Source organism: Paenibacillus sp. FSL L8-0641 (assembly GCF_038006265.1).
Taxonomy (GTDB): domain Bacteria; phylum Bacillota; class Bacilli; order Paenibacillales; family Paenibacillaceae; genus Paenibacillus; species Paenibacillus polymyxa_D.
In genome coordinates this window covers 3,146,513-3,261,855 of sequence record NZ_JBBOUW010000001.1, presented here as the reverse complement: position 1 = coordinate 3,261,855, position 115,343 = coordinate 3,146,513, and the positions used below count along the sequence as shown (strand labels likewise).

117 protein-coding genes, 1 pseudogene, 1 riboswitch and 1 other annotated feature (1 of these 120 cut by a window edge) are annotated in these 115,343 nt (G+C 45.7%); of the genes and pseudogenes, 100 read left to right on the top strand and 18 right to left on the bottom strand.

Going from position 1 to position 115,343, the window contains the following annotated elements; genetic code table 11:
• Positions 1 to 127: 127 nt before the first annotated feature.
• A complete protein-coding gene (locus MKY16_RS14625; protein ID WP_049816977.1) occupies positions 128 to 529 on the bottom strand; it encodes a hypothetical protein in 402 nt (133 codons plus the stop codon).
• A gap of 301 nt (positions 530 to 830) precedes the next feature.
• On the opposite strand from MKY16_RS14625, the gene MKY16_RS14620 reads away from it, so the two are divergent.
• Entirely contained in the window at positions 831 to 1,721 is an 891-nt protein-coding gene (locus MKY16_RS14620) for a DMT family transporter (RefSeq protein WP_029517216.1), read from the top strand.
• Between the two features lie 460 nt (positions 1,722 to 2,181).
• On the top strand, positions 2,182 to 2,886 hold the full coding sequence (locus MKY16_RS14615) for a YitT family protein (protein WP_029517217.1): 705 nt from the start codon (positions 2,182 to 2,184) through the stop codon (positions 2,884 to 2,886).
• A 113-nt stretch (positions 2,887 to 2,999) separates the two neighbouring features.
• Here MKY16_RS14615 and MKY16_RS14610 read toward each other — a convergent pair whose 3' ends face one another.
• The gene (locus MKY16_RS14610) at positions 3,000 to 3,191 is read right to left on the bottom strand and encodes a hypothetical protein (protein ID WP_029517218.1); all 192 of its coding nucleotides are present in this window, start codon (positions 3,189 to 3,191) and stop codon (positions 3,000 to 3,002) included.
• 151 nt (positions 3,192 to 3,342) lie between these two features.
• Between MKY16_RS14610 and MKY16_RS14605 the strand changes: the two genes are divergently transcribed.
• Positions 3,343 to 4,146, top strand: a complete 804-nt coding sequence (locus MKY16_RS14605; protein ID WP_029517219.1) for a lipid II flippase Amj family protein — start codon at positions 3,343 to 3,345, stop codon at positions 4,144 to 4,146.
• 108 nt (positions 4,147 to 4,254) lie between these two features.
• On the opposite strand, the gene msrA is transcribed toward MKY16_RS14605, so the two are convergent.
• Together msrA and MKY16_RS14595 are read right to left on the bottom strand one after the other, a co-directional pair.
• A complete protein-coding gene (gene msrA, locus MKY16_RS14600) occupies positions 4,255 to 5,226 on the bottom strand; it encodes a peptide-methionine (S)-S-oxide reductase MsrA (RefSeq protein ID WP_340885792.1) in 972 nt (323 codons plus the stop codon).
• A 178-nt stretch (positions 5,227 to 5,404) separates the two neighbouring features.
• A complete protein-coding gene (locus tag MKY16_RS14595) occupies positions 5,405 to 6,022 on the bottom strand; it encodes a TVP38/TMEM64 family protein (protein WP_029517221.1) in 618 nt (205 codons plus the stop codon).
• 350 nt (positions 6,023 to 6,372) lie between these two features.
• Here MKY16_RS14595 and MKY16_RS14590 point away from each other — a divergent pair, with 350 nt between their 5' ends.
• The 5 genes from MKY16_RS14590 to MKY16_RS14570 all read left to right on the top strand — a co-directional run bounded on the left by MKY16_RS14590 (position 6,373) and on the right by MKY16_RS14570 (position 10,742).
• Entirely contained in the window at positions 6,373 to 7,062 is a 690-nt protein-coding gene (locus tag MKY16_RS14590) for a TerC family protein (protein ID WP_029517222.1), read from the top strand.
• Between the two features lie 165 nt (positions 7,063 to 7,227).
• On the top strand, positions 7,228 to 8,172 hold the full coding sequence (locus MKY16_RS14585) for a Gfo/Idh/MocA family protein (protein ID WP_029517223.1): 945 nt from the start codon (positions 7,228 to 7,230) through the stop codon (positions 8,170 to 8,172).
• 72 nt (positions 8,173 to 8,244) lie between these two features.
• A complete protein-coding gene (locus MKY16_RS14580) occupies positions 8,245 to 8,565 on the top strand; it encodes a hypothetical protein (RefSeq protein WP_340955842.1) in 321 nt (106 codons plus the stop codon).
• Positions 8,566 to 8,660: 95 nt separating this feature from the next.
• Positions 8,661 to 8,939 carry a hypothetical protein gene (locus MKY16_RS14575; RefSeq protein ID WP_340955840.1) on the top strand — a complete coding sequence of 93 codons (279 nt, stop codon included), beginning with the start codon at positions 8,661 to 8,663 and terminating at the stop codon, positions 8,937 to 8,939.
• Positions 8,940 to 9,257: 318 nt separating this feature from the next.
• Complete coding sequence (locus MKY16_RS14570) at positions 9,258 to 10,742, top strand: alpha-N-arabinofuranosidase (protein ID WP_340955838.1); 1,485 nt, start codon at positions 9,258 to 9,260, stop codon at positions 10,740 to 10,742.
• Positions 10,743 to 10,826: 84 nt separating this feature from the next.
• Here MKY16_RS14570 and MKY16_RS14565 read toward each other — a convergent pair whose 3' ends face one another.
• Positions 10,827 to 11,645, bottom strand: a complete 819-nt coding sequence (locus MKY16_RS14565) for an AraC family transcriptional regulator (RefSeq protein ID WP_029517226.1) — start codon at positions 11,643 to 11,645, stop codon at positions 10,827 to 10,829.
• A gap of 166 nt (positions 11,646 to 11,811) precedes the next feature.
• On the opposite strand from MKY16_RS14565, the pseudogene MKY16_RS14560 reads away from it, so the two are divergent.
• The 6 genes and pseudogenes from MKY16_RS14560 to MKY16_RS14535 form a co-directional block, all read left to right on the top strand.
• Positions 11,812 to 12,105, top strand: a pseudogene (locus MKY16_RS14560) (Gfo/Idh/MocA family protein); the annotation flags it as partial.
• A 184-nt stretch (positions 12,106 to 12,289) separates the two neighbouring features.
• Positions 12,290 to 13,057 carry a sugar phosphate isomerase/epimerase family protein gene (locus MKY16_RS14555; RefSeq protein ID WP_340955836.1) on the top strand — a complete coding sequence of 256 codons (768 nt, stop codon included), beginning with the start codon at positions 12,290 to 12,292 and terminating at the stop codon, positions 13,055 to 13,057.
• Positions 13,050 to 14,132, top strand: a complete 1,083-nt coding sequence (locus MKY16_RS14550; RefSeq protein WP_029517229.1) for a Gfo/Idh/MocA family protein — start codon at positions 13,050 to 13,052, stop codon at positions 14,130 to 14,132. Before MKY16_RS14555 ends, MKY16_RS14550 begins: the two co-directional genes overlap by 8 nt.
• A gap of 76 nt (positions 14,133 to 14,208) precedes the next feature.
• A complete protein-coding gene (locus tag MKY16_RS14545; RefSeq protein ID WP_029517230.1) occupies positions 14,209 to 15,177 on the top strand; it encodes a sugar phosphate isomerase/epimerase family protein in 969 nt (322 codons plus the stop codon).
• A 20-nt stretch (positions 15,178 to 15,197) separates the two neighbouring features.
• Positions 15,198 to 15,929: a ThuA domain-containing protein gene (locus MKY16_RS14540; protein ID WP_029517231.1), complete on the top strand. Its 732-nt coding sequence runs from the start codon at positions 15,198 to 15,200 to the stop codon at positions 15,927 to 15,929.
• 247 nt (positions 15,930 to 16,176) lie between these two features.
• Positions 16,177 to 16,521, top strand: a complete 345-nt coding sequence (locus MKY16_RS14535) for a winged helix-turn-helix transcriptional regulator (RefSeq protein ID WP_340955834.1) — start codon at positions 16,177 to 16,179, stop codon at positions 16,519 to 16,521.
• 124 nt (positions 16,522 to 16,645) lie between these two features.
• Here MKY16_RS14535 and MKY16_RS14530 read toward each other — a convergent pair whose 3' ends face one another.
• Positions 16,646 to 16,945 (bottom strand): hypothetical protein, encoded by a 300-nt coding sequence (locus tag MKY16_RS14530; protein ID WP_223821919.1) that lies wholly within the window; start codon positions 16,943 to 16,945, stop codon positions 16,646 to 16,648.
• A 318-nt stretch (positions 16,946 to 17,263) separates the two neighbouring features.
• Here MKY16_RS14530 and MKY16_RS14525 point away from each other — a divergent pair, with 318 nt between their 5' ends.
• Positions 17,264 to 18,031, top strand: coding sequence for a DODA-type extradiol aromatic ring-opening family dioxygenase (locus MKY16_RS14525; RefSeq protein WP_029517232.1), 768 nt, complete (start codon positions 17,264 to 17,266; stop codon positions 18,029 to 18,031).
• A gap of 138 nt (positions 18,032 to 18,169) precedes the next feature.
• Here MKY16_RS14525 and MKY16_RS14520 read toward each other — a convergent pair whose 3' ends face one another.
• Positions 18,170 to 18,886 carry a Crp/Fnr family transcriptional regulator gene (locus MKY16_RS14520; protein WP_013310849.1) on the bottom strand — a complete coding sequence of 239 codons (717 nt, stop codon included), beginning with the start codon at positions 18,884 to 18,886 and terminating at the stop codon, positions 18,170 to 18,172.
• A gap of 258 nt (positions 18,887 to 19,144) precedes the next feature.
• Between MKY16_RS14520 and adhE the strand changes: the two genes are divergently transcribed.
• The 8 genes from adhE to MKY16_RS14480 all read left to right on the top strand — a co-directional run bounded on the left by adhE (position 19,145) and on the right by MKY16_RS14480 (position 31,946).
• Positions 19,145 to 21,757 (top strand): bifunctional acetaldehyde-CoA/alcohol dehydrogenase, encoded by a 2,613-nt coding sequence (adhE, locus tag MKY16_RS14515; RefSeq protein ID WP_340955832.1) that lies wholly within the window; start codon positions 19,145 to 19,147, stop codon positions 21,755 to 21,757.
• 328 nt (positions 21,758 to 22,085) lie between these two features.
• Positions 22,086 to 24,347, top strand: a complete 2,262-nt coding sequence (pflB, locus tag MKY16_RS14510; RefSeq protein WP_029517234.1) for a formate C-acetyltransferase — start codon at positions 22,086 to 22,088, stop codon at positions 24,345 to 24,347.
• A gap of 51 nt (positions 24,348 to 24,398) precedes the next feature.
• Entirely contained in the window at positions 24,399 to 25,157 is a 759-nt protein-coding gene (pflA, locus tag MKY16_RS14505; RefSeq protein ID WP_029517235.1) for a pyruvate formate-lyase-activating protein, read from the top strand.
• 219 nt (positions 25,158 to 25,376) lie between these two features.
• Entirely contained in the window at positions 25,377 to 27,599 is a 2,223-nt protein-coding gene (locus MKY16_RS14500) for a copper amine oxidase N-terminal domain-containing protein (protein ID WP_340955830.1), read from the top strand.
• Positions 27,600 to 27,852: 253 nt separating this feature from the next.
• Entirely contained in the window at positions 27,853 to 28,344 is a 492-nt protein-coding gene (locus MKY16_RS14495) for a Fur family transcriptional regulator (RefSeq protein WP_039270917.1), read from the top strand.
• A gap of 1 nt (position 28,345) precedes the next feature.
• Positions 28,346 to 28,636 carry a membrane protein insertion efficiency factor YidD gene (gene yidD, locus MKY16_RS14490; protein ID WP_029517238.1) on the top strand — a complete coding sequence of 97 codons (291 nt, stop codon included), beginning with the start codon at positions 28,346 to 28,348 and terminating at the stop codon, positions 28,634 to 28,636.
• 414 nt (positions 28,637 to 29,050) lie between these two features.
• The gene (metG, locus tag MKY16_RS14485) at positions 29,051 to 31,069 is read left to right on the top strand and encodes a methionine--tRNA ligase (protein WP_340955828.1); all 2,019 of its coding nucleotides are present in this window, start codon (positions 29,051 to 29,053) and stop codon (positions 31,067 to 31,069) included.
• 160 nt (positions 31,070 to 31,229) lie between these two features.
• Positions 31,230 to 31,946 (top strand): cytochrome c biogenesis CcdA family protein, encoded by a 717-nt coding sequence (locus MKY16_RS14480; RefSeq protein WP_340955825.1) that lies wholly within the window; start codon positions 31,230 to 31,232, stop codon positions 31,944 to 31,946.
• Here the strand turns inward: MKY16_RS14480 and splB are convergent.
• The gene (gene splB / locus MKY16_RS14475) at positions 31,939 to 33,003 is read right to left on the bottom strand and encodes a spore photoproduct lyase (protein ID WP_023989268.1); all 1,065 of its coding nucleotides are present in this window, start codon (positions 33,001 to 33,003) and stop codon (positions 31,939 to 31,941) included. The genes MKY16_RS14480 and splB overlap by 8 nt on opposite strands.
• 252 nt (positions 33,004 to 33,255) lie before the next feature.
• On the opposite strand from splB, the gene mntR reads away from it, so the two are divergent.
• The 3 genes from mntR to MKY16_RS14460 all read left to right on the top strand — a co-directional run bounded on the left by mntR (position 33,256) and on the right by MKY16_RS14460 (position 36,645).
• Entirely contained in the window at positions 33,256 to 33,681 is a 426-nt protein-coding gene (gene mntR / locus MKY16_RS14470; RefSeq protein ID WP_029517241.1) for a transcriptional regulator MntR, read from the top strand.
• A 136-nt stretch (positions 33,682 to 33,817) separates the two neighbouring features.
• A complete protein-coding gene (locus MKY16_RS14465; protein ID WP_340955822.1) occupies positions 33,818 to 35,560 on the top strand; it encodes a family 10 glycosylhydrolase in 1,743 nt (580 codons plus the stop codon).
• Positions 35,561 to 35,655: 95 nt separating this feature from the next.
• A complete protein-coding gene (locus tag MKY16_RS14460) occupies positions 35,656 to 36,645 on the top strand; it encodes a patatin-like phospholipase family protein (protein ID WP_029517243.1) in 990 nt (329 codons plus the stop codon).
• 119 nt (positions 36,646 to 36,764) lie between these two features.
• Here MKY16_RS14460 and MKY16_RS14455 read toward each other — a convergent pair whose 3' ends face one another.
• From MKY16_RS14455 to MKY16_RS14445, 3 genes are all read right to left on the bottom strand, one after another.
• Complete coding sequence (locus tag MKY16_RS14455) at positions 36,765 to 37,085, bottom strand: hypothetical protein (protein ID WP_340955819.1); 321 nt, start codon at positions 37,083 to 37,085, stop codon at positions 36,765 to 36,767.
• A 7-nt stretch (positions 37,086 to 37,092) separates the two neighbouring features.
• Entirely contained in the window at positions 37,093 to 38,085 is a 993-nt protein-coding gene (locus MKY16_RS14450) for a DUF1385 domain-containing protein (RefSeq protein WP_029517245.1), read from the bottom strand.
• 165 nt (positions 38,086 to 38,250) lie between these two features.
• Positions 38,251 to 39,249 carry an ABC transporter substrate-binding protein gene (locus MKY16_RS14445; RefSeq protein ID WP_340955818.1) on the bottom strand — a complete coding sequence of 333 codons (999 nt, stop codon included), beginning with the start codon at positions 39,247 to 39,249 and terminating at the stop codon, positions 38,251 to 38,253.
• 285 nt (positions 39,250 to 39,534) lie between these two features.
• Here MKY16_RS14445 and MKY16_RS14440 point away from each other — a divergent pair, with 285 nt between their 5' ends.
• The 33 genes from MKY16_RS14440 to MKY16_RS14280 all read left to right on the top strand — a co-directional run bounded on the left by MKY16_RS14440 (position 39,535) and on the right by MKY16_RS14280 (position 69,527).
• Complete coding sequence (locus MKY16_RS14440) at positions 39,535 to 40,116, top strand: YqhR family membrane protein (RefSeq protein ID WP_340955816.1); 582 nt, start codon at positions 39,535 to 39,537, stop codon at positions 40,114 to 40,116.
• Between the two features lie 81 nt (positions 40,117 to 40,197).
• On the top strand, positions 40,198 to 41,271 hold the full coding sequence (locus tag MKY16_RS14435; protein ID WP_340885765.1) for a M24 family metallopeptidase: 1,074 nt from the start codon (positions 40,198 to 40,200) through the stop codon (positions 41,269 to 41,271).
• Positions 41,272 to 41,304: 33 nt separating this feature from the next.
• Positions 41,305 to 41,862 carry an elongation factor P gene (efp, locus tag MKY16_RS14430; protein WP_029517249.1) on the top strand — a complete coding sequence of 186 codons (558 nt, stop codon included), beginning with the start codon at positions 41,305 to 41,307 and terminating at the stop codon, positions 41,860 to 41,862.
• 194 nt (positions 41,863 to 42,056) lie between these two features.
• Positions 42,057 to 43,310, top strand: coding sequence for an aspartate kinase (locus MKY16_RS14425; protein ID WP_165147069.1), 1,254 nt, complete (start codon positions 42,057 to 42,059; stop codon positions 43,308 to 43,310).
• Positions 43,311 to 43,723: 413 nt separating this feature from the next.
• The gene (gene spoIIIAA / locus MKY16_RS14420; RefSeq protein WP_340955815.1) at positions 43,724 to 44,719 is read left to right on the top strand and encodes a stage III sporulation protein AA; all 996 of its coding nucleotides are present in this window, start codon (positions 43,724 to 43,726) and stop codon (positions 44,717 to 44,719) included.
• Complete coding sequence (gene spoIIIAB / locus MKY16_RS14415) at positions 44,712 to 45,230, top strand: stage III sporulation protein SpoIIIAB (RefSeq protein WP_029517252.1); 519 nt, start codon at positions 44,712 to 44,714, stop codon at positions 45,228 to 45,230. Before spoIIIAA ends, spoIIIAB begins: the two co-directional genes overlap by 8 nt.
• 12 nt (positions 45,231 to 45,242) lie before the next feature.
• Positions 45,243 to 45,446: a stage III sporulation protein AC gene (spoIIIAC, locus tag MKY16_RS14410; protein ID WP_010345636.1), complete on the top strand. Its 204-nt coding sequence runs from the start codon at positions 45,243 to 45,245 to the stop codon at positions 45,444 to 45,446.
• Positions 45,447 to 45,454: 8 nt separating this feature from the next.
• Positions 45,455 to 45,844 carry a stage III sporulation protein AD gene (gene spoIIIAD / locus MKY16_RS14405; protein WP_013310826.1) on the top strand — a complete coding sequence of 130 codons (390 nt, stop codon included), beginning with the start codon at positions 45,455 to 45,457 and terminating at the stop codon, positions 45,842 to 45,844.
• Positions 45,845 to 45,856: 12 nt separating this feature from the next.
• A complete protein-coding gene (spoIIIAE, locus tag MKY16_RS14400; protein WP_029517253.1) occupies positions 45,857 to 47,047 on the top strand; it encodes a stage III sporulation protein AE in 1,191 nt (396 codons plus the stop codon).
• A gap of 39 nt (positions 47,048 to 47,086) precedes the next feature.
• On the top strand, positions 47,087 to 47,857 hold the full coding sequence (gene spoIIIAF, locus MKY16_RS14395) for a stage III sporulation protein AF (RefSeq protein ID WP_340955813.1): 771 nt from the start codon (positions 47,087 to 47,089) through the stop codon (positions 47,855 to 47,857).
• Between the two features lie 16 nt (positions 47,858 to 47,873).
• Positions 47,874 to 48,515 (top strand): stage III sporulation protein AG, encoded by a 642-nt coding sequence (gene spoIIIAG / locus MKY16_RS14390; protein ID WP_029517255.1) that lies wholly within the window; start codon positions 47,874 to 47,876, stop codon positions 48,513 to 48,515.
• A 62-nt stretch (positions 48,516 to 48,577) separates the two neighbouring features.
• A complete protein-coding gene (locus tag MKY16_RS14385; RefSeq protein ID WP_340955811.1) occupies positions 48,578 to 49,402 on the top strand; it encodes a SpoIIIAH-like family protein in 825 nt (274 codons plus the stop codon).
• Between the two features lie 138 nt (positions 49,403 to 49,540).
• A complete protein-coding gene (gene accB, locus MKY16_RS14380) occupies positions 49,541 to 50,032 on the top strand; it encodes an acetyl-CoA carboxylase biotin carboxyl carrier protein (protein ID WP_029517257.1) in 492 nt (163 codons plus the stop codon).
• Between the two features lie 61 nt (positions 50,033 to 50,093).
• Positions 50,094 to 51,437 (top strand): acetyl-CoA carboxylase biotin carboxylase subunit, encoded by a 1,344-nt coding sequence (gene accC / locus MKY16_RS14375; protein ID WP_029517258.1) that lies wholly within the window; start codon positions 50,094 to 50,096, stop codon positions 51,435 to 51,437.
• Positions 51,438 to 51,562: 125 nt separating this feature from the next.
• Positions 51,563 to 51,976 carry an Asp23/Gls24 family envelope stress response protein gene (locus tag MKY16_RS14370; protein ID WP_029517259.1) on the top strand — a complete coding sequence of 138 codons (414 nt, stop codon included), beginning with the start codon at positions 51,563 to 51,565 and terminating at the stop codon, positions 51,974 to 51,976.
• A 73-nt stretch (positions 51,977 to 52,049) separates the two neighbouring features.
• Positions 52,050 to 52,589, top strand: coding sequence for an alkaline shock response membrane anchor protein AmaP (gene amaP, locus MKY16_RS14365; RefSeq protein WP_029517260.1), 540 nt, complete (start codon positions 52,050 to 52,052; stop codon positions 52,587 to 52,589).
• A gap of 15 nt (positions 52,590 to 52,604) precedes the next feature.
• The gene (locus MKY16_RS14360; RefSeq protein WP_023989248.1) at positions 52,605 to 52,838 is read left to right on the top strand and encodes a DUF2273 domain-containing protein; all 234 of its coding nucleotides are present in this window, start codon (positions 52,605 to 52,607) and stop codon (positions 52,836 to 52,838) included.
• 135 nt (positions 52,839 to 52,973) lie between these two features.
• On the top strand, positions 52,974 to 53,423 hold the full coding sequence (nusB, locus tag MKY16_RS14355) for a transcription antitermination factor NusB (RefSeq protein WP_013310817.1): 450 nt from the start codon (positions 52,974 to 52,976) through the stop codon (positions 53,421 to 53,423).
• Positions 53,424 to 53,460: 37 nt separating this feature from the next.
• The gene (gene folD, locus MKY16_RS14350) at positions 53,461 to 54,318 is read left to right on the top strand and encodes a bifunctional methylenetetrahydrofolate dehydrogenase/methenyltetrahydrofolate cyclohydrolase FolD (RefSeq protein ID WP_029517261.1); all 858 of its coding nucleotides are present in this window, start codon (positions 53,461 to 53,463) and stop codon (positions 54,316 to 54,318) included.
• Positions 54,319 to 54,330: 12 nt separating this feature from the next.
• Positions 54,331 to 55,695 carry an exodeoxyribonuclease VII large subunit gene (gene xseA / locus MKY16_RS14345; protein WP_165147057.1) on the top strand — a complete coding sequence of 455 codons (1,365 nt, stop codon included), beginning with the start codon at positions 54,331 to 54,333 and terminating at the stop codon, positions 55,693 to 55,695.
• Positions 55,685 to 55,945, top strand: a complete 261-nt coding sequence (gene xseB, locus MKY16_RS14340; protein ID WP_013310814.1) for an exodeoxyribonuclease VII small subunit — start codon at positions 55,685 to 55,687, stop codon at positions 55,943 to 55,945. The genes xseA and xseB overlap by 11 nt, the downstream gene beginning before the upstream one ends.
• On the top strand, positions 55,917 to 56,840 hold the full coding sequence (locus tag MKY16_RS14335; RefSeq protein ID WP_069012726.1) for a polyprenyl synthetase family protein: 924 nt from the start codon (positions 55,917 to 55,919) through the stop codon (positions 56,838 to 56,840). Before xseB ends, MKY16_RS14335 begins: the two co-directional genes overlap by 29 nt.
• Positions 56,841 to 56,947: 107 nt before the next feature.
• Positions 56,948 to 58,846, top strand: a complete 1,899-nt coding sequence (gene dxs / locus MKY16_RS14330; RefSeq protein ID WP_318627127.1) for a 1-deoxy-D-xylulose-5-phosphate synthase — start codon at positions 56,948 to 56,950, stop codon at positions 58,844 to 58,846.
• Between the two features lie 76 nt (positions 58,847 to 58,922).
• On the top strand, positions 58,923 to 59,774 hold the full coding sequence (locus MKY16_RS14325; RefSeq protein ID WP_029517267.1) for a TlyA family RNA methyltransferase: 852 nt from the start codon (positions 58,923 to 58,925) through the stop codon (positions 59,772 to 59,774).
• Positions 59,775 to 59,929: 155 nt separating this feature from the next.
• Positions 59,930 to 60,406, top strand: coding sequence for a hypothetical protein (locus tag MKY16_RS14320; protein WP_340955807.1), 477 nt, complete (start codon positions 59,930 to 59,932; stop codon positions 60,404 to 60,406).
• Between the two features lie 16 nt (positions 60,407 to 60,422).
• Positions 60,423 to 60,872, top strand: a complete 450-nt coding sequence (gene ahrC, locus MKY16_RS14315) for a transcriptional regulator AhrC/ArgR (protein ID WP_013310809.1) — start codon at positions 60,423 to 60,425, stop codon at positions 60,870 to 60,872.
• A gap of 58 nt (positions 60,873 to 60,930) precedes the next feature.
• On the top strand, positions 60,931 to 62,649 hold the full coding sequence (gene recN / locus MKY16_RS14310; RefSeq protein ID WP_069012725.1) for a DNA repair protein RecN: 1,719 nt from the start codon (positions 60,931 to 60,933) through the stop codon (positions 62,647 to 62,649).
• Between the two features lie 123 nt (positions 62,650 to 62,772).
• Positions 62,773 to 63,933, top strand: a complete 1,161-nt coding sequence (spoIVB, locus tag MKY16_RS14305; protein ID WP_069012724.1) for a SpoIVB peptidase — start codon at positions 62,773 to 62,775, stop codon at positions 63,931 to 63,933.
• 216 nt (positions 63,934 to 64,149) lie between these two features.
• Positions 64,150 to 64,953: a sporulation transcription factor Spo0A gene (spo0A, locus tag MKY16_RS14300; protein ID WP_029517271.1), complete on the top strand. Its 804-nt coding sequence runs from the start codon at positions 64,150 to 64,152 to the stop codon at positions 64,951 to 64,953.
• Positions 64,954 to 65,336: 383 nt separating this feature from the next.
• Positions 65,337 to 66,086, top strand: a complete 750-nt coding sequence (locus tag MKY16_RS14295; RefSeq protein WP_340955805.1) for a class I SAM-dependent methyltransferase — start codon at positions 65,337 to 65,339, stop codon at positions 66,084 to 66,086.
• 300 nt (positions 66,087 to 66,386) lie between these two features.
• Entirely contained in the window at positions 66,387 to 68,087 is a 1,701-nt protein-coding gene (locus MKY16_RS14290; protein WP_340955804.1) for a methyl-accepting chemotaxis protein, read from the top strand.
• A gap of 164 nt (positions 68,088 to 68,251) precedes the next feature.
• Complete coding sequence (locus MKY16_RS14285) at positions 68,252 to 68,755, top strand: hypothetical protein (protein WP_029517276.1); 504 nt, start codon at positions 68,252 to 68,254, stop codon at positions 68,753 to 68,755.
• 367 nt (positions 68,756 to 69,122) lie between these two features.
• Positions 69,123 to 69,527 carry a hypothetical protein gene (locus MKY16_RS14280; protein ID WP_069012721.1) on the top strand — a complete coding sequence of 135 codons (405 nt, stop codon included), beginning with the start codon at positions 69,123 to 69,125 and terminating at the stop codon, positions 69,525 to 69,527.
• Between the two features lie 106 nt (positions 69,528 to 69,633).
• Here MKY16_RS14280 and MKY16_RS14275 read toward each other — a convergent pair whose 3' ends face one another.
• A complete protein-coding gene (locus MKY16_RS14275) occupies positions 69,634 to 70,410 on the bottom strand; it encodes a sporulation protein (RefSeq protein ID WP_340955802.1) in 777 nt (258 codons plus the stop codon).
• 171 nt (positions 70,411 to 70,581) lie between these two features.
• A complete protein-coding gene (locus MKY16_RS14270; protein ID WP_029517279.1) occupies positions 70,582 to 71,178 on the bottom strand; it encodes a thymidine kinase in 597 nt (198 codons plus the stop codon).
• A 208-nt stretch (positions 71,179 to 71,386) separates the two neighbouring features.
• Between MKY16_RS14270 and MKY16_RS14265 the strand changes: the two genes are divergently transcribed.
• The 6 genes from MKY16_RS14265 (at position 71,387) to lipB (ending at position 77,550) form a co-directional block, all read left to right on the top strand.
• On the top strand, positions 71,387 to 71,620 hold the full coding sequence (locus MKY16_RS14265) for a hypothetical protein (protein WP_165147045.1): 234 nt from the start codon (positions 71,387 to 71,389) through the stop codon (positions 71,618 to 71,620).
• A 126-nt stretch (positions 71,621 to 71,746) separates the two neighbouring features.
• Positions 71,747 to 73,168: a dihydrolipoyl dehydrogenase gene (gene lpdA, locus MKY16_RS14260; protein WP_340955801.1), complete on the top strand. Its 1,422-nt coding sequence runs from the start codon at positions 71,747 to 71,749 to the stop codon at positions 73,166 to 73,168.
• Positions 73,169 to 73,308: 140 nt separating this feature from the next.
• Entirely contained in the window at positions 73,309 to 74,337 is a 1,029-nt protein-coding gene (locus tag MKY16_RS14255; RefSeq protein ID WP_340955799.1) for a thiamine pyrophosphate-dependent dehydrogenase E1 component subunit alpha, read from the top strand.
• 2 nt (positions 74,338 to 74,339) lie between these two features.
• Positions 74,340 to 75,326 carry an alpha-ketoacid dehydrogenase subunit beta gene (locus MKY16_RS14250; RefSeq protein WP_029517282.1) on the top strand — a complete coding sequence of 329 codons (987 nt, stop codon included), beginning with the start codon at positions 74,340 to 74,342 and terminating at the stop codon, positions 75,324 to 75,326.
• Positions 75,327 to 75,414: 88 nt separating this feature from the next.
• Positions 75,415 to 76,806 (top strand): dihydrolipoamide acetyltransferase family protein, encoded by a 1,392-nt coding sequence (locus MKY16_RS14245; RefSeq protein WP_340955797.1) that lies wholly within the window; start codon positions 75,415 to 75,417, stop codon positions 76,804 to 76,806.
• Positions 76,807 to 76,851: 45 nt separating this feature from the next.
• Positions 76,852 to 77,550, top strand: a complete 699-nt coding sequence (gene lipB / locus MKY16_RS14240) for a lipoyl(octanoyl) transferase LipB (RefSeq protein WP_029517284.1) — start codon at positions 76,852 to 76,854, stop codon at positions 77,548 to 77,550.
• A gap of 120 nt (positions 77,551 to 77,670) precedes the next feature.
• On the opposite strand, the gene prli42 is transcribed toward lipB, so the two are convergent.
• A complete protein-coding gene (gene prli42 / locus MKY16_RS14235) occupies positions 77,671 to 77,775 on the bottom strand; it encodes a stressosome-associated protein Prli42 (RefSeq protein ID WP_023989226.1) in 105 nt (34 codons plus the stop codon).
• Positions 77,776 to 77,860: 85 nt separating this feature from the next.
• Here prli42 and MKY16_RS14230 point away from each other — a divergent pair, with 85 nt between their 5' ends.
• Entirely contained in the window at positions 77,861 to 78,994 is a 1,134-nt protein-coding gene (locus MKY16_RS14230) for a tripeptidase T (RefSeq protein ID WP_029517285.1), read from the top strand.
• A 71-nt stretch (positions 78,995 to 79,065) separates the two neighbouring features.
• On the opposite strand, the gene mciZ is transcribed toward MKY16_RS14230, so the two are convergent.
• Complete coding sequence (gene mciZ / locus MKY16_RS14225; RefSeq protein WP_080658620.1) at positions 79,066 to 79,209, bottom strand: Z-ring formation inhibitor MciZ; 144 nt, start codon at positions 79,207 to 79,209, stop codon at positions 79,066 to 79,068.
• A gap of 125 nt (positions 79,210 to 79,334) precedes the next feature.
• Between mciZ and MKY16_RS14220 the strand changes: the two genes are divergently transcribed.
• The 7 genes from MKY16_RS14220 to MKY16_RS14190 all read left to right on the top strand — a co-directional run bounded on the left by MKY16_RS14220 (position 79,335) and on the right by MKY16_RS14190 (position 84,944).
• Positions 79,335 to 79,946, top strand: a complete 612-nt coding sequence (locus tag MKY16_RS14220; RefSeq protein WP_340955794.1) for an NUDIX hydrolase — start codon at positions 79,335 to 79,337, stop codon at positions 79,944 to 79,946.
• 4 nt (positions 79,947 to 79,950) lie between these two features.
• A complete protein-coding gene (locus MKY16_RS14215; protein WP_340957575.1) occupies positions 79,951 to 81,147 on the top strand; it encodes an endonuclease Q family protein in 1,197 nt (398 codons plus the stop codon).
• A gap of 187 nt (positions 81,148 to 81,334) precedes the next feature.
• Positions 81,335 to 81,988, top strand: a complete 654-nt coding sequence (gene spoIIM / locus MKY16_RS14210) for a stage II sporulation protein M (protein ID WP_029517288.1) — start codon at positions 81,335 to 81,337, stop codon at positions 81,986 to 81,988.
• 99 nt (positions 81,989 to 82,087) lie between these two features.
• Complete coding sequence (gene fur / locus MKY16_RS14205; protein ID WP_013310789.1) at positions 82,088 to 82,585, top strand: ferric iron uptake transcriptional regulator; 498 nt, start codon at positions 82,088 to 82,090, stop codon at positions 82,583 to 82,585.
• Positions 82,586 to 82,751: 166 nt separating this feature from the next.
• The gene (locus MKY16_RS14200; protein ID WP_340955792.1) at positions 82,752 to 82,994 is read left to right on the top strand and encodes a YqzK family protein; all 243 of its coding nucleotides are present in this window, start codon (positions 82,752 to 82,754) and stop codon (positions 82,992 to 82,994) included.
• 108 nt (positions 82,995 to 83,102) lie between these two features.
• The gene (gene xerD / locus MKY16_RS14195) at positions 83,103 to 84,047 is read left to right on the top strand and encodes a site-specific tyrosine recombinase XerD (protein ID WP_029517290.1); all 945 of its coding nucleotides are present in this window, start codon (positions 83,103 to 83,105) and stop codon (positions 84,045 to 84,047) included.
• 72 nt (positions 84,048 to 84,119) lie between these two features.
• On the top strand, positions 84,120 to 84,944 hold the full coding sequence (locus tag MKY16_RS14190) for a purine-nucleoside phosphorylase (protein WP_013310786.1): 825 nt from the start codon (positions 84,120 to 84,122) through the stop codon (positions 84,942 to 84,944).
• Between the two features lie 124 nt (positions 84,945 to 85,068).
• On the opposite strand, the gene MKY16_RS14185 is transcribed toward MKY16_RS14190, so the two are convergent.
• A complete protein-coding gene (locus MKY16_RS14185) occupies positions 85,069 to 86,280 on the bottom strand; it encodes an O-antigen ligase family protein (RefSeq protein WP_340955790.1) in 1,212 nt (403 codons plus the stop codon).
• A 203-nt stretch (positions 86,281 to 86,483) separates the two neighbouring features.
• Here MKY16_RS14185 and MKY16_RS14180 point away from each other — a divergent pair, with 203 nt between their 5' ends.
• The 20 genes from MKY16_RS14180 to ytfJ all read left to right on the top strand — a co-directional run bounded on the left by MKY16_RS14180 (position 86,484) and on the right by ytfJ (position 106,027).
• Positions 86,484 to 88,130, top strand: coding sequence for a glycosyl hydrolase family 28-related protein (locus tag MKY16_RS14180; RefSeq protein ID WP_029517292.1), 1,647 nt, complete (start codon positions 86,484 to 86,486; stop codon positions 88,128 to 88,130).
• 217 nt (positions 88,131 to 88,347) lie between these two features.
• Positions 88,348 to 89,541 carry a D-alanyl-D-alanine carboxypeptidase family protein gene (locus MKY16_RS14175; protein ID WP_029517293.1) on the top strand — a complete coding sequence of 398 codons (1,194 nt, stop codon included), beginning with the start codon at positions 88,348 to 88,350 and terminating at the stop codon, positions 89,539 to 89,541.
• A 96-nt stretch (positions 89,542 to 89,637) separates the two neighbouring features.
• Positions 89,638 to 89,991 carry an anti-sigma F factor antagonist gene (gene spoIIAA, locus MKY16_RS14170; protein ID WP_013310782.1) on the top strand — a complete coding sequence of 118 codons (354 nt, stop codon included), beginning with the start codon at positions 89,638 to 89,640 and terminating at the stop codon, positions 89,989 to 89,991.
• Positions 89,988 to 90,443: an anti-sigma F factor gene (gene spoIIAB, locus MKY16_RS14165; RefSeq protein WP_029517294.1), complete on the top strand. Its 456-nt coding sequence runs from the start codon at positions 89,988 to 89,990 to the stop codon at positions 90,441 to 90,443. The genes spoIIAA and spoIIAB overlap by 4 nt, the downstream gene beginning before the upstream one ends.
• 11 nt (positions 90,444 to 90,454) lie before the next feature.
• Positions 90,455 to 91,210, top strand: coding sequence for an RNA polymerase sporulation sigma factor SigF (gene sigF / locus MKY16_RS14160; RefSeq protein WP_023989213.1), 756 nt, complete (start codon positions 90,455 to 90,457; stop codon positions 91,208 to 91,210).
• Positions 91,211 to 91,386: 176 nt separating this feature from the next.
• Positions 91,387 to 92,040 carry a stage V sporulation protein AA gene (locus MKY16_RS14155; protein ID WP_029517295.1) on the top strand — a complete coding sequence of 218 codons (654 nt, stop codon included), beginning with the start codon at positions 91,387 to 91,389 and terminating at the stop codon, positions 92,038 to 92,040.
• Complete coding sequence (locus MKY16_RS14150) at positions 92,037 to 92,459, top strand: stage V sporulation protein AB (protein WP_340955789.1); 423 nt, start codon at positions 92,037 to 92,039, stop codon at positions 92,457 to 92,459. The genes MKY16_RS14155 and MKY16_RS14150 overlap by 4 nt, the downstream gene beginning before the upstream one ends.
• 26 nt (positions 92,460 to 92,485) lie before the next feature.
• Positions 92,486 to 94,180, top strand: a complete 1,695-nt coding sequence (locus tag MKY16_RS14145; protein WP_340955787.1) for a spore germination protein — start codon at positions 92,486 to 92,488, stop codon at positions 94,178 to 94,180.
• Positions 94,181 to 94,290: 110 nt separating this feature from the next.
• Positions 94,291 to 95,658, top strand: coding sequence for a diaminopimelate decarboxylase (gene lysA / locus MKY16_RS14140; protein ID WP_340955786.1), 1,368 nt, complete (start codon positions 94,291 to 94,293; stop codon positions 95,656 to 95,658).
• Positions 95,659 to 95,818: 160 nt separating this feature from the next.
• On the top strand, positions 95,819 to 96,253 hold the full coding sequence (locus MKY16_RS14135) for a peptidylprolyl isomerase (protein WP_013310775.1): 435 nt from the start codon (positions 95,819 to 95,821) through the stop codon (positions 96,251 to 96,253).
• Between the two features lie 252 nt (positions 96,254 to 96,505).
• Complete coding sequence (locus MKY16_RS14130) at positions 96,506 to 97,519, top strand: 2-oxoacid:acceptor oxidoreductase family protein (protein ID WP_029517299.1); 1,014 nt, start codon at positions 96,506 to 96,508, stop codon at positions 97,517 to 97,519.
• Complete coding sequence (locus MKY16_RS14125) at positions 97,519 to 99,807, top strand: thiamine pyrophosphate-dependent enzyme (protein WP_165147036.1); 2,289 nt, start codon at positions 97,519 to 97,521, stop codon at positions 99,805 to 99,807. The genes MKY16_RS14130 and MKY16_RS14125 overlap by 1 nt, the downstream gene beginning before the upstream one ends.
• Positions 99,808 to 100,026: 219 nt before the next feature.
• On the top strand, positions 100,027 to 100,491 hold the full coding sequence (locus MKY16_RS14120; protein WP_340955784.1) for an IDEAL domain-containing protein: 465 nt from the start codon (positions 100,027 to 100,029) through the stop codon (positions 100,489 to 100,491).
• A gap of 71 nt (positions 100,492 to 100,562) precedes the next feature.
• Positions 100,563 to 100,736: riboswitch (FMN riboswitch) on the top strand.
• A 331-nt stretch (positions 100,737 to 101,067) separates the two neighbouring features.
• Positions 101,068 to 101,733, top strand: coding sequence for a riboflavin synthase (gene ribE, locus MKY16_RS14115; protein ID WP_340955783.1), 666 nt, complete (start codon positions 101,068 to 101,070; stop codon positions 101,731 to 101,733).
• A gap of 60 nt (positions 101,734 to 101,793) precedes the next feature.
• A complete protein-coding gene (gene ribB / locus MKY16_RS14110) occupies positions 101,794 to 102,477 on the top strand; it encodes a 3,4-dihydroxy-2-butanone-4-phosphate synthase (RefSeq protein WP_340955782.1) in 684 nt (227 codons plus the stop codon).
• Positions 102,478 to 102,507: 30 nt separating this feature from the next.
• Positions 102,508 to 102,972, top strand: a complete 465-nt coding sequence (gene ribH / locus MKY16_RS14105; protein WP_340955781.1) for a 6,7-dimethyl-8-ribityllumazine synthase — start codon at positions 102,508 to 102,510, stop codon at positions 102,970 to 102,972.
• A gap of 174 nt (positions 102,973 to 103,146) precedes the next feature.
• Positions 103,147 to 103,941 (top strand): segregation and condensation protein A, encoded by a 795-nt coding sequence (locus MKY16_RS14100; RefSeq protein WP_029517304.1) that lies wholly within the window; start codon positions 103,147 to 103,149, stop codon positions 103,939 to 103,941.
• On the top strand, positions 103,910 to 104,521 hold the full coding sequence (scpB, locus tag MKY16_RS14095) for an SMC-Scp complex subunit ScpB (RefSeq protein WP_029517305.1): 612 nt from the start codon (positions 103,910 to 103,912) through the stop codon (positions 104,519 to 104,521). The genes MKY16_RS14100 and scpB overlap by 32 nt, the downstream gene beginning before the upstream one ends.
• A 168-nt stretch (positions 104,522 to 104,689) precedes the next feature.
• Complete coding sequence (locus tag MKY16_RS14090; protein ID WP_029517306.1) at positions 104,690 to 105,406, top strand: DUF2953 domain-containing protein; 717 nt, start codon at positions 104,690 to 104,692, stop codon at positions 105,404 to 105,406.
• A gap of 129 nt (positions 105,407 to 105,535) precedes the next feature.
• Positions 105,536 to 106,027 carry a GerW family sporulation protein gene (gene ytfJ, locus MKY16_RS14085; RefSeq protein WP_029517307.1) on the top strand — a complete coding sequence of 164 codons (492 nt, stop codon included), beginning with the start codon at positions 105,536 to 105,538 and terminating at the stop codon, positions 106,025 to 106,027.
• A 91-nt stretch (positions 106,028 to 106,118) separates the two neighbouring features.
• On the opposite strand, the gene MKY16_RS14080 is transcribed toward ytfJ, so the two are convergent.
• Positions 106,119 to 106,841 (bottom strand): hypothetical protein, encoded by a 723-nt coding sequence (locus MKY16_RS14080; RefSeq protein ID WP_029517308.1) that lies wholly within the window; start codon positions 106,839 to 106,841, stop codon positions 106,119 to 106,121.
• 209 nt (positions 106,842 to 107,050) lie between these two features.
• Between MKY16_RS14080 and MKY16_RS14075 the strand changes: the two genes are divergently transcribed.
• The 6 genes from MKY16_RS14075 (at position 107,051) to MKY16_RS14050 (ending at position 112,759) form a co-directional block, all read left to right on the top strand.
• Complete coding sequence (locus MKY16_RS14075) at positions 107,051 to 108,313, top strand: D-alanyl-D-alanine carboxypeptidase family protein (RefSeq protein ID WP_340955780.1); 1,263 nt, start codon at positions 107,051 to 107,053, stop codon at positions 108,311 to 108,313.
• Between the two features lie 57 nt (positions 108,314 to 108,370).
• Entirely contained in the window at positions 108,371 to 109,114 is a 744-nt protein-coding gene (locus MKY16_RS14070; protein ID WP_340955779.1) for a nucleoside recognition domain-containing protein, read from the top strand.
• Between the two features lie 7 nt (positions 109,115 to 109,121).
• Positions 109,122 to 109,652: a spore maturation protein gene (locus tag MKY16_RS14065; protein WP_013310760.1), complete on the top strand. Its 531-nt coding sequence runs from the start codon at positions 109,122 to 109,124 to the stop codon at positions 109,650 to 109,652.
• A gap of 78 nt (positions 109,653 to 109,730) precedes the next feature.
• Positions 109,731 to 110,489: a pseudouridine synthase gene (locus MKY16_RS14060; RefSeq protein ID WP_023989197.1), complete on the top strand. Its 759-nt coding sequence runs from the start codon at positions 109,731 to 109,733 to the stop codon at positions 110,487 to 110,489.
• Positions 110,490 to 110,598: 109 nt separating this feature from the next.
• The gene (locus MKY16_RS14055) at positions 110,599 to 111,315 is read left to right on the top strand and encodes a response regulator transcription factor (protein WP_029517311.1); all 717 of its coding nucleotides are present in this window, start codon (positions 110,599 to 110,601) and stop codon (positions 111,313 to 111,315) included.
• Position 111,316: 1 nt separating this feature from the next.
• Complete coding sequence (locus MKY16_RS14050; protein ID WP_069012706.1) at positions 111,317 to 112,759, top strand: ATP-binding protein; 1,443 nt, start codon at positions 111,317 to 111,319, stop codon at positions 112,757 to 112,759.
• A 218-nt stretch (positions 112,760 to 112,977) separates the two neighbouring features.
• On the opposite strand, the gene serA is transcribed toward MKY16_RS14050, so the two are convergent.
• Positions 112,978 to 114,570, bottom strand: a complete 1,593-nt coding sequence (serA, locus tag MKY16_RS14045) for a phosphoglycerate dehydrogenase (RefSeq protein ID WP_013310756.1) — start codon at positions 114,568 to 114,570, stop codon at positions 112,978 to 112,980.
• Between the two features lie 261 nt (positions 114,571 to 114,831).
• Positions 114,832 to 115,081 (bottom strand) — a binding site (T-box leader).
• 185 nt (positions 115,082 to 115,266) lie between these two features.
• Here serA and MKY16_RS14040 point away from each other — a divergent pair.
• Positions 115,267 to 115,343: the 5' end (the start) of a type II CAAX endopeptidase family protein gene (locus MKY16_RS14040; RefSeq protein ID WP_069012705.1), read on the top strand. It continues 511 nt past the right edge of the window; 77 of the gene's 588 nt are visible here — the first part of the coding sequence; its start codon is at positions 115,267 to 115,269; the stop codon falls past the right edge of the window.

Below are 115,343 nucleotides of genomic sequence, written 5' to 3'. Positions count from 1 at the left end.
CTGCGTCATGTCCAGACAAGAGAGCCCCTCCTTTTGGATGAGATAGGCATAATGTGTGCCAAATGGACTGAGTTTATCCATGATCTGGTGACTTATCCATTCTTGAATCACCAGATTACAAGGAGGCTTAATCTTGCGTCGGATCAATTCCTAGATAGTGTCCCAGTTTCCGCCGGACCTCGCTGCGAGCAAAGGATGAAAGCATGAAAAATCGCCTTTGATAGCCACGGCATACATACAAAACCTCTACGCCTTCATGATTTCGGATTTCGCTGTAAATTTTAATTCCTAGTGTTTTCATTCGCGCTTTTGTCTCTGCTAATTGAACAGCTACGCGCTGTTGTACTCCAGTCAGGCTACGAACATACAAATCGGGCATTTTTAGAGGAGAGGTATTTATAATACGAATGTCTCGTTCCAGCACATCCAGAACAAGAGTTAAAAGTACACACATCTTGACCAGCCCTGTGTCTTCTTCAGAAGGTAAAGGAGCTTTGCTCTTGTGGTTCAGTATCTTTTGGCTTGGCATAAAAATCTCCTTTACTCCGAGTAAGAATACAATATATAATCAGTATATAGAACGTATGTTCTATTTATACCTCATCATAGGAATTTTTCCATGGTTAAAGCAATCATCAATTATTGGAAAAGTGATGGGGAGCGATACCCATGTGCCATTATGTAAAGAATCTTACGTTTATCGCCAATGACAGTCAAACAGAGTTTATGTTAAGCTAATGGATAAAAACTTACATAAAAGGGGAGATCGTTCTGACTGCGGTCAGCCTTTACTATTTAACTTAAGAAAGTGGAGAAAGAAGGTATACATATTGTCACGTTCGTTATATGCAGCTTTATTACTGTTGAGCCTCATTTGGGGCGGTTCGTTTATGTTTATCAAGGTGTTGTTGCTACATCAGGTAGGGCCGTGGACTATTGTATTTCTCAGGTCCAGCTTTGGGCTTATTTTTATTGTCTTGTTAATGATACTTATGCGCAGGCCGTTTAAAATCAAAAGCATTCCGTGGAAATCGGTTACTCTGGTAGCTTCGGTCAACATGGTCTTGCCATGGACATTGATCGGTTTTAGCGAGACCAGAATAGCTAGCAGCATGGCTTCTGTATTGAATGCTACCACGCCCATATGGACCATGTTGGTGGGGCTTGTTTTTTTCGGAGCTATTTTTCATCGAATGCAGTGGTTAGGAATGGGTCTCGCTTTTGTAGGAATTATTATTTTATTGGGTATTAATCCTGCATCTATTATTTCTGTTGATCCTGTGGGTTTTGGGTGTATGCTGCTTGCGACTCTTTGCTACGGATTTGGAACACAGCTCTCCAAACGTTTTCTTTCCAATCTTTCCATGTATCAGGCTACCTTTGCGACACTGCTTGGTGCGGCGGTAGGGGGTGGCATTATGATGGCAATGGTGGAGAGACCTGATTTGTCGATTGTTTCTGATTCAGGTGTATTGGGTTCTCTTATAGGACTGGGAGTTTTGGGATCAGGAGTAGCATATATTTTGTTCAACTACATGATTTTGCGGGGGAGTGCGGAATTTGCTTCTTCGGTGACGTATTTTGTACCAGTAAGTGCCATTGTATGGGGCTTTTTGCTCTTGAATGAACATATCGGCTGGAACGTTCTAACCGGGCTGGTCCTTATACTTGGAGGAGTGTTTATGGCCAATCAGCGTAGAACCGCCAAATTAAGTGGATAATAATCTAAACAAAAATAAAATACGATTTGGGTTATATTAAATGTACATTCGCCAAACCTTCGGTATAATGCGTTAATTCACACATACAATAAAGCATGCTCACACATAAAATAAAATATGGTGCAGCAAAAAAGCAAGCTGTTTAGCAGGTGACAAGGTGTGGTATAATAAATTATAGAATTATATGTACCACAGAAATGTCGGAGTTTTATTCCACAAAAGAAAGGATCAGGATACCATGTGTCCCCGAAGGATACTTCCCCAAAGGACGATTTGGAAACGATTTGATCTGTCTTATACTTAGCTTTTCCGCGGAGTAACGTCAAGTTGCGAAAGCCAACTCTGCGGAAGAGGGGATTGTACATGCGAAGGACCAAGTCCTCCAGGCACATCTTACCTGGTAGTTTCCGTAAGAGTGGGTTCATCCACATCAAACTTACGAGAAACCGAGGGAGCCTGTATGAGGAAAACTTACGAATCTATCGTGAACAATGGAGCATTGAGACAGATTGCTGTCATGTTGCTCGGAACATGCATTTTAGCTTTTACGTACTATCACATTAATGCCCAAAATCATTTGTCAGAAGGCGGATTTGCAGGCTTGGCCCTGCTGGGACATTACGCGTTTGGCATATCTCCAGCATGGAGTATGTTGCTGCTTGATATTCCCGTCATATTGCTGGCATGGGTACTGAAGGGCAAAAGATTTATGCTGCTTGCGTTAATCGGAGCCGTCGCTTTTTCACTGTTTTATGCAGGATTTGAGAAGTATTCGACTCTGGTTATAGATCTACATGGAAATCTGCTGATAGCTGCTCTACTTTGTGGGGTGCTTACAGGTTTGGGAGCCGGAATCGTACTGCGATTCGGTGGAGCAACCGGGGGCGATGATATCTTATCTCTGCTGATCAGTGAGTGGCGCGGGTGGAAAATCGGCAACGTGTTTATTGTCAGTGACATCATCGTACTGGGATTATCACTCTTGTATCTGCCTATGAAGGAAACAATGTTTACAATACTGGCTGTGTGGCTTGCCGGAAAAATAATTACATGGACGACCACGTTCCAACTGCACCGACCTGTGAAAAAGGTACTGCCAGCGGCTATTCCCGCTAAAAAGGTAGTTGCCAAAACAGTGCCGGTCGTCCACAGCCTTCGTCAATAAGGAAAGGGTGTTACGTTAGGAGAGAAATCTTCTTACGTAACACCCTTTCGCTGTATTCAGCTTCTATCAGGAAGGTTTTAAAGTAGACTGAATGCGTCCGTTTTATATTTTTTCTACTGTTTCTCATCTTGCTCGGCTGGATGATTATCGTTCCATTCCTCGGCTTGGGAAGTGGCAATCGCAATCGAGCGACCTTCTTCGTAGCCGTCACGGAGTAGAGCGTTAGCAATATCAACGGCTTTTTCTCGCACACGAGGTTCCAGGTTTTTCATGGATGGAGGGTAATCATGTTTGTTCCAAGGCATAGTTGCACACTCCTTATAGCAGATGATGTACTATGTATTACCCGTTGTAGGATTAAACAAACGGAAATCAAAGAAATGAATATATTGTAAAATGTATCTTGAGAAAAAGCGTATAATGGTGTGCAGAATACCAGAAAAAGGAGTGAAGCATTTGCTTGCCTGGGGTTTTGTTTTTTTGCTGACTATCATCATTCATACTACAGATAGCTTGTCCTATGCTCTGCGGCTTGGTGGTTTGCGAGCGCGTCGGATTGGATTAGCGTTAACCGTTGCGGGAATGCTGCTGTTGGTTTCACGCACCTCTAACATGGCGCAGGGGCCTTTACTCGGAGGGATGGTCGATCAGGCTAAAGCTGCAGCACAAGTGGGCGGAACGGATATTAGACTGGAACTATATATGCATGGGGTACTGCTGGCAGCAACCGTTGGAACCATACTTGCTATATTACTGTATCCAACAGTGGTACGCATGTCAGCCAGATGGATTGTGCATTTGGAGCATACCGGATCTATTCCGGCTTTGGTGCGTCATTTAATGCTGCGAAGTCGCTGGAAACATGCAGGCTACTACATAAAACGTCCCACCTGGTCTATGCTTACTTCATTGATTAGCGGAGCGATACCCAAACGTCTAATTATTCTGAATATAACCGTTACTGCGATCTATACAACAGGAGTAGTATCTGCTTTATATGCTTCATTCCTGTGGCCTGCTCAAGGTACAGCAATGTCAATGTCGTCAGGTCTAATCAATGGCGTTGCAACGGTATTATTGACCTTGTTAATTGATCCAAGATTGGCGGTACTGTCAGAGAAAACGCTACGAGGGGAGCTACCCTTAACTCGGATGAACAGTATGTACGGCTGGATGATCATGTCGCGTTTGGCAGGTACTTTATTAGCTCAGCTATTGCTAGTACCGCTAGCAATTTGGCTTGGATGGGTAATGAGTTAATTGCTAGCTTTCGTAATGATGTGCTGCTGCCATATCCCAAAAAAGGGCTGACCCGTGATCATCTATTAAAGATAGATCGCGGGTCAGCTCCAATGATTTTATGGTTACTTACTGTTCAAATAATGACTTATATGCTCCGTATCCTTCACGTTCCAAGTCTGCTTGAGGCACGAAGCGGAGCGCGGCGGAATTGATGCAATAACGCAGACCATCTGGACCAGGACCATCATCGAATACATGCCCTAAATGGGAGTCAGCTTCGCGACTTCGCACCTCGGTACGGATCATAAAATGGCTGAGATCGGTTTTTTCTTTGACATTATAGCTGCGCAGCGGACGGGTAAAGCTGGGCCAACCGCAACCTGCATCATATTTGTCCAATGAACTGAACAAGGGCTCTCCTGATACGATATCTACGTAAATGCCTTCACCCTCATGATCCCAAAACTCATTTTGAAAAGGGCGCTCGGTCGCGTTTTTTTGAGTTACTTCGTATTGAATAGGCGTGAGCCGATCTTTAAGATCGGATTTATCAATCTTGCCAGACCAATTTTGTTCGATAAAATCCTCACGTCCCGAACCTTTGCGGTAGCGTTTGTAATGAGCGGGGTTTTTCTTATGGTAGTCCTGATGATATTCTTCTGCTTCATAAAAAGTGGTCGCAGGCAGGATCGGTGTAGCAATGGGCTTGTCGAAGCGGTCACTTTGAGCCAAAGCTTCTTTAGAAGCTTCTGCCTTGATTCGCTGCTCTTCATTATGATAGAAAATAACCGTTTGGTAAGATGAACCTCTATCGTGAAACTGTCCACCTTCATCCGTCGGATCAATCTGCTGCCAGAATAGCTCCAACAGTTTTTCATACGGGAAAACTTGTGGATCAAATGTAATCTGTACGGCTTCCACATGCCCCGTTGTTTCAGAGCATACCTCTTCATAGGTAGGATTTTCGGTATGTCCCCCTGTGTATCCAGATCTAACCTTCAAAATACCGGGTAATTCCTCAAAAGGGGAAACCATGCACCAGAAGCAGCCACCTGCAAAAGTTGCTTTTTCTACCGTGTGTGGATTGTTGGTACTCATATTTGTCACTCCAATCTGAGAATGTTTAATTAGTTGTTATTTAAATAGCTTACAATTAAATTATATACGAGATTTTTGCAAAATCCAACGAAACGTCAGAAACCAAACGGCAGTGTAACTGGCTCTGTCCCCAAAATCGCCATGAAACATCCTACAGAAACGGTAGCAAACTGTCGCATTAAATTCTATTGATGCGTTGAAGCCTTTTTCGGTAGAGTATAAAGCCGCCGCCCACCAATGCAGTATATAGCACCAAAATGAGCAAACCAGTGATTGGGTGTTCTGCAAAGGTGCCGCCAGCATAAGCATACACCGCAATTGCGGGAAGCTTGCCAATAGCTGTACCTAGGATAAAGCTCCAGAACGGAAACCCCGCTACTCCAGCGTATACATTTACCGCTGCCTGGGGGATGACCGGAATCAGGCGAGCCAGCAGAACAGCAGCAAAAGGCTCCCTTTCCATGACCCGATTGAAGCGCTCCAATGCAGGAACCCGCTTCAAATAGGCTCGTCCTTTGTCACGAAACAGGGTACGTACTGCAATGAAAACGACCAGTGCAGCCATGGTAGTGCCTAGCCAGCAAATCAGAGCACCTTGCCAAGGACCTGCGGCATAAGCAATAGAAGCGATAATCAGCTTGTAAGGCACAAACGGTATTAACGCGAATAAAAATGCGAGCAGTAGCAGAACTGGAAAGGAGGTTTGCTTGTCCGCCCAGGCGAGCCAATCATATCTGTAGATAAACGCGATGCAAAGCAGCGAAACATAAGCAGCGGCAAGTAGCCATTTTTTCATTTACATACCTCTTTCAATATCCCTGTACGGCTTATCGCTTATACAGAAAAAAATAGGGTTCACATTCCTAATAATGTGTGCTATACTGCCACTAATAGAATAGTTCCCAAAGGGGAGTAGCTCAACGAGTAAAGTCGTCATTACGGGATTTTTAATCCCCGGCTTTATTGGCAACGTAATGTTGTAAGCGAGACCTTTGCCAGGATTTTAGGAATCCGGGTAAATGGTCTTTTTTTGATGCCAAATTTGGGTCAGCGCCGTTTCCGGATTCCGTGAAATGGCGCTTTTTTAGTATAAAGCGCTGAACTATGTACAGTATAACAAATAAATAAAAAAGGTGGGAGAAACGTATGGATTTGTTGTCAATTGAGTTTTTAACCGCATTAGTATCCATCATTATCATTGATCTGGTGCTAGCTGGTGACAATGCAATCGTAATCGGTTTGGCGGCTCGCAATGTTGATAAGGCCAATCAAAAGAAGGTCATTATTTGGGGGACGGTCGGAGCGGTCATCATTCGTGTGATTGCTACGGTGCTGGTCACGTATTTATTGCAAATTTATGGATTGCGTTTGATTGGGGGACTCGCACTTATCTATATCGCCTATAAGCTACTGGTCGAAGAGAAGAAGCATGAAATTTCAGCCACGAATCAAATGTGGGCAGCGATCCGCACCATTATTATCGCGGATACGATGATGGGGCTCGACAATGTACTTGCTGTAGCGGGCGCAGCTCATGGAAATATGCTACTCGTTATATTGGGTCTTGCAATCTCTGTTCCAATCATGGTGTGGGGAAGTACGATTATCTTGAAGCTGACAGAACGTTACCCAGTAGTTATTACGATTGGGGCTGCTGTACTTGCTTATACTGCTGCCAAAATGGTGGTGGCGGAACCGTTGATTGCACACTGGTTTATGAACGGGGTCGTTAAATACGGCTTTGAGGTTCTGGTTGTGGTTCTGGTTGTAGCCATTGGGATGCGTGTTAAAAAAATCAAAAGTGAAAAAACAAGAAAGCAAGTGCAGCACGCCTAAGCTAACTTACATTGAGGTAAACTTAGCTGAAGCTGAATGTTCATGCCATAGAGGCTGTTCCGTTATTGTCCAACTGGACCCGGAGCAGTCTCTTTTCTTTACTTGTCAGCAGACTTCCATGTAAACTAGACAACAGATGAATGAGTGATTAGAGGTGGGAATGATATGGACAAGCAAACGAAGACAAGGGTAGCCATTGCGGGACTGGGTGGTATTGCTCGTAAAGTATATTTGCCGTTACTGGCTGCACACCAAGGTGTAGACATTGTAGGTGTCATGAACCGTTCACAGGAGCCGGTAAGTTCCGTCATGGAGCAATACAGGTTGCCTAGAGGAACGACAGATGTGAAGGAGATGCTGGCATGGGAACCGGAAGCTGTATTTATACATGCCGCGACCGAAGCTCATTTTGATCTGGTTATGGCGTGTATTGAAAAAGGGATTGCCGTGTATGTGGATAAACCGTTGTCCTATGATGTTCGTCAGAATCTGGAAATGACCGCTTTTGCGGAAGCACAGGCCGTGCTGCTGGCGGTGGGATTTAATCGGCGTTTTGCCCCGCATTATGTTGCTGCTAAGGCTTGGTTAGAGGAAGCGGGTGGATTCAGTCAATGTGCGGCTATTAAACATCGTACTGGATATGATCGAAGACCGGCGGCACAGACGGTTTATGATGATTTAATTCATATGCTTGACTTGCTTTTGTGGCTGGGTGGCGATGATTATGAACTGCTGCATAGTAGTCTGAATACGACGAGTGAAGGATATATGGATGCTGCGTTCGGGACTGTACGTTTGGGAAATGCCACCGGAAGCTACAGTATGAGTAGACAGGCAGGAGCTGACATAGAAAAACTGGAGCTTCACGGGGCAGGACGGTCTGTTGAAGTAACAAATATGGAACAGGCTGTTTTTATGCAAAAAAATCATTCACCATTAACGCAAGCTTTTGGAAGCTGGGATACGATTTTGGAAAGACGAGGATTCACAGGAGTCGTGAATCATTTTCTGGAGCATATTCATCGTCCGGAGGAGTGTGCTGTACGAGCTGGAAAAGTATTGGAAAGCCATATGCTGGCTGACGAACTGATCAACCGTTTGAGTGATTAATATGGAACGTCCGAACATGATCTTAACAGTCCAGACAGACATCAAGAATTAGGTTGAAGGAGAAATGAATGAATGGAAGAAGATAATCGTGGTAAACAGCTAGAAGAAGCCATCATCGAAAATTATAAGCAAGAAGAAGATATGATGATTCTTGTATTTGCGCAATGGTGTATCAATCACGGGTTGGACCCAGAGGAATTATATCGTGTAGCGTATCCGCATCAGGATAGCAACGAGCGTCTGCTACGAGTACGCAAGTTGACTGTATCGCGTGAAGAAGCGGGTGATATCCCGCTGGATACAGTATTAGGGGTACTATCCATGTTCGGAAATGAGGACTTGGCGATGGTCGTATCCGAGGCGGCTGCCGGCCTTCCGTCGGAACGGAAATAGGGCTAGCCAGAATAAAGGATATACTGTTATCATTTATGGCATCATGGACTCACTATATTTACTTAAGACATTGTTGATGGGGAGGTAAGCTGACGATGGAAGATATATCTGTGCCAAGCACCTGCAAAGGTTGTGAAAGAGATATCTCGATATCGGAAGAGCAAATTACCAGAATTCTAACCAACATGAGACCCAAAATGGAATGTGTAAATGATGAAGTGTACGAAGCCAGACTGTTGGCCTGCTCACAATGTGAAGAGTTAATGTCCGGGCATACATGTGGCATCAGCGGAAGTATTGTTCGTGTACGTGCTTTAGCGGCAGCTCAAAATTGTCCCAGTTACCACGGTTCACGCTGGATAGGAACAGCCTAAAAGATACAATGCTCAGGCTCGGCTGAACCTGGATTACGTGTTAAAGTAATCATACCTTGGTCTGCCTTAATGGCAGGCTTTTTGGTTTGATTGGACCTTTTCTTAACGATTGACAAAAAGTAGACAATAAAATATATTAAACACGTGAAATATTTTTGTTTAATTATTAATATTTATATTAATGTTTACTAAAAGTAATGATGCGTAAAAATTAAGATCGAAAGAAAATCGGTGGTATGAGTGATATTTAGGCCAAAATGAAAGCGTAAACATTTATGCGGATGTTCCAACAATCTTAATATTTTGGGAGGGTTTGTTGTGAAGGGTTCTATTGTTGTTAATACCGATTGGAAACAAGGCATTATTAATAAAAATATTTATGGACAATTTGCTGAGCATCTTGGACGTTGCATTTATGAAGGCATATGGGTTGGAGAGGATTCTCCGATTCCGAACACATGCGGAATTCGTAATGATGTGGTGGAAGCGCTGAAAAAGCTGAATATTCCTGTGCTGCGCTGGCCGGGAGGCTGTTTTGCCGATGAATATCATTGGAAAGATGGTATCGGACCCAAAGGAAATCGTAAGAGAATGGTAAATACGCATTGGGGCGGTGTGGTTGAAAATAATCATTTTGGCACACATGAGTTTTTTCAATTGTGCGAGCTGTTAGATGCAGAGCCTTATATTTGTGGAAATGTCGGCAGTGGTACAGTTCAGGAAATGTCGGAATGGGTAGAGTACATGACCTTCGATGGAGAGTCCCCAATGGCTGCATGGCGTCAGGAAAACGGTCGTGAGAAACCATGGAAGCTCAAATATTTTGGAGTGGGTAACGAAAACTGGGGTTGTGGCGGTAACATGCGCCCAGAATATTATGCCGACCTGTATCGCCGCTATCAGACATATGTCCGTAACTATGGCGAGAACCGCATTTATCGGATTGCAGGTGGGGCGAATGTGGACGATTATCGTTGGACCGAAGTGTTGATGCGTGAAGCTGGGCATCTTATGGACGGTTTGAGCCTGCATAACTATACGATCCCGGGAAACTGGGAAGGGAAACGGCAAGCACTCGGCTTTGATGAAGCGGAATGGTTCGAGACGATGAAAAAATCACTGCACATGGATGAATTGATTACTCGTCATTCTGCTATTATGGACCAATATGATCCTGACAAAAGGGTCGGACTGATTGTCGATGAATGGGGAACTTGGTTCCTGACTGAGCCAGGGACCAATCCGGGCTTCCTGTATCAGCAAAATACGATGCGCGATGCGCTGGTAGCTGGGCTGCATCTACACATTTTCCATAATCACCATGACCGAGTACAGATGACGAATATTGCTCAAATGGTAAATGTTTTACAAGCAATGGTTCTGACCGAAGGTCCTGCTATGCTGTTGACGCCGACATACCATATATTTGAAATGTTTAAGGTGCATCAGGATGCGCAAGCACTGGCTGTTCATGTAAAGGTAGGCGATTATGAATATGACGGGGATTCCATTCCGCAAGTAAGCGTGTCCGCCTCCAAGGCGCAGGATGGTAATATTCATATCAGCTTTTGCAACGTCCATCCGGGCGTGTCGGCAAACTTGAATTTGGAGCTAAGAGGACTGGAAGAGGTTAAAAAGATCAGTGGTGTTGTCCTTGCCAACGACGATATGCAGGCACATAATACGTTTGATCAGCCAGAGCGTGTGAAAAAGGAAGCTTTCACATCCTATCAGCTTCAAGGTCAGCATTTGGATGTTACACTGCCACCAATGTCAGTAGTGATGCTGACAATTGCTCCGTAAAAAAGCTGGGTCGTGGTATGTAAGCAGCATCCACTATTATTGGTTATGAACAAAGAGAGCGTTCAGGTGAACGCTCTCTTTGTCCTACAATTGCTCGCGGTGAATCACCCTGAATTCCTTAGGCGACATACCGAAGCGGGAACGAAATACACGGTGAAAATACGTGTAATTTGCAAATCCTGACGATTCGGCGGCTTGTTCCAGTGACATGGGACTGAAAATGATTCGTTCTCTCGCCATGTTAAGCCTGATGTCCAGCGTGTACTGCATAATGCTCGTATCAAATGTTTCCTTAAACAGATGCACTGCTCGGGATACGCTGATACCGACGTGTGAAGACACGTCATCTAGCTTGAAGTTAGAGGATGCATTTTCTTCAATATAATTTTTAATCTGATACGCAAGATAGTTATGATGAGTAGCGATAGGATGATCGGATAGCATACGGTCAAACTCCAAACATAAAATGCGTATGTAATAACTTGATATTTCCGGGTAAGGATTAGAAATACGTCGTTGCTCCATCACAAGCTGACGAAATAGGCCAAGCAGGGCTTCTGTGAGCTGAACCTTAATTCTGTTGGGTCGTTTATGATGGTTCCACCACTCATCTACCCAGGAACCACCGAAAAAAATGTGATAATCTCCGCTTTCCACGACCAGCTCTCCCATGGGATTCAACTCACTATGAATATCCAGTTCATAAGGCTCGGTAGGATTGAATAACAGTAGGTCACCTGCCTCAATCCGTGTCATTTCCCCGTTAATGCGGGCTTGGCAACGTCCATCTGTTTGCAAACGGAATAAATAATTTTTGATCCCCTCAGGCTGGTTCGAATAAAAGGGCTTTCGATGGAAGGAATAGCCTGCGGTAAGAACCTGACAAGGCTCGACGATAGACATGATGATGACTCCTTTGGGCATATGGCTGTTTCAAATATTGACCAGATTGTTCATGTTTTAATCATATTATTCATTTTAAACGAAACAGAAATAGAATACTATGTGAACTGTAAAGCTTACATGTTAGATGAGAAAGTACATGTTGGAGGCCAAGGAGTGTGACGACGTGGAACGAATGAAGGCCGGGATTATCGGATGCGGTACTATTAGCTCGGTATATCTTGAAAATCTCCAAAAGAGCCCACTCATTGAAGTGGTGGCCATCGCTGATTTACTGGATGAGAGGGCAAAGGAGAGGGCCGATAAATTCAACATTGAAAACGTATACAAATCGGATGAATTACTGCGCCAGCCTGAAATTGAGCTTGTATTTAATCTGACCGTGCCTGGCAGCCACGTATGGTCAGATATAGCGATACTAGAGGCAGGCAAGCATGTGTACAGTGAAAAGCCTTTGGCGCATTGAAATTCACGGACCATCGTGCCAATGCTGAGCTGGCCTACCATGTGTTAGAAGCCATGCATGCTTTTCAGCACTCATCATTGGAAGGCAATACATTACGCTGGTAAGTACGTTCAAGCCGGACGAGGATGTGTATTATGGAACAGATATAATGGTTCCTAACTTAAAGAGGTGAAGGGTAATGGCTAAAGTAGGATTGCAATTGTACACCGTAAGGGAAGAGCTTGAACAGGATTTTGAAGGTACATTGCGCAAGATAGCTGAGCTTGGCTATAAAGGAGTAGAATTTCATACCTTTTTCGGACGCAATGCCAGGGATGTCAGAGCGCTCTTGGATGAACTGAATCTGGAAGTTGTCGGAACTCATGTACAATATTCTCGCTTGCTGAATCATTTGGATGAGGAGATTTCATACCACAAAGAATTGGGCAATAAGTACCTAATCGTTCCTTATTTAACTGAAGAACAGCGGGAGTGGGATGAACTTTTTGCTAATTTAAATCGTATTGGTGAAAAAGTGAAGGAACAGGGTTTGATACTGGCTTATCATAATCATGATTTTGAATTAACAGAAAAGATCAATGATCGCCCAGTATTCGATGCTTTATATGATGCAGTTTCCGATGATTTGTTACAGGTCGAAATGGATACTTGTTGGGTATACTACGGGGGCTATGATCCAGTGGAATACATCGGACGTTATAATGGACGCCTGCCTATCATTCACTTAAAGGATATGGCACGTGACGAGCAGCAAAAAGCAGTGACTGTAGAGCTTGGCAAAGGCGAAGTGCAGCTTCAGGCCATTACAGACGCCGCTATTCAGGCAGGTGTGGATTGGGTCGTCGTGGAACAGGATTTCTGCTCAAACCCTCCAATCGAAAGCATTGAAACCAGCATTAAATGGCTCCAACAATACGCAGCTCAGGGAGGAAATATTCATGTCTAAAACACTTAAAATCGGGATTATTGGTTGTGGAGGCATTGCCAACGGCAAACACTTGCCGAGTCTTGCCAAGCAGAAGCGTGCGGAGATCGTTGCATTTTGTGACATCATTCAGGAGCGCGCTGAAGAGGCAGCAGAAAAGTTTGGTGTTGATGGCTCGCAAGTTTATAGCGATTACCGTAAGCTGTTAGAAAATAAAGACATTGAAGTCGTACATGTATGTACACCTAACGACTCGCACTCGGAAATTACCGTAGCGGCGCTTGAGGCAGGTAAGCATGTGCTGTGTGAAAAGCCGATGGCTAAAACTGCTGAGCAAGCACGGGAGATGCTTGATGCGGCCAACCGCACAGGTAAGAAGCTGTCCATAGCGTATCAAAACCGTTATCGTGATGACAGTTTGTACCTGAAGCAATTAGTCGAGCAAGGAGAGCTTGGAGAAATTTATCTGGGCAAAGCCATTGCTCTACGCCGTCGCGCGGTTCCGACTTGGGGAGTATTCTTGGATGAAGAGAAGCAGGGCGGCGGTCCTCTTATTGATATTGGCACGCATGCACTAGACCTGACACTCTGGCTGATGGATAATTACAAGCCTAAAAGCGTACTAGGTTCAACTTTCCATAAGCTAGGGGATCGTAAAGATGCGGCAAATGCCTTTGGACCTTGGAACCCTGAGGAATTTAAGGTAGAGGACTCAGCTTTTGGTTTTATTACGATGCAAAATGGAGCTACGATTGTACTGGAATCCAGCTGGGCATTGAACGTTGTAGAGTTTGGCGAAGCGAAGACACTGTTATGCGGTACCGAAGGCGGAGCCGATATGCAGGATGGATTGCGCATTAACGGAGAAAAGAACAGCCGTTTGTTTGATACGAAAATAGATCTGGATGCAGGTGGTGTTGCCTTTTACTCTGGAGAGACGGAAAATGAAGCAGACCGCGAAGCCCGCCTGTGGATCGAATCTATTCTGGACGACAAAGAACCTCTTGTGAAGCCGGAACAGGCACTGGTTGTTACTGAAATTTTGGAAGCTATCTATGAATCGGCACGTACGGGAAAAGCTGTCTATTTTGACTAAGTCGTAATTATCCCGAATAGACCATCGTTATAATGAAAGCAGCTTTTTTCACATATGATACAGGGGGGGATTTCTTTTGAAACTTGGAGTATTTATGGTGTTGTTCGGTGGCCGTTCGCTGGAGGAAGCGTTGGATTATGTGGCTTCTCAAGGATTGGATGCTGTAGAAATCGGTACAGGCGGCAACCCGGGGGATAAGCATTGTAAGCCGGATGAATTGCTGGAGAATGATGCAGCGCTCAAAAATTTTAAAAAGGCAGTAGAGTCCCGCGGACTAACGATTAGCGCACTTAGCTGTCACGGCAATCCTCTTCATCCGCAAAAGCATTTGGCCCAGGCTGATCATGATACGTTTCTTAAAACCGTTCGATTGGCAGAAAAGCTGGAAGTTCCAGTTGTGAACACTTTCTCCGGCTGTCCGGGAGATCATGAGGATGCGAAATATCCAAACTGGCCTGTGGCTCCGTGGCCTAATGATTTTCAAGAAGTGTTGAAGTGGCAATGGGAGAATAAAATTATTCCTTACTGGACCGAGACGGGGAAATTTGCAGCAGATCATCATGTTAAAATTGGACTGGAGCTACACGGAGGCTTCTCCGTTCATACACCAGCGACCTTGCTTCGTTTACGTGAAGCTGCGGGAGAGGTTATTGGTGCTAATCTCGATCCGAGCCATATGTGGTGGCAGGGAATTGACCCAGTGCAGGCAGTTCAAATTTTGGGCCGAGAGGGAGCTATTCACCACTTTCATGCCAAGGATACGACGATTGATCCAATTAATGTAAATAAATATGGACTTACCGATATGCAGGAATATACGAAAATGCTAGATCGCGCTTGGCAGTTCCGTACTGTGGGTTATGGACATGATGTAAAAACCTGGGCAGATATTATCAGTGCTCTGCGTCTGGTGGGATACGATCATGTAGTGAGTATTGAGCATGAAGATGGTCTGATGTCCGTGGAAGAGGGCTTTACTAAGGCTGTCCACAATCTTCGCCAGGTACTGATTGAAGAACCGCTGAGCGAGATGTGGTGGGTCTAACCTAATAGGGGGAAATGTTGATGATTAACGTCACCATTTGGAATGAATTTTTGAACGAAAAGTTGAATGATGAAGCCAAACAGATATATCCTGACGGGATACACAAAGCGTTGGCTGACGGCCTGGCAGGAGAGGGATTTGCCATTCGAACAGCTACACTGCGTGATGATGCAGAGCATGGTTTGGGGGAAGAAGTCTTGAATTCCACAGATGTGCTGCTGTGGTGGGGGCATAAAGCCCATGATCAGGTGAGCGATGAAGTTACGGCGCGTGTTGTCAAACGAGTGCAGGAAGGAATGGGTTTAATCGTGCTGCACTCAGGCCATTTTTCCAAGCCATTCAAAGCCCTGATGGGCACTAGCTGCGATCTGAAATGGAGGGTGGCAGGTGAACAGGAGATTATTTGGTCGGTGAATCCGTCACATCCCATTGCAGAAGGCATTGACGCCAAAATATTGTTGAAGCAGGAAGAGATGTATGGCGAGTTCTTTGATATTCCAGCGCCAGATGAATTGGTATTTGTTAGTAACTTTGAAGGTGGCGAAGTATTTAGAACCGGATGTACTTTCCGTCGAGGTAGTGGTAAAATATTTTATTTTCGCCCAGGCCATGAGACCTATCCGACTTATTACCAGCCTGATATTTTGAAGGTTATTGCCAATAGTATTCGTTGGACTTCTCCAACAAGTATTAACAAACCAATATATGGTAGAAGTGAACCGGTAAGACCTCTCGGTGGAGTGTTGGTATAATGACAATCATCACATTTTGATGAGCTATATAATGAATAGATTGAAAGGCGGAACCTCTAGGGGATTCCGCCTTTTTTGATTTAACGATTTAGACATATACCTGCTGTGTTGGTTTGTTGTATAATCAGTTTTGGTCATGGCAACTTTATCGGCGCAGGTATTTAATTTAAGAAGAAAGTGTTTTCTTTCGGGATAAAGTATGCTAAAATGATATATACTAACAAAAGGAAAGCTTTATCAAACCGAAATGCAAAAGAAGGTGAAAAATTTGGAAAGTCAACCGCAATATACAAAAATGTGTCCGCGTTTTGAAACCGCCTTTTCATGTTTGGGCAAGCGTTGGAATGGATTAATTATTCAATCCATGATGAGCGGTCCTAAGCGGTTTAAGGATATTTCCAATCTGATTCCCACAATGAGTGACAAAATGTTATCAGAGCGGATGAAAGATTTGGAAAATGAAGGAATTCTTACACGTCATGTATATCCAGAAACTCCTGTCCGCATTGAATACGAGCTAACAACCAAAGGCCGTGCACTTCAGCCGGTTATGGAACAGATTCAATTTTGGGCTGAGGAATGGATTAGATGAGCACCAAACTAAATAAGTGTTTTTCATAGCAAAACAGCCTTTTCCTAGAAAAAAGGCTGTTTTTTATATTGCGTTTAGGACTACTTATCCATTTTGCAGAAATGATGTGCTTAGGCAGCACGACTTAATAGCCTTTGACGCGCCCTGCAACTGAGAATAATGCTGCTGTTGCACGGCGAGGCACACGGGTTTGAATATCCAGCGCGGCCGAACGGAATGTACCCAGACAGGAATGACAAAGTCTCCCTGCATAAATAGGGGAACGGCAGGACTCACAAGGATAATCAAGCTGACTGTATGTGGAGGGAAATTTGCCTGCTCTTACCCAATCTGTGAGCAATTCTATAGGTGTACCAGTTACGTCACTGAGCTGGCGAGTATGAGTAGAAGGATGCTTCCATAGATAGTTAGAACAGCGGTCCAAGAATATATTTTCTTCCTGAATACAAGTACTACAGAGGTTTCTAAGGTTTTGACGAAAAACGGAACCGCATTTTGGGCAATTAGAAGTATGTATCTCCATAGAAACCAGTCCTTTGTATCGAAATAAAGTGAAATTTTAAAATTTATTAGTTACATATTACTATGACATTATACCTATATCAATCTTTATTTATAGAATCTTTGACCTTTAAGTGTATGTTAAAATCTGTGTTGACATGACTCTATTACTTATGTATCATTACTTACATAAAGTTACTTGATGAATAAAATAAATTGTTTATGATAAGGGGATCTTTATATGATGCCATCTTTATTTTTGGCCCATGGCTCACCGATGCTTGCTATTGAACAGACGGACTATACTTCATTTTTAGAGCAACTGGGGAAAAGTATTCGTCCTAAAGCAATAGTTATCTTTACTGCTCATTGGGAAACACAAACGTTGACAATCAGTTCGATGGATGACGTGTACGATACCATTTATGATTTTGGCGGTTTTCCACCGGAACTGTACACAGTGAAATATCCAGCACATGGTTCTGTGGAACTGGCCAATAAGCTGAAAAAATTATATGAACAAAAGGGCATTGACGTAGAAACTGATCGGGTGAGGGGATTGGATCATGGATCTTGGACATTGTTGCATCGTATGTATCCTGAGGCAGACATTCCGGTAGTTCAGATCTCTGTAAATCCATATCTCTCGCCCAAAGCACAATATGCTATTGGTGAAGTGCTGCGAGGACTGGGAGAACAGGATATTCTGGTCATTGGTAGTGGCGTGACTGTTCATAATCTGCGTATCGTCAAATGGGGGGAAACGAAAACAGAACCTTGGGCTATAGATTTTGATGATTGGATTATTGAAAAAGTACAAAGTAGAGATATAGAGGCTTTGGATCACTATGAAAGCGAAGCACCGTATGCTCGCCAGGCCGTACCCAGAGCAGAACACTTTGTACCGTTGTTTATTGCAATGGGGAGTGGCAATCCTGCAAACAAAGCCAAGGTTATCCATAGAAGCTATGAGATGGGGAATTTAAGTTATCTATGCTTACAGTTTTAAAGAGTGTTGCCAGAAGAAGGACTGTCATTAAAATGCTTCGCTACTGCTCCTGTATAAGTAGGGGAGTGGAAATAAATTAGGGAGTGTTATAAGCTATAGTGGCTTATAACACTCCCTTTTACATAAAAAAACGATTTATTATATCCGGCAAATCTCACGAGGGCATAGTTCACAATGACATACACCTTGCAGCATTTCCAAATCTTTGACAACAATCATACCATTATCATATTCAACTGCATTTTTCTTGCGTAGATCACTAAGCATCCGGTTTACGCTTTCCCGGGTCGCACCGATCATATTTGATAAGTCAGTATGAGTAATTTTTTTATGAATCAGGATATGTTCGCCGTGAGGCTCACCATAGGTATTGCATAGACGAATGAGCGTTGAACATAAAGCGCCTGGCTTGCCGTACATCATCAAATCGCGGAACTTAGTCTGAGTAATGCGGTGATGTGAACCCATCCATTTCATAAAGTCAATCGCAAAATCACAATGCTGGCAAATAAGCAGTTCCAAATCTGTATGATCGATTACGCCAATATCACTGTCTTCCAGAACCTCAGCAGAAAAGGAATGCTTAGTACCGAAAAATGGATCGGCTTGACCAACAAGATCGCCGCTTTGATACATATATAGAATAAGTTCCTTGCCCTCATCCGTTGTTTTGGTTACTTTCACGCGTCCGCGCTTAATATAAAACAGCTTATCCGCTGTATCTCCTTCCCAGAACAGATGCGAGCTTTCTGGCATAACTCGATCTTTCATCATTACTTGCAATCGGTTGAAGCTGGCCTCCGAGAAGCAACAGGTGTTGCCGCGGGCTTCCATTACATTTGTAGGGTTTCTCATCGTCCATTTCCCCTTTGTATCCTATGTTTTTTATCTGCAACTTGATCAATTCAAATTCATTATATACTTGTGCAATGAGTTTTTGGGGCAAGAAGAGGGGGTAAAAGTGGCAGAATTCCAAACTTTGTGATTTAATTCACTTCATAAAATAAAATTTTAAATAGATTGTGAAAAAAATCACAATATATCTTGAAAAGCTGTGTTACGATCAGTGCGTGAACAAGAGATAGTACACGAGATAACAGGAGGATGAGGGAAATGGCTGTTAAAAACGAGGTTATTCAAAAAGAGCAAAGCGCAGAGCAGTATATTCAAACGCTGATTGACCGGGGGAACCGGGCACAGCAAGCTTTCATGAGTATGAATCAGGAACAGATTGACGAAATCGTACAAGCTATGGCACTCGCAGGGATGGATAAACACATGTACCTGGCGAAGTTGGCTGTTGAAGAAACAGGACGCGGTGTGTACGAGGACAAAATCACCAAAAACATGTTTGCAACAGAATATATCTATCATAGTATCAAAAATGAAAAAACCGTCGGTGTCATTGAAGACAATGATTTTGACAGTTTTCAAAAGATAGCAGAGCCAGTCGGTATTATCATGGGGATCACTCCAGTGACAAACCCGACTTCGACTACGATGTTCAAAGCGCTGATTGCCATTAAAACACGTAACCCAATCATTTTCGGTTTCCATCCATCTGCTCAATCGTGTAGTGCGGAAGCAGCCCGCGTCTTGCTCGAAGCAGCTGTTAAACATGGTGCTCCGGCCGATTGTATTCAATGGATTGAAGCACCTTCGATGGATAAGACCAATGTATTGATGAACCACCCTGATGTGGCGCTAATTTTGGCAACTGGTGGATCAGGCATGGTTAAGGCAGCTTATAGCTGCGGTAAACCAGCACTTGGTGTAGGTCCTGGTAACGTGCCTTGCTTTATTGAAAAAACAGCAGATATCAAACAGGCCGTGAACGATCTTATCCTCTCGAAATCTTTTGATAACGGTATGATTTGTGCTTCGGAGCAAGCGGTTATTATCGAAGAGCCAATCTTCGAACAAGTGAAAAAATTGATGATCGCTAACGGTTGCTATTTTGTAAATAAAGAAGAAGCAGCTAAGCTCACTCAAGGAGCTATGAATGTCGAGAAATGTGCAGTGAACCCAGCTATTGTCGGGCAGTCTGCTGTGAAAATTGCTGAAATGAGTGGTATTACAATACCAGCAGGAACTAAAATTTTGGTCGCTGAGATTGAAGGGGTAGGAACAAAATTCCCATTGTCTGCGGAAAAATTGAGTCCTGTATTGGCTTGCTATAAAGTAAAAAATGCGGAACAAGGTATTCAACGCGCTGCTGAAGTCGTGGAATTCGGGGGCATGGGTCACTCGTCCGCTATTCATTCGAACGATGAGGATGTTATCGCTCGGTTTGCAAACCGTTTGCAAACAGGACGTATCATTGTAAATGCACCTTCCACACATGGTGCGATTGGCGACATTTACAACACCAATCTTCCTTCGTTGACACTTGGTTGCGGTTCGTACGGTCGTAACTCGACTTCGTCGAACGTATCGGCAGTCAATCTGATTAATGTGAAAAGGGTGGCGAAACGGACGGTGAATATGCAATGGTTCAAAGTACCTTCCAAAATCTATTTTGAAAAAAATTCGACACAGTATCTTGCTAAAATGCCTGATATCACACGTGTAGCTATTATCACAGACCCTATGATGGTACAACTGGGATATGTAGATCGTGTTATTCATTATCTGCATCAGCGCCAAACACCAGTAGCTATCGAAGTGTTCTCTGAAGTAGAGCCAGATCCATCGACAGTTACGGTAGAACGTGGTACTGAAATGATGAGACGTTTCCAACCGGATTGCATCATCGCACTGGGCGGCGGTTCGCCAATGGATGCCGCTAAAGGCATGTGGATGTTCTATGAATATCCAGATACTGATTTCAATAACTTAAAACAAAAATTCATGGATATCCGTAAACGGATTTACAAGTACCCACGTCTGGGCCAAAAAGCACAATTTGTAGCTATCCCTACAACATCGGGTACAGGTTCCGAAGTTACATCGTTCGCAGTAATTACGGACAAAAACCTGGGCGACACGAAGTACCCACTGGCTGACTATGAGTTGACTCCTGATGTGGCAATAATTGACCCAGTGTTTGTATATTCGCTGCCTAAAACAGCTGTAGCGGACACAGGTATGGACGTTCTGACACATGCTATCGAGGCTTACGTGTCCGTAATGGCTAATGACTACACAGATGGTCTGGCAATTAAAGCCATTCAATTGGTATTCCAATACCTAGAACAATCGGCTCTGACCGGTGATAAGCTGGCTCGTGAAAAAATGCATAATGCTTCCACACTTGCTGGTATGGCGTTTGCTAATGCATTCTTGGGCATCAACCACAGTCTTGCACATAAATGGGGTGGACAATACCATACAGCGCATGGCCGCACGAATGCCATTTTGATGCCGCACGTTATTCGTTATAATGCGAAAAAACCGACAAAATTTGCTTCGTTCCCTAAATATTCGCACTTTGTTGCGGATGAGCGTTATGCAGAAATCGCGCGCATACTGGGACTGCCTGCACGCACCACCGAAGAAGGGGTTAACAGCTTGATCGAAGCGATCCGTAAAATGAACAAAACACTCGGTATCGAGGAATCGTTCCAACAAATCGGTTTCGATGCGAAAGATTTCGAATCACGTGTAGATTATCTGGCTGACCGCGCATTTGAAGATCAATGTACAACTGCGAATCCTAAGTTGCCACTGGTTACTGAGTTGGCTGATGTCTATCGCAATGCCTTCTACGGACGTTTTGACCAATAATATAATAAGTAAGAAGAGGCTTGTGAAAAAGCATTTTCTCGTTCAATACCGATGCAGGCTCTCTATATAGAGGGCCTGTTGGTTTGGGAAGGGAGGTGAACGGCAAGGCTAAGGATAAAGGCGCGAAGCTAGGGAAAATAATGTGACAAAAATCACTCATATTGTGATTTTTGTCACATACTACACTCTATCATTATTCTACAATAAGGGTGTAAGAAAGGTCCCGACACTGAGCGTAAGGCATCGGTGAACAGGCCGGGCTCAAGAAATAGCTTTATCGTGAAAAAAATCACAAGTCCGGAAGACCAAACAATTTGGAGGGATTTACATGTCGGTGATTGAGAGAGAATTACAAGAGCAACAATCTGGCTGGAGAGGTTTTAAAAAAGGCAAATGGACTAAAGAAGTCAACGTCAACGATTTTATTGAAACCAATATCTTACCTTATGTTGGCAATGAAGAATTTTTGGTTGGTCCTACGGCCAACACAACTGCATTGTGGGATATTGTATCCGATCTTACCAAAAAAGAGTTGGCAAACGGCGGCGTGCTTGATGTAGACGTGAATACGCCATCCACTATTATTTCACATAAACCGGGTTATCTAGACCGGGATAAAGAGCAAATTGTCGGTGTACAAACAGATGCTCCATTCAAACGTTCTTTACAGCCGTTTGGCGGAATTCGAATGATGATTGATGCTTGCAAAGCCTATGGTTTTGAAGTTCCAGAAAGTATCATTGATATCTTCACTCATATTCGTAAAACTCACAACCAAGGTGTATTTGACGCTTATACAGATGAAATGAGAGCAGCTCGTAAAGCTGGTATCATTACTGGTCTGCCAGATGCATACGGCCGTGGTCGTATTATCGGTGACTATCGTCGTGTAGCTTTATATGGTGCAGACTTCTTGATCCAAGATAAAAAGCTGCAACTGAAAAGCCTTGAAGTTGATTCCATGGAAGAAGACGTAATTCGTCTGCGTGAGGAAATCTCCGAGCAAATTCGTGCTTTGAATGAACTGAAACAAATGGCTGCTGAGCACGGTTTTGATATTTCAAAACCTGCTAACAATGCGAAAGAAGCTTTCCAATGGGTATATTTTGGATATCTTGCAGCAATCAAAGAACAAAATGGTGCAGCAATGTCCTTAGGACGTGTATCTTCCTTCCTTGATATTTACTCTCAACGTGATATGGAAGAGGGTACAATGACAGAAGAACAAGCTCAAGAACTGGTCGATCATTTTGTTATGAAATTGCGTATTGTTAAGTTCTTGCGCACACCTGACTATAATGAACTGTTCAGTGGAGATCCAACTTGGGTTACTGAGTCCATTGGTGGTATGTCCGTAACTGGAGAAACTCGGGTAACTAAAAACAGCTTCCGTTTCCTGCACACCCTCTACAATCTGGGACCTGCACCGGAACCGAACCTGACTGTACTGTGGTCGGAAAAATTGCCTGAAGGCTTCAAAAAATATTGTGCGAAAGTTTCTATTGAAACTAGCTCCATTCAGTACGAGAATGACGATCTGATGCGTCCGATTTATGGAGACGACTATGGTATTGCTTGTTGTGTATCGGCAATGAAAATCGGTAAACAAATGCAATTCTTTGGTGCTCGTGCTAACTTGGCCAAAGCTCTGCTGTACGCAATTAACGGTGGTAAAGATGAAAAATCTGGCGTCCAAGTAGGGCCTGAATTCCCAGCCATTACAGGTGAAGTTCTGGATTATGAAGAAGTGTTGAGTCGCTTCAAACCTATGATGGAATGGTTGGCAAAACTGTACATGAACACTTTGAATGTTATTCACTACATGCATGATAAATATAGCTACGAACGAATTGAAATGGCGTTGCATGATCGAGATATTCTCCGCACCATGGCTTGTGGTATTGCGGGTCTGTCAGTTGCTACCGACTCCTTGAGTGCCATTAAATTTGCAAAAGTTAAACCAATCCGTAACGAAAAAGGGATTGCTGTTGACTTTGAAATTGAAGGCGAATACCCTTGCTACGGTAACAACGATGACCGTGTAGATAACATCGCTGTGGAACTGGTAGAGAGCTTCATGAGCATGATTCGCAAGCATAAAGCTTATCGTAATGCGCTTCCTACTCAATCTGTACTGACTATTACTTCTAACGTGGTGTATGGTAAGAAAACAGGTACAACACCGGATGGACGTAAAGCAGGCGAACCGTTTGCACCAGGGGCAAACCCAATGCACGGCCGTGATAAAAAAGGTGCTTTGGCATCTCTGAGTTCCGTAGCCAAATTGCCTTATGAACACAGTCTGGATGGTATCTCGAACACCTTCTCTATCGTGCCTAAAGCACTGGGTAAAGAAGAAGAAACACGCAAAACAAACCTTGTTTCGATGATGGATGGCTATTTTGGAAGCCACGCACATCATCTGAATGTCAATGTGTTTGCTCGCGAACAACTGTTGGATGCAATGGAACACCCAGAAAACTATCCACAGCTGACGATCCGTGTTTCCGGTTATGCCGTTAACTTTATCAAGCTGACTCGTGAACAACAATTGGATGTTATTAACCGTACTTTCCACGGTACAATGTAAATAAGTATTACAATGACGCACGCATAGCGGATGCGGGAAGGATGATGCAACATGTTGAAAGGACACATACACTCATTGGAAACCTTCGGGACCGTCGATGGTCCCGGCATCCGCTTCGTGCTCTTTATGCAAGGATGCTTGTTGAAATGTCAGTATTGCCATAATCCGGACACTTGGGCCTTGAATGAAGGCAATCCAATGACCCTAGAGGAAGTATTGGCTGAAATTGAACCGTATTTAGCCTATTACCGTTCTTCGGGAGGCGGATTGACCGTATCCGGTGGAGAACCGACATTGCAAGCTCATTTTGTAGCAGAGCTGTTCAAAGAAGTGAAACGTCGCTGGAATTTGCACACGACACTGGACAGTAATGGCTTTAATGATGCGGGCCGTATCCATGATCTGCTGGACGTAACAGACTTGGTGTTACTTGATATTAAGCATATTGACAACGACAAGCATATTAAGCTTACAGGCAAGTCCAACGACCGTATGCTAAGCACAGCTCGCTGGTTGTCTGAGCAAGGGCGTAAAATGTGGATTAGACACGTATTTGTACCGGGTATTCATGATGACGAGCAAGATTTATTGAATTTGGGACGGTTTATCGGAACGTTGAACGGAGTCGAGAAATTCGAAATTTTACCTTACCATCAAATGGGTGTTTACAAGTGGGAAATGCTCGGTAAGGAGTATCCGTTGGAGGGAGTTCCATCTCCTACAGACGAAGAAGTTCAACGGGCTTACCGACTCATTGAAGAGGGTCGTCTGGAGACTGCAGGAAAGAATGCTGTCTGTCGTCCATCATAATGTAAATGGTGCAAAAGCTATTTCTTAGTAATGAAGCCGCCGCCACATCAGGTCAGATGGGTGGCGGTTTTTTGTTGTTGAATTTTTTGCAGTCACAGGAGAAAGTTCCCTTTTTTTCATGATAAGCAAAATTTCCAGAAACTTTTTAACAACTGACGCGTCTAATAGTATGACTTTTTACGGGAATGATAATAATTTGGTGATAGAAGGAGACAGACAATGAATTTCAAGAAATGGACCATGCTCACCGCTTTGGCGGTAGCTCAGGTGGCCGCAGTAGCCCCTGTAGGAGCAGAAGCAGCATCAACAACCGTTCAATCCACCGATTCGGTTAGCGCACAGCAGGCTCAGACCAATGTTGCTGATTCCAGCGTTCAGAATAGTATCGGAGCTCAAGAGGGAACAGGCACACAAAACAACACGGTAACACCAGATAACACAGGCGTAACCAATGATCCATTGACTGGCCTACCTACGGATACAACCAACGGATCGAACGTATCCAATGATGTATACGGTGGAGACGGAACGATCACCAATCCTGGTGGAGCTCCAACAAACATGGGGGCTAATCAACTGATTTTGTATTTAAACAGCGCGAAAATGGAACAAAACGGACAGGTATATACGGCAACTCAGCCGATGACTGTTAAGGACGGAGTTTCCTATGTAGCTATCCGTTCACTTGTCAGCCGTGTCGGATTGCAGTTTAGTTATGACACTGCCACCAAAGAAACCGTAATCACACAAGGAACAAATGTCATGCGCTTCAAAACAGACAGCAAGGTTTATACGGTTAACGGTGAAGCCAGACAAATGAAGGGACCGGCTTTTCAGCAAAAGAACGTATTTATGGTGCCGTTGACCTCGATTACACAGGCCTTAAATATTCCTTATACTGTGAATAATACGACTAAACAAGTTATCATGGATTTGAATCAGAAGCCTAAAGCTTCCTTCACGGTTCAGCAAAAAGATATCTATGCGGGCGAAACCCAAGTTACGTATTTGACGAAGGAATCTTCTCCTACAGGTCTACCGATTGTGAACCAACGTTGGGAAGGTAAGCAGGACGTATTTCAGGAGCCGGGTACATATGTAGTTACCTATTCTGTTCTTGACTCTGCTGGAAACTGGAGTGATCCTTACTCAGTTACAATTACAGTAAGACCGCCGAACCAACCGCCAGTCGCTCTGTTTACTACAGATAAAAAAGAATACAAGATGGGTGAAAAGATCACCCTTACGGACCTGAGTACGGATGATGAGAATGCTATTACTAAGCGTGATTGGGAGAACAAGAAACTTGCCTTCTTCCAACCAGGTGATGTAACAATTACGTTAACCGTGACTGATAAGCACGGCGCAACAGGTACCAAAAGTGAAACGATTAAAATTACGAATGAACTGCTGTACAACGAAGATGATTTCAATAAAATCTTCACACCATATGGTGATAAATATACAGTAGACGGCAGTCAGGTACCTACCATGGCTACCATTCCTTTGACAACTACATCTTCACCGCGTCTTTTGATCCGTGCTAACAGCCCGGAACGTGTATTTCAGGACGGTATTGTGTATCAGGAAACCGGATCAGGAAGCACGCGCATACTCGTCCATCATGTGAATGAAACGGGTCGAGATGTGAAAATGTACGTGATTGCAACCAACAACAATATTACTCCTGCCAACATGAATGTCGAAAATTCCGGTTTTGCCGGACCATCTGAATTTGCAACAGCTGCGGGTAAAGTCTCGATTCAACGATATTTTCAATCCATGCAGGATGGAAGCAAGCGTTCTAGCACAGTTCTAAATCCTGGCGAAAGTCGCATTGTTTTACAGGATCTGAACGCACAAAAAATCAAGCAAAAACAAGTCATTTCTCTGTTATCCGATTTATATACGGATCAACCTATTCAATACACGGTAATTGTGTTAGATGCAAATACAGATCCGTTGACCGTGTTGCCTACTTTGGCAAAACTGCCTAAGGACGGTATTCATAACCGTGGAACGTACGCTAATGCTGATATCGCGCTGAATTATACCGAAGAGGTTGGTAAAACAGCTCAACGTATCGTTCTTGGCGATAATAAGGTAGACCCGAACCTGATTGGTACGGATGGTCTGGACGGCTCTTCTGCTTCCAATGCCGGTAATTTTGGTGTTGTATATAAAGTTAAATTGGATCATGTAGCGCCGTATTCACTGATTACGTTCAACCCGCGTGGAGGCGAATATTCCGGCTATGCGATGGTAAACAATCAGGTTGTGGGTATCCCGACAAACGGCTCGGTATGGGCTCCAAATGAGATGAGTGTGCTGTATCGCACAGGGCATATCGAGGAAAGTGTAGAGATGTATTTCACTGCTGCTGCAGGAAGTAACTTGCCGGTTTCCGTAGTAGTTATGCCTTTACCAGCTATTAAAAATTAATATGAATTAACCGGTACTGTTTACCGGCTTAGACCTTGGGTCTCGTCATTCACCGTTTAAAAGTCGATGTCACTTGCAGAATATAGGCGTTCTCCTGCTGCGAATTTGATCGTAGCGCTGGAGAGCGTCTTTTTCTTATGTATAGATGCGAATATCTCTTATAATATTGACTTTAATCGTGGTATAATAAATAGATGCAAGCCTAAGCCTGCATCAGAAAACCTGAAACTACAGACAGGGGAGGGTGAAACGCATGCTGACAAAGGATGAGATTATTGCAACAATGTCCGCTCAGGGGCTGCGTATTACAGATCAGCGCAAAACGTTGGCCACGTTATTTTCCGAGAATGAAGGGTATCTGTCCCCCAAAGACGTTTATGAATATATGGGTAAGAAGTACAGTGGACTTAGCTTTGATACAGTTTATCGTAATTTGCGTGTAATGCAGGAATTAGGTGTGCTGGAACAGGTATCTTTTGAGGATGGAATGAAGTTCAAGGTGAGCTGTAATGAGCATCATCACCATCACCATATGATTTGCTTGAGCTGTCAGAAAACATTACCGATTTCTTTTTGCCCAATGCAAATGACGGATACAACGGATCAATTCCAAATCGTCGAGCACAAGTTTGAAATTTTTGGTTATTGTAAAGAATGTCAACAGAAGAATGGACATACTGATAGTAATTCGGATGGGGGATTCAGACAGACGAGCAGTCACACTCACAGCCACGGGGGCTACTGAAATGAAAATCACCACACGCAGAGTGGTACAGGCTCCGATTAAGTTTTATCGTTCCTATATTTCACCGTTAAAGCCGGCTACCTGCCGATTCTATCCAACGTGTTCAGCGTACGCGTTGGAGGCGGTAGAAGTGCATGGTGCGCTCAAAGGTTCATGGCTTGCTACTAAGCGTATAGCCAAATGCCATCCCTTTCATCCAGGAGGCGTAGATTTGGTTCCTCCTGCAAAAAAGGAGACAGACAGGTCTAGCGAAGATCGTTTGGCTACTCATTCCGAGAAGAGTCTGACTTGACAGCGCTATGCGGATTTGGTTATATTTTGGTTAATATTGTTTTCCTGCGAAGGGATGAGTAGGGTGAATTGTCCAGTACAGAGAGCCGGGGTTAGCTGCAAACCGGTCTGGAGTGAAGCCTGAATATGGTCCTGGAGGAACCTTTTTCGAGCGTATTTGCCACAGTTATTTGTGCACGGGAGGCAAACGTAAGGGGGAGGCGTGTTCCAGCGTTAATGGGCGGTCAGATGTGACCGGTGAAGCCTGTAGTCTGCGAGGATACAGGAAAATTGGGTGGTAACGCGTGAGGTGACTCTCGTCCCATAGGGGCGGGGGTCTTTTTTGTGCCCAATTTGTGCCAAATTCATAAATTGGAGTACCATCATGTCAGCAGGTCTTATCGAGCTGCCGTGAACAAAACAGGAGGCAACATACATGTCCAATGAGAACACATTTTACATTACGACACCGATCTATTATCCGAGCGACAAGCTACATATAGGTCATGCTTACACGACAGTTGCGGGAGATGCCATGGCCCGTTACAAGCGGCTACGCGGTTATGAAGTGCGTTATTTGACAGGAACGGATGAGCATGGTCAGAAGATTGAGCAAAAGGCAAGTGCAGCTGGCAAAACGCCACAACGTTTCGTAGATGACATTGTGGCAGGCATCCAAGACCTATGGCGGAAGCTCGACATTTCTAATGACGATTTTATCCGTACTACGGAGGAACGTCATAAGGCTGTCGTACAGGAAATCTTTGATCGTTTATTAAAACAAGGCGATATTTACAAGGGAGAATACGAAGGCTGGTACAGCATTCCTGACGAGACTTACTACACAGAAACTCAGCTGGTTGACGTAGTGAAGGACGCCGAAGGCAATGTGACTGGAGGTAAGAGCCCGGATAGTGGACACCCTGTAGAATTGGTCAAGGAAGAGAGCTACTTTTTCCGTATGAGCAAGTATGCTGATCGGTTGCTGCAATTTTATGAAGAGAACCCGCAGTTTATCCAACCGGAATCCCGGAAAAAAGAAATGATTAACAACTTCATCAAGCCGGGGCTAGAGGATCTGGCTGTTTCCCGTACAACTTTTGACTGGGGTGTTAAGGTCAAGGGGGACCCGAAGCATGTCGTATACGTTTGGATTGACGCACTTTCCAACTACATCACAGCCTTGGGATATGGCTCTTCTAATACTGAGCTGTACGATAAATTTTGGCCAGCAAATGTGCATATCGTAGGTAAAGAGATTGTACGGTTCCACACGATATATTGGCCAATCATGCTGATGGCACTGGATCTTCCGTTACCTAAAAAAGTATTTGCACATGGTTGGTTACTCATGAAAGATGGTAAAATGTCGAAATCTAAAGGCAATGTGGTAGACCCGGTAACGTTGATTGACCGTTATGGTCTGGACCAACTTCGTTACTACTTGCTGCGCGAGGTGCCTTTTGGGGCAGATGGAACATTTACACCAGAAAGTTTTGTAGATCGAGTTAATTCGGATTTGGCAAATGATCTGGGCAACTTGTTGAATCGTACCGTGGCGATGGTAGATAAATATTTTGACAGCAAGGTTCCGGCTTATGAAGCGAATGTAACAGCATTCGACGAAGCTCTGGAAGACATGGCAACATCGACATATAGCAAAGTAGAAGAAGCCATGGAAAACATGGAGTTTTCCGTGGCATTAACGGCGATTAGCCAATTTATTAGCCGTAGCAACAAATATATTGACGAGACGCAACCATGGAATTTGGCTAAGGATGAGGCAAAACGTCGTGAATTGGCATCGGTTATGTTGCATTTGGTAGAAAGCTTGCGCATCGCTTCCATCTTACTTCAGCCATTCTTAACCCGTGCTCCTCATAAAATTTGGGAACAGCTCGGTATTAGCCAAGGTGAGCTGACTACATGGGATAGCGGCAAGCATTTTGGTTGTATTCCGGAAGGAACACAGTTGGTCAAAGGTAATCCGATCTTCCCGCGTCTGGATTCAGAGCAAGAGGTTGCTTTTATCGTGGAAGCAATGACAGGAGGTAAGAAACCAGAGGAAGCTACGACACAAGTTCAACCACAGAATGCATCTGAGGCGAGCCAGGAAGCGCCGGAGGCAAAGGAAGAGATTGGCATTGAGGATTTTGCCAAGGTAGAACTGCGCGTTGCTCAGGTCGTCGCTTGCGAGCCTGTGAAGAAGGCAGATAAACTGTTGAAGCTCCAACTTGATCTTGGTTATGAGCAGCGGCAAGTAGTATCAGGGATTGCGAAGTTTTATACACCTGAAGATATCATTGGGCGCAAGGTGATCTGTGTGACCAATCTTAAGCCGGTAAAACTTCGGGGAGAGCTGTCGCAAGGTATGATTTTGGCAGCTTCACATGGAGATCAGCTTACGCTCGCCACCGTACCGGAAGGTATGCCGAATGGTGCAGTTGTAAAGTAGTACGCTAGTTAATAAAAGAATGTAATGAGCGTATGCCCGAGAATCATTCTTCTTGGGCATGCGCTTTTTGGCGTGCATCATATTTTGCTCCCGCTACACGTATGTTTAATAGGCAGGGCTTGTTTGCTCGTGTTCACTTAAGACAGGGGAGGAAATGAGGATGACAGATATTAACGCCGGATTGGCGATCGTAGCCGGACTGGTTTCTTTTTTTTCACCGTGTTGTTTACCGCTGTATCCATCTTATTTATCGTATATGACAGGGATGTCTGCGCGTGAACTGGCTGAAGGACGGCATAAGGCCGAGGTTCGTTATCGTACGATGGGGCATACACTTGCTTTTGTACTGGGCTTTTCGGTCGTTTTCTATTCACTGGGTGCAGGTGTCGGGTTGCTTGGTGAATGGTTTGCCAATTATGGGGATACGCTAAGAGTGGTAGCAGGGTTACTTATTTTACTAATGGGACTGGTATCTCTCGGTGTGGTAAGTCCTTTGATTCTAATGAGGGAGCATAAGCTTCGCTGGACATGGAAGCCTGCCGGGTACGCCGGTTCCTTTGTAATCGGAATTGGTTTTGCGGCAGGCTGGTCGCCCTGTATCGGTCCCATGCTAACAGCTATTATCGCTTTGGCTGCAGTAGAGCATCACATTTGGTTCAAACTGATTACAGGCTATGCGCTCGGGTTTGCGATTCCATTTTTTGTATTAGCTTTGCTGGTAGGCTCTGTTCGGCTATCCTCTCGCTATACCTCCATCCTCATCAAAACAGGTGGCATACTACTTGTTATCACTGGCATTTTACTGGTAACGGATCATATGACCGATGTAACGCTATTTTTACAACGGATTACCCAGGGTTGGATGCTAGTTATGTGAAATACTCAATACGACTTAAAGGAAAATGTTCAAAAATACGCTCTGTGATAAACTCTCGCAGTGCATTTTGCTGTTCATCGGGATAAACGTATTTGTTTTGTCCCCAGCGTCCCCATTTTTTCTTGCGTTTCTCTATGTCCATCTCCAGCTTAGTTTTCGGATAACGTTTCTCGATGACAGCTTTGGATGTTTTGGTGAAGCGATGCTGTATTAATTCGAACGTCAAATCTTTTGTAGCATGCTGGGGCAAGGTTTCTCCCAATTTGCGCAGTAACTCGCCGTAACCTTCTTCCCAGCCGTCATACCAGATGATGGGTGCAATGATGAACCCCAGCGGATAACCGGCTCGTGCGATTTTGCCCGCGGCTTCAATACGTTCCTCGAAGCGGGAAGTTGCAGGTTCAAACTGTTTAATAACATAATCGGAATTAATGCTAAAGCGGATGCGAGTATGACCATTATGTTTAATATCCAGCAATGGATCAACATGATGATATTTAGTAACAAAACGCAGACGGCCAAATTCCTCATCTGCCATGAAACGAATCAAGTCTCCAAGCGTTCCGGTGATATGCTCCAAACCAACCGGATCGGAGGTACAAGCTGCTTCAAAACGGGTAATTTCAGGCGCACGCTCCTCGATATAAGCTTTAGCTGCTGATAAGATATCGTCAGTGTTGACATATACACGAATATACGGCTTTGCTCCCAAGGTTGTTTGTAAATAACAGTAGTGACAATGCCCCATGCAACCAGTCGAAATGGGGATGGCATATTCAGCAGAAGGCTTGGATTGATCAAAAGTTAACGTTTTACGGATACCAACTACCAAAGTTTTTTTTGCCATTCGGTACTTTTCAACTTCAGTTTCACCTGGTAAATTGGTAATTCGGTTGTGAGAGGTAGTCATCCGGTACGGAATATCCTTGGCTTTAACCCAATCCATAATACGCTGGCCCTTGGGATAATTTAGTGCGTCTGGCTCAAAAAACACCAGGTCAGGCAAAAATGGCTTGGTTCCTCTGGTTTGGACAGGAGTACGCTCAAGCGTAGACATGGCTAACGCTCCTTTCAAAATAAATCCACAGTGCTCTGGTGTCCAACTTTAACATATTGCCGCAGAAGTAAACGATACAGGGACGACGATATTAGTGTACCCGGCTTAAATTGAACAAATCGTGGCAATAGATGTGAGTGAAGGGATGAGACTTGCCAATGGGCAATGATAACATGTATCATTACATAGTAGGTTTAACGCAGGAAATGAAGGCGGTAAGCGCCCGTTCAATAACAGAAAAGAGGGAAACAAGTGCCAACGCCAAGCATGGAAGATTATTTGGAACGCATTTACCAACTGATTGATGAGAAGGGATATGCTCGTGTCTCGGACATCGCAGAGGGTTTAGAGGTGCATCCTTCGTCCGTCACCAAAATGATTCAGAAGTTGGATAAGGACGATTATCTTGTATATGAGAAGTATCGGGGACTGATTTTGACACCAAAAGGGAAAAAGGTCGGCAAACGGTTGGTTGATCGCCATCAGTTATTAGAGCAATTTCTGGATATGATTGGGGTTGAGAAGGACCTGATATATAAAGATGTGGAAGGTATTGAGCATCATTTGAGCTGGGATTCCATCACCCGTATCGAAACATTGGTTGAATATTTTCGTCGGGATGAAGATCGCTTGCGCCAGCTTCATGACATACACAAGGAATTGAGTGGAGATTCCTAAAAGCATCTGTCCTTATGGACGATGCTTTTTTATTTGTTCCGACCGCAACAAATATCCGGTGATTAGCGTCTATCCATTATATAGCAGGACAAGATAGGGGTTAAAATTAACAGGGTTAGCGGAGGATTGTAATAATATGAATCGAAAGAAAATAGTGGCATTGGCTGCAGGCATACTCTTAGCAGTGCAGACTGCCATCGTTCCTGGAGTTCAAGCAGCTTCAACTGGTGATATTGAAATTATATTGGACGGACAGTCCCTGCAAAGTGACGCATCACCGTATATTGTACAGGGAGCCAATGTTACGATGGTTCCTTTGCGAGTGATTAGTGAGGGATTGGGCGCTCAGGTCAACTGGTCGGAATCGTCCGGTACGGTAACGATTACAGCACAGAACAAAAATATATCTATGGAGAATGGTGCACAAAGCGCTACGGTGAATGGTAAGTCAGTTCGACTGGATGCATCTGCCCGTATGACAAGCGGAAGAGTCATGGTGCCACTGCGTTTTGTTGGGGAAGAGTTGGGATTAAAAGTGGATTGGCGAGCTTCAGAGCGAGTCATTACGTTAAGCAGTGGTAAGGAAGGTGTCTCTACGGGTGGGAGTAGCTCGGCGGGAAACAGTGCTTCCACATCAGATATGTCTGCATCTGGCAATCAGGAGAGTGTAAGTACGGATCAGGGAGCCAGCGATAATGAGCAGACGGTTGTCACTTCACCGTCAACGTCTACTAGTGAGGACGGTTCAAGTTCTTCACAGGCAAATGTTGTTCAGGTAAAGGCTTCAACCTCCATGCGTGGGGCATGGATTTCTACCATTAATGGAGATTGGCCTTCTTCCGCTGCTCGAAGCAGCTCCGAGAAGCAAAAGCAGGAGTTTACTAAAATGCTTGATGATTTGCAGGGGATGGGCATCAATGCGGTATTTGTTCAGGTTCGTGCCAGCGGTGATGCGCTCTACCCGTCGAGTCTCGTACCCTGGAGCAAGTATTTGACCAACACCCAAGGTAAAAATCCAGGCTATGATCCCTTGAAATTTATGATTAGCGAATCGCATAAGCGAGGGATGGAATTCCATGCCTGGTTTAATCCGTTCCGTGCGAATTCTACAGGAACAACCAGCGGTTTGGCTGCAAACCATGTGGCTAATCAGCACCCGGACTGGATTGTTAAGAATGGTAGCCAATTGTACATCAATCCAGGAATTCCGGCTGCACGTCAGCATGTCATTGCGGCGATTATGGAGGTCGTGGACGGATACGATATTGACGGCGTCCATTTGGACGATTATTTTTATCCTTACAGCGGGACTTTTGATGATGATGCGACCTTCAAAGCATATAATGCCAACAAAATCTCTAATAAGGGCGACTGGCGGAGAGATAATGTGAACAGTTTTGTTCGCGATTTGGGCAAAAGCATTCATGCCAGCAAGTCTAAAGTTCAATTCGGAATTAGCCCATTTGGAGTGTGGCGCAACAAATCTCAGGACTTAACGGGTTCAGACACGAAGGCAGGCGTTACAGCGTATGATACGACGTTTGCGGATGTGAGAACCTGGATTAACAAAGAATGGATTGACTATGTAGCTCCACAAATTTACTGGAGTATCGGTTTCCCTGCGGCTGGATATGACAAGCTTGTCGCATGGTGGTCCAATGAGGTCAAAAATTCAGATGTTAAGCTATATATCGGTCATTCTCCGTATAAAATCGGCACCCCTGAAAAGGGCTGGCAAACGGCTCAAGAGCTAATTAAGCAGCTTGAACTGAACAAAGATTATAAACAGGTCAAAGGGGATATTTACTTTAGTGCACAGCATTTGCGTAAAAATCCATATGGACTCATTCAGCTTCTTCAAAATTATTATCAAATGTGATATAAATTGGATCATATAGGTTCTATTTGGGCCTCCGTTCTCATAGATAAGCAGTAGAACTGCTTACTCCCAAGAGAACGGAGGTTTTTTGATCTATGCTGATCAATGCTGTGTTCCAGGGTGGAGGGGTTAAGGGAATTTCGCTGGCGGGTGCAGTTAAGGCTGCGGAGGAGCATGGAATTGTATTCAATCGTTTGGCAGGTACATCATCAGGTGCTATTGTAGCTGCTTTATTGGCTGCGGGATACTCTGCGGATGAAATGAAAGCCGTAATTGAGAAAACCCCCTTGGTTAAGTTGTTACGACGTTCTCCAGTGTTCAATATTAAGTGGGTTGGACCAGCAGCTCGTATCTTTCTTAAAAAAGGTCTCTATTCAGGGGAGGCACTGGAGCACTGGGTACGTGAGCTGTTACGAGCTAAGGGAGTGCGTACGTTTGCGGATTTACCTCCTGGCAAACTGCGCATTATTGCATCAGATATCACGAATGGACGCATTCTGGTGCTTCCTGAGGATATCAAACGTTTCGGTATAAATCCTTCTTCACTGGAGGTAGCAAAGGCCATTCGGATGAGCACAAGTATCCCTTACTTTTTTGATCCCGTTATGTTAAGACTTGATTCTGCACTTGCCAAGGGAAAAACCTTTTCCCAGCAATTTGTATTTGTAGTTGATGGGGCTTTACTAAGCAATTTGCCTTTGTGGCTTTTTGATGAGCCTGTAAATGAACGAGAGGCCAAAACGATTCCAACGGTAGGGTTTCAAATGGTGGGCAAGACGGGTACGGAGACCAAAGTTTCTTATATACGGGGTCCATTGACCATGCTACAGGCTATTTTTGATACCATGCTATCAGCACACGATGAACGATATATTGAGCAGGAGAATCGGTATCGGACGATTAAAATTCCAACATTGGGGATCCGCACTGCACAATTTAACATTTCTACAGTGCAAAGTGATTTGCTGTATGCTTCCGGTGTGCAGGCAGGGGATGCTTTTTTCCACAAATGGAGCATCACTTCTTACCAGCAGCAGTATAGCAAATACCAATTGATGAAGGATACCATGTACGCTATGAAATGAACACTAATTGGCAGTTAAAGTAATTTAAAAGGGTGTAAAAAAGGAGCCTCTTCCCGGTCATATTTGAATATGCGGGTGACGGCTCCTTTGTGTTGCATTTTAAAGGATGATTATTATCGTTAATGATATTTAGGTTGTTCTTCTTCATTTTTGCCCTTGGAACCTTCAATCACATGAAAAGGATACGCTTTGCGCTTGCTCGTAGTCTGCTGCTTACGTGCGTTGGCTGTTTTGGCCATGGTGCGCACAGAGGGTTTGATTTTGGGAGTACGATTGCTTTGTCCTGGCAGGTATTTGTATAGCAGAAATATAACTGCAAAAACAAGGACGGGAATGAGTAAACTCATGAGAAAGCCCCAACTTCCTCTCCACAGCATATCCACAATCCCATATGCACCCAAAGCAAGGGTAAGCCAGAAAATAACAGCATGTCTGTTCATTATTCACTCATCCTTTCACAGGATCAAGTGCAGGACTGTTGAAGGTCTCCTTTACAGGTACATTTTCCAACTCAGCATCCAATTCAAGCATACGCTTAAATGAGGCAATGGATACCTCCACTTGATCATCAGTCGGTTCTTTGGTGGTAAGTAGTTGCAGCCACAGACCGGGGTAACCTAAATAACGAAGTACCGGAATTTCACGAAGAGCATTGGTCAGCTTGAGAAATTCAAAAGAAAGCCCCAGTACGATCGGAAGCAGTAGAAGCCGTTGCCCCATACGCTCCCACAGATTATCGTAGGTGAATAGGGAATAGACTAGTACCCCGATGATCACGGTCAGCATAATAAAGCTGCTACCGCAGCGGTAATGCAAACGGCTGTATTTTTGCACATTGGCCGGGGTTAGTTCTTCTCCAGCTTCGAATGCCGTAATTACTTTATGCTCTGCACCGTGATATTGAAACAGTCGTTTGATCAATGGAGTTTGGGAAATGCCCCATAAATAAGCCAGCAGCAGAATCAGCTTAATGGCTCCTTCGGCGAGGTTATGCAAAATTTGGCTGTGAAACAAGCCGTCGAACAGGAAGTCTTCTACAACAACCGGAACGAGGGTTAACACAATTTTGCCGAACAAAAAGGAGATAATCCCGACTGCCGCTACACCGATCATCATACTCAGACTCCAGCGAGATTCTTCTTTTTTCTTTTGCTCAGCGCGTTCTTCCGGATCTACTTCATCATCAGCATACGCATCGGCTGAATAGTTCAAATGCTTGGTACCTTTGGCGCTGGAGTCGATGATGCTTACAATCCCCCGCAATAAAGGAATTCTGCGGAATTTGGATACCCAGGATTGCTCCTTGCGTGGTACTTCCAAATATGTGATTTCGCCAGTTTTGCGGCGAACTGCCGTGACATTGACACGCTTGCCGCCGAACATGACACCTTCAATGACTGCCTGACCACCGTAGCTCACAGGCTTGGATGCTTGTGACAACCGTCTCACCTCTCTTAATACATGCTTTTTTGTATATTGTATCGAATTTGGAAGGGAATATCTAGTTAGATGAAACTGGTGTAACCACAGGCTTATAAAAAAAGCATTTATGGAGCGTCAGACTGCTCACATAAATGCTACTCATTATAAAACTTCGGAAACAACCTATTGCGTAATTGCCCCAACAACCTGGTCAACCAGTCCTTTTGATGAGAGGGGGCCGCCAAATGTCCATGTCGTACCGTTCAGTGGATAGGTGCGTTTTTCTTTAACGAAATTCAGACCGTTCCAGACCGAATTATTTTTCATAGGTGCCCCGAAAACATCATCGTCCGGCTGCACAATATAGATAAAGTTGCTGTTCTGAACAGCAGACAGAGCTTCAATACCGACGGTTGTAAAGCCATACGGTTCAACTTTGCTTGGCTTCCAATCATTAATCATACCGATCTTGGCCAGTGTTGCCACGACCACTGAGTTATCCGAAAACATACGGAGGCTGGCCGCATTTTGCGAAGTGAAAGCTTGTGTCAGTACATAATGATAATCCGATTTGCCAGCAGCGGCGAGCTTTTCTTTGGCTTCAGCATAATGCTGATCCAGTTCGGCAAGCACCTGCTTAGCTTTGTCTTCTTTTCCCAGAGCAACCGCGATGCTATTAAAAATTTCTACCATTTTATCATGATCGTAGCCATTACCATTGTTCAGATTATATTCGATCGTAGGAGCGATGGCCTTAAGTTGCTCATAGATAGCTTCATTCCCATCAACATTGGAAATGATCAGATCCGGCTTCAATGCAGCAATCGCTTCCAGATTCGGTTCGTTACGCGTGCCGACATCGACCACGCTACTATCCAGAGCCGCCTCCGGTGTCACGTACACCTTGTAGTTGGCATTGTCAGCATTACCCACCGGCTGAACGCCCAACGCAACCAAATCCTCTGTAAATGTCCATTCCAGCACTACGACACGCTGTGCGGGCTTGTCGAGCGTGACCTCACCACGATTATGCTTTACCGTCACAGGACCGGTCGCTGTGTCAGTCGGTTTACTACCCGTGGCTACCTGATCTTTGTCCGATGCATTGTCGGCTGCTCCGCAACCTGCCAGAGTGAGCGTAAAAACCATTAACAATAAAATCCCGATGAATCCCTTTTTCATAGAAGCGTTCTCCCGTATATATGTTTTTATAAAATGATAATGATTATCATTTTCACCATTATATTATGATAGAGGATTAAAATTTTGTCAATGTAAAAAACGGGTCCGTGCACTCAAGTCGAAAGCTGCCATTATTCAGCATTCCTGTTCATTGTTAAACTCTCCCCCCTTGGAGCATACTACCAGCAAAATGGAATGCAGAATCCGATGGAAGTACATGCATTTCCGATTGCAATAGTCTTTACGATGGGAAAAAGTTTTCATATTGAAAGGGGATTAAACAACATGAGCGAAACCTTCTCTATACCCAAGATAGGACATGAACAGGAGCAGCCTCGTGGATCTCAGGATCCACGTAATCATAACGACAGTGGTAGAGGCAGGCAGCAGTCAGGCAAAATACATACGCCTCTCATTCCTTTTGCGCTTGAGTTGGGTTTTTTTTCGGGTTTGCTCTGGGGATTGCTGCGCTGGCTGTTTTATAAGTTGCACTTTACCGTAGTAGCGCCTGGTTTTCTCGCAGAGCCTTTTTTCAAGCATTCATTTATGAACACCATGGCGGGACATCTGGTAGGGCTACTGTTTTTTATTGGATTATCTGTCGTAGCTTCACTGGTGTACACTCTGTTGCTGCGCAGATTTAAGGGTCCTTTACCCGGCATTGTGTATGGCCTGATTTGGTGGGTTGTTTTATTTGTATTAACAGGTCCTAAGCTAGGGATGATGAATGCTCCTGATCGGTTAACATGGAATTCCTTATATACGGAAATTTGTGTGTTTTTACTGTGGGGACTATTTATCGGATATACCGTTGCTGTCGAGTATACGGATGAAAGAAAGCGCGAGCCTGAGAAAGCTGAGGGCTGAACGTAACAAAAACTTCTCAAGCGCCTATTCCCTGTGTTAAAATAGCATTTGGTTATTTGACAGAGGGGAGCGGAATGAAAGATGAAGAATGACCGGGTGTTAAAGCTGCGGCAGGCGCTGGGCGAGCATAATCTGCGGGCTATGCTGATTACTAGCCCTGTCAATCGTCGATATTTGACAGGCTTCACAGGTTCGGCAGGTTATGTGCTGATTACGGAATCCCATAGCTATTTGCTGACTGACTTTCGCTATATGACGCAAGCGACCGAACAAGCCGAAGGCTTCACGGTAGTGCAGCACGCTGCACAGGTCATGGAAACGGTGAAAGAATTGCTGTCTTCCCATCAGATCAGCGAAACAGGCTTTGAGCAAGACGCTGTAACTGTTGCGACGCATAAAGCTTATAGCGAAGATTTGTCACCTATTTCACTGGTTCCGGTGTCGGGCATTGTAGAGAAATTACGGGTGTACAAGGATGCGGAAGAGCTGGAAGTGATGCAGCGGGCAGCGGATTTGGCAGATGCTACTTTTGCACACATTTTACCTTACATCAAGCCAGGTGTCAGCGAGCGTGAGCTGGATCTGGAAATGGAATTCTTCATGCGCAAGCAGGGAGCTACATCCTCTTCATTTGACACAATTGTGGCTTCTGGGGTTCGTTCGGCATTGCCTCATGGCGTAGCCAGTGCTAAGTTAGTACAAGCAGGCGAGCTGATTACGTTTGATTTTGGTGCGTTGCTGGATGGCTATTGCTCCGATTTGACACGTACAGTGGCCACACAAGGGGATTTAGCGCCCCAGTTGCGTGAGATCTACGATATTGTACTTAAGGCGCAACTTCACGCACTTGAACATATTAAGCCGGGCATGACAGGCCGTGAAGCGGATGCACTGACCCGGGATATTATTGCAAGCCATGGCTATGGAGACAATTTCGGGCACAGTACAGGTCATGGTCTGGGTCTTGAAGTACATGAATCTACACGCCTGTCGAAGGCGAGTGATGATATTCTGGAGCCGGGTATGGTGGTAACGGTCGAGCCAGGTATCTATGTGCCTGGATTGGGCGGTGTACGGATCGAGGATGATATCGTTATTACAGATAGCGGCATCAAATTATTAACACATTCGAGCAAAGAATTTACAGTCGTTTAATAACGATAACAGTCCTGTAGGAGGGGTATTTTAGTGATTAACGTTAATGATTTTAAAACAGGTTTGACCGTCGAGGTAGACGGAGATATTTTTACGGTGCTGGATTTCCAACACGTAAAACCGGGTAAAGGTGCAGCATTCGTACGCTCCAAGTTGAAAAACTTGCGTAACGGTAACACCGTTGAACGTACATTCCGTGCGGGTGAAACGATCGGTCGGGCGCAAATCGAAAACCGCGGTGTATCTTATCTGTATGCTAGTGCAGACGATCATACATTCATGGATAATGAAACATATGATCAATTCACATTGTCCAGCGATCAACTGAAATGGGAACTTAACTTCCTGAAAGAAAACATGAATGTAAATATCGTTAGCTATAATGGCGAAATCCTGGGTATTAACCTGCCTACCAGCGTGGAACTCAAAGTAATCGAAACAGAACCAGGTATTAAAGGTAATACAGCTACAGGTGCTACCAAAAATGCCAAATTGGAAACGGGTTTGAATGTTCAAGTTCCTTTGTTCATTAACCAAGATGACGTATTGTTAATTGATACACGTGACGGCAAATACATGTCTCGCGCATAAAATTTGCTGCTTTTAGATTTCCTCTGTCCTTGTGAAGGGCAGGGGATATTTTTATAAGCACTAATATTAAAAAACAATGGCTCCGCACAGCACTTTCGTATTATACTGTACTAAAGTTATTCCGCAGGATGTCACGTTCAAGTCGTTGGGTGCCATCTCAAGGTTACATACTGAGTCTGAGGGAGTGAATATCGTTGTCTTTGTATGTCATGAAATTCGGAGGCAGTTCCGTCGGTGACACGGAGCGCATGAAACGCGTGGCAAAACGCGTTGTGGAGAAACAGAGTGAAGGGCATCAATGTGTAGTGGTCGTTTCCGCAATGGGAGACACGACAGACGAACTGATTGACCAGGCCAAATTGTTGAATGAGCAGTTGCCTGCACGTGAGTTGGATATGTTGATGACGACAGGTGAGCAAATTTCAATCGCCTTGTTGTCGATGGCTATTCAGCAGTTGGGTCATGAAGCGGTATCGTTTACGGGATGGCAGGCTGGTTTCCGTACTGAATCTGACTTTGGTCGAGCACGGATTACGGATATTCAACCTCAGCGTGTGCTGGATGCACTGAGCAGCAACAAGATCGTTGTTGTAGCTGGTTTCCAAGGGATGTCTGTAGAGGGAGACATTACGACGTTGGGACGTGGTGGATCTGATACGACGGCGGTTGCGCTGGCGGCGGCGATTCAAGCGGATGCCTGTGAAATTTACACGGATGTGGACGGCATTTATTCAACAGATCCACGGATCGTGAAGGTTGCTCGTAAGCTAAAAGAAATTTCTTATGATGAAATGCTGGAATTAGCTAATCTGGGTGCAGCTGTATTGCATCCTCGTGCGGTAGAATATGCCAAACATAACCGGGTACCGCTGATCGTGCGGTCCAGTTTTAACCATAATGAAGGAACGGTCGTAAAGGAGGATGCAGTAATGGAACAAGGCGTTGTAGTCAGTGGGATTGCATATGATAAAAATGTAGCAAGAATCAGTATTTTGGGCGTCGCCGATATTCCCGGCGTACTGGCGAAAGTATTTGGAACACTGGCGGCAGCCAAAATTGATGTAGACATTATTGTACAGAGCGGGGTTGAAGCTGGTAAAGCGGATTTCTCCTTTACAGTAGCTCTGACGGATCGTGAAGCGGCGCTGGAGACGCTGGAAGGTATTCGTGGAGAGCTTCCGTACCGTGAAGTAACGTCTGAGGAAAACTTGGTGAAGGTTTCCATTGTAGGTGCAGGAATGGTTAGCCATCCGGGTGTTGCTGCGCAAATGTTTGCCGTACTGGCAGAGCAAGGCGTTAGCATTAAAATGGTAAGCACATCTGAAATCAAAGTATCGTGTGTAATTGAAGCGGGTAAGCTTCATGAGGTTATTCAGGCGTTGCATACAGCTTATAACCTGGACACCGAGGAGCAAGCGTTTGTGGGTGGACCGAAAGACCGTCGTTAATAACTGCAACGTGATCTAGACACTGAATATGGCTAATGTGAACGATGCTTATGACAGGTAAAGGTTGATACATTATATGCCTTCTATTTATAGTTTGATAAATCATAGAATACAGCAGTAGGTTAAGAGGTTGTTCCATCAGTGAGAGTTAAACTGAGGGGCAGCCTCTTTTTTTCTGAATCTATCTTTTCTACCCAAGGGTTTCCCTTAGCCGACAAGGCTTTGAGAGGCCCTTTTTTATTTGTGCAAATTAGAGAATGGTGCTTAAACAAGCGGGAGAAAGGTCTGTTGAGCGTTGATAGGAGTTAGCAAAAGTTTGCCTAGGTTTTCAATATATTTTCGGCATAAAAAGCGAGAGTCAACCATAGACTTGTCTTAAAGAAAAAGGACAACTGTGAGGGGGCTGCATCGGTATGGAATGGCTGGAGTTATTTCCCGAACCGTTGCACGGTATACTCGGAAGGCTTCCAGAAACGGTATTTGAGCAACTGGAAGAAATCCGGGTCAGGGAAGGAAGGCCGTTGGAAATTAATGCAAACGGTGAACATCATTTTGTAACGTCTGCTGGTCAGCTGACTTTGAACCCTGTGGAAGCCTATAAGCCTGACCGTGAGGATGCCCACCGACTGCTGGATTTTATCAGCAATCATTCCCTCTATACGATGGAAGAGGAGCTTCGTAAAGGGTTTATTACGATCCCTGGCGGTCATCGTATTGGCTTGGCAGGGAGAACCGTGCTCAACCGAGGACGAGTGGAGCATTTGAGGGATATAAGCAGCTTTAATGTAAGAATTGCGCGTGCAATTCCCGGCATAGCTGATCGGATATTGCCTTATGTAGCAGATCGAATGTCCGGGAAAATCCGGCATACCCTCATTTTGTCCCCTCCTCAGCATGGCAAAACGACACTGCTTAGGGACTTGGCTCGGCAACTCAGTTACGGAGGGATGGAAAGCCATGGGGGGCGACGGAATGGACTCAAGGTAGGCATTATAGACGAACGCTCTGAGATCGCTGGTAGTCACAAAGGTATCCCGGGTTTTGATGTCGGGCCTCGCACCGATGTATTGGACGGATGTCCGAAAGCAGAAGGCATGATGATGATGATCCGCTCGATGTCACCGGATGTCCTCATTGTTGATGAAATCGGACGACCGGAAGATGCGGAGGCGGTGCGCGAAGCGCTCCATGCAGGCATTGCAGTCATTGCTTCCGCACATGGTCGCGATGTGGCTGAAATGGCGACCCGGTCTGCTTTTGCTGGATTAACTACAGGACAAGAGCTATTTCAACTCTACGTCATGCTGGAGCGGACGAGCCGGGGCGTCTCATTCCGACTGGCAGATGCCAAGCAACGCAGGCTTACACTGTCTGGAGAAGGGCAGAATGGGGGCATCTCCTATGCTTAAGCTGCTGGGTGCAGCCTTGGTTATACTGGCCGCTACGCTGGCAGGTTGGCAACGGGCAAGGCAGTTTGCAATGAGGCCGCGGCAAATCAGGGAGTTGATTCTTGCGCTGCAAAGATTGACCACCGAGGTTTCCTACGGGGTGTCTCCGCTACCAGATGCTTTCGCCAAGACAGGAGAGCCCTTGCGAGAGCCCTTACGCACTCTGTTTCAGCAAGCCTCACGCTGGATGCACCCCTCTTTTGGCCTGACTGCCAGAGAAAGCTTGCATAAAGCCATTGAAGACTCGTGGAGCCGTTCCTCTATGAAGCAAGCCGAGAAGGAAGCGATGCGGCAGCTTGCTTACAGTCTTGGAACCAGCGACCGTGAAGACCAGATCAAGCACATTGCGTTGACCATCCAGCAGTTATCCCATGAGGAAGCGCAGGCGCAGGCAGATCAGGTGAGGTACGAGCGTATGAGCAGGAGCCTGGGACTGCTGATCGGAGCATTGATCGTCATTTTGATCTATTAGCGGGGTGCTCGAATGAATTTAGAAGTGAACGCAATTTTCCAAATTGCCGGAATTGGCATTATTATCGCTATGATTCATACCGTATTAAAGCAAATGGGCAAAGAAGACATGGCGCACTGGGTAACGGTCATCGGCTTCGTCGTGGTCCTGTTCATGGTGGTGCGAATGCTGGATAACCTTCTGCAAGAGATCAAATCTATCTTTCTTTTTCAGTAGGTGGACACATGGAAATTATTCAGGTGGTGGGCTTCGCCCTCATTGCCACAGTCCTTATTTTAGTCATTAAGGAACAGAAGCCGATGTTTGCCTTTTTGATTGCAACAGCTGCGGGAATCGTCATTTTTTTGCTGCTGATTGGCAAGATCGGATCTGTGGTTGCTGTACTGGAGCGACTGGCCCGGTCTTCAGGCATGGACATGATCTATTTTAAAACCGTCTTGAAAATAATCGGTATCGCTTATATTGCTGAATTTGGAGCGCAAATCGTTCGGGATGCAGGACAAGACGGGATTGCTTCCAAAATTGAGCTTACCGGAAAGGTACTCATTATGGTGCTCGCAATCCCAATTATCAGCATTATTATTGATACCATTCTGAAGCTGATGCCCGCCTGAGGGGGTGATGCCATGAAAAGGCTGGGGGGCATGCCGAATCTCAAAGTAATTGCAATGTTGCTGCTATGTCTATGGTGTGCCTCGGCTGCGTTCCTCTTTGCAGATACACCGACAAACGAATGGATCAGACAGCAGGCGGAGCAAATGCCCAAAGATGAAGTAGAACATTATTGGGACGGGCTCATGCAGCAATATGGCGGATTTTTCCCTGATCAGAAAACGCCTTCCTTCATGGACATGCTGCTTCCAGGCGGTGAAGGGTTCAGCATAAAGGGTGTATTGAGCGCTATAGCTGATTTTTTCATCCATGAAATCCGAGTAAATGCCAAGTTGCTCGTCACCATCGTCATGCTCAGCATTATGAGTATGGTGCTGGAAACGCTACAAAGCGCTTTTGAAAGCAAACAGGTCAGCAAAGTGGCCTACGCTATCGTATACATGGTCATTATCATTTTGGCGATTAATAGCTTTAGTGTAGCGATTGGTTATGCCAAAGAAGCGATTGATAGCATGATTCACTTCATGATGGCAATGTTGCCTTTGCTGTTTACTATGCTAGCCTCGATGGGGAACGTCGTAACAGTTTCGGTGACCCACCCGCTGATTGTATTTATGATCAACACAGTCGGAACAGTCATTCATACGCTGGTTTTCCCGCTGCTGTTCTTCTCGGCTGTGCTGTACTTGGTCAACTCGCTGACGGGCAAATACAAGCTGACCCAGCTAGCCGATCTGTTGCGGAACGCTGGAGTAGCAGTGCTGGGAGTGCTGCTGACCATTTTTCTAGGAGTCATTTCGGTACAAGGCTTGACATCGTCCGTTACTGACGGATTAACGATCCGTACAGCCAAATATATTACAGGTAGCTTTGTTCCGGTGGTCGGCAAGGCGTTGGCAGATGCGACAGATACAGTTATTTCGGCTTCGCTGCTCGTTAAAAATGCCATTGGTCTGGTAGGAGTCATTATTATTTTGTTCCTATGCGCCTTTCCCGCCCTCAAGATTCTGACGCTGGCGCTCATTTATAAAGTGACAGCAGCGATCATGCAGCCTTTGGGTGATACGCCTATCGTGGCATGTCTGGATGCGATCGGCAAGAGCATGATTTATGTTTTCGCGGCGCTGGCAGCAGTGGGATTGATGTCCTTCCTTGCAATTACAGTCATGCTCGCAGCAGGCAATATGACAGTCATGATGAGGTGAACCAATGCACGTAAACCAACAAGGGGGGAGGAGAGTGACGTGACCTGGCTGGGAGGCTGGCTCAAGGAACTGGTGCTAATCGTGTTGCTGGCTTCTTTTGTCGATATGATCTTACCGAGCCGATCTATGGAGAGATATGTCAAACTCGTTCTCAGCCTGCTTATTCTGCTGACGTTGCTGTCTCCGGTCGTGCGCTTACTGAGCACCAGTCCTTCCGAGGTTCTAGGGCGAGCATTGGATCTTCAACGTCAGGCTGAGACAGGCAAGAGGGAACCGACATTGGAGGAGATTCTAGCAAAAGGCAGCCAGTTAAAGCTACAGCAAGAACAAAGCTCCATGCAATGGGCTGGCAAAGAGGTAGCTAAGGAAATGAAAGGACAGTTGGAACAGTATACTGGGTTAGCAATTCAGTCGGTCCAGGTTACCCTTGCAAAGATTCAACAGGAGGAATCAGGGCTGGAGGCAGGAACGGGTGTCCAGTCGGTAGTGGTCCAATTGGCAGAACAGCAGCCAGAAAAAGAAAAGAAAAACACAGACGTCTCGCCTGGTGCAGATGTCAAGCCGATTATGGTGGAGCCTGTAGCCGAAAAGACAGTGAATATTCGTGTAGAGCCAACACATGCAAAAACTTCAGATTTTAATGAAGGAACGCGAGAGGATGATCGTAATCCTGACAAAACTGTTGAGGACGGAAAGCCAACAGATACGAAAGCATTTGGCTTAATTACAGGACTTTTACGTGAAAAATGGGGGATAGATAGCAAAAATGTTCAGGTGCTTTCTTCGCAGGATGGAACACATGAATGGTAACAGGAGGTGAGCAGAAATGAGCAAATGGCTGAAAAAGCTGGAGCAATGGCTGGGTGGAGGGGCGGATGGGGCGAAAAGGTTCAATTCATTTCGTTGGTTGCTTATTCTTGGCCTTATCGGTGTAGCGATTATGCTCTTTAATTCATTCGTTAATGTAAAAAAGGTTGATCCAGAAAACGTAGGGCGTGAGCCGCCTGGCGTGATGAAAAATGAGCCTACGTTAGAGACAACAACAGGTGAAGAAAGTTCTTTTGCCGGGATTGAGAAGGTTTTTGAGGACAATATGAAACAGATGCTGGAGCAGATTGTTGGCGTAGGAACCGTTGATGTCATGGTTACGGTAGACTCCACCGAAGAAGTTATCGTTCAACGCAATGTAAAGGACATGCAGGAAGAGAACAATGAGACGGACGCCAATGGTGGACAACGGCACACTACTCAATATACACGTGATGGCGAAATTGTCACCTATGAATCATCTGGTGGTCAGCACACCCCGATTGTGACAAAAAAAGTAAAACCGCAGGTGAGGGGAGTGCTTGTTGTGGCTATGGGGGCAGAAAACCCTACAGTGAAGCAGCTAATTGTCGATGCTGTACAGAAGGGGCTAAATGTACCTTCCTACAAAATTTCAGTCGTACCGCGCAAGCAGGGATAATTTGGAATTCAGGAACAAAGAAGTTTATATTTTAAACCATTAATGAATATGGAGGACGGAACATGAATAATAAAAGACAAACCGTTTGGCTGGTGTCCATGCTGAGTTTAATGGTCGTGCTGTCTGCGTATTATTTGTTTACGGAGGACTCAAGCCCTGCAAATCCACCAGTAGCCGATAGCGAGCAAGTGAGCAAGGATAAGCAGGATGCTGCACAGGAAGCAACGACGAAGGCAGAGGAACAATTGAACGAACTGAAGGTAAACGAAGTAGTGACGAATGGAGAAGTAACTGATGGAGCATCAGCAAATTCCACAAAGTCGGATACGGCTTCTACAACTGACCCAGCAACAGAAAACTCAAAAGGCGACAAAGGTACGGCAGCTACCCCTACTACTGAACCGGCGACATCCAATCAAAACACAACAGCGACTAAGACGGACGCGACAGCACAAAGTGACGACAAAGCAGCCTCTACAGCCAAAACCGACCAGCAGGTACTGGATCAAGTGGCAACTGATCAAGCTGCCCAACCTACAGCAGCAGCTGTGATTGACAACTATTTGCTGGAACGGGACGTGGAAAATCAGAAGAAAAATGATGAACTGACTACCGCAATGAACGACAGCACACCAAAGAAAGCTGCGGAGGCTCAAAAGGAATTACATGTACTTGAAGATAAGCAGGCTAAAATTACTGGAATTGAAGAAGAGCTTCAGCAACAGTTCGCCAATGCGGTCGTCCGTGAGGAAGACGCTGATAAATACAAAGTAGTGGTTCTGAGTGAAAAATTGGATGCTAAGCAAGCGGTAACAATTGTCGACAAAGTCATGAAGGAACTGAATGTAACGCAGGATAAGATCAGTGTCCAATATGTTACACAATAAGACAAAAAACGCGAAAAAGCCCGGATTTCTGCATTATTCCGGGCTCTTTCTATTTTTAATGATTGTGATATAATACATAAAGCTGTTTCAACAATGTTATCAGCAACCGGCAAAATGCTGAAGGAGTGATTAATAGAGATGTTTAAATTAAGCGAGATTAAGGAATTGATCAAGCTGGTGGATGAAACGTCTGTGCATGAGCTTGAAATTGAAAATGAAGGAACTCGCTTGTTGATCCGGAAACCGGGCAAAAGCGAAATCGTTACAGTACAGGCTCCTGTGGCAACACCTGCTTATGCAGTGGCACCACAAGCTGTTATTCCAAATCCACAAGTACAGTCCGATGTTGGATCTACAACTGCTGGAGAACCGAGGGAATATGCAAGCAATCTACATAAAATCGTATCTCCGATGGTAGGCACTTTCTATAGTTCTTCATCACCGGATACGGCTCCGTATGTGAGTATCGGCAGCAAAGTGGGCGAAAAAACAACGGTATGTATCATTGAAGCGATGAAGCTGATGAACGAGCTGGAAGCTGAAGTGAAGGGCGAAATTGTGGAAATTTTGGCCGAAAACGGACAGTTGGTCGAGTATGGCCAGCCATTGTTCCTTGTGAAACCGGAGTAAAAAGCTTGTTTGCACCCTCTTTTGAGGGTTCGGCAAGACTGCTCCCAGGGAGGATAAAGTCATGACATTTCAAAAAGTATTGATTGCGAATCGTGGAGAAATTGCGGTTCGTATCATTCGCGCTTGCCGCGAAATGAATATTTCGACAGTTGCTGTATATTCGGAAGCTGACAAGGATTCGTTACATGTGCGTCTCGCAGATGAGGCTTACTGTATCGGACCGACGCTATCTAAGGACAGCTACCTTAATTTTACGAATCTGATGAGCGTTGCTACATTGACTGAATGTGATGCCATTCATCCAGGTTACGGATTTTTGGCGGAAAACGCAGACTTCGCTGAAATTTGCGAATCGTGTAATATTACGTTTATTGGTCCTTCTCCTGAAGCCATTAACAAAATGGGAGATAAGGCCGTAGCTAAGCAGACCATGAAGGATGCCGGAGTTCCAGTTATTCCGGGTTCAGACGGGCTGGTTGAGGATTTGCAGGATGCGATCGGCATCGCACGTGATATCGGATATCCGGTAATTATCAAGGCCACAGCAGGTGGCGGAGGTAAAGGTATTCGTATCGCCGAAGATGAGGATAACCTCATTCAGCAAATCACTACCGCTCAGCAGGAGGCGCAAAAAGCATTTGGCAATGCGGGTGTGTACCTAGAAAAATATTTGACCGGTATGAAACATGTGGAAATACAGATCATAGCGGACAAGCATGGTAATGTTGCCCATTTGGGCGAACGGGACTGCTCTGTGCAGCGTCGTCGTCAGAAGTTGTTGGAGGAAGCACCATGTCCTGTACTTTCACAGGATGTCCGTGAAGAAATGGGTCAGGCAGCTGTTCGTGCAGCTTTGGCCGTTCAATACTCTGGTGCAGGTACTCTCGAATTTTTGCTCGGCCCGGACAACAATTTCTATTTCATGGAAATGAATACACGTATTCAGGTAGAACATCCCGTAACAGAAATGATTACCGGTGTAGACCTGATTAAGGAAATGATTTCTGTCGCTGAAGGGCATCCGCTTTCCTTTACGCAGGAAGAAGTCACCATCAATGGTTGGGCGATAGAGTGCCGTATTAACGCTGAGGATCCGGATCGTAATTTTATGCCTGCACCGGGTAAAATCGGATTTTATCTGCCTCCAGGCGGTCCTGGGGTACGGGTAGACAGTGCAGTATATCCAGGTTATAGCATTCCTCCTTATTATGACTCTATGATCGCCAAGCTGATTGTGTGGGCACCTACACGGCAGGATGCAATTGCCAAAATGAAGCGGGCTTTGACTGAGTTTGCTATTGAGGGCATACCCACAACGATTTCTTTTCATCAGCGCTTGCTAGAGCATCCGACCTTTATTAAAGGCGATTTTGATATTAAATTTTTGGAGGAAAACGAAGTTTAATCGGTATATTTCCTCCGTTTGTCATAATGAACGCCAAATGATATAGTATGGATAATAAGTGAGCATGTCTGCTTTGAAATCCAAAGCTGGAATGAAACTTATTTTGACCGAAAGGTGTTGAAGGTATGAGCACAGTGCCAACCGAATTCGAACGTACAGAAATTGGGGAGATTCAAATTGCCCCAGAAGTTATTGAAGTCATTGCCGGACTGGCTACCGTTGAGGTACCGGGCGTTGCGGGAATGAGTGGCGGATTTGCTGGTGGGTTTGCCGAACTGCTAGGCCGCAAAAATTTATCTAAAGGTGTAAAAGTGGAAGTCGGACAGCGTGAAGCTGCTGTAGACGTCTCCGTCATTATTGAGTACGGTAACCGTCTGCCTGAGGTGGCTGCTGCTATTCAGCATAATGTTAAGCGTTCGATTGAGAACATGACAGGTCTTAACGTTGTTGAAGTGAACGTGCAAATTCATGATGTTCAATTTAAAAATGCCGATAAAGTAGAAGAGCCGGAAGTGCTGGGCGCCGGACGGGTTAAATAGAGCGATACTTTGTACAAACCCCCGACCCTTATGGGTCGAGGGTTTACTCTAATTTAAGGAGGCTGTGCGTTTCGTGGCTAAAGTTATGGACAGACTTCTGCTGTTCTTGTACAGCTTAAGTATCGGAATTATTTCCATTCTCGCCATCCTCCTCCTGAGCGGGGCCATTCCGTATGTTTTAAGTATTGAGGATGAGCGAGTAGTGTGGTTTACCAGCCTGATTATTGCAGGGGTTCTGTTGTTATTGAGTCTTCGTTTTTTTTATATCTCTATTCGACGGAACCAAACCGTACAGCATTCTATTGATCAACGAACGGAATACGGTGACATTCAGATTTCAGTGGATACCATTGAAAATCTGTGCCTCAAAGCAGCTTCCCGATTTCGCGGGATGCAGGATTTGAAAGCACGCGTTCGTGTGTTGGATTCGGGACTTGATATTACGATTCGGGCGGTTGTAGACGGGGAAAGCTCCATTCCGGTGTTAACCTCCGAGGTACAAAAGGGGGTACACGATCATGTGGAAGAAATTACAGGAATTCCTGTGTCCAATGTATCGGTGTACATCGCTAATGTTTCTCAGTCACCCAGCTTTAAGAGTCGTGTGGAATAGAGGTGATTTTCCCTGATGCCCTGGAAAGAAATATGGGGAAGTTACAAGGGCCGGATCATGGGGATCACGGCTGGTATTTTTTTCGGTTTTATTTATTTGTGGGCAGGCTTTTGGAATATGTTGTTCTTTGCATTGATGGTGTTCATCGGATATACGCTAGGAAGACGTAGCGATTCAGCGCTCGGTTCATTCCTCCCTTGGAAGGAATGGGGCGATTGGTTGTCGCAACGTTGGCGTCCTTTTAAATGAACCCTGTGATACGTGTTCTCCAAAATAGAGCTGTAGCTTCTTTGCGCCCAACGTTTTGGAGGATGCGTTCACAGGTTTTTTTGTGGAAATTGGTTAGAATGAAAAATAGATATAGGCAAGCGTAGGAGGCAGGGCATGAAAAGACGTCTGGCGAGGGAATTAGCGGTACAGAGTATGTACCATATGGAAATGAATGAAGTGGATGCGGCAGCAGCCGTGGACATGTTGCTTCAGGAAGCCGCTGAGGAAAACGAAGCGGAAGTTGTCGTTAAAAATGCAGCAGTGTTAAGAGCGTATGTCTTGGAGCATGTGCGGGGTACGTGGGAGCACAAGGAAGCCATTGATGGGCTGCTGGTGGATTATCTTAAAGGCTGGCAGATCAGCAGACTTTCACGTGTAGATCGTCAAATTTTAAGGCTTGCGGCATATGAGATGATTTTCCGTGAGGATGTTCCAGCCAAGGTAGCTGTTAATGAAGCGATTGAGTTGTCGAAGCACTTTGGTACCGAGGAATCCGGTAAATTTGTTAATGGTGTACTGGGACGAGTGATACAAGAACTGGAGCAATTGAAAGCACGTTTTTAAGTAGAGACTACTGAATCAGGTTGGAGAGTGGTAAAACATGTCAGCACCGATCATTGATGGTAAACAAATCTCTCAGGATATTCGCGCAAGCATTCAGCAAGAGGTCATTCGTCTGAAAGAGCACAGCTTTCAACCCGGACTGGCTGTTGTATTGGTAGGCGAAGATCCCGCTTCGCAAGTGTATGTTAAAAACAAGGAAAAGGCATGCCATGATCTCGGCTATTACTCCGAGGTTCATCGGTTGGCAGCAGATACTTCGCAGGAAGCATTACTGGAACTGGTAAACAAGCTGAACCATCAAAGTACCATCCATGGAATTTTGGTGCAACTGCCGTTGCCAAAGCATATTCATGAAAAAGCTGTCATTGACGCGATTGCAGTGGAGAAGGATGTGGATGGATTCCATCCGGTGAACGTAGGGAATTTGGTCATCGGTGACGATAGTCTATTGCCTTGTACTCCTGCTGGAGTCATTGAGTTAATTAAGCGTGCTGGAGTGGAGATAGCCGGTAAACATGCGGTAGTTATTGGTCGCAGTAATATCGTGGGCAAGCCAGTGTCTTTATTGTTGCAGCGTGAAAATGCTACGGTTACGATGTGCCACTCCCGTACAGCGAATATTGCGGACCTAAGTCGACAAGCAGATATCTTAGTCGTTGCGATCGGCAAAGCCAACTTTATTGATGCTTCGTTCGTGAAGCCCGGAGCGGTAGTGATAGATGTAGGGATGAACCGTCTGGAGAACGGAAAGCTGGCGGGGGACGTTGATTTTGAGAGCGTGAAGCAAGTGTCTGGTCCGATTACGCCTGTTCCCGGCGGAGTAGGGCCGATGACAATTACGATGCTGATGCAAAATACGCTCGTAGCGGCCAAGCGGTCGCACGGTTTGGCATAAGGACAGCTGCCTGTGGCTGAACAACGTATTTACTCTATAAAGGACCTGAATCGTTATATCCGGATGAAATTGGAGTCGGATCAGGTGCTGTCTGATGTATGGATACGCGGGGAAATTTCTAATTTTACGCATCATTCAAGTGGTCACATGTACTTTACGCTCAAGGATGAGGGGAGCCGCATACGTTCGATTATGTTTGCAACCCATAATCAGCGGCTCCCTTTCGTACCGAAAGAAGGTACGCGTGTTATTGCCCGGGGAAACGTATCCGTGTACGAACGAGATGGACAATATCAGTTTTATGCGACTCAAATGCAGCCTGATGGTATAGGAAGCCTTTATTTAGCTTACGAGCAGCTCAAGCAAAAGCTGGATGCAGAGGGACTGTTTGATACTGCTCGTAAGCGTAACCTCCCTGCCCATCCAGTAACCATTGGCGTGATTACGTCACCGACTGGAGCGGCTGTGCGTGATATTATTACGACACTTCAGCGGCGATACCCGCAGGCTGGAATTGTGTTGTATCCTGTGCTTGTACAAGGAAAAGGTGCCGCCCCCTCGATCGTCAAGGCAATTGAAACTATGAATCGTATGCAAGAGGTTCAGGTGATGATTGTCGGACGGGGAGGTGGCTCGTTGGAAGAACTGTGGGCGTTTAATGAGGAAGCGGTTGCGCGCGCCATTTACGCATCGGTCATTCCGGTTATTTCGGCAGTTGGACACGAAACGGATTTTACCATTGCCGATTTTGTGGCTGACTTACGTGCGGCAACGCCAACCGCAGCAGCCGAGTTGGCCGTGCCTAATCAGGCAGAGCTACGGGATCAGCTGCTCCAGCGGGAGCAACGGTTGCGCAACGCCCTCCGGCAGCGGCTGGAAACCAGCCGTGTACGCTTGGCGAGGCTTCAGCGTTCACCAGTCCTGCTGCACCCACGCCGCTATATGCTACAGCATGCAGAGCGAATGGACATGCTGCATCAGCGTCTAATCCGCGCAGCGCGTAACCGTTCTCGTTTGAACGCAGAAAAGAACGCACGTATGCGTCAGGTACTAGAACGGTTTAATCCGCGTGAACAAATTCGTTCAGCACGCAAGCAGACGGATATGGCGCAACGTCAGCTGGAGTCTGCGATGCGTGCTATTACGAAAACGGGACGGCAGCAGTTGCACACGGGAATTCGTCAACTGGATGCGCTGAGCCCACTCAAAGTCATGGCCCGAGGCTATAGCTTGGTATACGATGAGCAGGAAAAACGGCTGATTAAGTCGCTCAAAGACGTACAGCCGGGAGATTCCATCAAGATTAAAGTGAGTGATGGGCAGTTGGACTGCCAAGTATGGGGAATGAAGGAGGACGCGAAGCACGGTGGCGAATGAAACGGAATTGAATTTTGAAGCAGCTATGGCTGCTCTTGAAGAAATTGTCGGACAACTGGAGCATGGAGACGTTCCTCTGGAGCAAGCCATTGATTTGTTCCAGCGGGGGATGAAGTTGTCTCAACTTTGCAGTCAGAAGCTGGAGCAGGTTGAACGTAAAATTGAAATGATCGTGGAAGAGGATGGAGATTTGCGCAAGAAGCCTTTTGGTGGGGGACTGGATGAAAACGGCGGTGAAGGACTTGAATAGACCGTCGTTCAAGGAATATTTGACCGGGACGACGGATGCGGTTTCGTCCGCACTGACCGAGCAATTCCCGGCCGATTGGGACATTCCCGATGTTCTTCGAGAATCCATGAATTATTCACTCACCGCAGGCGGAAAACGGCTGCGGCCTCTGCTTGTGATCGCTGCTGCTGAAGCATTCGGTGGAAGCAGGGAAGCTGCGCTGCCAGTGGCATGTGCGGTAGAAATGGTACATACGTACTCCCTCATTCATGACGACTTGCCAGCCATGGATGATGATGACTATCGGCGAGGTAAGCTGACGAATCATAAGGTATACGGCGAGGCGGTTGCCGTCCTTGCGGGTGATGCTTTGTTGACCCATGCCTTTTACAGTATTGTGCAAGCAGGACGGCGTCACGGTGTTTCGTCTGATTCGCTATTGTCCATAGTTGAGGATTTGTCCGAAATGAGTGGCGCGCGGGGCATGGTAGGCGGACAGGTCGCCGATATGTCAGGCGAGCAAGGAATGACGGGGATCGAGGAACTGGAATATATCCATCTTCATAAAACTGCTGATTTGATTATTTTCTCGCTCTTGGCAGGTGGACGGATTGGTGGGGCGGACAAGGGTCAATTAGAGGCGCTTCGCCGCTTTGGACGAGACTTGGGGCTGGCTTTTCAGATACAGGACGATATACTGGACCTCATAGGCGATGAGAGTAAAATGGGTAAGAAAACGCAAAGTGATGTTGAACAAGAGAAGGTCACCTATCCGTATTTCATTGGTATGGACGCATCTTTGCAGCAGGTAGAGGAACTCACCGCATCTGCTAAAAGAGTGATAATAGAGAGTGGTATTCCCGATTCTTCTCGTTTGCTGGAGATAGCCGATTACCTGATGAAGCGTGATCATTAGTTGCGTTAGAGCTGTTTTGACTTGTCTGCGTTTAAGCACAGTCAAAAAGTGTGATATAATACTTGTTAACTTTACTCACAAACTTGAAGGAAAGCGGGGAGATATGCGTGCTGCTTCCACACATAAAGCAACCAGGCGATCTGAAATCACTGTCGGTTGAGGAGTTGACTTCTCTAGCCGAGGAAATCAGGAGCTTTTTGATTGAGAAGCTGTCCGTGACTGGGGGGCATCTGGCATCGAATCTGGGAGTGGTTGAGCTCACGATCGCCCTGCATTATTGCTATAACAGTCCGAAGGACAAGATGATTTATGACGTTGGGCACCAAGCCTACGTACACAAAATATTGACAGGGCGAATGGACCGTTTTGATACACTTCGTCAGCGTGATGGACTTTGTGGTTTTGTAAAAAGAAGTGAGAGCGAGCATGATGTTTGGGAAGCCGGTCATAGCAGCACTTCTCTGTCGGCCGCAATGGGAATGGCTTTGGCTCGAGATTTGAAGGGCGAGGACAATAAAGTCATTGCAATGATCGGAGACGGCGCGCTGACTGGGGGGATGGCCTTCGAAGCGTTGAATCATATCGGACATGAGCGCAAAAATTTAATGGTCATTCTGAATGACAACGAAATGTCCATAGCACCTAATGTAGGGGCCATGCATAATTATTTGAGCAAAATCCGCTCGGACCGTCATTATTTGCGAGCAAAAGATGAGCTGGAAGTTTTGCTGAAAAAAATACCCGCGATCGGCGGTAAACTTGCCAAATCGGCTGGCCGTGTCAAGGACAGTCTTAAATATATGATGGTGCCTGGTGTACTGTTTGAAGAGTTGGGACTTACGTATCTCGGTCCAGTGGACGGACATGATTTGCCGAAGCTAATCGAAACCTTCCAGCAGGCTGATAATGTCACTGGCCCTGTATTGGTGCATGTCGTAACCACCAAGGGCAAGGGCTATAAACCTGCGGAGGCAGATTCACACAAATGGCACGGGATCAGTCCTTACAAGATTGAATCGGGCCAGGTACTCAAAGCTGTGGGTAATCCGATGTATACGGAAATTTTCGGCCGAACGCTGATTGAGTTGGCTGAGCAGGATGAGCGCATCGTTGCGGTCACACCTGCTATGCCTGGTGGATCAGGACTGGTACCGTTTAGTAAAGAGTTTCCTAGCCGTATGATTGACGTCGGTATTGCTGAACAGCATGCAGCTACCATGTGTGCTGCGTTGGCAATGGAAGGGATGAAGCCGGTGTTTGCGGTGTATTCCACTTTTATGCAGCGTGCTTATGACCAAATTGTGCATGATATCTGTCGTCATAATGCGAATGTGATGTTCGCGATTGACCGTGCAGGTTTTGTTGGGGCTGACGGGGAAACTCATCATGGCGTGTTTGATGTGGCATTCTTACGTCATATCCCCAATCTTGTGCTTATGATGCCAAAGGATGAGAACGAGCTACGTCATATGATGAAAACAGCGCTCGACTATGAAGATGGTCCAATTGCTTATCGTTACCCACGTGTTAATGTGGTTGGCGTGCCGTTGGATAAAGAATTACAGGCTATTCCCATCGGCAGTTGGGAGCTCCTGCGTAAGGGTGAGGGCTTTGCTGTAATTGCATCAGGACCGATGCTCCAGGTGGCGACAGAGGCTGCGGAGGCGATGAAACGGGAAGGTTTGCAAGTGGGCGTCGTGAATGCTCGTTTCCTGAAACCTTTGGACGAGGATATGTTGCGTGAGCTGGCTCGTCAGCATACGAAGCTGATCGTATTGGAAGAAGCTTCTGAAGCAGGAAGCTTGGGTAGCGCTGTACTGGAATTTTACGCTAAAGCCGAAATACAAGAGGCACAGGTGCGCCTAATGGGGATTCCCGATCTGTTCGTGGAGCATGGCTCCATCAAAGAGCAGCGTGCTGAAGTAGGTCTCACCATTGAAGATGTATGCTTAAAGTTGCGTAAATGGGCTGCTGAGCCAGCATATGGCATGGGACAATCTGTATAGGATAACTTGAAGTGAAGACCATGACGTTTATAAAAAGTATGACAAGAGCAGCCTGGCTGCCTAAAGGGAGATTAACATGTCTGTTCCGAAGGAACGCATTGATGTATTACTTGTAGAACAAGGCTTTTTTGAAAGCCGTGAAAAAGCTAAAGCTGCGATTATGGCTGGGCTAGTGCTGGCGGACAGCGAACGGATCGAGAAGGCGGGGATGAAGGTACCACGCGCCAGCGAGCTTAAAGTTAAGGGTTCGGTGCATCCGTATGTAAGCCGTGGAGGATTGAAGCTGGAGAAGGCCATCCGTCAATTTGAGCTGGATATGAAGGGCAGGACAATGCTGGATATTGGCTCGTCCACTGGAGGTTTTACGGATTGTGCGCTTCAGCATGGAGCTGAATACGTATACGCCATTGATGTGGGTTATAACCAGCTGGATTGGTCGCTTCGTAATGATGAACGAGTATGCGTAATGGAGAAAACGAATTTCAGATATATGACACCCGCGGATTTGAATGGTTCCGTGCCGAATTTTGCTAGTATTGACGTTTCCTTTATTTCATTACGTATTATTTTGCCCCCGTTGCTTGCCTTGTTGCATCAACCTGCTGATATTGTAGCTCTAATCAAGCCGCAATTCGAAGCTGGACGCGAAAAGGTCGGAAAATCCGGTGTGGTCCGTGATCCTGCTACGCATAAAGAAGTGTTGCAGACCATTCTGATGTTTGCACATGAGCTTGGACTTACGCTGCAAGGTTTGGCTTATTCGCCTATTACAGGTGGAGAAGGCAATATTGAATTTTTAGCGCATTGGCGTTTGGATGGGTTTCCTGCTGCAGAATCGCAGCTGGAGAAGATGGATTTCAGACCACTGATTGAACGTACCGTTCAGGAAGCAGGTCAGACTTTTAATAATGGTCCATCGCGTAAGTAACATTCAGGGGTTCTCCATGAGTTCTGTGAACTTAAGGGAACCTCTTTTTGGTGTGAGGGATTGATTATAGAACTCACGTTCGCCTATAATGAGATGTACAAAGGAAAAGGGATTTTACATCTTGTCCTAGAATATGTCCATGAGGTGATCGGTCCATGGACACAAGATATGATACGGTTATCATCGCTGTGATCGGGGTGATATTAGGAATATGGGCTTTGTATAGCCTACGTGCCTGGTTGAAGGAGCCAGAGCCGCTTGTGCTAAAGACGATACCGATTAACGAGGACTTGGACGAAGGACCTGCCACAGACCTACTCGAAGAAGCAGGATATGAAGTAGTGGGCGGGAAGATGAAAATACCGCTTGCTTTTAAAGTGAACGGACATACCGTGTATAGCCGTTTGTTTATAGACTACGTGGCTGTACGAAACGGTTCGACATATATGGTCAAAACGTCACGCCGCAAGAAACCAATGGAGTGGAGTGGTCCTGATTTAAGGGACAGGCTCATGCCGTATTTATTGCTCTATCCGGGTTGCGCGGGTGTATTGTACGTTGATACGGACGAGCGAAGTATTCGCCTTATTACATTAGTGGAAGACCTCGTAGAAGAGGAATATGAAGGTTAATCCATAGGAGGATTATATGAAGGGTCAACGACATATTAAAATTAGGGAAATTATTTCACAACATGAGATTGAGACGCAGGATGATCTGGTTGAAGCATTGCGTAAGGCTGGTTTTCAGGTCACGCAGGCGACCGTATCGCGTGATATCAAGGAGCTACTGCTCATCAAGGTCCCAATGGACGATGGCAGATATAAATATTCGATGCCTTCAGATCAGCGCTACAATCCAGCCCAGAAACTGAAACGTACGTTGGTTGATAACTTTTTGCATATTGACTACACAACCAATCTGATTGTGATGAAGTGTCTGCCGGGAACAGCCAACTCGATTGCTGCTTTATTGGACAATATTGAATGGTCCGAAATTATGGGTACGATTAGCGGAGATGACACCATTTTGATTATTTGCCGATCGGAAGAAAACAGCGAAGCTATCGTGAATCGTCTTATGGGCTACATTTCCTAATTATAATGGCTACGCATATTAGGCGTTTTAATTTGTACATCATAGAGGTGAAAGAACGATGCTGGTCACTTTGTCTATACGGAATTTGGCGGTCGTAGAGGCCGTCGATGTTCATTTTTATAAAGGGTTTCATGTGTTGAGCGGGGAAACAGGTGCTGGTAAATCCATTATTATCGATGCGCTTGGGCTAATTGCAGGCGGTAGGGGCTCTGCTGATTTAGTACGTTACGGTTGTGATAAAGCAGAGATGGAAGCCTTGTTTGAACTGCCAGTAAAACACCCCGTTTGGAATACACTTGAGGAACAAGGGATTAAGGCTAATGCGGAGGAGCATTTGCTAATTCGTCGTGAACTTACGGTTCAGGGAAAAAGCTCTTCTCGAATTAACGGCCAGATGGTTAATTTAACGATGCTGCGTGAGGTAGGTGAGCAACTCGTCAATATACACGGGCAGCATGAGCATCAAAGCCTGCTACGTGCAGATCGCCATCTGGCGCTGCTGGATACGTTCGGTGATTCGGTGATCGGTCCGGTCAAAACGCTTTATCGGGAGCGTTACAATGCTTTTGTCAAAGCGGAAAAAGAAGTAAGAGAACTGCAAAGCTCCAGTCAAAAGGCTTATCAGCTTTTGGATATGTACCGATTTCAACTAGAAGAGATCGCTGCGGCGGAGTTGAAATTGGGAGAAGATGAATTATTGGCAGAAGAACGGGTCAAGCTATCCCATAGTGAGAAAATGATGGATGGGATATCAGGAGCATACGAACTCTTAAGCGGCAGAGGTGGACTGGATACGATCAATAACGTGTTGACCAGATTGAACGATGTCCAAAACTATGACAGCAAAAGCCTTCAGCCCATTGCAGAGCAGATTCAGTCTGCTTTTTACCAGTTGGAGGACGCAGCATTCCAATTACGTTCTTATCGTGAGGATATTGAATTTAATCCAGGCAAGCTGCATGAAGTGGAACAACGTTTGAATCAAATTACCGGATTACAGCGAAAATATGGTGATAGTATAGAGCAGATTTTGGAATACTATAGCCGTATTGAGCAGGAAACCGATCTGCTGGAAAATAAAGATGAGCGGCTGGAGCAGCTCATTGCAAAACGGGACGAGTTGCTGTCCGATTTGCTTGAGATTTCGGAAGAGCTTACAGAAGCACGTGAAATTTGCGCTGAAGAGCTTGCAGAGCAAGTGGAGCAGGAGTTAAAAGACCTACAGATGGAAAGAACGTCACTCAAGGTGCGCATTGATCCAATTGAAGATCCACGCGGATATGAGTACAAAGGTCTGAAGGTAAGACCTACCAAGCAGGGCATTGATAATGCTGAATTTCTTATTTCCCCTAATCCAGGTGAGCCATTACGTCCACTTGGTAAGATCGCTTCAGGCGGTGAGCTATCACGTATCATGTTGGCGATGAAAAGTATTTTTGCGCGTCATGATCAAATTCCAGTACTCATTTTTGACGAGGTGGATACTGGGGTGAGTGGTCGTGCAGCTCAATCCATTGCCGAGAAGCTATATCGTTTATCTTCCGTTTGTCAGGTGTTCTCCATTACTCATTTGCCACAGGTGGCATGTATGGCAGATCATCAGTACCTTATTGAGAAAAATGTTCATGACGGACGGACCATGACTCAAATTGAGGGACTTACGGAGGACGGGCGTGTTAAAGAATTGGCACGGATGCTGGGCGGTGTGGAAATTACCGAAAAAACATTGCATCACGCACAGGAAATGCTGAATTTGGCGGAAGGAAAGAAAGCCTGAAAAGAGCGGCCGGCGTAATGTTTAACAGTTATAAAAGCCTGGGGGCAAGGTTACCTTATAGGTACGCAATTGGCGACCACCTTTACTCGTCAAGCGAAAGAAGCAAAGGGAGCGTGACAGCCATTGAATTTTTACTCCAGGATCAAATTGCTCGGTCTTTTGCTTGTTTTTCTTATGTGTTCTATCGGTAACGCTCAGCATGTGCAAGCAGCGCTGCCTCCACAAGCTTCTTTGGATTTGTTCGGTTCTAAAAGCGTGAGGACAACCCAAGAAAGTGTAATTCCCGATTTAAAAGTATACCCGGGAGGGCAGACGATTGGGGTTAAAGTAAAATCTTCAGGAGTGCTTGTCGTCGGTCACCATATCATTCAGGAAAGTAATGATCGTAAGGTATCACCTGGTGAAACAGCGGGGATTCGCCTAGGGGATCGGATTACACACATGAACGGCAAACCACTCAATAGCCTGGCAAGGGTTGCTGAAGTAGTAGACGAAGCAGGTAAGAATAAAAAGGCGCTCGACATTACGCTTTGTCGAGGTGAGCAGACCATTTCCACCAAGTTAACACCAGCATATGATCAGGATGATAAAGCATGGCGGCTTGGGTTGTATATTAGGGACTCGGCTGCAGGTGTAGGTACATTAACGTTTTACGCACCAGACCAAGGTGTATACGGGGCCTTGGGCCACGTAATTACCGATATGAATACCCAAACCCCTATTGTCGTGGGAAGCGGAGAGATTGTGCAGTCCAATGTGACATCAATTGCGAAAAGCCAAAGTGGGGAACCAGGAGAAAAACGCGCTCATTTTCTCAAAGATCATCGGGTATTAGGAAATATTGAACGAAATACGAATTTCGGAATCTTTGGGAAAATGTCAGATGAGCCGCAATATGGATTGTATTCGACTCCTATTCCGGTGGCTCTTGCGAATGAAGTAAAGGAAGGACCTGCAGAAATTTTGACTGTACTGGAAGGTCAACAAATTCAGCGGTTTCAGGCGGAAATTGTACACATTTCTCAGCAGGACAAACCGGCAACCAAAGGACTTGTGATTCGTATTGTAGATCCAAAGCTGTTGGATAAGACCGGGGGAATCGTGCAAGGAATGAGCGGTAGTCCGATCATCCAAAATGGTAAGCTTATCGGGGCTGTAACACATGTATTTGTGAATGATCCTAAATCAGGTTACGGTTGTTTTATCGAATGGATGCTGCGCGATGCAGGAATCATGCAGAATAACGTAAGCTTAAAATCATCTTCTAATCTTAAGGCGAGCTAGTGGCCTTAAGATTTTTTTGTCGAAAAGCAGGGGAATAGCTCATAATTGCAAGATAAAGAATCAATTATAATAGAAACTATAAAAAAAATAAATAAAAATAATTTTCGACAGAAGGAATTCATAATTCGATGTCGAAATCATATACTCCGACAAGAAATATTTATATACTGTAAACAGATATCACAATGGAATATCACTCAATGAGGAGGAAGTACATTGCAAAAAATTGAGGTATTGTTGGCTGATGACAACCGGGAATTTACGAATTTGCTTGCTGAATATATTTCCGATCAGGAGGATATGGAAGTTACAGGAATCGCCTATAACGGCGAAGAAGTGCTCCAACGCATCGCAGAATCCCGCAACATACCTGATGTACTTATTTTGGATATTATTATGCCTCATCTGGATGGTCTGGGTGTATTGGAGCGTTTGAGAGAAATGAACCTGACTCCACAGCCGAAAATCATTATGCTGACTGCATTCGGTCAAGAAAATATTACACAGAGGGCCGTACAGCTCGGGGCATCTTATTATATTTTGAAGCCGTTTGACATGGAAGTGCTGGCTAACCGTGTTCGCCAATTGGTGGGACCTCAGTTAGTTAACAGCAGTCCGGTGACCATTTCATCCATGCGGTCCAACGTTGTACCTATGGGTAAGACGAAAAACCTGGATGCCAGTATCACGGCCATCATACATGAAATTGGTGTACCAGCTCACATCAAGGGCTATCAATATTTACGTGAAGCCATTACGATGGTGTACAATAATATCGAAATTTTAGGAGCCATCACCAAAACATTATATCCGGCAATTGCCGAAAAGTTCAAAACGACGGCATCTCGCGTAGAACGCGCCATTCGTCATGCTATCGAGGTAGCATGGACCCGCGGAAATATCGACAGCATTTCACACCTGTTCGGTTACACCATTAATATCAGTAAGTCCAAACCAACCAATTCAGAGTTCATAGCGATGGTGGCAGATAAGCTGAGAATTGAGAACAAGGTGTCCTGAAAGGGCCAGAATGATTGATGAAGCAAGGAATTCTTGGGTTTTGACGTTTATCAATGATAATTGTAGGGACGGCTACGAATCTCCATAACAGCCGTCCCGATACCGATAAACTTCTGAATAGTGGACAACTAATACCGCCTTTTTATTGGTTCTTCCAGAGACCAGTAAAGGAGCGGTATTTTTTATAATTAAAACAATCTTTCAAATGAGGTGAATCGGATGTCTTTCCGTACTGTTCGAAGTATTTAGTTTCCGGGTTGGAAAAAAACGCGTACCAGCCGTCAAGGGGGGAGTCTATCCTTTTGACTAAACAAACTAAAATTTTGAATGATATCGGTCTGCTAGCCCATAGCTTTTATCCTTAATTGGAAGATGAAAAGTAAATGAATTCAATAGAGTATAAAGAGTTTTATGATAAGATTGGAAAAATCAACGGATGGGATTTCAGTAACGTGAAATGTATCTCCAAAGGCGTAAAATGGGACTTCTACAATGAAGTAGCGAAGACATGCAAGAAGTCGGACATATTGCTTGACATCGGTACTGGCGGCGGGGAAGCCATTTTATCAATAGCAGATTCTGCATTACTTCTAGTTGGGATTGACCATTCCACTGGAATGATCGAAACGGCAGCCAAGAATTCTGCTGAATCAGACATAGCAAATGTTCGTTTTCTCCAGATGGATGCTGAAAATCTAAATTTTCCTGAGAACTTCTTTAATGTAATCTCTTCTCGACATTCATGGTTTTGTGCAAAAGAAATAGCAAAGGTTTTAGTAAAGGGTGGCATGTTCCTGACACAGCAAGTAAGCGAAAACGACAAATTAAATATTAAAGAAGCGTTTGGAAGAGGACAGGCATGGGGGACTAAGAAAGACTCGTTAAAAGCTAAATATATTACGGAATTAAGTGATGCGGGCTTTAACGACATACAGTCATTTGAATTCAATGCAACCGAATATTATCAGACTCCTGCAGACTTAATATTTCTCTTGAAATACACTCCAATAGTTCCTAACTTCGGAGAAAAAGAAATTGATTTTCAAATACTCCAACAATTTATTTTGGAAAACCAAACCGAAATAGGAATAAGGACAAATTCAGAACGATTTATGGTGATTGCTAGGAAGTAAAACATAAAGAGATACCCGTTTTGGGTATCTTTTTTTTAAACTTAGAAGTTTGATGCAATAAGTGAATAAAGATTTGCAGCATCTCTCTTGCTATATATGACGGTACAATTGTTGGGAATTATAAAACATAATACTCTACAAGAGGTATATAATATAAACCTGAATTAGTTTCGCTAACCATCACAAAGAAAAATTTTCCTTTTGTAGACAGTTCTGAAATTCTCTTTAATTTTGATATAAACTATGTGTCGTTTCTTGTCGATATAGTATCTAATATAAAGAGAACTGAGGAGCGAATATATGAAATTTAACATTCGAACAAAATTGATATTGGGTTTTCTTGCGGTAATAATATTATTGATTGTCATTAGTACAACATCTATCTCAAAAATGAAAAATTTAGGCGACACTTCGATGGAAATAGATAGCCATTGGATGCCAAGTGTGACTATCCTGGGGACGCTAAACGGCGAAATATCTGATGTAGAACGGCTCTCCCTGAATATTATTGTAGAGCGCGATCCGGCGGAAGTTGAGAAGGTTCAGGCCGAATATGATAAGGTTTTAAAAAAGGTTGAGGATGACCGAAAAACATACGAAAAATTAATTGCTACCCCTAAAGAACGTGAAATGTATGAAGAATTCTCCAAAAATTATGCGGAGTATTTGGCTAAGTTGCCAGAAGTGATTGCAGCAGGGAAAGCTAATGATTACACTCAATCAAGCATACTCCATCAAGAGTCCTATAAGTTATGGTATAGTTCAAACGATATGATCAGTCAGCTCATTAAATTGAATGCAGATGGATCTAAACAAACTACGAAAGAAGCGGTTGACAACTTTATTTCAGGTAGACAACTGGTCATCGTTTTGAGCGTTGCAGCCGTTATATTAGCATTGATCATGGCAATCATCATCGCCCAAATTATTACTAAACCCATCTTGCGAATCAGTCGTGCTGCTGAAAGTATCGCATCGGGTGATCTTACAAGTGAAGCTATCATTGTGAAGGGCAAGGATGAGATCAGTACGTTGGCACATTCCTTTAATGTCATGGTTGAGAACCTTCGTGAACTGATTCAATCTGTGAGTAAGACGACTGAGCTGGTAACCACTTCCTCAGAAGAATTGACGGCCAGCGCAGAGCAAAATAGCCAAGCTTCTGCACAAATAACCGAAACGGTGCAAGAAGTAGCTACTGGAACAGGAGACCAGGTAGATATGGTGACGAAATCGTCCCAAGCTATTGAGGAAATGTCTATCGGTGTTGAACAAATCGCCATCCGCGCGCAAAATGTATTCGCATCTGCGCAAGATGCGGCCCATAAATCGGCTGAAGGTAACCAGATGATTCAGCAGGCAGTTACGCAGATGAATGCCGTGAATGATTCTATGAATGGATTGGCAGATCTCATGGCTGGATTGGGAGAGCGCTCAGACGAAATTGGCAAGATCATTGATGTTATCACCAATATTTCTAGTCAGACCAACCTTCTTGCCTTGAATGCTGCGATTGAAGCGGCCCGTGCAGGAGAACATGGTCGCGGATTTGCTGTAGTTGCAGGCGAAGTTCGCAAGTTGGCTGAACAATCGGCTCATTCTGCTCAACAAATTACGGAGCTTGTGGGATTGATTCAAAAGGATACTACCCATGCTATTGAGGCGGTAGCGTCCAACGGGAAGGATGTCATGACAGGTCGTGAAGTTGTACAAAATGCAGGCGCATCCTTTGAACTCATTCAGGAAACCGTAAATAAAGTGGCCAGTGAAATTGAAGAGGTTTCTGCCGGATCAGAACAAATGTCTGCAAGTACTGATGAGATTGTTGGTTTTGTCAGACAAATTTCAGCAATTGCTGAAGAGGCTGCAGCCGGGACACAGCACGTGTCTGCTGCGACTCAAGAACAACTGGCATCGATGGAGGAAATTGCTTCCTCTGCAAGAAACCTGTCCAAAATGGCAGAAGATCTGCAAGGACAAATTGGTAAATTCAAAGTATAATTCATATACTGCTTTTTATGTCTCAGAGGAATAGCTGCTCTATTGTGAGCGGCTTTTTTCTGTTTTTTATTAATACATTGCAATTAAAGAGTGGAGATAAGAAGAGCCTGTAATTGGAACGATATGATATAATGGTGGGAAATTCTTTGGGTTGGAGTGACATCATGGACAATAAGACTGAACTTAAAGCAAGTGACCTACGTCAGTTAGCGATAGATAAAATCATAGCCACACCATTTTTGAATGATTTTAAGTATCTGAAAAGCAGAAAAGTTTTGAAAAAAGACACCAAGGAATTTATATTTGAAATTTATTTTGGTGCGACTAAATATGGTGCATTAAAAGTTTATATTATCGTGGAATCCAAAAAAATAAAAAAGAAGTATAGTACGGGGGCTTGTTTTCAGAGTGAGTTGATTGCTCTGACTAAGAAATATACGGGAAACAGGGATTACCTTGTGTCCACAGAAGCAGAAAGAGAGCGCGTGATCCAAGAGATTATTGAAGATATCTACACTTTCGCGTTGCCTTTTTTCAAGCGATTTGAACATGTAGAAACACTAGCAGAACAAGTACATAAGTCAGGTTTTTTACCGCATCGCAAACGCTTTGATAAGTTTAATCCGTTGACGAAAAGATTCATTGATTTTTATTATCAAGGGGAGTAATGTAGCCATCTGAGGCATTTTTGTTCTTGTTCTCACCATTGAGCAGTAGATAAGCATTTTGATAAGGAGAACGATTTCCCTAGAGTAGATATTATCGTTTTTTAAAAGGATGATGTACAATTTGTAAAACGGTCAATGTACTCCTCAGGAGAAGATGATTTACCTAACATGCTCAATTTCTTGCTAAGAGGCGAGTCAATGTTGCATTAGAGGGTACGGTTTTTATGTGGGTAGGCATTGGATGAACAGCACAGAGGCTGTACACACGGGTATATTTTAATGAATAAAACTATAGGCTAAGTCATCGCATTGAACGGGCTAGTGGTATTAACCCAATTGATTCTAAAGCAAAGGCGGGGATGAGAGCATGTGGAATAGTCTGACTTGGGTGTTCTTCGGCGTGTTGTTGGTGGCATTGGGTTGGATTGTTAAAGCAAGGCGTAATCGCAGCAGCAACAAACAAGTGAATGAACAGCGGGGCAGTAATGTCGTTGAATTTCGTCCTCGTAAGTCTGCTCGACAATCCCGCACTGGAAATGAATCTAAGTCTAAAGGGTCTTCCGGTTCACGCGTGAATACAAAAGCAGCAGGTATTCAGGCCCAAACTGGATTTGGACTGTCTGACTCAATCCAGGGCACTGGCAAGCAAAAATGTTCCTTTTGTAAAAAAGAAGAGAAATTAACCTTCTATGCGGATGACAATGGATCGCTGTATGGGGTCTGCAAAGAGTGTAAACATAAGGCGGAAAGACAAGATATGTTGCCACTTTAGTCTATACAGACTGTTGAGGACCATCATTAAGAGAATTCTTAAACTAATAAAAACTCCCAACCCATGTAGTAATTGGTTAGGAGTTTTTTGCCTATGTTCTACATTGTTATCTAAGTTGCCTGTCAATTAATTCCTCAAGCGCATCTGCTATGTGATCTGGTCCATAGGATAGCTCTTCCCGGCTTAAGCTCAACCAGGCATGACGCTCATCCATATCAAAGGCACTCTCCAGCCAACCAGACAACCCTCTGCCCCTGCGGTCTACTTCTACAAGCACATGCACACCCTCGGGTTCCAACTGCATAACCAACTCTAGTTCCTCGATATCCCGTGCATATTCCGAGCCGGGCGTAAATTCAAACTCCTGCACGAATGGAACACTGCGTCCAAGCTTGGGGTGACGTTCGCATGAGGAGGAGCGGAATCGGAAACCCAACAGGTGAACCGCCTCAAACACTGTATTCATATAGGGATGTGGCTCAATTTTGAGTGAATCACGATCGGTCGGGTCCAAAGCCATGCCAATATCTAATGCTGTTTCCAGCCAGACGGGCTGTTTGGCGTGAGTAACAGGAGTTTCCAACGGCAATCTGAAGGAAAAAGGAATTTCAAGCTCTTGTCCTTGCTCTAGATGAAAGCCGTCAGATACCTTAATTCGTGCAATGCAGCAGGTGGTGGTAGTTTTTTTATCATCGTGCTCCACGATATATTCAGTCTTGAGCTCGATGTCAATTTTGCCAATTTCCTGATCAATTTTGCCGCCTTTGATGCGCATGACGCCACTAAGTTCTTCCCCAGGCACATATACGGCTTGATCCACCAGCGTATCGAGTTTAGCTGAACCGATTCCTGCGCTTGCTAAGATTTTGTTAAAGAAACTCATTATTCCTTCCCCCCATATAATCTCATGGTCATGATATACAAACGAAGACTAAAAACTTGTACAGCTTAACCGGATATACGGGGGAATGATTCGAATCGTTCCAAAAAAATGCAAGAAAAAAGTCACTGGTACTCACGTAGGCATATTGCAGTTTGTCGATCCATCTGTCTACTAATCGCAGTTCACTTTATGAGGAGGTATAAAGCAATTTCGACAACGAGGCTCATAAGCCTCAGAGTCGCCGATCATCACAATAGGTCCCACAGTGGAAGGTTTACCATTTACCATACGTTGCGTAAATACTGCTTCCGAGCTGCCACATACAGCGCAAAAGGAAGTCAGCTTCTCGATGTCATCCGCCATGGCGAGCAGACCACCGACATAGCCGAATTCCTTGCCTCGGTAATCCAGATTCAGCCCATCGGCAATGACATGCTTGCCGCAATAAGCTAGCTCTTGTACGAGCGACATAATATGACGACTGAAAAACTGGACTTCGTCAAAGGCAACCACGTCGGCATCTTGTGTTTCTTGCAAAATACGCTGAACGAGCTCATCTGTGAGTTTTCTGGGGATAGAGATAGCGGGCAGCCGATATCCGATCCGGCTTACTATTTCGTCCTCGGCATAACGATTATCTTCAGCGGGTTTGTAAGCGACCACTTTACGATGCCCGTATTGGATTAGTTTTTGACAGCGGCGAATCAATTCGCCGGATTTTTCACTGAACATGGGGCCTGTAATAATCGTAATTCGTCCTGTAGGCAAAGCGAATTCCCCTCTCTCTAACATGTACATAACACTGTTAATCTTCTTCTCCGAAAGAAAACGCCATTATAGATTACCATAACCAGCCGTATACAGACTAGAGAAAATATATTGATTTTCGACATGTTTTTGTATGTCCATTCCTAAAACGTAAATGTGGTCGTCATTGCTCTGCCGCCGCGGGCATGATATGGTGAAGCGTAGTGGAATGAAGGGAAGAGTGAAAGGCATGGACGAAAAAAATACGGATTATAGTGCCAAAAAAGGAGCATTACTGGAGCAAGGACTGATCAGCCCGCAAGCTATAGAACTCATCACTGAGCTGGAGACAGAGCTGAACTTTCTGCGCAAGCAAAATGAATCATTTCGCAAGGCGCTGCGAGCCAAATCAGCACAAAGTTCAAGGATGTCTACCAAATTACGAGATGCGCTGTATGAATGATATGGAAAGAGATCTGGATTAAATGGTTAACTTTTTTGTAGCCTATGCCTAAACGCTATATTTTGTACAGTGAAATAAAGAGAGTACAATAAGCTATATATAATCAATTGTTAATGGAGGAGAAACATGACTATACATTGTGATGTCGCTATTTTGGGTGGAGGAACCGGGGGGTATGTAGCAGCTATTCGTGCCGCCCAGCTTGGCAAAGAAGTGGTTATCATCGAAAAGGACAAGCTTGGCGGAACCTGTCTGCACCGTGGTTGCATTCCGAGTAAGGCCTTGCTACGCAGTGCGGAAGTATATGCGACAATTAAGGAAAGTGCACAATACGGTATTGAGACATCGGGAGCACAGCTTGTATTTCCCAAGGTTCAGGAGCGTAAGGAAGCCGTTGTGGAGCAGCTGCATCAGGGCGTTCAATTTTTGATGCGTAAAAATAAAATTACGGTGCTGAGCGGTAAGGGACGCGTGATTGGGCCGTCTATATTTTCTCCAAAAAGCGGGGCAGTTGCTGTGGAATTAGAAGATGGCGAGATGGAGACGATTGTTCCTGCACATCTCATTATTGCAACGGGATCACGCCCGCGTGTGCTGTCCGGGCTAGAGCCAGATGGCGAATTTATTCTGAGTAGTGACGAAGCGTTATCGATGGAGGAGCTACCCGCATCCCTGATTATCGTGGGCGGTGGTGTGATTGGCGTGGAGTGGGCTTCCATGCTAAATGATTTTGGCGTAGAGGTTACGGTGGTTGAAGCCGCGAATCGGCTCATCCCCACGGAAGACGAAGACGTTTCGCGTGAAATGCAGCGCTTGTTAACCAAGCGTGGTGTCAAGGTGCTGACGGGTTCACAAGTGCTGGCTAAAACATACGGCAAAGATGAGGAAGGTGTACAGATTGACGTGCAAAAAGGGGAAGAAACCGAAACCCTCAGCGCTTCCAAATTGCTCATTTCTGTAGGGCGTCAGGCCAATGTGGAAAATATCGGGCTGGAAAATACGGATATCCGCGTAGAGCATGGCTTTATCTCGGTTAATGAGCATTTGCAGACGAATGAACCACATATTTACGCCATTGGAGATTGTATCGGCGGCTTACAACTGGCGCATGCGGCAAGCCATGAAGGTTTGCAGGCGGTTCATCATCTGGCGGACGAAGAGTTTCACAGTGTACCTAACCATCTGATTCCGCGGTGTATTTATACACGGCCTGAAGCCGCGAGCGTCGGCTTAACGGAACAAGAAGCCCGTGAGCGTGGACATCAGGTGAAGACAGGGAAGTTCCCTTTTCAAGCTATCGGAAAATCGCTAGTATACGGCAGTCGGGACGGCTTTGTCAAAGTAGTGGCCGACGAGAAGACCCATGATATTCTCGGTGTACATATGATCGGTACGCATGTGACGGATCTGATCAGCGAGGCCGCTCTTGCACAACTGCTGGATGCTACGCCGTGGGAAGTCGGACAGCTTATTCACCCGCATCCGACGTTGTCGGAGATTTTGGGAGAAGCGATGTTGGCCGTTGATGGACAGGCGATTGGCATATAGACCTTTCAAATAAATCGGTGCTTTTCTTTTTGGGCAGAAAAGGATTATAATGGGGTTAGCCAGAGTTTAGTACCAGGTTTTAAGACAAGATGGTACTAGGAACTGGAAGTAGGATGTTTGACACTTAAGGAGGTGCCTCAATGAGTTCTAAAGGCGCTGTAGACGCTGGCTTCAGACATGAACAGCTGGGACTTACTCACGGACAAGTTATTGATATGTACAGATATATGTTGCTCGCAAGAAGATTTGACGAGCGCAACATGCTCCTGCAACGGGCAGGGAAAATTAATTTCCACGTTTCTGGCATTGGACAGGAGGCGGCACAAGTAGGTGCAGCTTTCGCCCTTGACCGGGAAAAGGACTATTTTCTTCCCTATTATCGGGATTATGGATTCGTGCTTGCGGTAGGAATGACGCCGCGCGAACTGATGCTGTCGGCATTTGCTAAGGCAGATGATCCCAATAGCGGTGGTCGCCAGATGCCAGGTCATTTTGGTAGTAAACGGCTACGTATTGTGACAGGCTCCAGCCCAGTAACGACACAGGTTCCGCATGCAGTGGGTGTAGCTTTGGCTGCCAAAATGCAGAAAAAGGATTTTGTATCATTTGTTACGTTTGGGGAAGGCTCCAGCAATCAGGGAGATTTTCACGAGGGCTGTAACTTTGCTGGTGTACAGAAGCTGCCAGTCATCATTATGTGCGAGAACAATCAATATGCGATATCGGTTCCGATTCATAAACAGTTGGCAGGCAAGGTAAGCGACCGAGCATTGGGATATGGATTCCCAGGGATTCGAGTCGATGGTAATGATGCGTTGGCCGTATATGCGGCGGTGAAAGAAGCACGGGAACGTGCTGTCCGTGGTGAAGGTCCTACGTTGATCGAAGCCATGATGTACCGCCTGTCTCCTCACTCCACCTCGGATAATGATCTGGCTTACCGAACCAAGGAGGAAGTGGATGAGAATTGGGCCAAGGATGGCGTAGCCCGTATGAAAAGCTACTTGATTGAATGCGGCATTTGGGATGAGGCCAAGGATGCGGATCTGTCGGCTGAGCTGCTGCTCGAAATCAAGGAAGCGATTGATTATGCAGATAATGCGCCTTTTCCAAAGCCCGAAGATACGCTGCTGCATGTGTATGCAGATAGCGATGGGGAGGGCCTGTAACGATGGCGATTATGGAATATATTGATGCGATTCGTCTTGCGATGAAAGAAGAGATGGAGCAGGATGAAACAGTTTTTGTATTAGGTGAGGATGTCGGGGTGAAGGGCGGTGTCTTTACAACGACAAAGGGGCTGATGGACCAATTCGGTGAGCAACGTGTCATGGATACGCCATTGGCTGAGTCGGCTATTGCCGGGGTAGCGATTGGTGCAGCCATGTACGGAATGAAGCCGATTGCTGAAATGCAATATTCGGACTTCATGCTTCCGGCGACGAATCAGATTATTAGTGAAGCAGCTAAAATCCGCTACCGCTCTAACAACGATTGGAACTGTCCTGTTGTAATTCGCGCACCAATCGGTGGAGGGATCTTTGGCGGTTTGTATCACTCTCAGTGTCCAGAATCTATCTTTTTTGGTACGCCGGGTTTGAAAATTGTTGCTCCATTTACACCTTATGACGCAAAAGGATTGCTGAAAGCAGCCATTCGTGACCCTGATCCAGTGCTATTTTTTGAAAATAAAAAATCCTACAAGCTGATCAAGGGTGAAGTGCCTGAGGATGATTATATCGTTCCGATTGGCAAGGCTAATCTATTACGTGAGGGTGACGATATTACGGTCATCGGTTATAGCCAGCCTTTGCATTTTGTCATGCAGGCTGCTGAGGAATTGGAGAAGGAAGAGGGCATTACTGCACAGGTTGTGGATTTACGCACACTCCAACCGCTGGACCGCGAAGCCATTGTTGAGGCTGCACGACATACGGGTAAAGTATTAATCGTGCATGAGGACAACAAAACGGGCGGCATCGGTGCCGAGGTATCGGCTATTATTAATGAGGAATGTCTGTTCGAGCTGGATGCACCGATTGAGCGCCTATGTGCTCCTGATGTACCAGCTATGCCGATCAGTCCACCGATGGAGAAGTTTTATATGTTAAACAAGGATAAAGTGAAGGAAGCCATGCGCCGTCTTGCAATGTATTAATATAGGGCAGATTGGACGAAAGCATTCCAAAAGTGTAGCGGGGGTAGCGGTAAAACGCGCCCTCCTATGATGTTAAGGAGTTGAAAAAATGTCAGACCAAACACAATGGAACGACGTGACCATGCCACAACTGGCAGAATCGCTCGTATCGGCGACAATTGCCAAATGGCTCAAACAACCTGGGGAAACGGTAGAGCAATTCGAGCCGATTTGCGAGGTTATTACAGATAAAGTGAATGCAGAAATCCCATCCACATTGGACGGCATTATGGGTGATCTGTTGGCAGAGGAAGGTCAGACAGTAGCGGTAGGCGAGTTAATTTGCCGTATTCAGACGAAGTCGGCTGCACCTGCAGTGGCATCAGGGGCGACACCTGTTGCACCAGCATCTCAAAGCACCGTACAAACACAAACTCAGCAGAGTGCTGGATCGGATCAGTCCATGAGAGGACGGTTTTCCCCAGCGGTGCAAACCCTGGCTGCTGAGCATAATGTGGACTTAAGCCAAGTACCAGGCACGGGCATGGGGGGACGAATTACCCGCAAAGACGTGCTGAATTATGTGCAGCAGGGCAGTTCCGCTGCCACTGGAGCATCTGGACAGCCGACTGTGACGGCAACAGGACAAGGCTCTCCTTTTGCAGGAAGACAGCAGTCTGCCCCTCAGTACAGTACACCGATTCAAAATATGGACCCTGCTATTCCGGTTCGTAACAGTGGGATTCATTTGACGGAGGCTCCAAAAGCTCCTGTGATCGAAGTTGAGGGTGGCAACAATAACAGATCCGAGTATTTTATTGATGTTACACCCATCCGCAGTGCAATTGCTCGCAATATGCGACAAAGTGTTTCCGAAATTCCACATGCATGGACGACGATTGAGGTGGATGTGACCAACCTGGTGATGCTCCGCAACAAGATCAAAAACGAATTTAAACAAAAAGAAGGCATCAATATTACGTATCTTGCTTTTCTCATGAAAGCAGTTGTGAATGCAATCAAGGAATATCCGATCATGAATTCGGTCTGGGCAGTGGATAAAATTATCATCAAAAGAGACATCAATATTTCGTTGGCCGTGGGTACAGAGGACTCCGTTCTTACCCCTGTTATTAAAAAAGCGGATCAGAAAAATATTGCTGGTTTAGCTCGTGAAATTGACGATTTGGCACGTAAAACCCGGGAAGGCACGCTCAAATTGGACGACATGCAAGGCGGAACGTTCACTGTAAACAACACAGGCTCCTTTGGTTCCATTTTATCTTATCCGGTGATTAACTATCCGCAGGCTGCAATTCTTACCTTTGAATCCATTGTCAAAAGACCCGTGGTTATCGATGATATGATTGCAGTTCGCTCAATGGCTAATCTGTGCTTGTCGCTGGATCATCGTATTTTGGATGGAGTGATCTGTGGACGATTCTTGCAACGGGTTAAAGAAAATCTTGAAGGCTACACTTTGGATACGAAGCTGTACTAATCATCCGAACAGTTGAGGAAATGTACGGAGAGGAAGTGACAGGCCGTGAACAGACGACCGCTTGATGTAACCTATACGAATAGGATGGAATATGCCCATGCATGGGATGTCCAGAAGGAGATTGTGGGAAAGCTGGATGCGGGAGAGGCAAGAGAAACGCTTATGCTTCTCCAGCATCCACCGACCTACACGATTGGCTCTCAGCGGCATCCTGAGCATTTGCTCCTCACACCAGAGCAACTGAAGGAGCAGGGAATCAGCGTCTTTCAGATTGACCGTGGGGGAGACATTACATATCATGGGCCGGGGCAGCTTGTCGGATATCCTCTACTTATGCTCGGCAACCGGGAGGCGCTGAATCTGCATGGATACCTTCGAAGTCTGGAGGAAGTGATCATTCGGTTGTTGGCATCTTATGGGGTTGAGGGAAGTCGTAAGCCTGAATATACGGGGGTATGGATCGGGAATCTTAAAATTGCGGCCATTGGTGTCAAATTCAACAAGTGTAAGCACCGCCGGGGCTTCGTAACCAGCCATGGCTTTGCCTTTAACATCAAATCAGGGATACAGCATGAGGGCTTTGAGGGCATTGTCCCGTGCGGAATTCAGGAATACGGTGTGACATCATTGGAGGACTGCATACAGAAGCCTACGTCGGTGGAGCAGATTGCGAAGGAAATTGTACCGTACTTTGAACAGCAATTTTCATTTGCTGCGCAATGGCAAACGCATTCTTTCCAATAAAGGTAAGGCGGGCTATTGTGTATTTACACGGGAGCCCGCCTGTTTGCTTTACGTAACAGCTCGTCCACTCAAGGCTTCATAATGCCTTAGAGCAGCCGGATACCTTGAGCGGTATAGTTATTATAGTGGCATAATAAACGGCTCAATTACCATGAACAGTGTAGAACCAATCATAGCTGCGAGCATAATGTAGACGAAAAAACGAACCCATTTTTTGTTCGACATGTGTAACTCCTTTAGGATAGGTTTAAGTCATAGATAAGAACATCTATCCGTATTGTAGCGTAATCGGGAAAGAGAGGAAAGTTTAATGACAGTAAAAGTAGTAAAAGACCGAATCGTACAGGAATTTATGGAACTCGTACAGGTGGATAGCGAAACGAGAAATGAGCAGGAAATATCACGCGTCCTAAAAGAAAAGTTTAATGCTCTCGGGCTGGAAGTAATGGAAGACGATTCTCGTGAAAGAACTGGACATGGTTCAGGCAATCTGATCGTCACCTGGAAAGCGGAAGGTGTAGAGCAAGCACCCAAATTATTTTTTACCTGCCACATGGATACCGTTACTCCGGGTAAAGGCATTAAGCCGCAGTTGGGTGAGGATGGCTGGATTCGTAGTGACGGTTCAACGATTCTGGGGTCTGACGACAAGGCGGGAATTGCTGCTTTGTTCGAGGCGATTCGTGTCGTGCGTGAACAGAATATTCCCCATGGTCAAATCCAGTTCGTGATTACGGCTGGCGAGGAATCTGGTTTGATGGGGGCACGTGCGATGAAGCCAGACGTGCTAGATTCTGATTTCGGATATGCTTTGGATTCGAATGGTGAGGTCGGCTCTATTTGTATAGCTGCCCCCACGCAGGCACGTATTGAAATGAAGATTACTGGGAAGTCCGCTCATGCGGGGGTAAATCCCGAAGATGGCATTAGTGCCATTCAGGTCGCTTCTAAAGCAATTTCTAAAATGAAACTAGGACGGATTGATAAGGAAACGACCGCTAACATCGGCAGTTTTGAGGGCGGCGGCGCGACGAATGTGGTATGCGATTTTGTGTTGATCCGTGCAGAGGCACGTAGTATTGTGCAGGAAAAGGTTAATCATCAAATTCAGCATATGCGTGAAGCGCTGGAAACCACCGCACGCGAATTTGGTGCACAGGGAGAGTTCCGCAGTGAAGTCATCTATCCGGCATTCAGCTTTACGGAGCATGATGAAGTTGTACAGGTTGCACAACGTGCAATTCAAGGACTGGGACTGGCAACGCCAACCTTTCATTCCGGTGGTGGCTCAGATGCAAATGTGTTCAACGGGCTTGGAATTCCGACGGTGAATTTGGCTGTGGGCTATCAGAACATCCATACAACAGAGGAAAAGATCAAGGCCGATGACCTGGTGAAGGTTGCTGAAGTTGTCGTAGCTCTGATTCAAGAAACCACAAAATAAACTTGTATCATACACTTGCAATATATTGAAAAAAGGTTCAGGTTAAAGACAGGAACAGTGTTCCTTCGTCTTTAGACCTGAACCTTTTTTGGAACAACTAGCGAAGCGATAGTGGCTGTAGGTCCGTGTTCCTTTTGCCATTGGCGCAAGAGTGCTTGAATCTGCCAAGCTTTACCAACGATATGGAGGGTGCTTTCAGTACGGTAGCTTTTCATTTCTGCATCTCCTCATGACAGGAAGTTTGTTATTCTACCACCAGCTTATGTACAAAGTGGACAAGTTAGACTAACTTTGGTGATAATTAATAAAGAAAGATAGATATGAAGGAGGAAACTTACTGATGAACGAGCAAACGAATGGACAATTGAACAATTCAACAAACGATGCACCTCGCAAGCCTTATTCGAATCCTGCGCTAGAGGAAAAGACCGTGTCCACACAGCCTATCTTTGAGGGAAAGGTCATTACATTACAGGTAGACACGGTTGAGCTTCCCGACGGCTCCACTGGAAAGCGTGAGATCGTAAAGCATCCAGGGGCGGTGGCTGTTTTGGCTCTACATGAAGGGAAAATGCTGGTCGTGGACCAGTACAGACAGGCGATGGGGCGCTGTGAGGTAGAAATTCCTGCAGGTAAGCTAGAGCGGGGTGAAGACCCGATGGAAGCAGCGGGGCGTGAGCTGAGAGAAGAGACAGGTTATACTGCTAAGTCGTTGAAGCTGCTGCACTCCTTTTATACCTCTCCTGGCTTTGCGGATGAAATCATTCATCTGTATGTGGCCGAAGAACTGGAGTTAGGTGAGATGGAACCGGATGAGGATGAATTTCTGGAGCTGTTTGAGGTGACGCTGGAAGAAGCACAGACGCTCATTCGTGAAGGACGGATAAGTGATGCTAAAACGATTTTGGCCGTCTATGCATGGCAACTCCGCCAACTTACAGGGAGCTTCTGAGCGTATGGATGAAAATATAGCAGAACTTAACGACTACTTTGCAGACTTGCATATTCATATTGGCAGGACAGAGAAGGGAAATCCGGTCAAAATTAGTGGCAGCCGCGATCTGACCTTTGCCAACATAGCTAAGGAAGCCTCCGGTCGCAAAGGAATTGGGCTAATCGGTATCATTGACTGCCATGCACCTAATGTACAGGAGGATATTCGTACCTATTTACATACGGGTGAAATGAAGGAAATCAGCGGCGGAGGTATCGCATACCGGGATACGGTTATCCTCCTTGGCACGGAGCTGGAAATACGTGCTGAAGGTCGTCCTGAGGCGCACGTACTGGCCTATTTTCCAGATCTGGCGGCGATGGAGGATTTTACCCAATGGCTGGCCCGGCATATGAAAAATGTTAATCTCAGCTCACAACGAATCTATGCACCGCCACGCGAGTTGCAGCAGCAAATTTACAGACGTGGAGGCATTATGGTGCCTGCGCACGTCTTTACTCCTCATAAGGGCATATACGGCAGTTCAGCGGCTCGTATGGAGGAACTGCTGGATATGGAGCTCATTAGTGGGGTGGAGCTGGGACTGAGCGCAGATTCGTCTATGGCCGGTTTAATTTCGGAACTGGATCGCTTCAGCTTTCTCACGAATTCAGATGCCCATTCACTCGGGAAAATCGGACGAGAATACAATAAATTATCACTGGCGAAGCCGTGTTTTGATGAATTCAGAATGGCTTTGGAGCGGCGGGAAGGACGACGGGTGCGTGCCAACTACGGATTAAATCCAAAACTGGGCAAATACCATCGCTCTTACTGTCAAAGCTGCGGTACGATTATTGACGAGCAACAGATGGCGGATGAACGCTGTCCTGACTGTGGTCATACCAAGCTGGTGCGAGGAGTGCTGGATCGAATATGGAGCATTGCCGACCGTGAGCAACCCATGATTCCCTCCCATCGTCCGCCGTACATTTACCAGATTCCACTGGAATTTATTCCAGGTCTGGGCAAAGCCAAGCTGAACCAGCTATTGGCTGCATTTGGAACAGAAATGAATATTTTACATGAGGTTACACAGGAGGAGTTAGCAGCAGTCGTCGGAAAAGTGCTGGCAGAGCAAATTGTGCTTTCACGCGAGGGGCGACTGTCGCTTGTATCCGGTGGTGGTGGAACATACGGCAAAATAGCTAAGTCCTAGTAAGTCTTGTCCCTCTAAAGGCATATCAGCGTCTGCTTGTTCATAACCATAAATTATCTATGCCGCTGGCTTGGCACATCATTCGTGATGTTTGATCCGCAGCGAAAGCTGCCCCATTTCTAGCCATCAGCCGTCGGATTACGGTTGTTTTTTGGACAAACAAGCAGATGAAAGGGGCAGGACGCCGATGCAATGGTTTCGTCATACGTTAAAGGATCAGACGCCATATTATGTGTTCTTGGCTGTGCTGTTTCTGGTGGGAGTCGTCTTTGGCGCACTTATGGTAAACGCACTCTCGCTGGAGCAGTTACAGGATTTGTCCCGTTACCTGAAGGATTTTTTTGTAACGGTCAATCAAAACGAACAGGGCTTCGCTGATTCGCAGGCGGCTTCGACCTTTTGGGATAGCGTATCTTTACATCTGAAATGGGTCGGCCTAATTTGGGTGTGTGGCCTTTCGGTTATTGGTCTACCGGGTATTCTTGTATTGAATTTCCTCAAGGGTGTGCTAATCGGATTTTCAGTAGGTTATCTGGTGGGGCAATATTCGTGGAAAGGACTGCTATTTTCTTTGGTTTCAGTTGCTCCCCATAACCTGCTCGTGATTCCGGTACTGCTCGTCTGCAGCGTGGCTGCGATGACTTTTTCCATCCATATGATCAAAACCAAAATACTCGCTACCCGGCCGTCAGACGGAATGCTGCGTCCGTTGCTGTCTTACGCAGGGTTGACTGCTGTGATGATCGTGCTTCTTATTGGTAGCGCGTCCTTTGAAACTTGGATCACCCCGGTTATGATGCAATGGGTCACTCCTATGCTGACAGCTTCCGTGTCATCTTGATCCGTTTCAAAATGTTTGACTTTATTTGTATAGACCCCCTATAATAATAGGAGTGAAAAAAGTGCAGTAGGCAGTAGCTTTGCAGGGGGAGGGAGACACATGGAAGCACGGATCGAAAAAATTAAGCAGCAGCTGCAATCCCAGGGCTACAAACTAACGCCTCAGCGGGAAGCCACCGTCAGAGTTTTACTTGAGAACGAAGATGATCATCTGAGTGCGGAAGATGTATTTATGCTCGTCAAAGAGAAAGCTCCCGAAATCGGTCTGGCAACCGTATACCGTACCCTAGAACTGCTAAGTGAACTGCATGTCGTGGAGAAAATTAATTTTGGTGATGGCGTTGCGCGTTATGATTTGCGCGGCGATACAACCAAACATCACCATCACCATTTGATATGTGTGCAGTGTGGCAGTGTAGATGAAATACTGGAAGATTGGCTTGGACCATTGGAGGAGCGCTTGGAACGAGAATATAACTTTACCGTAGTGGACCATCGTTTGGACTTCCACGGTATTTGTTATCGTTGTAAGGCGAAGAACGATACGACCGCTCAGAAATCTTTGGGCAAATCCAGAAAAAACAAATCTCAGGACTAAAAGCTGACTACCCAAGCTCTCACCGACGAAGATGCGTTCGGGAGAGCTTTTTTGGTTCGGAGCGTGTTGTTCGGGATTAAGCGGTATAAAAAGGAATAGCTTGTCATACCCTTCCATAGAGAGTCCTAATTAGGACCATATTCTGGGGAAAAGGCGGCTGATCCACATGGTACTATCGTTGCGGAGAGGACTAAAATGGCTACGTTTGATAATCTTGTTCGGGGCGCTGGCATGTATGTTCTTTTTTAGCCTCAGGCTGTTTACAGATTGGATAACACCTGTAGATCATTACCGAATACCGGAAGGACATGCAGTGAAGGTATTTGGCGGACAAAAAGTAAATGAAGGGTCCGAGCATCGAATAGCAGTGTTGGAACGTTTACGTTTCTTTTACTGGTATGGTGAATAGTCTAAGTAATCGGTCTTGATGAGCTTATGAAATGATGAAGGTAGCACACGAAGAAGCAGGCGCTGAGACTGAACCGCTGTATGCAGAACAAGGAGACTTTTGGAACTCATGAAAATGTACATTCAACCTTTCGTTCAATTTATGGAAGAGGAAAAGGGTTTGTCGCGCAGCACTTTGGAAGCGTATCAACGAGACGTACAGCAGTTTGTCGAGTTCGCAGAAAGCTGTGGTATTGAGCAGCCGGATAATGTCCAACGGTCACATCTGGTACTGTATTTGGGCCATTTGAAGGAACAGGGAAAGGCTGCGGCGACAATATCACGTAGCGTCGCCTCCATTCGCTCCTTTTTTCATTTTCTTATTCGGGAGGGAATTACGATCCATGATCCGTCTGTTCTGCTGGAGCTGCCCAAAGCGACTAAAAAGAAGCCCTCGGTGCTAACGCAGGATGAGATAGAGCGTTTGCTGGCCGCGCCAGATGTGACTGCCCCGCAAGGGGTGCGAGACAAGGCGATGCTGGAGTTGCTGTATGCGACGGGCATTCGCGTATCAGAGCTGATTGCCTTAAACGTGCGTGACGTGCGCACCGATTTGCGCTTTGTGCATTGTGGCGGCGAGGCAGGCAAGGAGCGTGTTGTACCGATCAGCCGTGAGGCATCACAGTGGGCACAAGCCTATATGGACGAGCAGCGTCTATTATTGCTGAGATCCGGGCAGGGTGAAGAAGCTCAGGTAGAGCAGGATGCCATGTTCCTGAACGTATCTGGACAGCGTCTCAGTAGACAGGGCTTCTGGAAAATGATTAAGAAGTACGGCCAGGAAGCAGGCATAAGCGAGGATATCACGCCCCACACGCTGCGGCATTCCTTTGCGGTACATATGCTGGAGGGCGGAGCGGACTTACGCTCTGTACAGGAAATGCTGGGTCATGCTGATCTGTCAACGACGCAGGTATATGCGCAGACGGCCAGACGGAATATGAAGGAAGTATATGAAAAGCATCACCCGCACGGCGGCAACCGCACTTCTCATGAAAGCAAAGATCGAACATAACGATACTTTGGTTTCATAGAAAATGTGATAATGACTATAACTTTACGATTGTACAAGTCAGGAGAGATATTAATGTCAACAGCCAACCAAGCTACAATTCAGGAAGCAGCAGATTATATCCGCGCCAAGAGCGGAATACGTCCAGAGATTGGCCTTATTCTGGGATCGGGTCTCGGTATTCTGGCCGATTTAATTCAGGATGGAATTAGTATTCCTTATCAGGATATTCCCCATTTTCCTGTATCGACGGTAGAAGGTCATGAGGGTGAATTACTGTTAGGCACGATTGAAGGTCGCGCTGTCGTCATGATGAAAGGGCGCTTCCATATGTATGAGGGCTATGGCCCGCAGCTGACGGCTTTCCCAGTTCGGGTGATGAAGCAATTGGGGATTCAAAGTCTGCTGGTGACGAATGCAGCAGGTGGTGTAAATACTTCCTACGAAGCAGGCGATCTGATGGTCATCTCGGATCATCTTAATCTGACAGGACAAAATCCGCTGATTGGACCAAACGATGCCGGTCTGGGCGTTCGTTTTCCAGATATGTCGGAGGCGTACAGCCGCCGTTTGCGTGAAATTGCCAAGCAAACGGCTAACCAACAGGGCTTCAGCCTGCAGGAAGGTGTATATGCTGGATTGCTGGGACCTAACTATGAAACGCCTGCTGAAATCGTCATGCTGCGTACACTGGGTGCAGATGCAGTGGGTATGTCGACCGTATCTGAGGTTATTGTAGCCCGTCATGCAGGAATTGAGGTACTGGGCTTCTCTTGTATCACGAATATGGCCGCAGGCATTCTGGATCAGCCTTTGTCCCATGGTGAAGTGATGGAGACGGCAGAGAAGGTACGTGAGCAATTTTTAAAACTTGTGCTAGCGATTATTCCACAAATGTAGATTGGGGATCATGTTCAACCGAAGTGGTGGACATATATCCCAAGAGCCCCATATCCAAACGCCTTTTGATGGCGTGGGTATGGGGTTCTTTTTTACATACAGCGGTTGATTTGAGTATCATCTCCTAATGGAGAGGCTGTGTGCTCAATGCAGTTGAATTCGCTTTTTCTGCTACAGCCAGTGTATGTCGTTCTTGCACCTTGATCACAATAACCATAAAAATAATCCAGTAAATGGATAGCGAGTTCAGGAAACGGCTGTCCGTTATATTGTTCAATATGATAAACAGGAAAAAAACAGCTGCCGTCAGCCATGTATACATATCTGCTTTGCCAATTCTAAATTTATATAAAGTGGTTATGGCGAGTGTAATGGTTGCCAGTAGTCCTGTAAGGCCCACATCGATCCACAGATCTCGGAAACCGCTATGGCTGCTTGTCAGATCAAAACGAATTCCATTCGCATAGATACTGGGCCGGGCTGCCCAGTAGGAGCCATAACCATGTCCGAACCAGTAATGGCTTTGAATCGCACCAGCAATCCCCTGCCAGATTTCCGTTCTTCCAGTTAAGGTCGTTGTCTTTCCGAATTCCGACGCAATCGCATCTCCATAAGTAAAAGTGAACACCAAACCCAAAAGAACGAGCAAGCAGGAACAGCTAATGAAGAAACCACGCAACGCAATGCTTCGGATTCTCTTGAATAGCAATATAAATAATATAAATACGAAGAACGAAGATGTCAGCATCAAAGAGGTGGTAGATTGGCACTTGATGAGCAATAAGGCATTGAGTAAGATGAAGCCAATATGCAAAACTTTATGTTTACCCCTGAAAAAGTAAATGACATGTGAAACAAAACCTAACAGAGAGAGAGTTCCGAGTGTATTTTTATGACCAGAGATGCCCTTCCATAGCCCAGTATGTTCCACGCCACCATGAATAGCAAAGGAGGGAACGAGCAAAACGGCGAGTAAATTGAGTATGCTCAAAATACTTAACGTAACGACTAAGAGACGAATGCAGCCCTGTATTGTATAATGGGTGGCCAAATAGAGCCCAAAGGTAGAGAAGGCAAGAAATTTGAGAACCATCAGCAAGGAAGAGGTCTGCTCTTGTTCAGCCCACAAACAGGAGGCAGCGATGTACAGCATGAGTAAAGTCAGCAACGGATTGTCGGCTAAGGTTGCGATCAATGATCTGAGTGAAGGTAGTAGCATGATATAGCTGAACAACAAGATGAGCAGGGAAATCGTGATAACTCTGGGAGACAAACCCTGACAAGCATAGGGAATCGAAAAAGCCAGTAAACCAGCTACTGTAAGTATATGTTTCACGGTTCCACCGCCTAGATACGTTATGTATCTATAATATACAAAACGTATCTTCTTGTACAATAATAATAAAATATTTATTTTCATTTTTCCCACGCCTAGAGCAAGCCCTCTTGTGCATATACTCAGTCCATGCTAAGAAAATGAAGGATTCTTCGGCTGGTCAAAGAGGAACTTTTTACGTTTTTAAACATGGGGGTGTTCGGGTGGCGGATCATTTTTTTACAGACCGTTTGAAGTTGAATTTGAGTGGTACGGGCAAAGAGTTAACGCCGCAGCAATTAAATGAAAATTTTAAAACCATTGAAAAAGAATTCATTGAACGCAGTGTAAACGTAAGCTGGTTTGGAACTGCTGGTGATGGTATTCAGGATGATACGGCAGCTTTGCAGGAATTGATTAATAAGACCCCCGATTATTCTATTCTTCACATTCCCAGTGGACGATACAAAATAACCTCTACCCTACAGATTCGCAAGCAGGGTGTACGCATTTTTGGCATTCATAAGGGCAGATACCGACAAGGCAAAGGGGTTACGTCGATTGAATATTATGGTACGGGCCCTTGTTTTCAAATTGGAGATGAAAGTCTACCAACGTTTAGCGGATTTCAAAATGTGCAGTTTCATGACTTATCGATCCGGTACGAGGGGGCTGACAGAGCCACATTAAATAATCCGTTTTCGCAGTCGGTGAAGCGTGGATATTATGGTAAAGGTACTTTGGGTATTCAGGATTGGAAGGGCGGCGGAGTTGCCCTGGATAATGTCCTAATTGAGCATTTCGAAACGGCTTTTTGGGGCTACGAAAGTGATGTCAATTTATTTAAATGCACAGAGATTAATTACAATAAAACAGGGATTCACTTGCAGAACAGAAGTTCACAGTTTACTAGCATAGCGCTTTTTACATTGGGGAACGATACGGCATTGGATCTGAATAGCTCCAACGGGGCTAGATTTTTGGCTAGCCAGCACATTAAGGATGGAAGTTCCAATGATATTCCCATTCTCATTAATGATTTTATGAACGCTGAATTTATAGGCTGCTGGTTTGAGGGACTAAGCAGAGAGCATAAGATGACAGTACCTTCTTTTATTCAAATTGGTGCTACTAAAGAAACCAAAAATGTGGCATTGCGTGACTCCATTTTAGCGATAGCGGATAAATTCAATGATACCCAATCCGTATGTAACTATTTTGTAGATGTGGTCATTGGCAAAAAAGTTTTGGTGGACGAGGTGGGAGGGTATCCCCGTAATCTAAAAAAGCTTATTTCTTTCTCTGGTAGTTCTTCCACACAGCAGGTGACACTTCGCTCACATTTGGATTTTAACTATAACAATAATCGTTATGACGAGAATAATGGGACAGGGCAGGCTTTGCTGCTGGTCGAGAAATACTCGAACAACGGAATTGAGCATTTGGACGAAACCTTTGTTAAAGCCTACCTGGGAGCGAGACAAAATCTTCCGGCAGGTAGTTGGCAGAAGGTGAAGTTCAATCAAATCAACCAGGATGAGCTGATCGAATTCGATGCGGTGAATAGTCGATGGCGAGCCAAGCGAGCTGGGAAATACAGAATACAAGTCTACATTTCGACCGATCCCCAAGTTGATGGAAACCGTACACGGTTAGCACTTCACTTGAATGATGAGCAGCTTGCCGGGAGTTCCGCCTATGCTTATCTCGATGACAGGATAATTGGCGGACTGAACTATAGTGCATTGAGTGGAGCAATGGAACTTAGACTGGAAGCGAATTCTTTTATTGATATACGGGTGTTCAGTCAAAATGCAATGGATATTCTACCAGGTGGAGGTATCACATATCTCACCGTAAGCCGAATTTAAACAATTATTTCACAGACGATAGATGTTCTGTCATTTTAGATATTGGAAAATGCGCACCATGCTGACTCAGCTTGGTGCTATTTGATGTTTTTAGTCATATGGAATATTTTTCTTTCATTCTGACGACAATGGTTAGCAGCACAGCGAATAGGCCGGAGGAGTAAGAAGTAAATAGGCTCCGGTGGTTTACGCCAATATGTTGAGGAGGGAACCGATTGTGAAGAAAAAAGTGGTGGCGTTCATCCTGGCTTGCCTGGTAGCCTTGACTGCCGTCCCTGTCGGCGGTTGGGCCGAAGAAAGCATACCTGATAGCAAAACCAAAGAGGGATCAGCGGCTGAGCTAGCTCCCCAGGCTCTCTCGGCGATCCTGATGGATGCAGATACGGGCACAGTCATCTATGAAAAAAACAGTCGTGAAAAGCTTCCTCCAGCGAGCATCACCAAGATTATGACGATGTTGCTAACAATGGAGGCCATTCAGGATGGCAAGCTTAAGCTGACCGATAAAGTTCGTGCCAGCGAATATGCATCTTCAATGGGGGGCTCGCAAATTTTCTTGGAGCCGGGAGAAGAAATGACGGTCGATGAGATGCTGAAGGGAATTGCGATGGCTTCAGGCAACGACGCCTCTGTGGCGATGGCTGAGAAACTTGCAGGGTCTGAGCAGGCATTTGTTGAGATGATGAACGCCAAGGTGCAGCAACTCGGGCTCAAGGATACGCATTTTGCCAATTGCAACGGTTTACCCGTAGAGAATCACTATTCTTCTGCGCATGATATTGCGGTTATGAGTCGGGAGTTGTTGAAATACCCGCAAATTACGAAATATACGGGAGCCTATCAGGACTATTTGCGTAAGTCCTCAGTCAAGCCCTTTTGGCTGGTGAATACGAATAAACTTGTCCGTTTCTATACTGGAGCAGACGGGCTGAAAACAGGCTATACGGCAGAAGCAAAGTTCTGTCTTTCCGCTACCGCGAAGCGTGATGGCTTGCGTGTCGTGGCTGTCGTGCTCGGGGAGCCAAATACGAAGATACGCAACAATGAAGTGTCTTCCATGTTCGACTATGCATTTTCTCAATATACAATGAAATCCATATACAAGCCGGGTGAATTGCTGGGCAGCGTAAAAGTTGAAAAAGGCGTGTTGCCAGAGCTGAAAATTCAGGCTGATCGTTCTTACAGTGTGCTGGTGAAAAAAGGTGGCAACAAACAAACGTTGCGTCATGAATTGCAACTGGCCCCAAGCCTCAAAGCTCCTGTCCGGGCTGGTGATCCAGTTGGTAAGCTGGTCGTCTATCAGGATGGACAACGGCTTAAGGAGTTTAATATCACTTCGCCTGTGGCTATCGAGAAGGCCGGATGGTGGAAATTGTTTAAACGTACCATGTCGAACCTATTTTCTTTGTAGATTTTACGGGGTTTTCTTCTAGTTTTGTCGGAGGGCAGGAATCGTCTGCGGCTACGTAGAAATCCTTGTCCAAGACCGGGAGGAGAGTGAGCAAGCATGAACCTGCAAATTGAAATGGAGCATCACCGGGGGGTACTGATTGTAAGGCTGTCTGGTGAGCTTGATCACCATACGTCGGACATGGTCCGTATGCAAATGGATGAGGCGATTCAGCGCCGGCAATGCGAGCATATTGTGCTCAGCCTGAAGAATCTTCAGTTTATGGATAGCTCCGGCCTTGGCGTTATCTTGGGACGGTACAAACTGATCAAGCAAAAGGGCGGAAAAATGGCAGTCTGTGATGTCAATCCGCCAGTACACCGACTGCTGGATATGTCAGGGCTGTTCAAAATCATGCCCATTTATGACAACGAGGGAAATGCGCTCACGGAACTGGAGGTAGTGTCATGAGAGAAGGCACGGGTAACAATTTCATGAGCTTGCAGTTTGCTGCAAAATCCGAGAATGAAGCATTTGCTCGTGTGGCTGTCGCGGCCTTTATTTCCAGGCTTGATCCCACAATGGATGAGCTAAGTGATTTGAAAACCGTGGTGTCTGAAGCGGTGACAAACAGTATCATTCACGGCTATGACAGCGACCCGTCAGGTGTCGTAACGATTAGAGTCGGGATTGAAGCGGACGTGATCACGTTGGTTGTTGAGGACGCAGGCCGAGGAATTGAGGATCTAGAACTCGCCAAGCAGCCTTTATATACGTCCAAACCTGAATTGGAACGCTCCGGCATGGGCTTTACAATTATGGAAAATTTCATGGATGAGTTTGAAGCAGTCAGTGAGCCGGGCGGAGGCACGTCGGTCCGGATGAAGAAAAGGATTGAATCCAAGAAAGCTTTATATAATTAGGAGTTGATCCTATGGAAGCAGGAGGAAAAAAAACTTCGCACAGCTATTTAGAGGATGCGGAAGTCAAGCGGCTTATTGCATTGAGTCAATCCGGTGATAATGAGGCTCGTGAGACACTGGTCAATAGTAATATCCGGCTCGTCTGGTCTGTCGTGCAGCGCTTTATGAACCGGGGGTATGAACCTGACGATCTTTTTCAAATTGGTTGCATTGGCTTGTTAAAATCGGTGGATAAATTCGATCTCAGCTACGAAGTCAAATTTTCAACATATGCAGTACCGATGATTATCGGTGAGATTCAACGGTTCTTGCGTGATGACGGTACACTCAAGGTTAGCCGTTCCTTGAAGGAAACGGCCAATAAGGTCCGCAAAATGAAGGACGAGCTATCCAAACGGCTCAACCGCCTGCCTACAGTCAAGGAAGTTGCTGATGAGCTGGGAGTGACGCCAGAGGACGTTGTTTTTGCGCAGGAGGCCAATAAGCCGCCTACTTCAATTCACGAAACGGTGTTCGAAAATGACGGTGATCCGATTACACTTATGGATCAGATTGCTGACGAATCCCAGGAAAGATGGTTTGACAAGCTGGCACTCAATGAGGCCATTGGCGGACTATCTGAGCGGGAGCGGTTGATTGTGTACCTGCGCTATTACCGGGATCAGACGCAATCAGAGGTTGCAAGTCGGCTTGGTATTTCTCAGGTGCAGGTATCACGGCTGGAAAAAAAGATTTTACAACTGATCCGCGATCAGATTGCCCAATAATAACAGTCAGGATCTTAGTGAAATCCTTATGCTTACGTATTTTTAAAGGGTATTCCAAAGCCATTTTAATGGTCAGGGGTACTCTTTTTTGCGTGGAATAAAAGACAATACACAGAATAGGTTTCCTTGCTTCGTTCCATACTAACTGATAATTACGAGGATAAGGAGGGGATCGGATGACTCATACTCCGGCTCCTACAGTAGCTCCTATTGTCTACTTGCGGCTCCGCAGCCGTGTCCGCATGATACAAGGACAGGATTTACATTTGGGTGATGTAGCCAATTTGCTGACTAATCCTGAATGGGAAAAGGAACTGCTTGAGCTTGTTCTCAAGCGGCCGCAGCACCAGGACGGTAATCTGATACTGATAGATATGCTGCAGATCATAGCAAAAATTAGAGATCATATTCCGGGGGTCGTAGTTGAATCTCTCGGGAAGCCACATGTACTTGTGGAACTCGTGGAGAAACCCCGTAAGCCGTCCAAAATACTGTTTGTTTTGGTATGGGTGCTTCTGTTTTTTGGCTCTGCGCTGACAATTATGAATTTTCATGCCGACGTTAGCATGATGGAGGTACAGGTTCGGATTGTGGAGATGATTACGGGACATAAGGATGAGCATCCGTACCTGTTTCAAATTGCTTACTCAATCGGCATCGGCTTTGGCATGATCGTTTTTTTTAATCACTTGTTCAAGAAAAATTGGAACGAGGAGCCGACACCGCTGGAGGTGGAAATGTATCTGTACCAGGAAAATGTGGATCAGTATGTTGTGGCAGAGGAATATGAAAAGATGGCCCGTCTGCAGACAAAGGCTAAGAAACCATGATATTTGTACAGGCTGCACTTCAGATTATTTTAGGTATTGCTGGGGGCCTTGCGGTGGGTAGCGGTGTAATTGCTTTTTTTATTGTGCTAGATATCATGCCGCGATTAGCACAACTCACCCGTACGTATAAAAAATCACGTGCATACGAAAAGGCAATGATTATAGGTTCAGTGCTGGGGACTGTGGTCGATTTTTGGAACATTTGCTTGCCACTACCGGGCATATGTACATGGATACCTGGGCTATTTTGCGGAGTGTTTATTGGTTTGCTCGCCGCGGCTTTAACGGAGGTATTAAATCTCCTGCCTATACTCGCCAAGCGACTCCACATGACCGTGTATATGCTTGGTCTGCTAATGGCAATGGTGCTTGGTAAGGTGACGGGTTCCTTATTTGACTGGTTTGTATACAACCGTTAACAACGAAAGCGAAGGGGGCAAGGAATATGGATCACAGAGCGGATCAAGAGGATCGGGAGCAGCATCAAGAAGACGGGGTAATCGGAAGGGAATATCATACTGGCGAAGAAAAGTTGAGTCCATGGCAGGAAAAGCAGGCGCAGGAATCTGCACGTTTTAAACACAAAAAAGAGAGTGAGCGATCTGATAACGTAGAGGAGTCCGTTCGCTACTGGCAGGCCGAAGATAATATATCGCCGAGGATGAAGGATAACAAGAATACACTTGAAACAGTATTAGGTTTGGGGGAGACCTTTGATGTCGTATTCAGGGAAATGACACTGGGAGGGCGTCATACTGGATATCTGTTCCTGAATACCTTTGCGAAGGATCAAATTATGCTTGAAGTGCTAAAGCGGCTCACCTATCTGACGCCGGATAATCTCTCTTCCGATGGACTACAAGCGTATTTCGAAAACTTTATTCCACATATTCAGGTGGAGAAGACAGATAAGATGTCAGTCGTCATTAACAAGGTACTGACGGGGATGAGTGCCTTTTTCATGGAAGGTGAACGTTTTTCCCTTATTCTGGATACCCGTAATTATCCGGTGCGTAGTCCAGAGGAACCCTCTTTGGAGCGGGTTGTGCGCGGTGCCCGCGACGGGTTTACTGAAACAATGCTTACAAATGTAGGTCTGGTACGCCGGCGTTTGCGGGACCCAGGACTTAAATTTGAGGCTATGCAGGTCGGACGCCGAACTCGAACGGACGTATGCTTGGGCTATATTGACGATATTGTAGATAAGGTGATGGTGGATACTGTACGAGACAAAATTAAAAATGTTAATTTGGATGGTATTCCGCTGGCCGATAAGCAATTAGAGGAGACGATTATCAATAAAGGTTGGAATCCATATCCATTAGTACGATATTCGGAGCGACCAGATGTCGTGGCATCGCATATTATGGAAGGGAGACTCGTTATTTTCGTAGATACCTCACCCAGCGTGATGATCTTGCCTACCACTTTTTTTGACTTGTGTCAGCATGCAGAAGAAAATCGGCAAACCGCTTTTATGGGAAGTTATTTGCGGTGGGTACGTTTTTTAGGCATATTCGCCTCAATGTTTCTGCTTCCGATGTGGCTGCTAATGGTCATCAATCCCGAATTAAAACCAGCTTTTCTTGATTTTATTGGTCCTCAAAAGGAAGCACATCTTCCGCTGATTGCACAGTTTATCATCGTGGAACTAGGGGTCGATCTCATGCGAATGGCGGCTGTGCATACTCCGACACCACTGGCTTCCGCTATGGGCTTGATCGCAGCCATTCTGGTCGGTGATATAGCGGTTAAGACGGGACTTTTCGTGAATGAGGTCGTGCTGTATATGGCTGTCGCTGCCATAGGAATGTTCGCAACACCGAGCTACGAGCTGGGGCTGGCAAATAGACTGATTCGACTATTCCTGCTGGTTGCTGTTGCGATTTTTCACGTACCGGGCTTTGTCGTGGGTACGACACTGATCATTTTGATGCTGACGCTGCATCGGTCATATAATTCTTCGTATTTGTGGCCGTTCATTCCTTTTAATGCCAAAGCGTTAGCTTCCATCTTGTTCCGTATGCCTGTACTAGATGCGGCTAACCGCCCGTCATCTAACAAAACGAGGGACAATACGCGTATGCCCCATACGGATGCCGACACAGATTCGAACTCAGGCAATGGACAGGAGCATTAATATAAATGATCTGCATAAAAATCCATTGTTCTTGATGTTTTTTTTGCTATACTGGTGTAAACATTCGATGGAATATGACTAGCTTGTTCCAGAAAGAGAGGCGCCAGAACATGTATTTGCATGGAAGCAGTAAAATTAACAGCAATGGACATTTGGAGATCGGCGGTTGTGATACAACACTTTTGAAAGAGCGTTTTGGCACGCCGCTATATATTGTTGACGAACAGTTAGTCCGCCGGCGTTGCCGGGAATTCATAGAAGCTTTTCGTGAAACTGGATTGAAGTTTCAAGTTGCTTATGCAAGCAAAGCGTTTTGTGTTATGGCGATGTGCGCTTTAGCTGCTGAAGAAGGGATGTCGCTTGACGTTGTTTCCAGTGGAGAATTATTTACTGCGCTACAAGCAGGGTTCCCGGCAGAACGAATCCATTTTCACGGCAATAACAAAACACCGGAAGAAATTGAAATGGCGTTAGATGCGCAAATTGGTTGCTTCGTCGTCGATAGCGAAATGGAGTTGCATTTGTTGCAGGCCCTTGCCTCTGAGAAGGAACAGCAGGTGAATATCTTACTGCGGGTTACACCAGGGGTTGAGGCGCACACGCATGAATATATGGCCACAGGTCAAGAAGATTCGAAATTTGGCTTTGACATTGGGAACGGTACAGCACGCCAAGCAGTGGAACAGGCTATCAAGCTAGATCATCTTAACCTGCTGGGGGTACATTCTCATATCGGTTCGCAAATATTCGAAGTGAATGGCTTCCAAATGGCTGCTGAACGGGTTGCAGCTTTTTCCAGAGAAATTAAGGAACAGCTTCAGTTTTCTTTCAAAGTGATTAATCTGGGTGGGGGATTTGGCATTCGCTACACAGAGGAGGACACACCGCTGAAAGTTTCCACCTATGTGCAGGCTATCGGCGAAGCGGTGAAAACTTATTTTTCAGGACTTTACGATGAACTTCCAGAAATTTGGATTGAGCCGGGACGCAGTATTGTAGGCGATTCAGGCACGACCTTATATACGGTAGGAAGCATCAAGGATATTCCGCAAGTACGTAAATATGTTTCGGTAGATGGTGGGATGACAGATAATCCACGCCCTGCACTGTATCAGGCCAAGTATGAAGCGATGCTGGCTAATCGAGCGCAGGATACGAACGAAGAGACGGTGTCCATCGCGGGCAAATGCTGCGAAAGCGGCGATATGCTGATTTGGGATGTAGAGCTGCCTCGTATAAATAGCGGCGACTTGCTCGCTGTTGCCTCAACCGGAGCCTACAATTACTCGATGGCGAGTAATTATAACCGAATACGTCGACCAGCAGTTGTATTTGTCAACAACGGTGAGGCCGAGTTGGTGGTGCGTCGGGAAACCTACGAAGATATCGTACGCAACGATGTTGTGCCACAGCGCTTGATTCGTGAGCAAGCCAGTCCGGCGGTTCAGCCCAACGCCAAGATTACGGTTTCGTCCTGATTTTAACATTGTAAGATCAAGCAGGCCATTGAGTCGGTAATCATATACCGGGGTCAATGGCCCTTTTTTGGACAAGACTTTGCTAAGCGCAGCAATTCATAGTAAACTGGAACTTGATGTTATTTAGTTCTCAAAACAGGTTGAAAAGGAGATACAAACAATGAAAAAAGGTAGAATAGATCTTGAAAACGGCGGTATCGTCGAAATTGACTTTTTCCCAGAAGAAGCTCCAAACACCGTTGCTAACTTTGAAAAGCTGGCAAACAGCGGTTACTACAACGGTTTGAGCTTCCACCGTGTCATTCCTGGCTTTGTTGCTCAAGGTGGTTGTCCGATCGGTAACGGTACAGGCGGTCCTGGTTACACGATTGACTGTGAAACAGCTACGAATACAACAAAGCATGCCAAAGGCGTTCTGTCCATGGCTCATGCAGGTCGCAACACAGGTGGCAGCCAATTCTTTATCTGCTACGCTCCACAACCACATTTAGATGGAGTACATACTGTATTTGGTAAAGTAACCAAAGGTATGGAATTCATCGATGCTGTAAAACAAGGCGACAAAATGAAAGAGGTTAAAGTATTTGACGTGTAATTTTACCGTTAATTACATGATCTTTTTTAAATAGCGTTGCACCTAAGCCGTTCTGTCTTTGGACAGGGCGGCTTTTGTTGTCTTTTGTTTGACGGTTTATTGATTTTCGCAATCACGTAGGCATTACAGTGCGTAAGATCACATTCGAAAAGTAAGTGTTGTGATAGCCTTTTCATAAGAATGCAATTTCCAATTTTTTTTATATGAGTATTCAAACTCGTTAAGGATTGGAAAAGAAGGGGGCTTATCACATTGTCTATTTTAACGAGCACAAATCGACTCGGATTTTTTGAAATCCGGCTGGAATCCATTGGTGGACTCGGCGCTAATCTGGCTGGCAAAATGTTGGCCGAAACCGGGGTGCTTGGTCTGGGGCTGAATGCTTCAAATTTTTCGTCCTACGGTTCGGAAAAAAAGGGAACTCCGGTTAAAAGTTTCGTCCGTTTCTGTGAGCCAGAAGTCGATATTCGGGATCACAGTCCGATTGAGCAACCGCATGTGGTAGGCATTTTCCATGAAACGTTATACAAAACGGTAAATGTAATCAGCGGACTGCCAGCGGATGGGATTGTAGTGGTTAATTCCACGCGTCCGGCAGAAGAAATACGGGCTGATTTGGGACTGGTATCCGGAACATTAGCGGTGGTGGATGCGATGGGCATCGCACTGGAAGAGCGAACCAAACTAAATACGTCCATGCTCGGTGCCTTGTTCCGTGTCTGTGACTTCCTGGACCCGGAAGCGATGAGATCGGTTATACGCAGTACCTTTGAAAAGAAAAATCCACTGTTAGTGGAACCTAATCTGCGTACGTTTAACCGTGGTTATGATGAAATGGAACTGCACGTATATCCGGTTACTGATGACGCGCAGGATCGGGTTTTTGAACGTCCGCAGCCATTGCTGGGATACGAAACGCAATTACTGGGGGGCGTTATTGCAACTCAGGGAAACAGCATAACGAGAGATGTTAGTGGTTCACGTCAGGGGTATGTGCCTGAATATGAAGTTGATAAATGTACCCATTGTGCCAAGTGTGATTCGATTTGCCCGGATTACTGTTTTGTATGGGAAGAGCAAGCAGACAAACGCGGAAGAATGATGCCATTTTTGCAAGGGATTGATTACCAGTATTGCAAAGGATGTCTGAAATGTGTAGATATTTGCCCATCGGGGGCACTAAGCTCGCGTCGCGAGCAATGGGGATGGGCTGAACAGAATCGAGTTGCCCACCAATTTCCGGTATATGAAGGAGGGCGTGCGTAATGGCAAAACTGGAGGAAGAACTCAAACAGACAGGCGCCGCGCAAGTGACAACGTTCGAATCCGGTAATGAAATGGCAGCAACGGCGGCTGCGCAGATTAATTATCATATGATGGGATATTTCCCGATTACTCCATCTACCGAGGTAGCGCAGTATCTAGATCAGATGAGAACGAGAGGTCAGCATAATATTAAGCTGGTTGCAGCAGACGGAGAACACGGATCGGCAGGGATTTGTTATGGAGCTGCCGCAGCGGGAGCGAGGGTGGTGAACGCCACTAGTTCGCAAGGTTTCCTGTACATGCTGGAGCAGTTACCTGTTCAGTCAGGTACCCGTTTTCCTATGGTTATGAATCTGGTGACACGAGCTGTCAGTGGTCCCCTAGATATTCGCGGAGATCATTCGGATCTGTACTATGGTTTGAATACAGGCTGGGTCATTTTGACGGCAAGTACACCACAGGCTGTGTATGATATGAACATTATGGCACTAAAAATTGCAGAGCACAGCGATGTTCGGCTGCCTGTAATGGTCGCATATGACGGTTTTTATACGTCCCATCAAAAACGTAAAGTGCAATATTTTGCCGATGCTGAGACCGTGCGTGGTTTTGTAGGTCCTAACCCGAACTTAAATTATCCGAATATTACGGATTTTGATCATCCTGTTACTGTGGGCGCGCATATGAACGGCGATGACTTGACGAATAATCATGTTCAGCTGTCCGAAGCACTGAAGCTGTCAGAAGGAGTATATGAGCAGGTAGCAGCAGAATATGCCGCTTTATCCGGTCGGGAATACCCGATTTTAGATCTGTATCAAATGGAGGATGCTGAGGTTGCGGTATTTCTGTTGAATTCGGCGGCTGAATCGGCCAAGGATGTGGCGGATCAACTCCGCGCGCGCGGAATTAAAGCTGGTGTGATACGTCCGAACATCATCCGACCGTTCCCAGCCGCACAACTGCGGGAAGCATTACGCAATGTCAAGGCGTTGCTGGTAGGTGAACGTGCAGACTCGTATGGGGCGGACGGCGGTAATTTAACGCATGAAATTAAAGCGGCCTTGCAGGAGGACCCGCTGAATCGGACACTCGTGTTGAGCCGTATCTTTGGCTTGGGCGGCAAAGATTTTTATGCAGAAGATGCAGAGGCGTTCTTCCAGCTTGCAATCGAGGCGGCAGAGGCCGGACGAGTAGAGAAGCCCTTTGATTACTACGGAATTAATTCGGGTTCACCGGACAAGGTGATGCCGCAAGTTATGCAGCCGCCACGTGGTAATGATTACCGGACGGGTCTGATTCAGGTTACGCCGGACGAGGAGACCGGGAAGCTCAAGGTCAAGGTACCACCTTTGCGGTCGTTGACAACCAAACCACGGCGTCTTTCACCAGGCCACGGAGCTTGTCCAGGATGTGGGGCATTGTCTGCGCTGGAACTGTTTTTCAAAGGTATTGAAGGGGATATTGTCGTGCTGTTCCAGACAGGCTGCGTATATGTGACGACGACAGGGTATCCATATACATCACACAAACAACCGATGATCCACAATCTTTTTCAAAACGGGGCCGCTACCCTTTCAGGAGCGCTGGAAGCTTACATGGAAATGAAACGGCGTAATGAAATTGAGATGTCGGACGATCCGACCTTTATCATGATTAGTGGTGACGGTGGGATGGATATTGGTATGGGTTCTGCGATTGGTGCGGCTCTGCGTAATCATAAGCTAATCATGCTGGAATATGATAACGAGGGGTACATGAATACAGGTTCACAGCAATCTTACTCCACTCCGCTCGGTCACATGACCAGTACGTCGGGTGTAGGTAAAATGCAAAAAGGAAAGCAAGGGCATCACAAGGATACCGTGCAAATCATGGCTGCTTGTAACATTCCGTATGCTTTTACCGCTGCTGAAAGTCATCCGCAGGATATGCTGCGTAAAGCAGCCAAGGCTCAATGGTATGCAAACAACGTGGGTACGGCCTATGGTAAAATCCTGTGCGCCTGTCCGCTGAATTGGAAATCCGAAGACAGACTGGGTACCAGCATTGTGGGCGCCGCAGTCGAGTCCTGTTTCTTTCCTTTGTACGAAATAGAGCAAGGCAGTACGACGATTACGTACAATCCGGAGGACAAAGGAAAACGAATTCCAGCTGCTGAATGGCTGAAATTAATGGGTAAAACGAAGCATCTTATTAAGGAGGAGGCTACGCTGGCGACCTTTGAACAGGAGATTGAGCGTCGCTGGACTATCCTGAAAAAGAAACATGAAATTTCAGAGCTATAATCCTGTTTTTTGCATAATCATCGATTAACATTGTTAGCCGCTGTTACTGTAGTGGCTCGATCAAGATTCTTTGCGCTTTTTGCGCAAAGAATCTTTTTTGTCGTTTATGGGTTGAAGCATAAAAAAACAGGTAATGATTTCCGATATAGGAGTGGAGGCCTATAAGAGGCACGTTAAAAAGTTTTCTTCTGAATTTTAAGATGCAATGAGGTGCAGGTAATGATTAAGCTGAATACAGTTGAAATAATCGAAATTATAAAGAAGCAAATCCCTAAGGTTATGAACATCAAGCCAGTGGAACTCAAGTTTACGGATGATTTTGGACGGACCTCGCTGGCAGCGACAGAACACAAATTTACGCTGACGAACCAGCATTATTCTGCCAAGGTGATGGATTGCGTGTTAGAAACACAAGTACGCCCCATTTTAATGTGCGAAATTATTTATTTTCTAAAATGTGAGTTTATTGACGGACATGTTGATGTACGACTGGATTATGAAGCATGTTCTGAGGAAGGGCGAGGACCGGTTGCTTCAGCCGTAATTACCTTTGATCATGCAACAGAGCTGGGAGTCGAGGAACTGGCCGATCTGATTGACTTGGCGCTTCATATGAACGATAAAACCTGGTTTGAAGAACTCTCCAACCAATATGTCAAAACCAAAGCAGGAGCTTCTATTTGATAACTTGCTTTTTTTAGAAGTCGGTGCTAATATACGTAACAAGTTTAATGTTAATTCAATTAAATAAGAGCAAGATCCTTCGGGGCGGGGCGAAATTCCCCACCGGCGGTGATGACATGTTTGTGGATCGTTTTTGTGAGAAACAGCATGGCTTAGTCCGTGACCCGGATGCTGAATGATCAGCAGAAGGTGGACCTGGTGCAAATCCGGGACCGACAGTATAGTCTGGATGGGAGAAGGATACGAAGCGCATGTGCATGACGTGACATGTGCCGATTTTTAGCATACCCAATTGTGCGTACGGCTTATTTCGTTGTAGGACAGCATCGGGCGATAGCTTGCTTAAGCTTTCTTTTTGATGGGTGTTCTGAGCGTATTTGGTTGTATACTCAGTCATGCTTTCTATTGGCAAACCTATGATTTCATGTCGTCTTAAGATGCAAATGAACTGCGCTTGTATACTACAAATGTGACTCTCATCACCCCCATGACGGATTGAATCCGAACTGGGGGTTTTTTGCGCTTATAGCTGATGAATTAGGGATAAACTGAGATGTAGTGGAAAGGAGTGAAGGCATGTTTACCGGATTGGTCGAGGAAGTGGGTCGTATTCAAACCATTTCCAAAAGCGGTGAAGCGATGGTGCTGGGGATTTCGGGTTCCGTGGTGTTGGGCGATTTAAAAATAGGAGACAGTGTCTCAGTGAATGGCGTTTGCCTGACGGCGATACAGATCGGTACGAAAGACTTTAAGGTTGATGTGATGCCGGAAACCTTTCGTAGCACTAATCTGAAAGAGTTGAGATCCGGCAGCCGAGTCAATCTGGAGCGAGCGATGGCGGCGAGTGGAAGGTTCGGAGGACATATCGTGCAAGGACATGTGGACGGGACGGGAACGATTCGCGGGGTGACATCAGACCAGAATGCAGTGGTGTTCGAAATTGAGCCTAAAAATCAAACATTATTTAAATATATTCTTCTCAAAGGGTCAATCACAATTGATGGTATAAGCCTCACAGTCGCACAGCGTACGGGAGATACCTTTGCCGTATCCATTATTCCCCACACCTTATCCGAAACGGCCTTACAAGCCAAACGTGAGGGGGATACCGTCAATATCGAATGCGATATTTTGGGCAAATATGTAGAACAGCTTTTAAATTACAGAGGTGCAACGGAGGCGGAGAGAGTAGAAGAAGCTCCTCTCAGTTTGGACTATTTGGCGAAACACGGTTTTGCCTGATATTGAATGGTAAGCCTGTTTAGGAGCATTCGTGGCACAAGACATAAGGAGGAAAGTGTTATGGATAGAGGTAGCCAAACAAGTGCAATGGCAAACGTCATAGAGCATGGCGAGTTGGAACATGGCGAAGAGATTCGTTTGGATTCCATCGAAGAAGCGTTGGAGGACTTAAAAAACGGTAAGGTCGTCATTGTAGTGGATGATGAACAGCGCGAAAATGAAGGCGATTTTATCGCTTTGGCTGAAAAAGCGTCGCCTGAGGTCATTAATTTCATGATTACAGAAGGTCGCGGGTTGGTCTGTGTGCCGATCACACGACAAAGAGCCGAGGCCTTGGAATTGCATCCTATGGTAGAGCAAAATACAGATTTCCACGGTACTGCCTTTACGGTATCGGTAGATCATATGGAGACAACAACGGGGATTTCAGCGGCCGAGCGTTCCTTGACTGTACGCGCCTTGGCAGACGAAGCAGTCACAGGAAGTGATTTCCGCAAGCCTGGTCACATGTTCCCGCTGATTGCTCGCGATGGGGGTGTCTTGCAGCGTGCTGGTCACACGGAGGCGACTGTTGATCTGGCTCGACTCAGTGGCTTCAAGCCTGCTGGAGTCATTTGTGAAATTATAAAGGAAGATGGCTCAATGGCCCGCCTGCCTGATCTGGCATTGGTCGCCAAGCGACATCAATTGAAGCTGATCAGTATTCAGGATTTGGTGGACTACCGTCGTCGTTTGTCATTGTAAATAATTTAAATTAAGAGAGGTTGATTAATTATGGCACGTTTTCTAGAAGGTAATCTTGTATCGAACGGTTTAAAATATGGTATTGTGGTGGGCAGATTTAATGAGTTTATTACGAGCAAGCTGTTAAGCGGTGCAATTGACGCACTTCAACGACATGGTGCACAGGAAGATGAAATTGATGTAGCCTGGGTTCCGGGTGCATTTGAAATTTCACTAATTGCGCAAAAAATGGCTGCAAGCGGCAAATATGATGCCGTAATTACGCTGGGTACGGTCATCCGTGGTTCTACTTCACATTATGATATCGTCTGCAATGAAGTGGCCAAGGGTGTGGCAGCGAGCAGCCTAAAAACGGGAGTACCTGTTATTTTTGGGGTAGTGACTACAGAAAACATTGAACAGGCTATTGAACGAGCAGGTACGAAGGCTGGTAATAAAGGTTGGGATTCAGCACTGGCTGCGATTGAAATGGCCAATCTCAGCAAGCAATTTTAATGATAGGAATAGCTGAATAGAACGGTATAAACTGCAAGGGGAAAAAAGGGATTGGATTGTTAAGCAAGGCGATGACGTATATACTACAGAAAGAGGGATTGATAACGCAGAGCATAAGTGCTATAGGGAAAGGTATTGTTGAATGATGATTGGAGTAAGGCAGGGGGAAGCACATTGACAGTCGTAAACTACAAGCTGGAAACATTCGAGGGTCCGCTGGATCTACTGTTGCATCTGATTGATAAAGCCGAAATCGACATTCAGGATATCCCGATTAGCGATATTACTGATCAGTATATGGCTTTTTTGCACAGTATGCAGGAGCTGGAACTGGACATTACGAGCGAGTTTCTGGTGATGGCGGCGACGCTCTTATCCATTAAGAGTAAATTGTTGCTTCCCAAGCCACCTGTGATGGAATATGACGATTTGGATTTTTATGAGGAAGAGGATTATGATCCACGTGAGGAACTGGTCCGCAAGCTGGTGGAGTATCGTAAATATAAAGGGATTGCTCGCCATCTAAGTGAACGTGAGTGGGAGCGGAGTCTAATTTATGGCAAAGAGCCAGAAGATCTGAGTGCATTCCTGCCCACTGAACCCGTAAATCCGGTGCATGGGCTGCATGCAAGCGATTTGGTCGCAGCCTTTCAGCGTGCTTTGCGCAAAGCAGAACGACGTACGACGGTAACCCGTGTTCATCGGGACGAAATTTCAGTCAAGGACCGTATCCGGCAAGTTATCGGGGCTTTAGAGATGGTGGGGAATGGAGGACGGCTGCTGTTCTCCAAGCTGATGCATGAGGATATGTATCGGCATGAAGTGGTTGTGACCTTTTTGGCTATCCTTGAACTGATGAAAATGAAGCAAATTTTCTGTTATCAGGAGAAGCTTTTCGATGATATTGTAATGGAGTGGAGAGGGGATTTACGGGTTAATGGATTATCTGAAGCTGAAATCAATTATTGAGGGACTGCTGTTTCTAGCAGGAGAGGAAGGGTTGTCCACCAAGCAGATCGCCGACATTGTAGAGCAGCAGCAAGAGCTGGTTGAACAGTGCCTGGAAGATATGAAGCAGGACATGGAGCAGGGGGGAAGAGGCCTGCAACTTGTCCGTATTGCCGGTCATTATCAGCTTGCAACTTTATCCGAACATGCACCTTACTTTGAAAAGCTCGCATACTCTCCGGCACGTGCGTCACTGTCTCAAGCTGCTTTGGAGACGCTGGCCATTGTGGCCTACCGCCAGCCCATTACAAGAGTTGAAATCGAAGAGATTCGGGGGGTTAAATCCGAGCGGGCCATACATACACTGGTCAACAAGGAGCTCATTGAAGAGAAAGGTCGAGCTGAAGCCATCGGACGGCCGATATTGTACGGAACGACGAAATCATTTTTGGATTATTTCGGTCTGGGCTCTCTGGCAGATCTACCGCAACCGGAGCTGTTCGAGAATTCGGACAATTTGGAGGAAGAGACTCAATTATTGTTCGAGCGTCTGGAGAGTAGCCAGCCTGCGGCCAACGATCTAGATCTTGAATCCCAATAAAGTTGCTCCGGATCTTGCGGTTCACTTATGTAAAAGTTCAAACAGACAGCCAGTCCTCATATCGTTGGGGGCTGGCTGTTGGTATTTTAAGATGCATGATTTTCCGGCGAACGGTCATACTATTTTTGCCATGATATTCTATAGCAAAAAGGTAGGGAGGACACGCCAGTGTGGAAATGGATCAGTATCGCCATCATCGTCGTTATATTACTTGTACTGGCAGTTCTGCTCTCTCGTATTCGTTTGAAGCTGAATATTGCCAAACATGACAATGATGATCGGGCGCATCTAGAGATCAGATTTCTATACGGGATGATAAAAATGAATTACGATGTGCCGGCCATTCTCATAACAGGGTTGAAAAAGGGGCTTCTCTATCGGCTAGATCGCAACAAAAACATACATAAAACGGATGCTTCCGTGGATAGCGGTAATATTGATACAGTAAAAATCAAGCAATTTATACATGATATACGGGTTTTGCTCAAGGGAACGAAATCCTTTAATAAATGGTTGCGACATACATTGGCACATGTGACGATGTCCAAAATGGAATGGTCTACCAACATTAGTCTTGCTGACGCGGCATATACAGCTACCTCAACTGGTATTTTGTGGGGATTAAAAACAACCTTGATCGGTTATGCTTCAAGCTTTGTACGCATGGATTGTACCCCTAAGCTGTATGTTGTGCCCTATTGGGTGGATCGCTTGCGTTTTACCACCACTTTGAACTGTGAAGCAAACGTATCGCTCGGCTATTTAATGTTCTCCATGCTCATCTTATCTTACCGCATATGGCGCGTTCCGGGTGGACCGGAGGCATGGAAACGGGTTTTTTTCAAAAAAAATGCGGCGGATCATCAAGCTAACAATGAATGGTAAACAGTGGAGAGAGGTGAGACTCAATCCTTTCTGAACTATCGAATGACATACATATTTCCTTGAACCCCTGCGCACAATAGCGAAAGAAAAGGCAGTCTACGCTTGAGATAAGCAGAGGAGGAATAAATCATGTCAGATCACCCGATTCAAGGGCTCATGCAAACCGCAATGGAAAACATCAAAGCCATGGTAGACGTGAATACGATTGTAGGAGACGCAGTGGAAACACCCGATGGTTCTGTTATTTTGCCAATCAGTAAGGTGGGATTTGGTTTCGCTGCCGGGGGAAGTGATTTTAACGTAGACGAAGAGGCACTTCATACTTCCTCGGCGTCGGGTAATCATAGCGGGAAGGAAGGGCATCCTTTTGGAGGCGGTAGCGGTGGTGGTGTATCTATTCATCCCATTGCTTTTCTGGTTGTTGGCAAACAGGGGGCACAAATCGTTCCATTGGACAATCAAACGCATCTGATTGAGAAGCTCATTGACTCCACGCCATACCTGATTGATAAGGTTCAGTCTATCTTCCGGAATTCAGGCGGCGACTTGCAGACTCCCCCCCCACAGGTACCTGTAGATGTTGCTACGGATCACAGTAATTCTGGCCCGGCTTACTTGTAAAAGTTATTGAAATTAAAAGCATTCTCTCAGGAAGGTATCCCAAAGCCGAGTATAGGCTAAGGAATACCTTCTTTTCTGCTTGTACTTGGGCCTATCCCCGAATATACTGCCTTCCCCCAATGAAAGCATGTATATGGTGACTGTATTCCTGTTGATATAAAGTATGCAGCGAGATTTCATTTTTTCGATTTCCTTCGGTAGCAAACTGCGATAGGTAGATGAAGTCCGGATAGATCACTTCATTCGTCAAATAAGCGGATACCGTGGCATCAGGCCGACGATGTTGATTCAGGGAATCGATAATACCTTTCGCCGGCAAGATGCCAATCCCATGTCCATAAAACAAGTCTTCCTTCAGCTTAACGACATTTTCTCCTTTCCATTCTAATGTTTCAGACGACACATCCGGATTGTTGAAATACAGAATATCGCCAGGAGCCGCTTTATGACTTCCTTCCTGCTGTATGAGCCTGAGGTCGCTGTCATAGTGCCAGTCATACAGCAGCATATCTGCAAAAATCCGATTAAACTCACTTTCCAGAATGGAATCCAGCACTCCATTGTACAGCACAATAACCATAGCTGTTGCACATTCAAAAGCGTATTGATGACCGTTTAAAAAGATATCTCTGATGCCTTGGGCTGGTGTGACACCTGCTTTGATCTGAAAGCCACCTTTTTCCGTTAAATTCCAAAATTGCGGGTTGCAACGTGCGGTAGCAAAAGTGGCAAAGGATACACCGCTTCGATGCAATGCTTCTGCGGACTCTACAATCCGCGATCTTAAAATCATTTCAAACTGTAGTCGCTGCATGTTATAACCCCTCGATCCATATTTAACGTTTAGTAACTAATATATATGTGCTCAGGAGGGCATGTTGCTTGGTTTGTGTAGAAAGAAAGCGAAAAAGGAGCAGCTAATGGCTAGTCCTGTAAAGGAATTTTCTGTTATAAAGGTGGACATACTTTGAACAGCTTGGACATAGAATGGTACAAGACTTGCTCAAAACCGGAGGAATCCAAATGTTTAAAAAAAAGCAACACATTCACGCGGACCACAGCCATTTCTTGAATAAGGCACGCGCATTTGTTTTGCCGCTGGTATTTCTGCTTATTTTGTCATTGCCGCTTACGTTGCTAAGTCCGCAGCCCGTTCGGGGAGCGATAAAAACAGAAGTAGCGCCGCCCGCATTAGGAACCCATGCACAGGCTGCTTCTTTAATTGATGTTACATCAGGAAGAATCATTTATTCTTCCGAAGGTGACCGGGAGCTACGTATTGCCAGCCTGACCAAAATTATGACAGCGATCGTGGCTATTGAACATGGACGCTTGCAGGACCGGGTAAAGGTGAGCCCAACCGCATATGCCAAAGAAGGGTCCTCGCTTTTTCTGCAAATGGGTGAACAAATGTCATTGGAAAATATGCTGTACGGCTTAATGCTCCGTTCTGGTAATGATGCCGCTTCTGCCATTGCTGAGCATGTGGGGGGGACAGAAGAGGGATTTGTTCATTTGATGAACGACAAGGCGGTTCAGCTTGGGCTAAGCCATACACATTTTGCTAATCCGCACGGGCTGGATGCCGAGGGACATTATTCCTCAGCCAATGATATGGCCCGGCTTACTGCTTATGCGCTGCATAATCCAACTTTTGCTCGTATCGTAAAAACAGAATTGAAAAAAGCACCGAATCCCAACGACTCTTGGGACTACTCATGGCACAATAAAAACAAAATGCTGCGGCTGTATGACGGAGCTGACGGGGTGAAAACAGGCTTTACCAAAAAAGCGTTTCGCTGTCTGGTCAGTTCGGCTACACGTGACGGTCGCCAGCTCGCTGCTGTTACCTTGAATGACGGGGACGATTGGAACGATCATGCCCGTATGCTTGATTACGGATTCCGATATTATCCGCTCATTCCGATTACGGACAAGCAGCAACCTATCGATGGTTACCCACTATTAACAGGTACAAGCTTTGCCTATCCTTTACATGATGGCGAGAAAACCCAGTTGCACAAAAGACTGGTGTTGTATAAAAATTCCGCTTCTGCCGATAGAGCGGACGTATCTTTTGGCTTACGAGGACGGGTTGAATTCCTTTTGGAAGGTAAACTTATCGGTTCTGTTCCTGTGTATGCAAAAGGTAGTAAGCTGCCTGCTCAAAAAACCGTACAGCCACAGAAGGAGACTCCAACTGCACAAGAACCTGCGAACAATACTCAGCAACGAGGTTGGACGAGCAGATGGAACGAAATCCTTAAAAATTTGTTTGGAGCATAGGGCAACCAGGAAATAGAGCTGTACGTGTCACATCATTGGGAAAAGGAGGAATCAGCCATGATTCATCTCATATGGGTGGCTTTGATTTGTATTGGATTTGTATTTGCTGCCGCGCAGGGAAATATTGAGGTGGTGACGAAAGCGGCTTTTGACGGGGCAACTACGGGGGTTACAGTGTGCTTTGGACTGATAAGTGTGCTGGTGTTCTGGATGGGCATGATGCGGCTGGCTGAAGATGGCGGGCTCTTACAGAAAATATCCAAGCTTCTTTCTCCTTTAGTTGCCTTTCTCTTCCCTGATGTTCCGCGTAATCATCCCGCTATGGGTTACATTCTGTCCAATATGAGCGCCAATCTGCTGGGTCTGGGGAATGCAGCCACACCGATGGGAATCAAGGCGATGCAAGAGCTGCAGACGCTCAATCCAGATAAGCAAACCGCCACACCAGCCATGTGTACGCTACTCGCCCTGAATACAGCCAGTATTACGCTTATTCCTACGACGTTGATCGCGATACGGCTAAATTTTCATTCCGCACATCCGGCAGAAATCGTCGGTACGACACTGGTAGCGACCGCAATAGCCACCTTTGCTGCAATTGCGGCGGATCGTTGGTACCGTAGTCGAGAATTGCGCCGCCGTCCTCCGGCGATTCCGCCGTCCCAGTCATCCTTGACGCCACTCGCCCCACCAGCACCAACATCTGCTGCCTCTTCAACTACGTTGCCCGTATCTTCACCTGCCGTTCCGCGAACGGGAATCACGGCTGCCAAGGGCAGGGACACCACTTGGAAAGGATGAGGGAGGCATGCTTAATTTTATAAACCTCGTATCGACTTGGGCCATTCCGGTTATTCTCGCTTTTATTCCTTTATATGCATATGCTAAAAAGGTCCCTGTCTACGATTCTTTTGTGGATGGAGCCAAAGACGGATTTTCTACCGCCATCAGCATTATTCCTCATCTCGTAGGCATGATGGTGGCGATTAGCATTTTTCGAGCATCCGGCGCCTTGGACTATTTGATCTCTTGGGTTACCCCTTGGATTAAACACTGGGGTGTACCGGGCGAGGTATTGCCTTTAGGCTTGCTTCGTCCATTGACGGGCACTGGTTCACTTGCGTTTACGACGGATCTAATTCGCACCTATGGCCCGGATTCCATGATCGGTCGGATCGCTTCAACGATTCAGGGCAGCACAGACACGACGCTATATGTGCTAACTGTATATTTTGGTGCGGTAGGTATCCGCAATGGACGGTATGCTTTGAAGGTAGGACTATTTTCAGATGTGGTTGGTTTTGTGGCAGCCATTGCGATTTGCCTGCTTGTATTTTAATTTCTGCATCGTTTTTTGAACGGGGGTTGTGATTTTGCTCATGGATGGGTATCATTAGCATGAGGTGAATTAGCGAACATGGAAAGATTGCAGAAAATATTGGCCCAAGCTGGTGTAGCTTCCAGACGTAAATGTGAGGAGCTTATTCAGGCGGGTAGCGTGGAAGTGAACGGGGTTGTCGTAACTGAACTGGGAACGAAGGCAGACCCTGATCAAGATATGATTACGGTAAAGGGACGCCCGATCAAAACCGAGAAAAAAATCTATTTGATGATGAACAAACCTAAAGGGGTCATTACGAGCGCTTCCGATCCGGAAGGCCGTAAAATCGTGTCAGACTATCTGAAAGGCGTTAAGGAACGCGTATATCCGGTGGGACGTCTCGATTACGACACCGAAGGACTGCTGTTGCTCACCAATGATGGCGAGTTCGCCAATCTGCTGACCCATCCCAAGCATCATGTGCCCAAGACATATGTGGCAACAGTCAAAGGCGTTCCACATGGTACTGAGCTGGACAAGCTGAAAAAGGGAATCGTGCTGGAAGATGGCATTACTGCACCAGCCGAGGTAGAATATAAAGATGTAGATCCGAATGGTAAGGAGTCTGTGATCCAGATTACCATTTATGAAGGCAGAAATCGCCAAGTAAGACGGATGTTTGAGGCCATTTCACACCCAGTCATCAGACTCAAGCGGATAGCCTTCGGAGATCTTTTGCTACAAAACTTGAAGCGCGGTCTGACCAGACCCCTAACCAAGGACGAAATCAACCGTCTCATTCAACTTGCCAAATCAGACAACACGAAAAAGAAACGGACAGGACGGGGGTCATAACCCCGGCCTTTTTGGTGTAAAGAGACTGTTGGATGAGAGTAAAGTTTGACCAAGCACGGGAAAATAGTAAAATAGAGAGAATGCTTTTTTTAGCGAAGGGGCTGGGAATATGTCAGAACAAAGCAACCGCATATTAATTGTAGATGATGAAGAACGCATTCGACGCCTTCTGCGGATGTATCTGGAAAAAGAAGGATATGCAATTGACGAAGCTGAGGATGGCGAGATTGCCCTCCAAAAAGCGACTGCAAGCGATTACAGCATTATTTTGCTCGATGTGATGCTTCCAGGGATGGATGGGATTGAGGTGTGTACACGGCTGCGTCAGACCAAAGCTACACCTGTGATTATGCTGACTGCCAAAGGCGAGGAAGTGAACCGTGTACAAGGCTTTGAAGTCGGAGCTGATGATTATGTGGTTAAGCCCTTTAGCCCGCGAGAAGTCATTTACCGGGTAAAGGCGATTTTACGCCGTTCGTCGGAAACTGCCTTTTTAACGAAAGAAGCGGTACCAAGCAATAGTATTGTTTTTCCGAATCTTATCATTGAGCATGATGCGCACCGGGTAACTGCGGGTGGGATTGAAATCAGTCTCACGCCTAAAGAGTACGAGCTGTTGCATTATTTGGCGGTGTCACCAGATAAAGTCTTCTCACGCGAAGAACTGCTGAAAGACGTTTGGAATTACGAATTTTTTGGTGACCTGCGCACTGTGGATACGCATGTGAAACGGCTTCGTGAAAAGCTGAATAAGGTATCGCCAGAGGCAGCCGCTATGATTACGACCGTGTGGGGCGTAGGTTATAAGCTGGAGGTTCCAAAATAACGTGAACTTCTGGAGATCGCTGGTAGGCAAGCTGTGGATCACCATCATTTGCCTTGTAGGCTCTGTGCTTATTTTTTTAGGGCTTTTTTTATTGCCGTACATCAACAGAAATTTTGCGGCGTATGAATCGACGGAAATCAAGCATTTGTTCACCTATACATGTATAGTCGGATTTTTATTGACGACCTTTTTTGCCCTATTTCTTTTTACTAAAATCACACAGCCTATGCAGCTGTTGATTCAGGCGGCGAATGCCATTCGTGAGGGAAGGTATGATACTCGGCTTTCGCTGGTGACCAGTGATGAAATTGGAGAACTGGCGAAAACTTTTAATCATATGTCTACGGAACTGGAAGCAACGATCCGCAGTCTGAATGAGGAGAAAAACCATTTATCCAGCGTACTGCGAAGCATGTCTGATGCAGTAATCACCTTCGACAGAAGCGGACAAATCATCTTGACGAATCCGCCGGCACAAAGTTTGCTGAATATCTGGGAAAAGCTGGAGTGGCAGGAACGTGATCTGGAGGAGTTTGGAGCTTCTGTACCTGAGCCTTTGCAGTCTCTGTTCCATACCGTTATGGACAGGGGAGAGGATGTCGGAGACTATATCCATGTCAAGAAGGGCTCCTGGTCGGTGCAGATGGCGCCTCTGTATACGGATAATGCAATCCGCGGTGCAGTAGCTGTGCTTAGAGATATTACGGAAGAAGTGAAGCTAGAGAAGATGCGGAGCGATTTTGTGGCCAACGTATCTCATGAAATCCGTACACCTTTATCTATGATGCAGGGCTACAGTGAGGCGTTGCTGGATGGTATGGCGGGTTCACCAGAAGAATCCGAGGAACTGGTGCAGGTCATCCATGATGAGTCATTACGCATGGGAAGGTTAGTCAAGGATCTGCTTGATCTGGCCCGAATGGAGGCTGGTCATACAGACATGCACCGACAGGAATTGGATGTGAACGAGTTGATCGAGCGTGTTCACCGTAAATTTACGGTACGATCAAAGGAACAGGGACTGACACTCGATTACCATGAGCATGGCCAGCGTTTGTTGCTGCCTGAGGCAGATGAAGACCGGTTGGAACAGGTATTGACCAATTTGCTAGATAATGCATTTAGACACACACCCGGCGGGAAAAAGGTTACTATTGCGGCGGATCGAATTTTGGGAGAACGGCATGAGTTAATCCGTATTCGGATTAAGGATGAAGGTGTAGGCATTGCCAGCGAGGATCTACCTTATATTTTCGACCGCTTTTACAAGGCAGATAAAGCCAGAGTACGTGGTGAGGATAAAGGGACTGGCTTGGGGCTTGCTATTGTCAAGAATATTGTAGAGGCTCACGGAGGCTCTGTCTCTGCTGCCAGCGTATTGGGGGAAGGGACGGAATTTACTATTTTGCTGCCCATCTCCAGCAAAACTAAGCTGGGTCTGTAACAGGCTTATAAGCCCAATCTGATATACCCCGGTTTGCAGGCATCCTCGGAAGAGGGTGCTTTTTGTTGAAAAATCAACATTTATCTTGTTCAACGTGGAACATCCTGTTTCAAAATGATTACTCACATGATAGATAACTCGGTATAAGAAAAAGACGCCTGGGTAGCCAGGCGCCTCTCTTTATTATAAAACCATGGACTTCTCAATAGGGTCTGGAACTAATCTAGCACTACTTCTTGGGCAGTATTTAGTTCTGGCAAACCAACGAGTTGAATCAGTACGTCTTTCGGTACGGCTTTATCGACGGTCAGGATCATGATAGCTTCTCCGCCGACAATTTTACGCCCTACTTGCATGGAAGCGATATTGACGCCGTTCTCCCCAAGCAAGGTGCCGACACGACCGATAATGCCTGGTTTATCATTGTGCGAGATGAGCAGGAAATGAGCTTCCGGTGCCACGTCTACTGGGAACTGGTTCAACCGAACAATACGTTCGCCATAGCCTGCCAGCAGGGTGCCAGATACGCGTTGCTCTTCGCCGCTCTGCGTTTTGAGTGTAACGGTAATCAGGTTGGTAAAACCCTTGGTGGCGGGCGCCTGAGATACGACAAGATGGATGTCACGTGTTTTGGCCAGATGTACAGAGTTTACAATGTTCACATCGCTGCCCAGATGACGGCTAAGTACGCCTTTCAAAATATACCGTGTCAGCGGCTGTGTATCCACAGAGGACAAATCGCCAGCGTAATCTACCTGAATTTCACGTACAGCCTGATTCGTGATCTGAGCGGCAAAGCTGCCCAGCTTCTCTCCAAGCGAGAAATATGGCTGCAATTGCGTCATGACGTTGGATGGTACTGGAGGCATGTTGACCGCATTTTTAAAAGGCTCATCACGCAAAATATGCAGCACTTGCTCGGACACGTCGATAGCTACATTCTCCTGAGCTTCGACAGTCGAGGCACCCAGATGTGGTGTAACGATAATTTTCGGATGGCTCAGGAATGGGTGATCCTGTGCTGGCGGCTCTGACTCGAATACGTCAAAAGCTGCACCGGCAACGATACCTTCATCAATGGCTTCAACAAGAGCCATTTCATCGATAACTCCGCCCCGGGCACAGTTGATAATGCGCATTCCTTTTTTCATCACTTCAAACTGTGGACGAGCAATCATATGTTTCGTTTCCGGTGTTAATGGTGTGTGTACGGTCATAAAATCTGCGTTGCGGATAATTTCATCCACGCTCGCAAGCTTAATGCCCAGCTTCTCAGCGCGTTCTTCCGTTAGAAATGGATCATAGCCGAGGATACTCATACCAAATGCTTTGGCACGTTTAGCCACCTCACTGCCGATACGTCCCATGCCGAGGACTCCAAGTGTTTTGTTACGCAGTTCGACACCGAGGAATGTTTTACGATCCCATGTACCGCCAATGGTTTTGGCATATGCCTGTGGAATATGACGTGCTAGAGCCATCATCATCGCAAAAGTGTGCTCACATGTCGTAATCGTGTTGCCGTCAGGAGCGTTAATAACGATAATCCCGCGTTGTGTTGCTGCTTCGAGGTCGATGTTATCCACTCCGACCCCAGCTCGCCCTACAACCTTGAGGTTCTTACCTGCCGTCATGATGCGTTCGGTTACCCGAGTTTGGCTTCGAACGAGTAATGCGTCATAGTCACCAATAATTTGAACCAATTCATCCTCGCTGAGACCTGTGTTCTTGTCCACCGTGACATCGTCTGCATCCATCAGTTGCTGGATGCCCAGGTCACTGATTGGATCGGATACTAACACTTTAAACATTTGGTTTCCTCCTCAAAGTTAACTTCTTTTATGGACAGGATGCACTTCAAACTGAAATACATTCCATAAAGAACATGAAAAAACTTGAAATGCTTCTAAAAGTACAGGAGAGCGGTGTAAAATACTAGTGTGATAACGCATTGACGCAGAAAAGGGATGGAATAGCATTATGCACCAAACTAACGACCAAAAGTCTTGTGCGGAGACGCTTTGCGGTTTTCGGGCATCAAAAAAACCCCCGAATCACATACTATCTCCATAGTAAGGGACGAGAGTTATCGTGGTACCACCCTAATTCGCAGCCATTTCGCAATGGACTGCCTTCAGCGGTCATAAAATGACCGAAAGGATAACGGTTTTCTGCCGATTGCATCTAATGCCGGGAAATATTCCCCAGACCTCGGTGCAATAACTCAGGAGCGCTGAAAGTAGTTACTTCGTCACCGGCTTCCACCCAAGCACCGGTTCTCTGAGGACGAAATCAATACCTTTTCTCCATCATTGTTGTTGTCGCTAATAATTTTTTCATAATGTATCATGGCTTACATGGGCATGTCAATAGGACATGCGACATGTGAGGATAGCAGGCTAGATATATAGCTACAGAATGCGGAAAATTAAGATTTAAGTCTTCTTGAATCCGCCCGACTTTTTGGCTATGATGCTAAAGAAGACTATGCAGAGGACTAACTAACTATGAAAAAGCTTAAAGTGAAATGGAAAAGAGCGCAAATTCATGAATTGAACGACCGCTTGCTGCTTTACAATTTGTA

Excerpts from the sequence above, each read along its gene's own strand:
- MKY16_RS14625 (WP_049816977.1), bottom strand. The coding sequence starts at position 529 with ATGCCAAGCCAAAAGATACTGAACCACAAGAGCAAAGCTCCTTTACCT.
- MKY16_RS14615 (WP_029517217.1), top strand. The coding sequence starts at position 2,182 with ATGAGGAAAACTTACGAATCTATCGTGAACAATGGAGCATTGAGACAG.
- MKY16_RS14610 (WP_029517218.1), bottom strand. The coding sequence starts at position 3,191 with ATGCCTTGGAACAAACATGATTACCCTCCATCCATGAAAAACCTGGAA.
- msrA (WP_340885792.1), bottom strand. The coding sequence starts at position 5,226 with ATGAGTACCAACAATCCACACACGGTAGAAAAAGCAACTTTTGCAGGT.
- MKY16_RS14595 (WP_029517221.1), bottom strand. The coding sequence starts at position 6,022 with ATGAAAAAATGGCTACTTGCCGCTGCTTATGTTTCGCTGCTTTGCATC.
- MKY16_RS14590 (WP_029517222.1), top strand. The coding sequence starts at position 6,373 with ATGGATTTGTTGTCAATTGAGTTTTTAACCGCATTAGTATCCATCATT.
- MKY16_RS14585 (WP_029517223.1), top strand. The coding sequence starts at position 7,228 with ATGGACAAGCAAACGAAGACAAGGGTAGCCATTGCGGGACTGGGTGGT.
- MKY16_RS14580 (WP_340955842.1), top strand. The coding sequence starts at position 8,245 with ATGGAAGAAGATAATCGTGGTAAACAGCTAGAAGAAGCCATCATCGAA.
- MKY16_RS14575 (WP_340955840.1), top strand. The coding sequence starts at position 8,661 with ATGGAAGATATATCTGTGCCAAGCACCTGCAAAGGTTGTGAAAGAGAT.
- MKY16_RS14565 (WP_029517226.1), bottom strand. The coding sequence starts at position 11,645 with ATGTCTATCGTCGAGCCTTGTCAGGTTCTTACCGCAGGCTATTCCTTC.
- MKY16_RS14555 (WP_340955836.1), top strand. The coding sequence starts at position 12,290 with ATGGCTAAAGTAGGATTGCAATTGTACACCGTAAGGGAAGAGCTTGAA.
- MKY16_RS14550 (WP_029517229.1), top strand. The coding sequence starts at position 13,050 with ATGTCTAAAACACTTAAAATCGGGATTATTGGTTGTGGAGGCATTGCC.
- MKY16_RS14540 (WP_029517231.1), top strand. The coding sequence starts at position 15,198 with ATGATTAACGTCACCATTTGGAATGAATTTTTGAACGAAAAGTTGAAT.
- MKY16_RS14535 (WP_340955834.1), top strand. The coding sequence starts at position 16,177 with ATGCAAAAGAAGGTGAAAAATTTGGAAAGTCAACCGCAATATACAAAA.
- MKY16_RS14525 (WP_029517232.1), top strand. The coding sequence starts at position 17,264 with ATGATGCCATCTTTATTTTTGGCCCATGGCTCACCGATGCTTGCTATT.
- MKY16_RS14520 (WP_013310849.1), bottom strand. The coding sequence starts at position 18,886 with ATGAGAAACCCTACAAATGTAATGGAAGCCCGCGGCAACACCTGTTGC.
- adhE (WP_340955832.1), top strand. The coding sequence starts at position 19,145 with ATGGCTGTTAAAAACGAGGTTATTCAAAAAGAGCAAAGCGCAGAGCAG.
- pflB (WP_029517234.1), top strand. The coding sequence starts at position 22,086 with ATGTCGGTGATTGAGAGAGAATTACAAGAGCAACAATCTGGCTGGAGA.
- pflA (WP_029517235.1), top strand. The coding sequence starts at position 24,399 with ATGTTGAAAGGACACATACACTCATTGGAAACCTTCGGGACCGTCGAT.
- MKY16_RS14500 (WP_340955830.1), top strand. The coding sequence starts at position 25,377 with ATGAATTTCAAGAAATGGACCATGCTCACCGCTTTGGCGGTAGCTCAG.
- MKY16_RS14495 (WP_039270917.1), top strand. The coding sequence starts at position 27,853 with ATGCTGACAAAGGATGAGATTATTGCAACAATGTCCGCTCAGGGGCTG.
- yidD (WP_029517238.1), top strand. The coding sequence starts at position 28,346 with ATGAAAATCACCACACGCAGAGTGGTACAGGCTCCGATTAAGTTTTAT.
- metG (WP_340955828.1), top strand. The coding sequence starts at position 29,051 with ATGTCCAATGAGAACACATTTTACATTACGACACCGATCTATTATCCG.
- MKY16_RS14480 (WP_340955825.1), top strand. The coding sequence starts at position 31,230 with ATGACAGATATTAACGCCGGATTGGCGATCGTAGCCGGACTGGTTTCT.
- splB (WP_023989268.1), bottom strand. The coding sequence starts at position 33,003 with ATGTCTACGCTTGAGCGTACTCCTGTCCAAACCAGAGGAACCAAGCCA.
- MKY16_RS14465 (WP_340955822.1), top strand. The coding sequence starts at position 33,818 with ATGAATCGAAAGAAAATAGTGGCATTGGCTGCAGGCATACTCTTAGCA.
- MKY16_RS14460 (WP_029517243.1), top strand. The coding sequence starts at position 35,656 with ATGCTGATCAATGCTGTGTTCCAGGGTGGAGGGGTTAAGGGAATTTCG.
- MKY16_RS14455 (WP_340955819.1), bottom strand. The coding sequence starts at position 37,085 with ATGAACAGACATGCTGTTATTTTCTGGCTTACCCTTGCTTTGGGTGCA.
- MKY16_RS14445 (WP_340955818.1), bottom strand. The coding sequence starts at position 39,249 with ATGAAAAAGGGATTCATCGGGATTTTATTGTTAATGGTTTTTACGCTC.
- MKY16_RS14440 (WP_340955816.1), top strand. The coding sequence starts at position 39,535 with ATGAGCGAAACCTTCTCTATACCCAAGATAGGACATGAACAGGAGCAG.
- MKY16_RS14435 (WP_340885765.1), top strand. The coding sequence starts at position 40,198 with ATGAAGAATGACCGGGTGTTAAAGCTGCGGCAGGCGCTGGGCGAGCAT.
- spoIIIAA (WP_340955815.1), top strand. The coding sequence starts at position 43,724 with ATGGAATGGCTGGAGTTATTTCCCGAACCGTTGCACGGTATACTCGGA.
- spoIIIAB (WP_029517252.1), top strand. The coding sequence starts at position 44,712 with ATGCTTAAGCTGCTGGGTGCAGCCTTGGTTATACTGGCCGCTACGCTG.
- spoIIIAC (WP_010345636.1), top strand. The coding sequence starts at position 45,243 with ATGAATTTAGAAGTGAACGCAATTTTCCAAATTGCCGGAATTGGCATT.
- spoIIIAD (WP_013310826.1), top strand. The coding sequence starts at position 45,455 with ATGGAAATTATTCAGGTGGTGGGCTTCGCCCTCATTGCCACAGTCCTT.
- spoIIIAE (WP_029517253.1), top strand. The coding sequence starts at position 45,857 with ATGAAAAGGCTGGGGGGCATGCCGAATCTCAAAGTAATTGCAATGTTG.
- spoIIIAG (WP_029517255.1), top strand. The coding sequence starts at position 47,874 with ATGAGCAAATGGCTGAAAAAGCTGGAGCAATGGCTGGGTGGAGGGGCG.
- MKY16_RS14385 (WP_340955811.1), top strand. The coding sequence starts at position 48,578 with ATGAATAATAAAAGACAAACCGTTTGGCTGGTGTCCATGCTGAGTTTA.
- accB (WP_029517257.1), top strand. The coding sequence starts at position 49,541 with ATGTTTAAATTAAGCGAGATTAAGGAATTGATCAAGCTGGTGGATGAA.
- accC (WP_029517258.1), top strand. The coding sequence starts at position 50,094 with ATGACATTTCAAAAAGTATTGATTGCGAATCGTGGAGAAATTGCGGTT.
- MKY16_RS14370 (WP_029517259.1), top strand. The coding sequence starts at position 51,563 with ATGAGCACAGTGCCAACCGAATTCGAACGTACAGAAATTGGGGAGATT.
- MKY16_RS14360 (WP_023989248.1), top strand. The coding sequence starts at position 52,605 with ATGCCCTGGAAAGAAATATGGGGAAGTTACAAGGGCCGGATCATGGGG.
- nusB (WP_013310817.1), top strand. The coding sequence starts at position 52,974 with ATGAAAAGACGTCTGGCGAGGGAATTAGCGGTACAGAGTATGTACCAT.
- folD (WP_029517261.1), top strand. The coding sequence starts at position 53,461 with ATGTCAGCACCGATCATTGATGGTAAACAAATCTCTCAGGATATTCGC.
- MKY16_RS14335 (WP_069012726.1), top strand. The coding sequence starts at position 55,917 with ATGAAAACGGCGGTGAAGGACTTGAATAGACCGTCGTTCAAGGAATAT.
- MKY16_RS14325 (WP_029517267.1), top strand. The coding sequence starts at position 58,923 with ATGTCTGTTCCGAAGGAACGCATTGATGTATTACTTGTAGAACAAGGC.
- MKY16_RS14320 (WP_340955807.1), top strand. The coding sequence starts at position 59,930 with ATGGACACAAGATATGATACGGTTATCATCGCTGTGATCGGGGTGATA.
- ahrC (WP_013310809.1), top strand. The coding sequence starts at position 60,423 with ATGAAGGGTCAACGACATATTAAAATTAGGGAAATTATTTCACAACAT.
- recN (WP_069012725.1), top strand. The coding sequence starts at position 60,931 with ATGCTGGTCACTTTGTCTATACGGAATTTGGCGGTCGTAGAGGCCGTC.
- MKY16_RS14295 (WP_340955805.1), top strand. The coding sequence starts at position 65,337 with ATGAATTCAATAGAGTATAAAGAGTTTTATGATAAGATTGGAAAAATC.
- MKY16_RS14290 (WP_340955804.1), top strand. The coding sequence starts at position 66,387 with ATGAAATTTAACATTCGAACAAAATTGATATTGGGTTTTCTTGCGGTA.
- MKY16_RS14285 (WP_029517276.1), top strand. The coding sequence starts at position 68,252 with ATGGACAATAAGACTGAACTTAAAGCAAGTGACCTACGTCAGTTAGCG.
- MKY16_RS14280 (WP_069012721.1), top strand. The coding sequence starts at position 69,123 with ATGTGGAATAGTCTGACTTGGGTGTTCTTCGGCGTGTTGTTGGTGGCA.
- MKY16_RS14275 (WP_340955802.1), bottom strand. The coding sequence starts at position 70,410 with ATGAGTTTCTTTAACAAAATCTTAGCAAGCGCAGGAATCGGTTCAGCT.
- MKY16_RS14265 (WP_165147045.1), top strand. The coding sequence starts at position 71,387 with ATGAAGGGAAGAGTGAAAGGCATGGACGAAAAAAATACGGATTATAGT.
- lpdA (WP_340955801.1), top strand. The coding sequence starts at position 71,747 with ATGACTATACATTGTGATGTCGCTATTTTGGGTGGAGGAACCGGGGGG.
- MKY16_RS14255 (WP_340955799.1), top strand. The coding sequence starts at position 73,309 with ATGAGTTCTAAAGGCGCTGTAGACGCTGGCTTCAGACATGAACAGCTG.
- MKY16_RS14250 (WP_029517282.1), top strand. The coding sequence starts at position 74,340 with ATGGCGATTATGGAATATATTGATGCGATTCGTCTTGCGATGAAAGAA.
- MKY16_RS14245 (WP_340955797.1), top strand. The coding sequence starts at position 75,415 with ATGTCAGACCAAACACAATGGAACGACGTGACCATGCCACAACTGGCA.
- prli42 (WP_023989226.1), bottom strand. The coding sequence starts at position 77,775 with ATGTCGAACAAAAAATGGGTTCGTTTTTTCGTCTACATTATGCTCGCA.
- MKY16_RS14230 (WP_029517285.1), top strand. The coding sequence starts at position 77,861 with ATGACAGTAAAAGTAGTAAAAGACCGAATCGTACAGGAATTTATGGAA.
- mciZ (WP_080658620.1), bottom strand. The coding sequence starts at position 79,209 with ATGAAAAGCTACCGTACTGAAAGCACCCTCCATATCGTTGGTAAAGCT.
- MKY16_RS14220 (WP_340955794.1), top strand. The coding sequence starts at position 79,335 with ATGAACGAGCAAACGAATGGACAATTGAACAATTCAACAAACGATGCA.
- MKY16_RS14215 (WP_340957575.1), top strand. The coding sequence starts at position 79,951 with ATGGATGAAAATATAGCAGAACTTAACGACTACTTTGCAGACTTGCAT.
- spoIIM (WP_029517288.1), top strand. The coding sequence starts at position 81,335 with ATGCAATGGTTTCGTCATACGTTAAAGGATCAGACGCCATATTATGTG.
- fur (WP_013310789.1), top strand. The coding sequence starts at position 82,088 with ATGGAAGCACGGATCGAAAAAATTAAGCAGCAGCTGCAATCCCAGGGC.
- MKY16_RS14200 (WP_340955792.1), top strand. The coding sequence starts at position 82,752 with ATGGTACTATCGTTGCGGAGAGGACTAAAATGGCTACGTTTGATAATC.
- xerD (WP_029517290.1), top strand. The coding sequence starts at position 83,103 with ATGAAAATGTACATTCAACCTTTCGTTCAATTTATGGAAGAGGAAAAG.
- MKY16_RS14190 (WP_013310786.1), top strand. The coding sequence starts at position 84,120 with ATGTCAACAGCCAACCAAGCTACAATTCAGGAAGCAGCAGATTATATC.
- spoIIAA (WP_013310782.1), top strand. The coding sequence starts at position 89,638 with ATGAACCTGCAAATTGAAATGGAGCATCACCGGGGGGTACTGATTGTA.
- spoIIAB (WP_029517294.1), top strand. The coding sequence starts at position 89,988 with ATGAGAGAAGGCACGGGTAACAATTTCATGAGCTTGCAGTTTGCTGCA.
- sigF (WP_023989213.1), top strand. The coding sequence starts at position 90,455 with ATGGAAGCAGGAGGAAAAAAAACTTCGCACAGCTATTTAGAGGATGCG.
- MKY16_RS14155 (WP_029517295.1), top strand. The coding sequence starts at position 91,387 with ATGACTCATACTCCGGCTCCTACAGTAGCTCCTATTGTCTACTTGCGG.
- MKY16_RS14150 (WP_340955789.1), top strand. The coding sequence starts at position 92,037 with ATGATATTTGTACAGGCTGCACTTCAGATTATTTTAGGTATTGCTGGG.
- MKY16_RS14145 (WP_340955787.1), top strand. The coding sequence starts at position 92,486 with ATGGATCACAGAGCGGATCAAGAGGATCGGGAGCAGCATCAAGAAGAC.
- lysA (WP_340955786.1), top strand. The coding sequence starts at position 94,291 with ATGTATTTGCATGGAAGCAGTAAAATTAACAGCAATGGACATTTGGAG.
- MKY16_RS14135 (WP_013310775.1), top strand. The coding sequence starts at position 95,819 with ATGAAAAAAGGTAGAATAGATCTTGAAAACGGCGGTATCGTCGAAATT.
- MKY16_RS14125 (WP_165147036.1), top strand. The coding sequence starts at position 97,519 with ATGGCAAAACTGGAGGAAGAACTCAAACAGACAGGCGCCGCGCAAGTG.
- MKY16_RS14120 (WP_340955784.1), top strand. The coding sequence starts at position 100,027 with ATGATTAAGCTGAATACAGTTGAAATAATCGAAATTATAAAGAAGCAA.
- ribE (WP_340955783.1), top strand. The coding sequence starts at position 101,068 with ATGTTTACCGGATTGGTCGAGGAAGTGGGTCGTATTCAAACCATTTCC.
- ribB (WP_340955782.1), top strand. The coding sequence starts at position 101,794 with ATGGATAGAGGTAGCCAAACAAGTGCAATGGCAAACGTCATAGAGCAT.
- ribH (WP_340955781.1), top strand. The coding sequence starts at position 102,508 with ATGGCACGTTTTCTAGAAGGTAATCTTGTATCGAACGGTTTAAAATAT.
- scpB (WP_029517305.1), top strand. The coding sequence starts at position 103,910 with ATGGATTATCTGAAGCTGAAATCAATTATTGAGGGACTGCTGTTTCTA.
- ytfJ (WP_029517307.1), top strand. The coding sequence starts at position 105,536 with ATGTCAGATCACCCGATTCAAGGGCTCATGCAAACCGCAATGGAAAAC.
- MKY16_RS14080 (WP_029517308.1), bottom strand. The coding sequence starts at position 106,841 with ATGCAGCGACTACAGTTTGAAATGATTTTAAGATCGCGGATTGTAGAG.
- MKY16_RS14075 (WP_340955780.1), top strand. The coding sequence starts at position 107,051 with ATGTTTAAAAAAAAGCAACACATTCACGCGGACCACAGCCATTTCTTG.
- MKY16_RS14070 (WP_340955779.1), top strand. The coding sequence starts at position 108,371 with ATGATTCATCTCATATGGGTGGCTTTGATTTGTATTGGATTTGTATTT.
- MKY16_RS14065 (WP_013310760.1), top strand. The coding sequence starts at position 109,122 with ATGCTTAATTTTATAAACCTCGTATCGACTTGGGCCATTCCGGTTATT.
- MKY16_RS14060 (WP_023989197.1), top strand. The coding sequence starts at position 109,731 with ATGGAAAGATTGCAGAAAATATTGGCCCAAGCTGGTGTAGCTTCCAGA.
- MKY16_RS14055 (WP_029517311.1), top strand. The coding sequence starts at position 110,599 with ATGTCAGAACAAAGCAACCGCATATTAATTGTAGATGATGAAGAACGC.
- serA (WP_013310756.1), bottom strand. The coding sequence starts at position 114,570 with ATGTTTAAAGTGTTAGTATCCGATCCAATCAGTGACCTGGGCATCCAG.